Below are 113,439 nucleotides of genomic sequence, written 5' to 3'. Positions count from 1 at the left end.
AGAAGCCCCCTTGTCCGTCTCCGATCAGGAGGACAGGACTGGTGAAGGCGTTCTGCACCAGCGCAAGGATGTCCAGGTGGCCATCGCCATCGGCGTCACCTACCGCCACGAACGGGGCATACTCATCGCCGATCAGGCTCTGCGAGGCCGCAAAACCGCCCGCACCGTTTCCCAGCATCAGAAATACACCGTCGCCGGAGCCCAGGACAACGTCGGCAAATCCGTCCTCGTTCCAGTCGCCAGCGACGATGTGCCGAGCTTGAATACTCAGCCCGATGCTGGTGCCGGGACGCACGTCAAAACGCCCGCTTCCATCGCCCCACAGAATAAAAATACCGCGTGTCGACCACCCCCCGGTAACGGCAATGGCCAGGTCGAGCCGCCCATCGCCATCGAAATCCGCCACCGTCAGGCCCGTGGGATTGGGGCCAACGGCAAAGGCGACCGGAGCGGACAAGCCGCCATGGCCATCACCCAGGCGAACCACCACGTTCCCGTTATTGAAACTGGTCACGGCCACATCCAGATGCCCGTCGCCATTGAAATCGGCCGCTACCACACCGTAGGGAGCCCCGCCCATGCTGAATGCACCCGCCTCGGAAAAGCCTGCAGCGCCTCCAGTGCTGAGCAGGATTTTGACGCTACCGCCCGAATAATCCACCACCGCAAGGTCGGGTCTGCCATCTTCGTTGAAATCGCCTGTCGCCATGTCTGTGGGCGATCCACCCAGGCGCAAGCTGGTCGCGGCCACAAAAGACAGGTCTGCCCGCGCCTGTCCTGCGACCGCCAGGCACATGCCGAAAACGGCCAGGCAAAACCACCACGCGCGCCACCATGCTTGCGCTACACATGCCATGAAGAACTCCCCCCTGTTCATGCCCTTACCGGGCAGGGAGCGATTCTCGAAATGACCTAGGCTGTGCGCAAGTCCAAACTTTGCATGGAACTGGATTCCCCCGTTGACAGGGGTTCAAGGTGCGCCCTGCAGGGGGCTTCCGGCAGCGATTCAGGCGTTGTTCGCCACAATGCCCCAGCGCGCCAGCGCCGCATCGTCGCTCACCCGCGCGTCCACCCAGCGCGCGCCCTGGGCGGTTTCCTCCTTCTTCCAGAACGGGGCCTGGGTCTTGAGGTAGTCCATCAGGAATTCACATGCCTGAAAGCTCTGGCCCCGGTGGGCACTGGTCACTGCCACCAGCACGATCTGGTCCAGCGGTTGCAGCAGCCCCACGCGGTGGATCACGCGGGCGCCAAAGATGTCGAAACGCCGGAACGCCTCTTCCACCATGGCCTCGATGGATTTTTCGGTCATGCCGGGGTAGTGCTCCAGCTCCATCGAGGACACCTGGTCGCCTTCGTTGCGATCGCGCACCGTGCCCACAAAGCTGCACACCGCGCCCACACCCTTGTTCTCGCGGCGCAGGGCGGCGATTTCAGTGGACAGGTCGAAGTCCTCGGTCTGGATGGAAACGCGGGGCAAGGTCATGGCAAAAAGCTCTTTATGGGCATGTAAAAATCAGACAGAAAGAGGCTTCAGGGCGAGCGGTGCAACCGCGGCGCGGCCAGCAAGGCGCGCTCTTCTTCCACCACCTTGTTCAGCTGCGCCAGCGCGGGCGAAGGGGGCAGCTGGGCCAGCAGGGTCTGCAGCCGGGTGACGTCGCCAACGGTGGGGGCCACCTTGATCTGCGCGATGGCGGCGGGCAGGTTGCCGCCCCGGACCAGCGCCAGCACCTTGGCGGGCCATTCACTTTTGTTGCGTGCCATAGATTGGTAAATAGGTTTATCTGTACGATTCGCCCGCACTGTACCCGTACTGCAGCCACCCTCGCACCTTAAGCCCATGGCCACACAAACGATTGAGACCGATCTCTACAAGCTCTACCCGTCCCCGCGCAACACGGTCCGCGACGTGTTCGAGCACCAGGTCTTCGTGCCCCACCCCTATGCCATCATCGACCTGGACGTGATGGAGCTGGCCGGCAAAACCACCCTGTTTGGCGCCTGCCGCCTGTCGGACATGAAAATGGGCCAGGTGGTGACCTTCGAGCTTGCCGCCGACCAGGCCAGGTTCGAGCGGCTGTTCACCCCCGACTGATACAACGACCCGCCAGTGCGGCACGCCCCCCATGGACCTGCAAGAATCCTTCGAGGCGCTCGACTCCCAGGCCCCGGACACCTATACCCAGGCCGTGGAGGCCTACTGCGACGGCATCCTGCGCCTGCACTGGAACGAACGGCTCATCAACAAGATCTTCGGCCGGGCGCTGCAGTCGCACGCGGCCGGCCGGCTGGTGGTGCAGCACTACCAATGGCAATTGCGGGGTGCACCGCGCCCCACGCTGACGCTCTTGCAGCAACGCATGCCGGGGGGTGCCCGCACACTGGCCACGTTCTTCGCCGTGCTGCGGCTGGCGGGCATGGTGGCGGTGGACACCGATCCCGCCGACCGCCGGCTCCGCTACCTCGCGCCCACCCCCCGGCTGCTGGACGGCCTGCGCACCTGGGTGCGGCACCACCTGCACTGCGCCGAGGCCCTGGGCGCCCTGCCCCCAGGCCATGCACAGCGGCTGGACAGCGATGCAGACTACTTCGCCGCCTTTCTGGCCGGGGCCGACCACATCCTCGATCGCCTGGCCGAAACCCGGGGCCAATTTGGCGGCTGGGACTGGTTCGACCAGCGCGACGGCGGCGGGCGCATTGCCATGCTGCTGTGGCGCGAACACTGCCGGGTGCGCCGCCCCGGGGATGGAGGGTCCACGCCGTTTTCCCTGCGCGCCAGCGAGCTTGCGCAGCGCCTGGGCTTTTCGCACTCGCATGTGCGCAACCTGGTCAATGAGGCAACGGCACAGGGCCACCTGACCCAGGACGCCCCCCGGGGGCTGGTCGCGCTCACGCCCCGCTTTCAGGCCGAACTGCAGACCTGGCTGCAGCACCTGCTGGGCTGGTTTGCAGAAACCGCCGCCATGGCACACCACCACCTGACATCCCACAGGTTGCCCCGTGCGCACGGCAGCGCCGCAGATGCGGCGGAACACCCCTGAACAGCTCCCGCCACGGGCACCTCCCGGCCCCATGACCGCTCTCAACCCCCACCCAGCCATGTACGACGACAACCAGATCCACGTGCCGCCCTCCTTCATGGCGGTGTACACCGACGCACGGGGGCGTCTGACTGAAAAGGCAGATGGCGTACGGGCCCGCTACGAGCTGTGCGAAGACCTGGCGGGCCACCTGGTGGAGCACGCACAGACGCTGTACCACGTGCAGGCACCGTCTGAAACCGAGATCCTGCAGCGCATTCACGCGGGGCTGTGTACGGTTGAATCCGGTGTGTCGGTGGCCGAAGCGACATGGATCGTCACCCGGCTGGCCGAACTGCTGGTGTGGCAGTGCCCCGTGCTGGTGGCACCACTGCCCAAGCCGGTGGACGAAGAAGCCCCCCCACAACCGCCCACGCCCTGAATGGCCTTTTGCGCGGACTGAGCGCTTGGCTATACTGCGCCCCATGCCCACGCACACCCTCTTTGCCATGACCACCGCTGCTGCGGTGGCCTTGCAGTGCGTGGTCAAAGCCAAAAAACCAGAGCTCATCTGACCGGAGCTGTGGTTCCGTCCGGATGAGCGACGGAACCACCTGGTAGAGAAATCCCCCTTCTTTTTTCTTCCCTCCCCGGCATTCCGCGCGTTCTTTTTCGGACGGTTCTTCCCTTGGTCGAACCTTGAAAGGACGCTACGCATGCCCACACTGACGACACCTTCCCCCGCTGCATCCGCGGCCACCCTCCCGGCGCCCACCCGCACCCCCTTCAGTGGGCTGTGGATCGCTCTGGTCACGCCGTTCAAGGACGGCGCCGTGGACCATCCGGCGCTGGCCGCCCTCACCGCCCGGCTGTGTGCCGACGGTGTTGCGGGCTTCGTGGCCTGCGGCTCGACCGGTGAGGCTGCGGCTCTCGACAAGGCCGAGCAACTGCAGGTGCTGGAGACCGTGCTGGGCGCCGCCCAGGGATTGCCCGTGGTGATGGGCGTGTCGGGCTACCACCAGGGCCAGGTGCTGGAGCAGGTGCGGGCCCTTGCACACTACCCGGTGGCGGGCCTGCTGGTGTCCGCCCCCCACTACATCCGCCCCTCGCAAGAAGGCCTGCTGCACTGGTTCCGCACGCTGGCCGACGCCAGCGCGGTGCCCCTGCTGATTTATGACATTCCGTACCGCACGGGCGCCACGCTCACCACCGAGACGCTGCTGGCGCTGGCGGCGCATCCGCGCATCCAGGCCATCAAGGACTGTGGCGGCAACACGGCCAAGACGCAGGCCCTGATCGCCGATGGACGGCTGCAGGTGTTGACGGGCGAAGACGCGCAGATCTTCCATACGCTGGCCCTGGGGGGTACAGGTGCGATCTCGGCCAGCGCGCACTGGCAGACACCGCGTTTCGTGGAATTGACGGCTTTGCTGCGCTCAGGCGACCTGCCAGCAGCCCGCCCCGTGTGGCAAGCCTTGCAACCCTGGGTGGAAGCGTGTTTTGCCGAGCCCAACCCTGCCCCGCTCAAGGCGATGCTGGCGCATGCGGGGTGGATGCACAACGAGCTGCGCGCTCCGATGATGCCAGCCTCGAAGGCGCTGCAGGATCATTTGAAGGCGCTCTGAGGTGACTTGCCGGCGCGCGCGAGAGCGCCCCGGCTAACCGCCCGTCACCGGCGGAAAAAACGCCACCTCGGCCCCATCGGCCAGGGTGGCGGACTCATCGCTCAAGGTCTGGTTGAGCGCCATGCGCACGGCCCGGCCTCGTGCAAGGCTACTGGCGTGGGCGCCGCCGCGTGCGATGAGTTCGTCGCGCAGGGCGCCCAGCGTGGCGGCAGAGGTTTCGACCGCCTCGCTGCCCTGGCCGATGGCCTCTCGGATGGAGGCAAAGTAGCGCACAGACACCTTCATGACAACAGCTCCGAGAAAGCGATGAACTGCACAGTGTCTCCCGTCGCAATCGTCTGGCCCGCCGGGTTGTCCACCACGCCATCGCCCCAGGCGGCAGAAGTGAGCACGCCCGAACTCTGGTTGTTGAACAGATCCAGCCCGCCCGCCGCGTTGTGCCGCACACGCAGAAACTCGCGGCGTTTATCGGCCTTGGGCCAGGTGAAATCAGCGCGGGCAGCAATGGATTGAGGAGCCACATCCTGCACACCCTGCAGGCGCAGCACAAACGGCCGCACCAGCAGCGCAAACGTCAGAAAGCTCGACACGGGATTGCCCGGCAAGCCCATGAAATGGGCCGCACCAATGCGGCCATAGGCGAACGGTTTGCCGGGCTTCATGGCGATCTGCCACAGGTCCAGCGTGCCTAGCGTTTCCACCGCAGGCTTGATGTGGTCTTCCTCGCCCACACTCACGCCGCCGCTGGTCAGGATCAGGTCGTGTGCGGCACTCGCCTCGCGCAATGCGTCGATGGTGGCGTCGCGCCGGTCGGGCACGATGCCAAAGTCGGTCACCTCGCAGCCCAGGCGCAGCAACATGGCGCGCAGGAAGAAGCGGTTGCTGTTGTAGATGGCACCAGGGCGCATCTGCTCGGGCGGAACCTCGCCAGGCATGACGAGTTCATCGCCCGTGGAGAACAGCGCCACGCGCGGGCGGCGCGCCACCTGCAACTGGTGCAAGCCTATGCTGGCGGCCAGGCCCAGCTCGGCCGGGGTAAGGCGTGTTCCTGCCGTCAGCACCACGGCACCCCGGGTAATGTCTTCACCTGCACTGCGAATCCATTGGCCCCGCTTGGGCACGGCGTTGATGCGCACCTGGCCCAGGCCATCACCCTCGGTGGCAGAGGCCAACGCCTCACAGTCCTCCTGCATCAGGACCGCGTCGGCACCCGCAGGCACCGGAGCACCCGTGAAGATGCGCGCAGCCGACCCTGGCTGCAGCGGATCCCCCGCACTGCCCGCCGCAATGCGCTGTGACACCGGCAGCACCACGCCCAACTCCGTCACATCCGCGCAGCGCACGGCGTACCCATCCATGGAGCTGTTGTCCTGCGGCGGCACCTGCAGGGCCGAGACGCAGTTTTGCGCCAGCACGCGGCCGTCCGCATCGAAGGTCGTGACCTTCTCTGTGCCCTGCAGAGGTGCGGCCTGCAACAACAGGTCGGCCAATGCTTCATCGAGGGGCTTCAAGGGCGTATTCAGGCGACTCATGCGAGACCCATCCCATAGAGTTCACAGTCGTAGTCGAAGCGGTGCTGGTTCTGGATCAGCCAATCCACCACCTGGGCGGGCGCGTTGAGATCCAGCAAGGGCAGTTGGGTGGGCACAGGCAGGCCCTGCGGGGCATCGGTGGCGACGGCGACCACAAAGTCGTCCTCGGGGTAACGCACGGGCTTGGCCAGCTGCCCGGCTTCGGCCGCGCGCCACACCTCCACCTTGAGCAGGTCGCTGTCCTTGAAACCTTCCACCAGCACCCAGTCCACACCCTGGTACAGCTCGGCCAGCAGGTGGTGCACACTGAGCGTGGCGGGTTGCTCGAACTCGCGCACCAGCATCAGGCGCTTGTCCGAGGCAGCCACCACCTCGAAGGCCCCCGCCTCGCGGTGGCGGTATGTGTCCTTGCCCGGGTGGTCGATGTCGAAACTATGGTGGGCATGCTTGACCACCGACACGCGCAGCCCCCGCATCCGCAGCTCGGGGATCAACTGCTCGACCAGTGTGGTCTTGCCACTGCCGGAAAAACCGGCAAAACCGACAACCTTCATCCACTGCTCCTTGGTTAGCTATTGTATTTATAGCTGCTAACGCTTATCAGACAAGCGCCAGGGGCATTTTTATATCAAATCAAGCCATCCGGAGCCGTCCACCGCCTGCGCAGCAGCAAAACGTCTCTGGATTGTCGGCCACCCGCCTACGGGGCTGGCGCGCAGTGGCGCTCGATGTACTGCTTCACCAACTGCACGTTGGCAGGTAGGACGTGCACACGCTTGGGCAGGTCTTCGATGCCCGCGAACTTGGCGGGCCGCTCGGGTGCATGGCCCAGGGCTTCGATGATGGTTTCCGCGAACTTGATGGGCAGCGCGGTCTCCAGCACGATCATCGGCACGCTGGCGTCCTGGTGGTGCTCGCGCGCCACCTTCACGCCGTCAGCGGTGTGGGTGTCGATGGTGACGCCGTGGCGCTCGAAGTTGTCCTTGATGGTGGCCAGGCGGTCGGCGTGCGTGCTCTTGCCGCTTTCAAAGCCGTACTTGGTAGCGGCTTCGGCAAACAGCGGTTCGGCACTCAAATCGAATCGGCCATAAGCGGGCAGCGCTTTGGCAAACAACGCGTTCGTGCGCTGGCCGTTGCGGCCCAGCAGGTCGAAGATGAACCGTTCGAAGTTGCTGGCCTTGCTGATGTCCATCGAGGGGCTTGAAGTCTCGTGCGTGTCGGCCGCGGCGCGCACGCGGTACGAGCCGGTGCGGAAGAACTCGTCGAGCACGTCGTTCTCATTGGTGGCCACCACCAGCTTGTCGATGGGCAAGCCCATCTGCCGCGCCACATGGCCTGCGCACACGTTGCCGAAGTTGCCTGAAGGCACGGTGAAGCTGACCTTCTGGTCGTTGGTCTCGGTGGCCTGGATGTAGCCCGCGAAGTAGTACACCACCTGCGCCAAGAGGCGCGCCCAGTTGATGGAGTTGACGGTGCCGATCTTGTACTTGCGCTTGAAGGCCAGGTCGTTGCTCACGGCCTTGACGATGTCCTGGCAGTCGTCGAACACGCCTTCGATGGCGATGTTGTGGATGTTCTCGTCCTGCAGGCTGAACATCTGCGCCTGCTGAAAAGCGCTCATGCGGCCATGCGGGCTGGTCATGAAAACGCGCACGCCCTCTTTGCCGCGCATGGCGTATTCGGCCGCGCTGCCAGTGTCGCCGCTGGTGGCCCCGAGGATGTTGAGCTCTTCGCCACGGCGCTTGAGTTCATATTCGAACAGGTTGCCCAGCAACTGCATGGCCATGTCCTTGAAGGCCAGCGTGGGGCCGTTGGACAAGGCTTCGAGCCACAGGCCGTCTTCCAGGTGGCGCAAGGGCACGATCTCGCCCGTGCCGAAGACTTCGGCGGTGTACGTCTTGGCGCAGATGGCCTTCAGGTCGTCGGCGGGGATGTCGTCGATGTACAGCGACAGGATCTGGAAGGCCAGCTCGGCGTAGCCTTGCTCGTGGTAGGCCTTGCGCAGCTTGGTCAGCGTCGCATCGCTGATCTTCGGGTAGTGCTCGGGCAGGTACAGGCCGCCATCGGGCGCCAGGCCCTCCAGCAGGATGTCGCAAAAACGCTTGCGGTCGGCGTGGCCGCGGGTGGAGATGTACAGCATCAGTTCAGTTCCTCCTTGCGGATGCGCGTGATGGGCGCCAGCACCGTGGGCAGCGCCTGCATCTGGGCGATCACGGCGTCCATGGTGCCTTCGCGGGTGTCGTGGGTCAGGATGATCAGGTCGGTCTGCGTGGAGCCTTCGCCGCCGACCTCATCGGCTTCGCGCTGCAGCACCGCATCGATGCTCACGCCCGCCTCGGCCAGCAGGCCGGTGACCTTGGCCAGCACGCCGGCCTGGTCGGCCACGCGAAGGCGCAGGTAGTAGCTGGTGACCACTTCGCTCATGGGCAGCACCGGCAGCGTGCCCATGGCATCGGTCAGCGTGTTGGCCTGGAAGGCCAGGTGCGGCACGCGGTGCTCGGGGTCGGCCGTGTGCAGGCGGGCGATGTCCACCAGGTCGGCAATGACGGCGCTGGCGGTGGGCTCGCTGCCCGCACCCTTGCCGTAGTACAGCGTGGTGCCCACGGCATCGCCCTGCACCACCACGGCGTTCATGGCGCCCTCGACGTTGGCGATCAGGCGCTTGGAGGGCACCAGGCTGGGGTGCACGCGCAGCTCCACGCCCTTGTCGACGCGCTTGGTGATACCGAGCAGCTTGATGCGGTAGCCCAGTTGCTCGGCGTACTTGATGTCAGCGGCTGAAAGCTTGGTGATGCCTTCAACATAGGCCTTGTCGAACTGCACCGGGATGCCAAAAGCGATGGCGCTCATCAGCGTGACCTTGTGCGCGGCGTCCACGCCTTCGATGTCGAAGGTCGGGTCGGCCTCGGCGTAGCCCAGGCGCTGGGCTTCCTTGAGCACCACATCAAAGTCCAGTCCCTTGCTGCGCATCTCGGACAGGATGAAGTTGGTGGTGCCGTTGATGATGCCGGCGATCCACTGGATGCGGTTGGCGGTGAGGCCTTCGCGCAGCGCCTTGATGATCGGGATGCCACCGGCCACGGCGGCCTCGAAGGCCACCATCACGCCCTTGGCCGAAGCGGCCGCGAAGATCTCGGTGCCGTGCACGGCCAGCAGCGCCTTGTTGGCGGTGACCACGTGCTTGCCGGCGGCAATGGCCTCGAGCACCAGCGCGCGGGCGATGCCGTAGCCTCCGATGAGCTCGATGACGATGTCGATGTCGGGGTTGGCGATGATGGCGCGGGCATCGTTGACGACCTGGATGTCAGCACCCACTACCGATTTGGCACGCTCCACGTCCAGATCGGCCACCATGGTGATCTCGATGCCACGGCCAGCCCGGCGGCTGATCTCGTCCTGGTTGCGCGCGAGCACGTTGAACACGCCGCTGCCGACGGTGCCGATGCCCAGAAGGCCTACTTGGATGGGTTTCATAGCAATGGTGGGAAGAGTTTTTTAAGAGGGATGGAATAGGAGGCGATACGGCGCAGCACACAATCACCGCGTGACATAGCTGGGCAACTGCCAGGCGCCACCGGCAAAGCCACGGCACATGCTGTCACCCGACTCGCTGGTCAGCACAAAACCCTGGCCGTCAAATTGCCACTGGCGCACCCACCAGCAGTCGCCGATGCCGCGCCCCTTCATGGCCGAATGCACGCTGCCCGTGGCGGGATCGAATTCGCCGTCCACGTCTTGCACGGGCTCGGGCTTGTACGGGGGCCGGTCGTTGGCCATCCACAGCAGGCTGGTGAAGTTGTAGGCCCCCATGCCGCAGGGCACGGACAGCAGCAACTTGCGCTCCGTCAGGCGATAGACCTGCACGTTGGCTAGGTTGAAGGGGTCGTCGCCATTGCACTGGCCCTCCGCGCTGGCACGGTCCAGCGCCGCGATCAGGGGCTTGGCCAGCGTTGCATCGCCCTTGCGCGTGGGCAGGGGGCTCACGGCCTTGACCACCGGTGCCGGTACGGGCGGCAGCACAGAGGCTTCAGGCCGCGTGCCACGACGCACCAGCGCGCCCGGGGTGCCCACACGGCCCTGGGCCTCGTCCATCTTGAGCAGCACGGCACTGGCCCCGGCGAGCGACAGCACCCACCGGTCCTTGCCGGCGGCGAGGGTGGCTTCTTCGTTCTTGAGCAGCTCTTGCAGCAGGCGAGGCACGTCGCCTGCCGCCACCTGCGGGGCGTCGCCTTTGAGGCCTGGCAATGAAAGCTTGCCGACCTTGAGGTGCAGCGATGCAGGGGTGGTTTTCTCCGTAGAGACCTGAAAACCCACCAGTACCGGCGTGTCAGGCCCGGCGTCGCGGGTCAGGAGGATGGAGACGGGCTCGGAGTCGCCCGACTCGGGCTGGTAGCCCACAGCCCGGCAGGTGCGGGTGTTGTCGCACTGCAGTGCCCAGTCCTTGTGCTGGAAACTGACGGCACCTTTGTTATCTGCAGCCTGTACAGGCACCAATGGAGCGGCGAACGCCAGCGCGCACGCCATGAAGCGCCAGGCCCGGTGAACATCAGAGCGAATGCGCATGGAAGATGGGCTCACTCGGCGCCACGCCACCTCAGGCAGCAGCAACAGCCACTGCCTGCTTGCGCTTGCGGTACTGCTCAAGGAAGCGTGCCACGCGGCCGATGGCGTCACGCAGGTCATCCTCATGGGGCAGAAACACGATACGGAAATGGTCGGGCGCGGCCCAGTTGAAGCCCGTGCCCTGCACCAGCATGACCTTGGTTTCCTGCAGCAGCTCCAGGAAGAACTGCTGGTCGTCCTCAATGGGGTACACGGCAGGGTCCAGGCGCGGGAACATATAGAGAGCCGCCTGCGGCTTGACGCAGGTCACGCCCGGGATGGCAGTGATGAGTTCGTAGGCCAGATCGCGCTGCTTGCGCAGGCGTCCGCCCTCGCCCACCAGCTCGTTGATGCTCTGGTAACCGCCCAGCGCGGTCTGCACCGCCCACTGGCCGGGCACGTTGGCGCACAGGCGCATGTTCGAGAGCATGTTCAGCCCCTCGATGTAGTCCTTGGCGGGCTTCTTGTCGCCCGATACCACCAGCCAACCGGCCCGATAGCCGCAGGAGCGGTAGCTCTTGGACAGTGAATTGAAGGTGAGTGTGAGCACATCCTCGCTCAACGAGCCGATGGCCGTGTGCTTGGCGCCGTCGTACAGCACCTTGTCATACACCTCGTCCGCAAAGATGACCAGACCATGCTCGCGCGCAATAGCAACGATGCCCTTGAGCAGCGCGTCCGAATACAGTGCGCCCGTTGGGTTGTTCGGATTGATGACCACGATGCCCTTGGTGCGGGACGTGATCTTGGAGCGGATGTCGGCCAGGTCGGGCATCCAGCCGTTGGCTTCTTCGCACAGGTAATGCACCGGCGTGCCGCCCGACAGGCTGGCCGCCGCTGTCCACAACGGATAGTCGGGCGAGGGCAGCAGCAGCTCGTCGCCATTGTCGAGCAGCGCATTGGTCGCCATCACGATCAACTCGCTGGCGCCATTGCCCAGGTAAATGTCGTCCAGCATCACGCCCTTGATGCCCTGCTTCTGCGTCTCGTGCATCACCGCCTTGCGCGCTGCAAAGATGCCCTTGCTGTCCGAATAGCCCGCCGAATTGGGCAGGTTGCGGATCATGTCGAGCTGGATCTCCTCGGGCGCATCAAACCCGAACACAGCCAGGTTGCCGATGTTGAGCTTGATGATCTTGTGGCCGTCCTCCTCCATCTGCTTGGCCGCGTCCATGATGGGCCCCCGGATGTCATAGCAGACGTTGGCGAGCTTGGCGGATTTTTGGACGGTTTTCATGCGCTGACGGTGGTGCAGTGGGGTCAGGTGGCGGCCAGAGCGGCTGGCACCTTGGCGAAACCTATAATTTGACCACAGATCACAAGCGCCCCCGGGCCCTGCGCCCCGGCCCACCCGCAGTGCCACCGCCTGCAACCCACGCCAACATCCATGAAATTCCAGCCCGACCGCTCGAACGCACAAACCATCAGCGGTTACGGCCCAGGCTGGATCGGCGTGGATGCCGAGAGGATCACGCACAGCGTCATCATCGGCTCGAATGGCCTGCGCGAAGCCTGGCCCTGCACACGTTTTGAAGACCTGACCCCCGAACACTTCGCGCAATTGGCCGACCTGGAGACAGAGCTGATCATTTTTGGCAGTGGCACACGCAACCGGTTTCCGCCGCCGGCCTGGCTGGCCCCACTCATCGCCCGCCGACTGGGGCTGGAGACCATGGATACCCCGGCCGCCTGCCGCACCTACAACATTCTCGCCAGCGAAGGGCGAAACGTGGTGGCGGCATTGATCCTGGAAACCTGAATGGCAGGTCTGCAGCCTGCCATTCAGGCCCCAGCTTCGGCGCCGACACCTATGCAGCGCTTTGCCTAGATGCCCGGCGCTCCGGGCCGGACACACTGTCTTACATTTGGCCGAGGGGCGATTTCGGGGTAAAATCACCGGTTGCGGTCGGGGGCACCACCAAGAGCAATAACACACTAGCTCCCCCGGCTTATCAACGACTACATCCTGAGAGATTGAAGTGATATGGCGATCGTTGTCAACAAACCCCTCCCTGAATTTGAAGCCAACGCTACCGGTGGACTCAAGGTCTCCAATACCTCCCACCTTGGCCAAATTCTGGTTCTCTACTTCTATCCCAAGGACAACACGCCTGGCTGCACCACGGAGGCCATGCAGTTTCGCGACAAGTACAAGGACTTTGTGAAGGCGGGCGCCGCCGTGTTCGGCGTGTCCCGCGACAACATGAAGTCGCACGACGATTTCAAGGAGAAGCTGGAGCTGCCCTTTGAACTCATCGCGGACACCGAAGAAAAAATGTGCCACATGTTCGGCGTGGTCAAGAACAAGATCATGTACGGCAAGAAGGTCAAGGGCATCGAGCGCAGCACCTTCCTGATTGGCCCCGATGGCCTTCTGGTCCAGGAGTGGCGTGGCCTCAAGGTCCCCGGCCATGTGGATGAAGTCCTGAAAGCCGTCAAATCCATCAAGGCCCTGAAAAAGGCCGCCTGATCTGCACATTGGGGCATTGACGCGACACCCCACTTGTTTTGCCCAGGCAAGACATCGGGAGTAGGCATAATGGATTTATGCCCCTGGTTATCGCGACGTTTGTCCCTCCCCAAAAAGCCGCCTTGGCCTCCAGGCGGCTTTTTGCTTTCTGACCCCCTATTTCATTTCTTTTACCGACCGAGGCCCTGCCACCATGCCCCTGCCCCCCGCCCCCAGCCGGCGCGCTGCACTCCTCGCGCCAGAAGCCTTTGAAGTCACGGCCCGCCCTCGGGTGTCACAGACCTCTGCCAACGAGCCCGTGGTGGCGCCCGCCGCGCGCGCAACACCCGCAGCCCGCCCGGGACGCAAGGCCGACAGCGTGGCATCAGCGACCGCCACACCGGCCACTGCACCGCTCGTCCAGGTCGAGACCCGCGCCCGCGCGCCGGAGCCCGCAACCCGTACGACCACGACACGGAAGGCGCGCACCACCGGTGCCGCACCCACGATGGCAAACGCTGCCGCACCCTCCACCACGCGTGGCAGAAAGTCCGCCCCGCAAGGCCCAACCAAGCTTTTTGTGCTGGACACCAACGTGCTGTTGCACGACCCCACCAGCCTGTTCCGCTTTGAAGAACACGACATCTTCCTGCCGATGATCGTGCTGGAGGAACTGGATGGACACAAGAAGGGCATGACCGAGGTCGCCCGCAACGGCCGCCAGACCAGCCGCACCCTGGACGCCCTGGCTGGCGTGCACGGCGCCGACATCGCCCACGGCCTCAAGCTCGATTCCACAGGCCAGCGCGCCGCTGGCGGCCACCTGTTCTTCCAGACCGTGCCGCTGGACTACAGTCTGCCCACCAGCCTGCCACCGGGCAAGGCCGACAACCAGATCCTGGGCGTGGTGGAGGCATTGCGCAAGCTGCATGCGCCGCGCGAAGTGGTGCTGGTGTCCAAGGACATCAACATGCGCGTCAAGGCGCGTGCCCTGGGCCTGAACGCCGAGGACTACCAGAACGACAAGACGCTGGAAGACGGCGACCTGCTCTATGCTGGCGTGCTGGCACTGCCCCCCGATTTCTGGGCCAAGAGCGGCAAGAATGTGGAGAGCTGGCAAAGTGGCGCCCACACGTACTACCGCATCGGCGGGCCCATCGTGCCGCAGCTGATGATCAACCAGTTCGTGTACTTCGAGGCCCCCGGTGAGCCCAGCCTGTTTGCGCGCGTGAGCGAAATCCGCGAAAAGACAGCGGTGCTGCAGACGCTCAAGGACTACGGCTCGGCCAAGAACGCCGTGTGGGGCGTGACCACGCGCAACCGCGAGCAGAACTACGCCATGAACCTGCTCATGGACCCCGAGATCGACTTCGTGACGCTGACCGGCACGGCCGGCACCGGCAAGACCCTGTTGGCCCTGGCCGCAGGCCTGACCCAGGTGCTGGACGACCGCCGCTATACCGAGATCATCATGACCCGCGCCACGGTGAGCGTGGGCGAGGACATCGGTTTCCTGCCCGGCACCGAGGAAGAAAAGATGGGCCCCTGGATGGGCGCGCTGGACGACAACCTGGAGTTCCTTGCCAAGGGCGATGGCGGCAATGCGGGCGAATGGGGCCGGGCTGCCACCAACGAACTCATCCGCAGCCGCATCAAGATCAAGAGCATGAACTTCATGCGCGGGCGCACCTTCCTGAACAAGTACGTGATCATCGACGAGGCACAGAACCTGACGCCCAAGCAGATGAAGACGCTGATCACGCGGGCCGGCCCCGGCACCAAGATCATCTGCATGGGCAACCTGGCACAGATCGACACCCCCTACTTGACCGAAGGCTCGTCGGGTCTGACCTTTGCAGTGGACCGCTTCAAGGGCTGGCCGCACAGTGGGCACATCACGCTGGCGCGGGGTGAACGCTCACGCCTGGCAGATTTCGCCAGCGAGGTGCTTTGAGTTGGCGGTGGGCTGGGTTGCAGCACTGAAACTGGTGCCCTGGGGCGACGTCATCGAGGCGACGCCCCAGATCCTCCAAGCGGCCAGAAAGCTGCTGGGCACCACCCAAAAAGGAAATGCCGAGGCGGCTGCAGATGCACTCGAAGGTGCCGGCAGCGAGCCCGCCATTCCGGTCACCCTGCATCTGCAGCATCTGCGCGACCGTGTCGCGCGGCTGGAGCAGGAACAGCAGGAGTCCGCGGCGCTGATCCAGTCCCTGGCCGAACAGAACGCCCAGGTGGTGCAGGCCGTGGAAGTGCTGCGCCAGCGCCATCGACAGCTCATGGTGGCCGTGGGTGTTCTGGCGGCGGGCTGTATAGGTTTGATGGTGTGGGCGCTGCGACAGTAAGGGCCACCAGCACACAACAAAGGCGAATACACAGGCGTTGCACGGCACCTTCACCCGGGCACTGCGAAAATGCTATAAATTCAATAGCTGCTAGCGCTTACAGGATAAGCGCCAGCAGCTATTTTCATTAGAAATCGTCGCCCGAGCCCATCGCCAGGTTCTCGAAACGCGTCTGGTTCTTCTGGAAGAACAGCTTCACAGTGCCAGTGGGCCCGTTCCGCTGCTTGCCGATGATGACCTCCGCGACGTTGGGCTCCTTCGAGTCCTTGTTGTAGTAGTCGTCGCGGTAGATGAACATGATGATGTCGGCATCCTGCTCAATGGCGCCCGATTCGCGCAGGTCGGACATCATGGGACGCTTGTCGGTGCGCTGCTCCACCGAGCGGTTGAGCTGCGACAGCGCGATCACCGGGCACTGCAGCTCTTTGGCCAGCATCTTCAAACCCCGGGAGATCTCGCCCAGCTCGGTGGCGCGGTTGTCCGAACTGGAGGAACCCGAGCCGCTCATGAGTTGCAAATAATCCACCACGATCAGGCCCAGCTTGCCGCACTGGCGCGCCAGACGGCGGGCATTGGCACGCAGCTCACCCGGCGTCAGGCCAGGCGTCTCGTCGATGTGGAGCGAGACCGTGCGCAGCTTTTCAATCGCTTCCGTCAGGCGCGGCCACTCGTCGTCCGTGAGCTTGCCGGTGCGAAGGTTGCCCTGGTTCACGCGGCCGATGGAGCCGACGATACGCACGGCCAACTGGGCGGCGCCCATTTCCATCGAGAAGATAGCGACCGGCAGGCCTTCATTGAGCGCCACGTGTTCGGCGATGTTCACCGCGAACGAGGTCTTGCCCATGGATGGGCGGGCTGCCAGCACCACCATGTCACCCGCCTGCAGGCCGGACGTCATGCGGTCCAGGTCGGCAAAGCCGGTGGGCACGCCAGTCACGTCCACCGGGTTGTCCGCCATCTCCTGCACCCGGTCGAGCAGGTCGATCACCAGGGTGTCGAGCGACTGGAAGCCCTGCTTGGTGCGCGAGCCTTCTTCGCCGATGGCGAAGATCTTGGCCTCGGCCTCGTCCAGGATGCGCTCCACCGTCTTGCCCTGCGGGTTGAACGCGTTGGTGGAGATTTCATCGCTGGCCGTGACCAGCTTGCGCAGGATGGCGCGCTCGCGAACGATTTCCGCGTAGCGGCGGATGTTGCTCGCGCTCGGCACGTACTGCGCCAGGTTGTTCAGGTAGGCCAGCCCCCCCATTTCCTGCGCCTTGCCCTGGTTCTGCAGGTGCTCGAACACCGTGATGACGTCGGCCGGCTTGCTGGCATTGATGAGCGCACCGATGGCCGAATAGACCATCTGATGCTCGTGCCGGTAGAAGTGGCTCTCCACCAGCAGGTCACCCACGCGGTCCCAGGCGTTGTTGTCCAGCAGCAGCCCTCCCAACACACTGGACTCCGCCTCAATGGAGTGCGGCGGCACGCGCAACTGGGCGATTTCGCGGTCGGGAGGGGGCGCGAAGCCTTGGTCATCCAACGGGGGAAAGACAGCAGACATGGGTTTCTCCGGACAGAGCCTGACGAAATACATTCCCGGCACTTGCCACATCAGAGCAACGGCCGGGGGACAAGCCTGTGGGTAATCCGTGGATTACCGGTGGGCAATCATGTAAAAATGGCGCGAACAAAAGACAAAAGCCGCCCGAGGGCGGCTTCTGATGAAACACCGGGGTGTATCAGGCGGTTTCGCCGTAGACCGACACGGTCACTTCCACCACCACATCGGTGTGCAGAGCAACGTTCACGGTGCTTTCGCTCACGACCTTGATCGGGCCGTTGGGCAGGCGGATCTGGGCCTTGGCAACCTTGTAGCCTTGCTTGTTCAGCTCTTCAGCGATGTCGTGGTTGGTCACGGAACCAAACAGACGGCCATCCACGCCAGCCTTTTGTGTCAGCTTGACGGTGGTGCCTGCCAGCTTTTCACCTTGGGCTTGGGCTTCTGCCAGTTTGGCAGCTGCGGCCTTTTCGAGTTCAGCACGCTTGGCTTCGAACTCTGCCTTGGCAGCTTCCGTGGCGCGACGGGCGCGGCCAGCGGGGATCAGGAAGTTGCGGGCGTAGCCGTCTTTGACCTTGACGATTTCACCGAGGTTGCCGAGGTTCACAACCTTGTCGAGCAGGATGATTTGCATGGGTTGTGCTCCTTAGATCTTGTGCTGGTCGCTGTAAGGCACCAGGGCCAGGAAGCGAGCGCGCTTGATGGCGGTGTTCAGCTGACGCTGGAAGATGGCGCGCGTGCCGGTCAGGCGTGCGGGGATGATCTTGCCGTTTTCGGCGATGAAATCGCGCAGCGTGTCGACATCCTTGTAGTCGATTTCTTCAACACCGGTCACCGTGAAGCGGCAAAAGCGCTTGCGCTTGAACAGCAGGGACTGGGTGTTGCGCTTTGGGCGCTTGTCTTTGTTGAACTTCTTGAACGTGGCCATTGCGGACCCCTTGAAAATTAATTTTGTTGAATATCCTGGATGTGAAGCACTGCGGTCTTGCCATTGCGTGGGGTGGCCAGAAATCCACTGAAAGTCCAGAGACTTCCGATGTTCTGCCTTGCCAGACGCTCAGCCATTGCACCAAAGGCAACGGCTTTCATGGCGGCCTTGACTTCGCGGGGGTGGCCTGCCTCGGTTTGCCAGGACTCGTGTTCGAGTCGCAGCGTAAGGGCAGGCAGTCCGGCGGGTGTGTAACGCAGGGGTTCAGCCTCTGCGATACAAGCGGTCAAGACTACGCGGTTCTCCACTCCAACGGGCTGGATCAGCGCTCGGCGCGATCTGGGCGCTCGCCACGCTCACCGCCAGCAGCTGCGTATTCAGCTTGGCTGGCCTTGCGGGCTTCTTCACGCTCGACGGTCTTCATCATCGAAGAAGGACCTGCATCGGCCTTCTTCTTTTGAACCGTCAGGTGGCGCAACACGGCGTCGTTGAACTTGAAGGCATGCTCCAGTTCAGCCATCACGGCCTGGTCGGCTTCGATGTTCACGCACAGGTAGTGGGCCTTGGCCAGCTTGTTGATCAGGTACGCCAGTTGACGGCGGCCCCAGTCTTCCACACGGTGCACCTTGCCACCGCCAGCGGTGATCATGCCCTTGTAGCGCTCCAGCATGGCTGGAACTTGTTCGCTTTGATCCGGATGGATCAACAAAATGATTTCGTAATGACGCATGCATACTCCTTTTGGGTAAGACCACCCACTGCGTCTTGAAGTGGTGTGGCAAGGGAAAGCCTGCGATTATAGCCCGACCTCTGCCGCTTGTACACTCAGGTCCGCCCAAGTCCCCGCGAGGGCGTACAAATAGGCGCCTGACAAACGCCTGGCCTCTTGCAAAACCAGGGGCTGGGCCGACATGCCATACAACAAAGCGCGCTGTACGCGGGGGCCGAAAGGACATACCCCTGGCGCAGACCTTGATTTGTGGTGGCACGGCCCCAACTCTCGCGCGTACTGTTCATTTACCTTCAGACCAAGACATGTCAGATAACAGCCAAACCACAGCCCCTCAGAATGCTCCCGCCCCCGAAGAAGTCGAAGCCGCCATGGCAGCCCACGCCTCGGACGAGCTGGCACGCCTGCAGGGCGAGCTGGCCGAGCTCAAGGCCAAAAGCGCCGATCTGGCCGACCAGTTCCTGCGCGCCAAGGCCGAGACCGAGAATGCCCGGCGCCGGGCCGAAGACGAAGTCTCCAAGGCCCGCAAGTTCGGCATCGAGAGTTTTGCCGAGAGCCTGCTGCCCGTGGCCGACAGCCTGGATGCCGCCCTGGCCATCAAGGAAGCCACGCCCCAGCAGTTGCGCGAAGGCGCCGACGCCACCCTGCGCCAACTGACTTCGGCACTGGAGCGCAACAAGGTGCTGGCCATCAACCCCGAGTCGGGCGCCAAGTTCGATCCCCACCAGCACCAGGCCATCAGCGTGGTGCCTGCCGACCAGGAAGCCAACACCGTGGTGGCCGTGCTGCAAAAGGGCTATGTGATCGCTGACCGCGTGCTGCGCCCGGCACTTGTCACCGTGACAGCCCCGAAGTAAATCTTCAAATAAATCAGCACGGATGACTTGAACCGCCACAAGTTATCCACAAGTTACTAGCCATCCAAACCATTCAAGCATTCGGAGAAAAATCATGGGAAGAATCATCGGCATTGACCTGGGCACGACCAACAGCTGCGTCTCCATCATGGAAGGCAACACGACGCGCGTGATCGAGAACAGCGAAGGCGCGCGCACCACGCCTTCCATCGTGGCCTACCAGGAAGACGGCGAGATCCTCGTCGGCGCCTCGGCCAAGCGCCAGGCGGTGACCAACCCCAAGAACACGCTGTACGCAGTCAAGCGCCTGATCGGCCGCAAGTTCACCGAAAAAGAAGTGCAAAAGGACATCGACCTGATGCCCTACAAGATCGTGGCCGCCGACAACGGCGACGCCTGGATCGAAGTGCGCGGCAACAAGCTGTCGGCACAGCAGGTGTCTGCCGACATCCTGCGCAAGATGAAGAAGACGGCCGAGGACTACCTGGGCGAGCCCGTGACGGAAGCCGTCATCACGGTGCCCGCGTACTTCAACGACGCCCAGCGCCAGGCCACCAAGGACGCCGGCCGCATTGCAGGCCTGGACGTCAAGCGCATCATCAATGAGCCCACTGCGGCTGCCCTGGCCTTCGGCCTGGACAAGCAGGAAAAGGGCGACCGCAAGATCGCCGTGTATGACCTGGGTGGCGGCACGTTCGACGTGTCCATCATCGAAATCGCGGACGTGGACGGCGAAAAGCAGTTCGAAGTGCTGTCGACCAACGGCGACACCTTCCTGGGCGGCGAAGACTTCGACCAGCGCATCATCGACTTCATCATCGAAGAGTTCAAGAAGGAATCGGGCGTCAACCTCAAGAACGACGTTCTGGCCCTGCAGCGCCTGAAGGAAGCCGCCGAGAAGGCCAAGATCGAGCTGTCGAACTCGGCCTCGACCGACATCAACCTGCCTTACGTGACCGCCGATGCTTCGGGCCCCAAGCATCTGAACATCAAGCTGACCCGCGCCAAGCTGGAGCAATTGGTGGAAGAGCTGATCGAGCGCACCATCGCTCCTTGCCGCATGGCCATCAAGGACGCAGGCGTGTCGGTGTCCGACATCCATGACGTGATCCTGGTCGGCGGCATGACGCGCATGCCCAAGGTGCAAGAGAAGGTCAAGGAGTTCTTTGGCAAAGACCCCCGCAAGGACGTGAACCCCGATGAAGCCGTGGCCGTGGGCGCTGCCATTCAAGGCCAGGTGCTGTCGGGCGACCGCAAGGACGTGCTGCTGCTGGACGTGACACCGCTGTCTCTGGGTATCGAAACCCTGGGTGGCGTGATGACCAAGATGATCCAGAAGAACACCACCATCCCAACCAAGTTCGCGCAGACCTACTCGACGGCCGACGACAACCAGCCTGCCGTGACCATCAAGGTCTACCAGGGTGAGCGTGAAATGGCGGCGGGCAACAAGCTGCTGGGCGAGTTCAACCTCGAAGGCATTCCACCCGCAGCGCGCGGTGTTCCACAGATCGAAGTGTCGTTCGACATCGACGCCAACGGCATCTTGCATGTGGGCGCCAAGGACAAGGGCACGGGCAAGGAAAACAAGATCACCATCAAGGCCAACTCCGGCCTGTCGGAAGAAGAGATCCAGCAAATGGTGAAGGACGCCGAGCTCAACGCTGCCGACGACAAGAAGAAGCTGGAGCTGGTGCAAGCCCGCAACCAGGGTGAAGCCGCCGTGCACAGCGTGAACAAGAGCCTGGCCGAACACGGCGACAAGCTGGATGCCGGCGAGAAGGATGCGATCACCGCAGCCGTGAAGGCCCTGGAAGAAGTCCTGAAGGGCGAAGACAAGGCCGCGATCGACGAGAAGACGACCGCGCTGATGGCCGCCAGCCAGAAGCTGGGCGAAAAGATGTACGCCGACTCCCAAGCGGCGCAAGCCGCTCAGGCTGCCGGTGGTGCTGATGCCGGTGCTTCGGCCTCCGCATCTTCGGCCAAGCCTGCAGACGACGACAACGTCGTCGATGCCGAAGTCAAGGAAGTCAAGAAGGGCTGAGCACGCTCCCGTTGACCCCAGCCGCCGCGCGGTGCCGTTGACGGTGCTTGCGCGGCGTTCCTGTTCCAACCGGGCTCAGAAAGACCATGTCCAAAAGAGACTTTTACGAAATCCTGGGTGTTCCCAAGAACGCCTCGGACGAAGAAATCAAGAAGGCCTATCGCAAGCTGGCGATGAAGCACCACCCTGACCGCAATCAGGGGGATGCGGCCAAGCCTGCCGAAGAGAAATTCAAGGAGGCCAAGGAGGCCTACGAGATGCTCTCCGACCCACAAAAACGTGCGGCCTACGACCAGTACGGCCACGCCGGGGTCGACCCCAACATGCGCGGCCCGGGAGGCCCGGGTGCAGAGGGCTTTGGCGGTTTTGCCGAGGCTTTTGGCGACATCTTCGGCGACATGTTCGGCCAGCAGGGCGGGCGTGGGCGGGGCGCGGGCGGCCGCCAGGTCTACCGCGGCAGCGACCTGAGCTACGCCATGGAGATCACCCTGGAAGAGGCCGCACGCGGCAAGGATGCGCAGATTCGCATCCCGTCGTGGGAGAGCTGCGACACCTGCCACGGCAGCGGCGCCAAGCCCGGCACCAGCGCCAAGACCTGCGGCACCTGCCAGGGCGCGGGCACGGTGCAGATGCGCCAGGGCTTCTTCAGCGTGCAGCAAACCTGCCCGCACTGCCGTGGCACGGGCAAGATCATTCCCGAGCCCTGCACCAGCTGCCATGGCCAGGGCAAGCTCAAGAAGCAAAAGACGCTGGAAGTGAAGATCCCTGCGGGCATCGACGACGGCATGCGCATTCGCAGCACCGGCAACGGCGAACCTGGCACCAACGGTGGCCCGCCCGGCGACCTGTACATCGAAATCCGCCTGAAGAAACACGACATCTTCGAGCGCGACGGCGACGACCTGCACTGCCAGGTACCCGTGAGTTTCATCACGGCGGCTTTGGGCGGCGAGATCGAGGTGCCCACCTTGGCGGGCAAGGCGGCCATCGACATTCCGGAAGGCACCCAGGCCGGCAAGCAGTTCCGCCTGCGCGGCAAGGGCATCAAGGGTGTGCGCGCCAGCTACCCGGGCGACCTGTACTGCCACATCGCCGTAGAGACCCCCGTGAAGCTCACCGAGCACCAGCGCAAGCTGCTGCGCGAGCTGGAGGATTCGCTCAAGAAGGGTGGCGGCCGCCATTCGCCCAGCGGCGAAAGCTGGACGGACCGCTTGAAGAACTTCTTCAGCTGATCACCAGCCTGCCCCCCAAAAAAACCGCCTGCGGCCTTTCGGCCCCGGCGGTTTTTTCTTGATGCAAGGCAAGAAAATCGCAGTCAACCCCCGCTGGCGCAGCCTCCGCAGTACGATGAAAATCCATCGGCGACGAAGCGGGAGCTGCGGTCCATGAACAATGTCAACATCACCTTTCTGGGTGGCTCCGGGACCGTCACAGGCTCCAAATACCTGGTTCGGCACAACGGCAAAAGCCTGCTGGTCGACTGCGGCCTGTTCCAGGGCTACAAGCAGCTGCGCCTGCGCAACTGGCAGCCCCTGCCCGTCACGCCGCACCAGATCGACGCGGTGGTGCTGACCCATGCGCACCTGGACCACAGCGGCTACCTGCCCCTGCTGGCGCGCGATGGCTACACCCACGCCATCCACTGCACGCCGGGCACGCGCGACCTGTGCACCATCCTGCTGCCCGACAGTGGGCACCTGCAGGAGGAAGACGCGGCCTTTCTCAACCGGCACCAGCTCAGCAGCCACAGCCCCGCCCTGCCGCTGTACACCCGGCTCGATGCACTGCACTGCCTCCAACAGTTCCAGATCCATGCGTTCCACAAAGCGTTCGAGCCCCTGCCCGGTTGGCGCATGACTTTCTCGCCCGCTGGCCACATCCTCGGCGCGGCCAGTGTGCTGCTGGAAGTCGGAGGGCGGCGCATCCTGTTCTCCGGCGACCTGGGGCGGCCCGATGACCTGCTCATGAACCCGCCCGACGCGCCGCCCCAGGCTGACACGGTGCTCATCGAGTCCACCTACGGCGACCGCGAACACCCTCCCGAAGGCCTGCTCGACGAACTGGGTCCCGCCCTGCAGCGCCTGGCCGCACGCGGGGGCATAGCGGTGGTGCCCGTGTTCGCCGTGGGGCGTGCCCAGGTGGTGCTGCACGCGATTGGCCTGCTCAAGGCGCAGGGTGTGGTGCCCGCTTCCCTCAAGGTGTTTCTGGACAGCCCCATGGCGGTCAGCACCACGGGGCTATTCCAGCACCATATGCAGGAACACCGCCTGAGCGGCCGCGAAGTACAGGCACTGGAGCATGGCGCCACCATGGTCCAGACGCCCGAGCAATCCAAGGGGCTGGCCAAGCTGCATGGCCCCATGGTCATCCTGTCGGCCAGTGGCATGGCCACCGGGGGCCGCGTGCTGCACCACCTGGCGCTGCACGCGGGCGACCACCGCAACATGATCATCCTGACCGGCCACCAGGCGCCGGGCACACGCGGCGCGCGCCTGGCCCAGGGCGAAAAGAGCATCCGCATCCATGGCCAGGACGTGGCTGTGCGCGCCGAGGTGGTGCGGCTGTCCTCCGCGTCGGCCCACGCCGACGGCAACCAGCTCATCGCCTGGCTGCGCAGCATGGGCCACGCGCCCGACCAGGTGTATGTGGTGCATGGCGAAATGGGTGCATCCGATCTGCTGCGCCAGCGCATTGAGCATGAGCTGCGCTGGCGCGCCGCCGTGCCAGAGCACGGCAGCACCTGCACTGCCTAAGCCACGGCAGCGTTCTGGGCTTCAGAGGGCCTGCTCACGCGCGGACGGGCATCCCAACCATCGTGTATCGCGATGGCAAAGTACCCATAATGCAGAGAAAATAGACAACCTTCTCATTTCGAGAAGATAAAGCCCCATGAAAAGCTCCGAGCGCAGTTTTGCGCGCCGTATCGACCTGACCTCGCTGCAACTGTTTGTGGCGGTGTGCGAGCTCGGCAGCATTGGCCGCGCGGCCGAGCGCGAGTTCATTGCCGCATCGGCTGTCAGCAAACGCCTGTCGGACCTGGAAACGGCCGTGGACACCGCCCTGCTCTACCGCCACAGCCGGGGCGTCACGCTCACACCCGCAGGCGAGAGCCTGCTGCACCACGCGCGCACCGTGCTGTTTGGCCTGGAGCGCATGCAGGGCGAGCTCAGCGAATACGCCGACGGTGTGCGCGGCCATGTGCGCATGCACGCCAACATCTCGGCCATCTTCCAGTTTCTGCCCGAAGACCTGGGCGCCTTTGCGCGCGAGCACAGCCAGATCAAGATCGACCTGCAGGAGCACCTCTCCAGCGACGTGCTGCATGCCGTGCAGGAGGGCGCTGCAGACCTGGGCATCTGCAACATCGGCATGGCCAGTGGCAACGGTGTCCTGGAACTGCAAAGCCGCCCTTACCGCGCCGACAATCTGGTGCTCGTTGTGCCCCTGGCGCATGACCTGTCTGCGCTGGCAGCTATCAATTTTGAAGAAGTGCTGGACTGGGACATCGTGGGCCTGCACGCCAACAGCAGCATCAGCCTGGCCATGCGCGCCGCAGCAGCTGCCGCCGGGCGCCCGCTGCGCCAGCGCATCCAAGTCACGGGGCTTGACGCCATGTGCCGCATGATCGACAACGGCCTGGGCGTGGGCCTGCTGCCCGACCGGGCGTTTGCGCTGATGCGCGGCGTGGGCAACCTGCAAGCCGTCCCATTGACAGACGCCTGGGCCCACCGCGAGCTGCGCGTGGTAGCCCGCGACTTTGACGCACTGCCCGTCACGGCGCGTTTGCTGGTGGAACACCTCTCACCACGCCAAGACCCCGGCACTAAAATCCAATCACCCACCTGAAAGCAGAAAGAAAGCCACGCCATGGGACGCACCCTGTACGACAAGATCTGGGACGAGCATGTCGTCCACACCGAAGAGGACGGCACATCCATCCTCTACATCGACCGCCATCTGGTGCACGAGGTGACCAGCCCCCAGGCCTTTGAAGGGCTGCGCGAGGCGGGCCGCAAGGTCTGGCGCATGAGTTCCATCGTGGCCACCGCCGACCACAACACACCCACCACGGGCTGGGAAAACGGCTACGACGGCATCACCGACCCGATCAGCAAGGAACAGATCACCACGCTGAACGACAACATGGCGCAGATCTCGCCTGCGGCATTCTTCCCGTTCATGCACAAACGCCAGGGCATCGTGCATGTGATTGGCCCCGAAAACGGCGCCACCCTGCCCGGCATGACGGTGGTCTGCGGCGACAGCCACACCAGCACGCACGGCGCGTTTGGCGCGCTGGCGCACGGCATCGGCACCAGCGAGGTCGAGCACGTGATGGCCACGCAAACCCTGCTGGCCAAGAAGGCCAAGAACATGCTGGTACAGGTGGACGGCACGCTGGCCAAAGGCGTGACCCCCAAGGACGTGGTGCTGGCCATCATCGGCAAGATCGGCACGGCCGGTGGCACGGGCTACACCATTGAATTTGCAGGCTCCGTCTTCCGCGCCATGAGCATGGAAGGCCGCATGACCGTGTGCAACATGGCCATCGAAGGTGGTGCTCGCGCGGGTCTGGTGGCTGTGGACGACAAGACCATTGAATACGTCAAGGGCCGTCCCCTGTCGCCCACGGGCGTGGAATGGGACCAGGCCGTGGCGTACTGGAAGACCTTGCATTCGGATGCCGATGCGAAGTTTGACACCGTCGTCAAGCTCGACGCAGCCGACATCCAGCCACAAGTGACCTGGGGCACCTCGCCCGAAATGGTGCTGGGCATCGACGCCCGCGTGCCCGACCCAGACAAGGAAAAGGACGCCAACAAGCGCGGCGCCATCGAGCGCGCCTTGACCTACATGGGCCTCACGCCCGGCAAGGCCATCAACGACATCACCATCGACAAGGTGTTCATCGGCAGTTGCACCAACAGCCGCATCGAAGACATGCGTGAAGCCGCCGCCGTGGTGAAGAACCTGGGCCGCAAGGTGGCCAGCAATGTCAAGCTGGCCATGGTGGTGCCCGGCTCGGGCCTGGTCAAGGAACAGGCCGAGCGCGAAGGCCTGGACAAGATTTTTGTGGCCGCGGGCTTTGAGTGGCGCGAACCCGGCTGCTCCATGTGCCTGGCCATGAATGCCGACCGCCTGGAGCCCGGCGAGCGCTGCGCCAGCACCAGCAACCGCAACTTCGAAGGCCGCCAGGGCGCTGGTGGCCGGACCCATCTGGTGAGCCCCGCCATGGCAGCAGCCGCTGCCGTGCACGGCCACTTTGTGGACATTCGTCAATTTGCCTGAAGGAGCCCTGTCATGAAAAAGACCGCAACCCTCATCGTGCTCGCCATCACCTTCGTGCTGGCCGGCTGCAACACCGTCAAGGGCGTGGGCCAGGACGTACAGCGCGCCGGTGGCGCCCTTGAACGCGCCGCAAAATAAAGAACGTCATGCAGAAATTCACCTTGCTCAAGGGCCTTGTGGCCCCGATGGACCGCGAGAACGTCGATACCGACGCGATCATCCCCAAGCAATTCCTCAAGTCGATCAAGAAGACCGGCTTTGGCGTGAACCTGTTTGACGAGTGGCGTTACCTGGACCACGGCGAACCCGGCCAAGACCCCGCCAGCCGCAAGCCCAACCCCGACTTTGTGCTGAACCAGCCGCGCTACGCAGGCGCCTCCGTGCTGCTGGCGCGCAAGAACTTCGGCTGTGGCTCCAGCCGCGAACACGCGCCCTGGGCGCTGGACCAGTACGGCTTTCGCGCGGTGATCGCGCCGAGCTTTGCCGACATTTTCTTCAACAACTGCTTCAAGAACGGCCTGTTGCCCATCGTGCTGCCCGAGGCCACCGTGGCCCAGCTGTTTGACGAAGTGCTGGCCTTCCCCGGCTACCAACTCACCATCGACCTGGAGCGCCAGGTCATCGTGCGTCCGCAGGGCCAAGAGATTCCGTTCGAGGTGCAGGCCTTCCGCAAGTACTGCCTGCTCAACGGCTTTGACGACATCGGCCTGACCCTGCGCCAGTCCGACAAGATCAAGACCTTTGAGGCCCAGCGCTTGGCCACCAAGCCCTGGCTGGCGCACACCATGGTGTCCTAAGACGGTTAAGGCATCCAGAAATATCAGTCAAATTGGCCTCTAGCGCTTTATCCATAAGCGCTATTAGCTATCAAAAACAAAGCAAATTCAATGAAAATCGCAGTTCTGCCGGGTGACGGCATTGGCACCGAAATCGTCTCCGAGGCCGTCAAGGTTCTGGAAGCGTTGGAACTCCCGTTCGAGATGGAATCCGCCCTGGTCGGCGGCGTGGCGTATGACGCCCATGGTCATCCGCTGCCCGAGTCGACCCTCAAGCTCGCCAAGGAATCCGACGCCATTTTGTTCGGCGCCGTGGGCGACTGGAAGTACGACACGCTCGACCGCCCCCTGCGCCCCGAGCAGGCCATCCTGGGCCTGCGCAAGAACCTGGGCCTGTTCGCCAACTTCCGCCCCGCCATCTGCTACGAGCAACTGGTGGACGCATCGAGCCTCAAGCCCGAGCTGATCGCGGGCCTGGATATCCTCATCATCCGCGAGTTGACGGGCGACATCTACTTCGGCCAGCCGCGCGGCCGCCGCGTGGCCACCGATGGCCACTTCCCCGGTGCCGAGGAGGCCTTCGACACCATGCGCTACAGCCGCCCCGAGATCGAACGCATCGCCCACGTCGCCTTCCAGGCCGCGCGCAAGCGCAACAAGAAGGTCACCAGCGTGGACAAGGCCAACGTGCTCGAAACCTTCCAGTTCTGGAAGGACGTGGTCACCGACGTGCACAAGGAATATCCTGACGTCGAACTGCAGCACATGTACGTGGACAATGCCGCCATGCAATTGGTCAAGGCGCCCAAGGCGTTTGACGTGGTGGTCACGGGCAACATGTTTGGCGACATCCTGTCGGACGAAGCCTCGATGCTGACGGGCTCCATCGGCATGCTGCCCTCGGCCAGCCTGAACAGCAGCAACCAGGGCCTGTACGAGCCCAGCCACGGCAGCGCGCCGGACATCGCCGGCAAGGGCGTCGCCAATCCGCTGGCCACCATCCTCTCTGCCGCGATGATGCTGCGCTTCTCGCTGAACCAGGAAGCCGCCGCCCAGCGCATCGAAGCCGCCGTGCAGAAGGTGCTGGCCCAGGGCCTGCGCACCCCCGACATCTACAGCGAAGGCACCACCAAGGTGGGCACGGCGCAGATGGGGGATGCAGTGGTCAAGGCGCTGGCCGCCTGAACCCAACCGCTCAGCGGTCACGAAAAAGCGCCGGTCTTCCGGCGCTTTTTTCGTTGTCGAGCCCGCGTACCACCTACAGCCAGGCGTTGTCGATGAACTCCATGATGGAGTAGCGCCGGCTCTCCAGCGGCCGCTCGCGGACGGCCGCCACAATGTGGGCCACACCCACCGCATACGGCGCATCACCATAGACACGGGTTTCCAGCTTCACGCTGCAAGCGCCATCCTCCATCAACACCTGGTGGTACGCGTGGCGGGCAAGATGCTCTTGGGGGATTTGCAACTCGCCCCGTTGAACCTCCGGATCGCGCACGGACCGGATTTCAGCCGGAGTGAGGCCCAGCGCCTGCGCCATGCTGACCGCCGTGCCCGGCACGGAGGACTTCTGCGCCTGGTGGGATTCGGTAAGCCCGATGCGGTAGCCGCGAAACAGATGCCCGCTGCGCTCCAGCATGGCCATGAACTTGAGCATGAGGAGGTTGGTGTTCGGACACAGGATGACCGGAAAACCCACGGCAGTGTGCTCCAACGCTGACCCCGTGGACAGCTCCACCAGCGGAGCTTGCGTGGATGCGCAGAACGCGCTCACGGCTTGCAGCTCCCGGCCCGAGCCAGCGTGCACCACCACCGATTTTTCTGCAGGCAGCCCCTCGGCGGCCCAGGGCACAACCTCGCCCGCGTCCCCAGAGGGCAGCGCGCCCAGAAGCTCCCTGGCCAGCTTGCCGGACCCCACAACGATGACTTGCATTTTTCTACTCTCGATGAATCACAGACAAAACGATAGGCAGGACTGTAGTGCGATGCAGACCCCAAGCGGAGGCTCCCCACGAAGTCATTGGCTTTTTCTACCGTCTATCCCGCCGGTCGCTCCACAGAGACGCTGTTGGAGCAACAGCACAGAGCCGAAAGCCTACATCCGCTACAATCCCCGCCTATGTTTGCCGCCCACACGTTCGCCCTGAACATTGCACCCGCCGCCCTGGCCGGTGTCGCTGCGCGCGCAACCATCACCAAAACCACGACCATTAAGGGCTGACTCAGCCTGGTTCGTCGTGCGCCCTCCCTGGCCAGACGAGCCAGGCGAGCAGTCCGGTCTGGCACTGTTTCTTACTTAGAAAGGGCGTTGAAATGAGCAAGTTGGTAGGGTTGGTCGGCTGGCGCGGCATGGTTGGCTCGGTCCTGATGGACCGCATGGAACAAGAGAAGGACTTCGATCTGATCGAACCCGTGTTCTTCTCCACCTCGAATGCAGGCGGCAAGGCCCCTGCCCAAGCGAAGAACGAGACTGCGCTGCAGGACGCGTTCAACATCGAGGCCCTCAAGCGCTGCGACATCATCATCACCGCCCAGGGCGGCGACTACACCTCCGAAGTGTTCCCCAAGCTGCGCGCAGCGGGCTGGAATGGCCACTGGATCGACGCCGCATCCACCCTGCGCATGGACAAGGACGCCGTGATCATTCTTGATCCCGTCAACATGCCGGTCATCAAGAATGCCCTGGCCAACGGCGGCAAGAACTGGATCGGTGGCAATTGCACCGTGAGCTGCATGCTGATGGGCGTGGGCGCTCTGTACAAGGCAGGTCTCGTGGAATGGATGAGCACCCAGACCTACCAGGCAGCCTCGGGTGGCGGCGCGCAGCACATGCGCGAACTGCTCACGCAGTACGGCACGCTGAACGCCGAAGTGAAGTCCCTGCTCGATGACCCCAAGAGCGCCATCCTCGAAATCGACCGCAAGGTCATCGCCAAGCAGCGTGCCCTGACCAGCGCTGAAACCACCAACTTCGGCGTGCCGCTGGGCGGCAGCCTGATTCCCTGGATCGACAAGGACCTGGGCAATGGCATGTCCAAGGAAGAGTGGAAGGGCATGGCGGAAACCAACAAGATTCTCGGCCAGGGCGAGGGCTTCAGCGCCCCTGCCGTGCCGGTGGACGGCTTCTGCGTGCGCGTGGGCGCCATGCGCTGCCACAGCCAGGCATTGACCTTCAAGCTGAAGAAGGACGTGCCCCTGGCTGACCTGGAAGCCATGATTGCCGCCGACAACGAGTGGGTCAAGGTAGTGCCGAACACCCGTGAAGCCACCATCAAGGATCTGACGCCCGTGGCTGTGACCGGCACCATGACCATCCCCGTGGGCCGCATCCGCAAGCTGGCCATGGGCCCCGAATATGTAGGCGCCTTCACCATTGGTGACCAACTGCTCTGGGGGGCTGCCGAGCCTCTGCGCCGCATGCTGCGCATCTTGCTCGACGCTTAAGCCGGCATCCTCCAAAAAGCGCGCACAGCCCCCGTTGTGCGCGCTTTTTTGCGCCCAGCACCATGACACACTCCGTTACGCCACGTTGGCAATTGGCAACATTTGAATGCCCCAAATTGGTGCGACTCGACCCCACACAAAGCTTCGGAGCCACCTCAGCTTGTCAGTGCAAAACATTGATGCTATGGTGCTTTTTACATATTTTCACGCGCCGGGGCGGGACCAGACCATGAGAAAAAAAGCACCGCTCGACCGAGCCGCACAAAAACCTAATCAGTTGATGGCAAACATGCATCGTTGGAAATTTTCTGTCCTGGCGGCTGCGGCCGTAGCGTCGGTCGGCTTTTACGCTGGCGATGCCTCCGCTCTGGCGCTGGGTCGCATCACCGTGCAGTCTGCCCTGGGTGAGCCTCTGCGCGCCGAAATCGACTTGCCCCAGATCACTCCGGCCGAAGCCGACACCCTGCGCGCCACCACGGCCACCCCGGAAGTTTTCCGTGCCCAGGGAATGGAATACACGCCAACGATCAACAACCTGCGGATCCAGCTACAGCGGCGCCCCGATGGCAGCGCCGTGCTGCGCCTGACGAGTGATCGTCCGGTGAACGATCCCTTCCTGGACCTGGTGCTGGATGCCAACTGGGGCTCGGGCCGTATCGTGCGCAGCTACACGATGCTGTTTGACCCGCCAGCACTGCGCCGCGCTGCGCCGAGTGTGACGGCGTCCCCCCAGATCTCAGCACCTGCGGCACAGCAGACGCCTGCAGTGCGCGCCCCGGCCGCCCCGCGCGCCAGCGAATCTCCCGCTGCGGCAGCCCCTGCTACCCAGCCAGCGCCACGCCCGGCAGCAGCCCCCCGCGCCACGCCCACTGACGGCGTGAAGGTGCAGGCTGGTGACACGGCAGGCCGCCTTGCGAACACCTATCGCCCAGCCAGCGTCTCTCTCGATCAGATGCTGGTCGCCATGATGCGAGCGAACCCCGATGCCTTCATTCAGGGCAATGTCAACCGCCTCAAGGCTGGCGCAGTGCTACAGATGCCCGACGAAGCCACCGCGCAGGCGACACCAGCTCCAGAAGCTCGCCAGATTCTTGCCGCCCAGGCCCGGGACTTCAACGAGTTCCGCCGCAAGCTGGCAGGCGCAGCCCCCACCACCGCCGTGGCTGCCGCCGAGCGCTCCGCGTCGGGCACGGTGCAGACCCGAGTAGAGGACAAGAAGCCTGCGACGACCGCGCCCGACAAGCTCACGCTGTCCAAAGGCTCTGTCAAAGGCCAGAAAGCGGCCGAGGATCAACTCGCCAAGGACAAGCAAGCCGGCGAAGCGGCCACGCGGATGGCGGAACTGTCCAAGAACATCACGGACCTGAACAAGCTGGGCGCGGCATCTGCGACCGCTGGCAGTGCCGCGCCTGCGGCGGCCGGTAGCGCCAGCGCCCCTGCCGGTGTGGCCGTGCAGGCCCCTGCTGTCCCCGCCACGCCCACGGCACCCGCCATGCCGGAAACCCCGGCATCCGCCCCGGTGACCGCAGCCAGCGCTCCGGTAGCAGATGCCGCCGTTCCCGCAGAAGCAGCTTCCGAACCCGCCTCTACACCGGCTCCTGTAGCGTCGGCTCCCGCAGCCCCTGTGCGAGTGCCTGCACCGGCTCCAGCCCCCGTGGAAGAGCCGAGCTTCCTGTCCGGCCTCATGGACGACCCGATACTTCCCCTTGCTGGTGGCGGCCTGCTGGCCCTGTTGCTTGGGTACGGCGCGTACCGCGTCGTTCAGCGTCGCCGCCAGAGCGGCGGTGTAGACAGCTCGTTCCTGGAAAGCCGCATCCAGCCCGACTCGTTCTTCGGTGCCAGCGGTGGACAGCGTGTCGATACCGCCAACAGCGAAATGACAACCGGCTCGTCCATGGCCTACTCGCCCAGCCAGCTGGATGCGGGCGGCGATGTGGACCCGGTGGCAGAAGCCGATGTGTACTTGGCTTACGGCCGTGACCTGCAGGCCGAGGAAATCCTGAAGGAAGCCATCCGCCACAACCCAGCCCGTGTATCCGTCCATGTAAAGCTTGGCGAAATTTATGCCAAGCGCCAGGACCGCAAGGCGCTGGAAGCCGTGGCGGGAGATGTGTTCAAGCTGACACAGGGCGAAGGGCCGGACTGGAACCGCATTGCTGAACTGGGCCGCGATCTGGACCCTGATAACCGGCTGTACCAGCCTGGTGGCCGCCCCGGCATGGCCGAGGATGAATCCCCATCGCTGCCCCCAGGGGGTTTCCCAAGCACCTTCACAGGTGCAGGCAACGCCGCAGCCTCGGCGGCACTCCCCCCGGATCTTGATCTGGACCTCGACCTGGATCTGCCCGACGACGCACTGACCGACGCTCCCTCAGTGGCACCAGCGCCTCCAGGCGGATTTGCCGCTGCGGCCGCCGCTGCTGCGGCTGCAGGTGGAGTCCGCCGCGCCACCGATGCAGACGAACCGCAAACACTGCGGCCCGAGTTTGATTTGCCAGAGCTGCCATCTGCAACGGCCCCTGCCTGGGGCGGTCAAGATACTGCGCCCGGCCCGGTCATGGCCCCTCCGCCCGTGGCCAACCTGGACTTCCCGAGCGCAGACGATCTGAGCATGGCACCCTCTGGCCCCATACCCCTGGCAGGCGATGCCAAGGATTCCGGCCCTATGGAATTTGACCTGGGCGAACTGTCACTCGATCTGAACGCACCATCCAAGCCCATGGCTGCCCCTGCCGCCAAGGCACCGGCTCCAGCACCAGAGTTTGTTGACGATGGCTCGGCGGCAGCGCAGGATGATCCACTGGCCACCAAGCTGGCACTGGCTGAAGAGTTCAACGCCATTGGCGATACCGACGGCGCACGCACACTGATTGAAGAGGTGGTGGCAGAGTCCAGCGGGGCACTCAAGACCCGGGCCCAGCGCATGCTGGCTGAACTGGGCTAATGCAGCCCCTTCCCCCAGGCCACCCCATGACGCGGGTGGCGCTGGGTGTCAGCTACAACGGACAGACCTACAGCGGCTGGCAAAGCCAGCTGTCTGGCAATACGGTTCAAGACAAACTCGAAGCGGCCCTGGGCCGCTTTGCCACGCACCCTGTCAGCACCTTGTGTGCGGGTCGCACGGACGCAGGGGTGCACGGACTGATGCAGGTGGTGCACTTCGACACGCCACTCCAACGCCCGCCCTCGTCGTGGGTCCGTGGTACCAACACCTTTCTTCCTGCCGATATCGCCGTGCAATGGGCGCAGCCCGTGCCGCATGATTTTCACGCCCGTGCGAGCGCCGTAGCGCGGCGCTACGCGTACGTGCTGCTGCAATCGCCCGTGCGTCCCAGTGTGGATGCAGGACGTGTGGGCTGGGTTTACCACCCGCTGGACCACGATGCGATGCGGCAAGCTGCAGACCAGTTGCTGGGGGAACATGACTTCACCTCATTCCGCGCGTCGGCGTGCCAAGCGAAATCTCCTATCAAGACCCTGCAGCGCATCGATATTGTCCGCCGTGGCCTGAACGCGCCCCACCCGGAACTGGGCTGGAGCCCCTGCTACTGGCGTTTCGAATTCGAGGCCAACGCCTTCCTGCACCACATGATCCGCAACATCATGGGCTGCCTGATTGCCATTGGCCAAGGCAACCAGCCCCCTGGGTGGATCACCGAAGTGCTAGCCGCCAAGTCACGCGACGCCGCGGCGCCGACGTTTTCACCGGATGGGCTGTACTTTCAAGGGCCAATCTATGACGCCAGCTGGGGACTGCCCCAACGCACGGCTGCGTATGATTGGTTGCCATGAATGCTGATAAGTACACCCCCACGCTCCCCGCTTCGCGCACCCGCATCAAAATCTGCGGCCTGACCCGCGAGCAGGACGTGGATGCCGCCGTGGCGGCAGGTGCGGATGCGGTTGGATTTGTGCTCTACGCCCCCAGCCCCCGCGCCGTGACACCCGAACGCGCTGCACAACTGGCCAAGCGCCTGCCGGCTTTTGTCACCCCGGTTTTGCTGTTCGTGAACGAATCCGCTACTAATGTGATAGCTGCTAGCGCTTTGATAGCGGGCGCTACCATCCAATTTCATGGTGATGAATCCCCACAGGATTGCCTGGACGCCACCCACCAGGGCGCGCGGCCCTACCTGCGAGCGGCACGAATTCCCCTGGGCGACGGTGCAGCCAGCTTCGACCTCGTAAAATACGCCCACGATTACTCTCACGCCCAAGCCATCCTGCTCGACGCCCATGTCGAGGGTTTTGGCGGCAGCGGCAAGGCATTCAATTGGTCACTCCTTCCACCAAGCGTCAGCTCTCACCTCGTTTTGTCTGGTGGACTCACGCCTGCAAACGTGACCGATGGCATTTTGCAAGTCCGTCCGCGTTGCCACACGCTGGCGGTTGATGTCAGTTCCGGCGTCGAGGCCGATGGGCCCGATGGAAAGCCCATCAAGGGCATCAAGGACGCCATGAAGATCCAACGCTTCGTTGCCGCCGTGCGTGCGGCCGATGCACAACTTGCAAAGAACCCCCATGAATTCCTATCAGCAACCTGATCCCTCGGGCCACTTCGGCCCTTACGGCGGCAGTTTCGTCAGCGAAACCCTGACCCACGCCATCCAGGAACTGCGCGAGGCCTACGCCCGCTACCAGCACGAACCCGCGTTTCTGGCCGAGTTCCACTACGAACTCAAGCACTTCGTGGGCCGCCCCTCTCCCGTCTACCACGCAGCCCGCACCAGCCGCGAAATGGGTGGCGCGCAGATCTACCTCAAGCGCGAGGACCTGAACCACACCGGCGCCCACAAGATCAACAACGTGATTGGCCAGGCCATGCTCGCCAAGCGCATGGGCAAGCCCCGCGTGATCGCCGAAACCGGCGCTGGCCAGCACGGCGTGGCAACGGCCACCATTTGCGCACGCTATGGGCTCGAATGCGTGGTGTACATGGGTGCTGAAGACGTGAAGCGCCAAAGCCCCAACGTGTACCGCATGAAGCTGCTGGGTGCCACGGTGGTACCCGTGGAATCTGGCAGCAAAACGCTGAAAGACGCGCTCAACGAAGCCATGCGCGACTGGGTGGCCAATGTGGACAACACCTTCTACATCATCGGCACGGTGGCAGGCCCGCACCCCTACCCGATGATGGTGCGCGACTTCCAGAGCGTGATCGGCAAGGAATGCATCGAGCAGATGCCCGCGATGCTGGCTGAACAAAAGGTGATCGGCGGCCAGCCCGATGCCGTGATCGCCTGCGTAGGCGGCGGCAGCAACGCCATGGGCATCTTCCACCCCTACATTCCGTTTGAAAAGACGCGCCTCATTGGCGTGGAGGCGGCGGGCGAGGGGCTGGAGTCGGGCAAACACTCGGCGTCACTGCAAAAGGGCAGCGCGGGCGTCTTGCATGGCAACCGTACCTTTATCCTGCAGGATGACAACGGCCAGATCACCGAAACCCACAGCATCAGCGCGGGGCTGGACTACCCCGGCGTGGGCCCGGAGCACGCCTGGTTGCAGGAAATCGGGCGTGCCGAGTACGTCGGCATCACCGACAAGGAGGCGCTGGAGGCCTTCCACTACCTGTGCCGCACCGAAGGCATCATCCCCGCACTCGAATCCAGCCATGCCGTGGCCTACGCAATGAAGCTGGCCAAAACCATGCGCGCAGACCAGTCGATCCTGGTCAACCTGTCGGGCCGGGGCGACAAGGACATTGGCACCGTGGCCGACCTCAGTGGTGCCGACTTTTACTGTCGCCCCAGTTGCCAGGGGCAGTCCGTCAAGGGCGCAGAGCAACCCGTCAAGGTGGTCAAATGAGCCGCATCGAAGCAACTTTCTCCGCCCTCAAGGCCCAGGGCCGCAAGGCGCTGATTCCCTATGTGACCGCTGGTTTCCCGTTTGCCGACATCACCCCCGCCCTCATGCACGGCATGGTGGAGGCCGGTGCCGACGTGATCGAGCTGGGCGTGCCCTTTTCCGACCCCATGGCCGACGGCCCCGTCATCCAGAAGGCGGGCGAAAAGGCCCTCAGCCTGGGCATTGGCATGGTGCAGGTGCTGGACCACGTGCGCGAATTCCGCAAGCGCAACAGCACCACGCCGGTGGTGCTGATGGGCTATGCCAACCCCGTGGAACGCTACGACCAGAAGCACGGCGCAGGCGCCTTTGTGCGCGACGCCGCAGCCGCGGGCGTGGACGGCGTGCTCATCGTGGACTACCCCCCCGAGGAGTGCGAAGCCTTCGCCGCCAGTTTGCGGGAGCACGGCATGGACCTGATCTTCCTGCTGGCCCCCACCAGCACGGACGAGCGCATGGCCCAGGTGGCCCGCGTGGCCAGCGGCTATGTGTACTACGTGTCGCTCAAGGGCGTGACCGGCTCGGGCGCGTTGGATACGGCTGCCGTGGAGCAGATGCTGCCCCGCATCCGCCAGCATGTGCAGATCCCCGTGGGCGTGGGCTTTGGCATCCGTGACGCCGCCACCGCCCAGGCGATTGGCAAGGTGGCCGATGCCGTGGTCATCGGCAGCCGCATCATCCAGCTGATTGAAGACCAGGAGCATGCCAAGGTGGTCCCCCTGACGGTGGACTTTCTTCGCGGGGTGCGCAAGGCACTCGACGCATAATGCTGCCCGGCGCGCACCTTGTGGTGTGCGCCCTCATTTCACTCCAGGCCTGCGCCCAGGACGTCTACCGGCTCCGCTTGCAGGTCTTGCCACTGAAGAGGAAAACACCATGTCCTGGCTCGAAAAACTCCTGCCCTCCAAGATCCAGCAAACCGACCCTACCGAGCGCCGCCAGGTGCCCGAAGGCCTGTGGATCAAGTGCCCGAGCTGCGAAACGGTGCTCTACAAGGCCGATCTGGAACACAACCAGAATGTGTGCCCCCACTGCAGCCACCACCACCGGATTGGCGCGCGCGCACGGTTGAATGCCTTTCTGGACGCTGAAGGCCGCTACGAAATCGGCCAGGAAGTGCTGCCCGTGGATGCCCTCAAGTTCAAGGACAGCCGCAAGTACCCCGAACGCCTGAAAGAAGCCCTGGAAAACACGGGCGAGACCGATGCCCTCATCGTCATCGGTGGCGCGGTCAAGAGCATCAACGTAGTTGCCGCCTGTTTTGAATTCGACTTCATGGGCGGCTCCATGGGATCGGTGGTCGGCGAGCGTTTTGTGCGCGGCGTGGAAACCGCCATCGAGCAGAAAGTGCCCTTCATCTGCTTTACCGCCACCGGTGGTGCACGCATGCAGGAAGGCCTGCTGTCATTGATGCAGATGGCCAAGACCAATGCAGCGCTGACCCGCCTGGCCAAGAAGGGCCTGCCGTACATCAGCGTGCTGACCGACCCGACCATGGGCGGCGTGAGCGCCGGCTTTGCCTTCGTGGGCGACATCGTGATTGCCGAGCCCAAGGCCCTGATCGGCTTTGCCGGCCCGCGCGTGATCGAATCCACCGTGCGCGTGACGCTGCCAGAAGGCTTCCAGCGCGCCGAGTTCCTGCAGACCAAGGGCGCCGTGGACTTCATCTGCGACCGCCGCGAGCTGCGCAACACCGTGGCCAGTAGCCTGGCCATGCTGCAGCGTTTGCCCGCTGACGCAGTGATGTAACGCAAGCAGGTGGTGGCATGCGCAAAACCTCTTGCAGAGGTGATGCGCCGCTTCAGCACCTCCAAATAGCTTCACTATTGATAGCTATTAGCGCTTGATAGATAAGCGCTAGAGGTCAATTTGACTGACATTTTCAGTGTCAGAAACAATTTGCTGTGCAATGCACGCAGCCAAGGAGACTGGCGCGGCCCCCACCAGAGACGGCAAGCAAGGGCCGCCCCGCAGCGAAGCCGTCGTCCCCCTGGGGGGAAGGCGCCGAAGGCGACGACTCAGGGAGGCACCTCCAGCGGGGCTACCTCATGACGCTGGCCTGCAAATGGCCCAGCACAATCATCGCCACCTGCAGCAAGACCAATGCCGCCAGCGGCGACAGGTCGATACCGCCCACCAGCGGGATGACGCGGCGAAACGGCCGCAGGATGGGCTCGCACAGCCGGGCGATCACATCCGAGAGCGGGGACCGCGCCTGCACCCACGACATCACGGCATAGACGATCAACAAGCCAATCAGCCCCGACACTGCCACACGCGCCAGCCCAAACAATGCCAGCCACGGCAGCCAGGCCCATGCCGAGGCGGCGCCCAACAACAGGGTCAGCAAAAAGTATTGCGCCAGCTGCAGCAGCACGGCCGCTACGAGGCTCGACACATCCCAACGCCCCACCGGCGGGATCACACGGCGCAGCGGCATGATGAGCCAGTCCGTCAGTGCAAAAACCAGACCGCCGACAGGGTTGGAAAACGGTACCCGCTGCCATTGCATATACAGGCGCAGCAGGCACGCCCCCGTGAGCAGGCCACCAACAACGTCAAGCAGGAAAGAGGCGATCTGGTAGAGCATGGATGAGACAAAATAAGGGGCCGCTGCGAAAGCAGGCTGCGCCATGGGATGATAGCGAGCCAAGGTATTCCCCCATTCATGACACAACCCCTCACCCTGTCATCCTTGCCCCTTTTCCCCCTGGGGTCCGTGCTGTTCCCGGGCGGCCTGCTGGCCCTGCGCGTGTTCGAAGTGCGCTACCTGGACATGGTGCGCAAGTGCCACCAGGCGGGTGCACCCTTTGGCGTTGTCGCCCTCACGCAGGGCCGCGAAGTGCGCCAGGCAGGCGCCCCCGAAGAGCAGTTCAATGATGTGGGCACCCTGGCCGTCATCGAGCAGATCGACACCCCGCAGCCTGGCCTGATCACCCTGCTGTGCCGTGGCAGCCAGCGCTTTCGCATCACCCAGCGCAGCCACCTGCCCCATGGCCTGTGGATTGCCGATGTGGGGCACATCGACCAGGATCTGACGGTGCCGATCCCCGAAGACCTGAGAAAGGCATCGACAGCGCTCGCCCAGGTGCTGCACACCCTGAAGCAGCGAGACCCCGACACTCCGACTGCGATTGTCCCCACGGCAGCCCAGCTGGACGACTGCGGATGGGTGGCCAACCGCTGGTGCGAGCTTTTGCCGGTGCCCCTGGAACTCAAGCAGCGCCTGATGGAGCTGGACAACCCGCTGGTGCGGCTGGAACTGGTGGGCGATGTCCTTGAGCGGACCGGGATTGCGCCCACGCAATGAGCCGCCGAATCACTGCTGCCCCACCCTTCCCCCCCAGCCCATGCTGAACCGCATCCTGGGCTGGTCACGCGCAGCCAAACGCCTCGTGGTGGTGGCCATGGACATCTGCCTGGGCCTGATCGCCATGTGGCTCGCCTTCACACTGAGGCTGGAAACACCCCACTGGCCCTCAGGCATGCAGTGGCTCGCGTATGCATTGGCCCCCGCCCTCGCCTTTCCCATTTTTGCCAAGCTGGGGCTGTACCGCGCCATCTTCCGCTATACGGGGATCACCGCACTCATCACCACCGGCAAGGCCGTGGCCATCTATGGAACCCTTCTACTGGGCTGCCTGCTGGCGGCCCAATGGGAGGGCGTACCCCGCAGCGTCGGCATTCTGCAGCCCCTGCTGTTCATGCTGCTGGTGGGGGCCAGCCGCGCACTGGGGTGGCTGGCGCTGGCAGGGCGCAGCAGCCATGCGTCTTACCGCCTGCTGATCTACGGCGCCGGCAGCGCGGGCGCCCAGACGGCGGCGGGGCTGGGCAGCATGCACCAGTACTTGCTCCAGGGTTTTGTGGACGACGACGCCAGCAAGATCGGGCGCAGCATCAATGGCGTGCGCGTGCACTCCCCCCAGGCGCTGCCCGAGGTCGTGCGCCGCCTGGACATCACGGATGTGCTGCTGGCGCTGCCCAGCACCACGCGCGAGCGCCGGCGGCAGATCATCGAAAGCCTGCGTGAATTGCCCGTGCGGATACGCACGCTGCCCGGCCTGTCCGACCTGGCCAGCGGGCGGGTCACGGTCACCGACTTCCAGGACCTCGAAATCGAAGACCTGCTGGGCCGGGAGCCGGTGGCCCCGGACCCCGGACTGCTGGGGCGCAATCTGGCGGGCACCGTGGTCCTGGTTACCGGAGCGGGCGGCAGCATTGGCAGCGAGCTGTGCCGTCAGATCGTGCGTGAAGGGCCGCGCCAATTGCTGCTCGTGGACCACAGCGAATACGCGCTGTACTCCATCCACCATGAGTTGGCGGCGCTGGCAGACCAAGGCGAGCACGCATGTGCGCTGGTGCCGCTGCTCGCCAGCGTCACCCACAGGGAGCGCATGGCAGACATCTGCCGGCAATACCGGCCCACCTCCATCTACCATGCGGCGGCCTACAAGCACGTGCCCATGGTGGAGGCCAATGCGGGCGAAGGCATTTTGAACAACGTCTTTGGCACCCTGCACATGGTGCAGGTGGCGCTGGAGTGCGGCGCCAGCCATTTCGTGCTGATTTCCACCGACAAGGCCGTGCGCCCGACCAACATCATGGGCGCCACCAAGCGTGTGGCGGAAATGGTGTTGCAAGCCATTGCAGCGTCGCAGCGCCCTCCCTTCGCACCCCTTGCCGAAAGCCCGCCCGCCTGGACCTGCCCCACCCGCCTGTCCATGGTGCGCTTTGGCAATGTACTGGGCTCCAGCGGCAGCGTGATACCGCTGTTTCGCAAGCAGATTGCAGCCGGCGGCCCCATTACGGTGACGCACCCAGATGTCACGCGCTATTTCATGACCATTGCCGAAGCCGCCCAGCTGGTACTGCAGGCAGGGGCGATGGCCGAGGGCGGCGACGTGTTCCTGCTGGACATGGGCGAGCCACTGCAGATTCTGGACCTTGCAGAGCGCATGGTGGCCCTGTCGGGATTGACCGTGCGCGACGATCGGCACCCTGAAGGAGACATCGAAATCGTTTTCACAGGGCTGCGGCCGGGTGAGAAACTTTTCGAGGAACTGCTGATTGGAGACAATCCCTTCCCCACCGACCACCCCCGCATCCTGCGGGCGCGTGAAGAATACCGACCCTGGGAGGAGCTGCAGACCTTGCTCCAGGCACTGCAGAAGGCAGCCCATGCCGGCGACCCCATCGCCATGACCGCTCTGCTGCGACAGCTGGTGCCTGGCTACCACCCCGAAACGCAACCCGTACTGCCATGAAGTCGGGACTTGTACGGGCAACGCTGACCCTGCTCACGGGAAGCGTTGCAGCCCACGCCATCCCGCTGGTGCTGGGCCCGGCGCTCACACGCCTCTACAGCCCTGAAGCCTTCGGACAGTTTGCACTGCTGTGGGCGCTGGCCACCAACCTGGCGGTGGTGGGCTGCGCCCGTTATGAATTCGCACTGCCCCTGGAAAGCACCGAGCTGCGCGCCGCCCAGCTCATGGCGTTGTGCGCACGCATTTTGCTCGCTGTGACCGCTGCATCCGCCGCAGCCGGGGCCGTGCTCCTGCTGTGGCAAGGCATGCCGATGGCCTGGGCGCTGCCATTGGCGGTGTTCGCAGGCGGCGCTGTGCAATGGCTCACGCTGTGGGCAACGCGGTCGCAGCGCTTTGGACTGCTGTCGGCGGCCAGGCTGCTGCAGCAAGGCGGCGGCGCCATCCTGCAACTGCTGTTCGGATTCATGAAGGCTGGCCCGCTGGGCCTGGTGCTGGGAGCCACGGTGGCCAGCCTGGGTGCGGCATGGATGCTGGCCAGACCAGCCCCGGCGGGTGGCTGGACGGGTTTGTGGCGCCAGCCGTTTTCCTTACTCCGGTCCATGGCGCAACAGCACCGGGACTTTCCGTTGCTCAACACACCCCACGCTTTCATGGGTGCGCTGCAGGACACCCTGACCCTGGTGCTGGTGACGGCATGGTCAGGGGATGCCGCAGCGGGATTCTGGGCGCTGGCGCTGCGCTACCTCAAGGCACCAGCAACCCTCATCGGCGGAGCCCTGTCGCAAACCCTGTACCCTCGTCTCCTCCAGGCCGGTGGCCCTGACGAGGCGCGTAAGCTGGTGCGCCGGGCCATGCTGGGGCTTGCCGTCCTGGCGTGCCCGCTGGTGGTAGTCCTGCTCACATGGGGCCCGGACATCTTTACCCTGGCCTTTGGAGCCCAGTGGGCAGGAACTGGGGAGCTGGCCCGAGCCATCGCGCCGTACATCGCCGTGCATTTCATGGCATCGCCCCTTGCGGTGGTCACCATGGCCTGGAGTGCACAGGCCTGGGCGCTGCGCCTGGCATTGATTGGACAATGCCTGTTTTTTGTGGGCCTGCTGCTGGGTCTCCATCTGGGCGGGCTGACCGGCGCCGGATGGGGCGTGTCAGCGAGCATGCTGGCCTACTTTGCCTACTATTTCTGGGCGCTGGCAAACTGGAAGGATATTCCCCATGAGAGCCGTGCTTAACCGCTGGCGCCGCCGCCTCTGGCAAGCGCTGTTCTACCGCATGGTGTTCGGGGAAAGCGACCACCTGGGCCGCAACCTGCCCCACACCCGCATTGCCCCCAGCACCTGCATCGAAGGCGCCGAGGGGCTGCGGCTTTCCGACCACGTCTTTATTGGGCAATTCAACTTCATCGACGCCACGGCGGGCCTGCAGATTGGGCAAGGGGCTCAGATCACCAACTTTGTCAGCATCGTGACGCACAGCTCCCACCGCGCCATTCGCCTCCTGGGCAACGACTACGCAGTCCACGAAGGCCCCAAGCCTGGCTACATCAGCGCACCCGTGGAGATCGGTGCCTACACGTTCATCGGCCCCCACAGCCTGATCGAAGCGGGTACACGCATCGGCAAGGGAGTAGTGGTGTGCGCCTATGCGCAGGTGCGCGGTGAGGTGCCCGACTTCGCCATCGTGGCCGGGGCCCCGGCGCGCCAGATTGGCGACGTGCGCGAACAGGACGAGCGCCTGCTGTTGCAGCATCCAGAACTGCGCCCCCACTATGAATCCTGGACACGGGCAAGCTGACATGGCCACACACCTGTGCCTGCTGGGCGATGCCACCAGCCCCCATGTCCAGCGATGGGCGCGGGAGATGCTCCAGCGCGGCTACCGCGTTTCGCTGATCACGGCCCGCCCCGCGTCCATCGATGGCGTCACCGTGCGGGCCATCCGGCCTGTGCACCGCTCGCTCGACTGGCTGTTCCGTGTCCGGGAAACCAGGCGCCACGTGGCCGAACTGGCCCCCGACCTCCTCCACGCCCACTACATCACTTCCTATGGCTATCTGGCCGCACGGGGCGGCAAATATCCGCGGGTGATGACTGCATGGGGCAGCGACCTGCTGGTCACCCCCAGCAAAAGCGCGTGGATGCGCTGGCTGACTGGCTGGATACTGCGCCGGGCCGACCTCATCACTGGCGACTCTGCCAGCCTCATGAGCGCCGTGGCGGATTTCCGCCCGCAATGCCCTGCCGAGGAAATTCACTGGGGTGTGGAACTGCAGCGCTTTCGACCCGCTCCCTGGAAGCTCAAGCGAGGCAGCCAACTGGTGAGCCTGCGCGCCTGGGAACCCAACTACAACATCGACACCATCATCGAAGCGTTCGCCCTTCTGCAGGCGCGGTTGCCTTCGGCCGACCTGCGCTTGCACCTGCTCGGAGGAGGCAGCATGGAAAGCGCCCTGCGCAGTCAGGTGCACAAGGCGCAGCTGGAAAACAAGGTGCAGTTCCACGGCCGACTCGATGACGCCGGCATGGCCCGGGTACTGGGCGAAAGCAAGATATCTGTGTCGGTACCCAGCAGCGATGCAACATCGGTCGCCATGCTGGAGAGCATGGCGTGTGGCCTCGCGGTGGTGGCGAGTGACCTGCAGGCCAACCGGCACTGGATCGACCCGCAGTGGCTGGTTGCAGCCGGAGATGCCGCAGTGCTCGCCGCCCGGCTGGAAGCTCTCATCGGCAACGACGCCCTGGCGGAACAAGCCGGCCGGCAAAATGCCGCCCGCATCGCCCGGGACGGAGACCGCGCAGTACAAATGAACCGCATGCACGCGCTGTACCAGCAACTGCTCCGCACACCTTGAAACCCATGCCCGAAGGCCTTGAATTGGACAACCTGATCAGCGTGATCGTGCCGTGCCGCAACGAGCGCCAGCACATCGACGCTTTCTGCGACTCAGCCCTGCGCCAAGAACTGCCCGCAGGCTGGCGCATGGAAGTGCTGATTGCAGACGGTGAAAGCGATGACGGCACCCGCGAGCACCTTCTGCAGCGCTGTTCTGCAGACCACCGGCTCGTCCTGGTGGACAACCCCGGTCGCATTGTCTCCACCGGGCTCAACGCCTGCATTGCCCGCGCGCGGGGCGGCACCATTGCCCGCATGGACGTGCACAGCCAGTTTGCCCCCGACTACCTTGCGCAGTGCATCCAGGCGCTCGAACGCACCCGCGCCGACAACGTGGGCGGCCCATGGGTCGCCCAAGGAACCGGCCCCACCGGGGCCGCCATCGCCGCCGCCTTCCAGTGCCGCTGGGTGGTGGGCGGCGCGCGGTCGCGCGATATGCAATACGAAGGCGAGGTGGATACCGTCTACCTGGGATGCTGGCCCCGCAGCGTGTTTGACCGGTTCGGGCTGTTTGACGAAGCCTTGGTGCGCAACCAGGACGACGAGCACAACCTGCGCATGCGCCTGGGGGGTGCTCGCATCTGGCAGAGCCGGCGCATCCATTCCACCTACCACCCGCGCAATTCGCTCCGGCACCTGTTCGCGCAACAGCGGCAATACGGTTACTGGCGGCCTTTTGTGATGCGCAAACACGGGCAACCAGGCTCCGTGCGGCAGCTGGTACCTGCAGCTTTTGTGGCTGCCGCCGTGGCCAGCGCCGCCGTCTTGCCCTGGTCTGCCTGGCCGCTGGCCGCACTGGGCATCGCCTATACGGGGTATCTTCTGGCGGCATCGGTGGCGGCAGCCCGATCGGCCCGCAACCGGGGGCTGCTGCCCCGCCTCCCGGCGACGATTGCAGCGTTTCACGTGGGCTACGGCCTGGGCACCTGGCGCGGGCTGTGGGACATTGCACGCTCGCGCGCACCTTCGTCCGACTTTGCACGCATCACGCGATGACCGACAACGAACCCCAGGCCGTCAAGGCCCGCTACGCGAGGCGCGATGCTGCGGTCGACGAGGCCCGCTACAGCCTGTATGCCAATGCGGCGGCGCTGCAGGCGCAGCAAGAGCGCCTGCGTGCCATGGCACGGATCTGGCAGGCCCACGGCTGGAGCAGCCTGGCCCACCGGCCGATGCTGGAAGTTGGTTGTGGAAGCGCGGGCAATCTGCACGACCTGGTGCGGCTGGGCGCCACGCCCGCTTGCCTGACGGGCCTGGAGCTTCTTCCCGAACGCGCCGCCGCAGCGCGCGCCTCGCTGCCAGCAGGTGTGTCTATTGTCGAAGGTGATGCCGCCTTGGCCCCGGTGCAACCGGCCAGCCAGGATGCCGTGCTGGCGTTCACGCTCTTCAGCTCCTTGCTCGACGAAGACTACCGCCGCCATCTGGCCCACGTGATCTGGCAATGGGTTGCGCCCGGCGGCGGCGTGCTGGTCTACGATTTTGTCGTCAACAACCCGGCCAACAGCGATGTGCAGGGCATTCCACTGCGCGAACTGAGCATCCTGTTTCCAGAGGCACAGATACACTCCCGCCGCGTTACTTTGGCACCTCCGCTGGCGCGGCGCCTGCCCGCCCCAGCGATTGCGCCAGCGTCCGCACTGCTCTGGTTTTTGCGCACCCACCGCATTACCTGGGCTGTGAAGCCGCACTGAGCGCGGCCTCGCTCTGGCCCTTTTAGCACGCACCACAATACCCATGAACTCCGCCACCGACCTGCCTTTTCTCCCGTTCGCCCGCCCCGACATCGGGCCGGCAGAAATCGATGCTGTCAGCGCGGCCATGCGCTCGGGGTGGGTCACGACCGGGCCCAAGACCAAGGAGTTCGAGCAGGCATTCACCGCCTTCCTGGGCGGCTGTGGTCTGCAGAGCATCGCCGTCAACTCTGCCACGGCGGGCCTGCACCTTGCGCTGGAAGCACTCGGCATTGGTCCCGGCGACGAAGTGATCGCGCCCACACTGACCTTCACCGCCACCGTGGAAGTGGTGCGCTACCTGGGCGCCGACCCGGTGCTGGTGGATGTGGACCCGGTGACCCTCAATATCGACCCGGCCAAGGTACGCGCGGCCATCACGCCCCGCACAAAAGCCATCATGCCCGTGCACTACGGGGGCCTGGCCTGCGACATGGACGCCATCCTGGCCATCGCCAAGGAACACCAGCTCAAGGTGGTGGAAGACGCAGCCCATGCCTTGCCCACCACCTGGCGCGGCACCCTGGTGGGGCAACTGCAGTCCGATGTCACGGTGTTCAGCTTCTACGCCAACAAGACCATCACCACCGGAGAAGGCGGCATGGCCGTCACGCACGACCCGGCGCTTGCGCAGCGCATGCGCACCATGCGGCTGCACGGCATGAGCCGCGATGCATTTGACCGCTTCACCTCCAAAACGCCGGCCTGGTACTACGAGGTGGTGGCACCCGGTTTCAAATACAACATGACGGACGTTGCCGCCGCCATGGGGGTGGAGCAACTGGCACGGCTGCCGCAGTTCGTGCAGCGGCGCCAAGACCTGGCAACCCGCTACCACGAACAGCTGGAGCCCCTCCCCCTGACCTTGCCAGCCACTGCACCACCAGGCGACACCCATGCGTGGCACCTCTATGTGATCCGGCTGCGGGCGGACGCGCCGCTGGTGCGTGACGAGGTCATCCAGGCGCTGTCGGACCGGGGCATTGGCACCAGCGTGCACTATGTGCCGCTGCACCGGCACCCGTACTGGCGCGACCGGTACCAATTGACACCGGCCATGTTCCCTCAGGCCGACGCAGCCTACCAAGCCATGATCAGCATCCCCTTGTTCACCGCCATGAGTGACAGCGACCAGGAGCGCGTGATTGCTGCGCTGCACGAGGTGCTGGGCTGACATGCCCAAGCGGCTGTTCGACCTGTGTTTTGCCGCCCTCGGGCTGCTGCTGCTCGCGCCCGTGCTGCTGGCCGTGGCACTGTGGGTGGTGTGGGATTCTCCGGGCCCAGCACTCTTTCGCCAACAGCGCGTGGGCCGCGCAGGCAGGTTGTTCCGCATCTACAAGTTCCGCACCATGCACCCGCGCGCCGAAGCCTCGGGCCCGGCGATTACCGTAGGAGCCGATGCCCGCATTACCCGGGCGGGCCACTGGCTGCGGCGCACCAAGGCCGATGAGCTGCCGCAGCTTTTCAACGTGCTTCTTGGCCATATGAGCCTTGTCGGCCCCCGGCCTGAGGTGCCGCACTATGTCGCGCTCTACCCGGAATCCGTGCGGGAACTGGTGCTCAGCGTCCGACCCGGCATCACGGACCGCGCCTCCATCGAATTCCGCGACGAAAGCACCTTGTTGGGCCACAGCAGCGATCCAGAGCGCACTTATGTGGAACAGATCCTGCCCATCAAGCTCCGCTACGCCGCCGAGTACGCCCGCTCGCACACGCTTTGGAGCGATCTGAAGATCCTCGCAGGGACAGCATCCGCGCTGTGGAGCGACCGCCCGTCCAAGGGCTAAGAACCTGTCAGCAACACATAGCCGATAAAATGAGGGGTTTGGCTGAACCCAGCCCCCAAATTTCACGCCCCCGCACCGACGGCACCTATGTCAGACCAAAACCACGCCCCCGCTCCCCAGGACGAAAACCAGCTCATCGCCGAGCGCCGCGAAAAGCTCCGCGCTCTGCGCGAGGCCCAGGCCAACGGCGGTGGCGTTGCCTTCCCCAACAACTTCAAGCCAGGCCACAAGGCTGCCCAGTTGCACCTGGAGCACAGCGCTGCCACGAACGAGTCCCTGGAGGCCTCGCCGGTAAATGTCTCGGTGGCCGGCCGCATGATGCTCAAGCGCGTCATGGGCAAGGCCAGTTTTGCCACGGTGCAGGACGGGTCGCTGGGCGAAGTGGGCGGGCGCATCCAGCTTTATGTGACCCGCGATGCCGTGGGCGAAGACCTGTACGCCGCCTTCAAGCACTGGGACCTGGGCGACATCGTGGGCGCCGAAGGTACGCTGATGAAGACCAAGACCGGCGAACTTTCGGTCAAGGTGACCGGCCTGCGCCTCTTGACCAAGAGCCTGCGCCCCCTGCCCGACAAGTTCCACGGCATGGCCGACCAGGAGCAGAAATACCGCCAGCGCTATGTGGACCTGATCACCGACGAGCAGGCCCGCAAGCGCTTCATGGCGCGCAGCAAGGCAGTGAGCAGTCTGCGCGAGTTCATGGTGAGCCACGGCTTCCTCGAAGTCGAGACGCCCATGCTGCACCCGATTCCGGGTGGCGCCAACGCCAAGCCGTTTGTCACGCACCACAACGCGCTGGAGCAGGAGATGTACCTGCGCATCGCCCCCGAGCTGTACCTGAAGCGCCTGATCGTGGGCGGTTTCGAGCGAGTGTTCGAGATCAACCGCAGCTACCGCAACGAAGGTATCTCGGTGCGCCACAACCCCGAGTTCACCATGATGGAGTTCTACGCGGCGTACTGGAACTACCTGGACCTGATGGACTTCACCGAGACCTTGATCCGTGAAGTCGCACTGAAGGCCACAGGCTCGCTGCAGATGACCTACCAGGGCCGTGCGGTGGACCTGACGCAGCCGTTTGCCCGCCTGACGATCCGCGAAGCCATATTCCAGTACACCGAGGCCGGCGCCCATGTGGACGACGCCGCCTGGCTCATCAGCGCCCTGAAGAAGCTGGGCCTGAACGAAGAAAAGAACAAGCTGTCCACGCGGTCGCTGGCCAGCCTGCAGGTGCTGTACTTTGAAGAAACGGTGGAAGACAAGCTCTGGATGCCCACCTTCATCATGGAGCACCCCACCGAGATTTCGCCCCTGGCGCGTGCCAACGACACCCGCCCCGAGGTGACGGAGCGCTTTGAGCTGTACATCACCGGCCGCGAGTTCGGCAATGGCTTTAGCGAACTGAACGATGCCGAAGACCAGGCCGCGCGCTTTCACGCCCAGGTGGCCGCCAAGGACAGCGGCGACGACGAAGCCATGTTCTACGACCATGATTTTGTGCGCGCGCTGGAATACGGCATGCCTCCCACGGGGGGTTGCGGCATTGGCATTGACCGCCTGATGATGCTGCTGACCGACAGCCCCAGCATTCGCGACGTGATCCTGTTCCCGGCGCTGCGCCGCGAGTCCTGAGTCGCACGCCCCGGATGCACTCGGGGTACCCCGGACCCGCCCTTTGACGGCCCCAAGGAGACACCCCGTGCCCTTCAGCTCCAGCAATGCACCCTACCCGGCCAGCCAGCCCTTGCCCTCGGGCAATGCTTTTTCGGTGCTGGTGGTGGAAGACCAGGGTTCCGTCCGCGCTGCGCTGGTGGCCGAGCTGCGGCGGGCGGGCGTGTCGGACATCTTTGAGGCACCCGAGGGCAACGCCGCCCTGCAGCTGTTCAAAACCCACCGTCCAGATCTGGTGCTGCTGGACATCCGGCTGCCCGGCCAGGACGGCTACTGGGTGGCCCAGCAGATGCGCGCCAGCGAAGCCGGGGACTGGACGCCCATCATCTTTCTGTCGGGCCTGGACAACGAACTCGACGTGTGGCGTGGCATTGAGGTAGGGGGCGACGACTACCTCGTCAAACCCGTCAAGCCCATTGTGCTGATGGCCAAGCTGCGCGCCATGCGCCGGCTGCTGGACATGCGCCGCAGGCTCGTCTCCGTGTCGGCCGAGTTGCATCTGGCCAACCAGCGGCTCAACGAAATGGTGGAAATCGATGCGCTCACGGGCCTGGTCAACCGCCGGGGGTTTGACCGCATCCTGCACAACGAGATCCTGGCCGCACGCCGCGAAGCGACGCCGCTCACGCTGATGCTGTGCGATCTCGACCACTTCAAGCTCTTCAACGACGCCAGCGGGCATGTGCAAGGCGATGCCTGCCTGAAGGAAGTAGGCCGCCTGCTGCGCGAGGTGTGTGTGCGCCCGCGTGACATCGCCTCGCGCTACGGCGGCGAGGAATTCGCCCTCATCCTGCCCAACACGCCACGCTCGGGCGCCATGACCTTCGCGCGCGCCCTGGGGCAGCTGCTGAAGGTGCGCGCCATTCCGCATGCGGATTCACCGCTGGGCGACACGCTGACGCTGTCAGGCGGCATTACCACCTGTGTGCCCGACGACAGCACCAACGCGGAAAGCATGATCATGCGGGCCGACCAGGCCCTGTATGCCGCCAAGGCGCAGGGCCGCAACCGCTTTTTCAGTTTTGAAATGCAGATGGATACCGTGGAGCAATTGCGCAATTGAGTTTCTTTTCTGCCTTCTCGTTTTACGCCACCGAGCGCAACGCCCGCTCCGCCGTTTCGCGGATGCAGGTTCTGAAAACCCGGCTTCCCGACTGGGTACAGGACTGGCTCGAAGTCATCATCCCCGGCACGCAGATCCTGCTGATCCTCTTTGTCGCCTGGCTGCTGCAACGGGTGCTGCGCCGCATCGTGCGCCGTGCCAGCGCGCACTACCAGGTGCCCGACGAGCTGGTGGTGCCCATGAACGGGCTGATCCGCTGGTTCATCGTGGCCAGCGCCCTGCTGCTGGTGCTGGAGCGCATGGGGGTTTCGGCCACCGTGCTCTGGACCGCGTTCACCGGGTTTGCCACCGTGGGGGCCGTGGCCTTTTTCGCGGCCTGGAGCGTGCTCTCCAACCTGTTTTGTGCGCTGCTGATCTTCACCGTGCGGCCTTTCCGGATTGGTGACTACATCGAAGTGCTGGACACCGCCGAAAAACCCGGTGCCAAGGGACGCGTGGTGGACATCAACCTGCTCTACACCACGCTGGAGGACCATGGCGCAGCGACGGGCCAGGTGGCCTGGCTGCAGATTCCGAATGCGCTGGTGTTTCAGCGCGTGGTGCGCAGATTTCAAGGGGTGCCACCACCCCCTGCGCCCCCCGCCCATGCCAGCGTTGCGGATGCCACAGAGAGTGCACCGGCAGCCCCGCCGCCGGTCACGCCAGGACCCTTCAACACGCCATAGTGAGAAAAGTCGGGAGAGCCGCACTGGGTGGCCTTGCACAAGGCCACGCGCTCTCGGCGGTTCAGGGCAGCAGGTCCAGCGCCTGCAGGTAGGCGGGTTGGTACATCAGGTCGTCCCAGGCCTGCGGCAGGGTTTCCGGCAGCAGCGCTAGGCGGCGGGACTCGCTGTCCACACTCGGCTGCCAGCGGCCCTGCTTCTGGGCCTTTTCCAGGCCATCGATGAGTTCATCCACGGCCTTGCCATCACCCACGCTCTGGTTGCACAGCAGTACCAGGTCACAACCTGCCTCCAGCGCCGCCACGGCCGCGTCGGTGTAGCTGACCACCTGGCCGTCCAGGCGCCGTGCACCTTCCATGCTGAGGTCGTCGCTGAAGATCGCGCCGTCAAAACGCATCTGGCGGCGCAGGATGTCCTGCAGCCAGCGCTGCGAGAAACCTGCGGGACGGCTGTCGACCTTGGGGTAGATCACATGGGCCGGCATCACGCTGGTGAGCGTGCTGCTGAGCCAGGGGTACGGCGCGGCATCGTCAGCCAGGATGGCCTTGAGGCTGCGCTTGTCCACCGGCACCTCGGTGTGCGAATCGGCCTTGACGAAGCCGTGGCCGGGAAAGTGTTTGCCGCAGTTGGCCATGCCGGCCTGCAGCAGACCATGCATGAGACTCTTGGCGAGCAGCGCCACCACACGCGGGTCGCGGTGAAAGGCGCGGTCGCCGATCACACAGCTTTCACCCCAATCGATGTCCAACACGGGCGTGAAGCTGAAGTCCACGCCGCAGGCGCGCAGTTCGCTGCCCAGCACATAGCCCGCGGCCGTGGCGGCATTGGTGGCTCGCAGGGCGCCGCTGCCGGCAATGGCCTTGGCACCCTTGCCGTCGTCCATCCACAGCTCGCCCAGGGCGCGCATCGGCGGCACGTGCGTGAAGCCGTCGGTGCGAAAGCGCTGCACGCGCCCGCCTTCATGGTCCACGCAGATCAGCAGGTCGTCACGCACGGCCTTGATGCTGCTGGTCAGCTGCAGCAGCTGTGCGCGGTTTTCCCAGTTGCGGGCAAACAGGATCACGCCGCCGGTCAGCTGGTGGGCCAGGCGGCGGCGGTCGGCAGCGGTCAGCTCAAGGCCTGCCACGTCGAGAATGAGGGGGGCGTGTTCGGTCATGGTGTGTTGGCTCAAACTCAAAAATGCTATTCAAACAATAGCTACCAGCGCTTATCTATCAAGCGCCAGAGCCTATTTTTATTCAGATTTCTCTACCACACAGAAGCTGGCGGCGTAGTCGGTCTCGTCGGTCACGCTGAGGTGCACCTTCAGCCCTTTGGCATCGAACCATTCCTTGAGCGCCCCGTGCAACACGATGACCGGCTGGCCGGATGGCAGCTTGGCGACCTCGCAGTGGCGCCAGGTCATGGGCATGCGCATGCCCAGGCCAATGGCTTTGCTGAACGCTTCCTTGGCAGAGAACCGCGTGGCCAGGTAGCGCAGGCCCCGGTCGGGCCAGCGGCTGCTCCTCTCGCGCCAGGTGGCCAGTTCGCCGTCGGCCAGCACCTTCTGGGCAAAACGCTCGCCGTGGCGCTCCAGGCTTGCCGCGATGCGGCGCACGTCGCAGATGTCGGTGCCAATGCCGTAGATCATGTTTTATTGAATCAAATTGGCTGCTTGCGCTTATCTATCAAGCGCAAGCAGCTATCAAATCAGGGGTTATCTACCTGTGTCGCAAAACCCGACCGGATGCAGCCCAGGTAGGCCAACACCGTGGCGGCATAACCCAGCTCCAGCGCGTCGGCAATGAGGGCGTGGCCAATCGAGACCTCCAGCACGCCGGGCACCTCGCCCACAAAGGCGGCAAGGTTGTCGCGGTTGAGGTCGTGGCCCGCGTTCACGCCCAGGCCTGCATCCAGCGCGGCCTGGGCGGCGGCGGCGTAGCGTTTGAGCTCAACCTCCTGCTGCGGCGTGCCCCAGGCGGCGGCATAGGGCTCGGTGTACAGCTCCACCCGGTCGGCGCCCACCGCCTTGGCGGCCGCCATCTGTTCGGGCACCGGGTCCATGAACAGGCTCACGCGCACGCCCAGTGCCTTGCACTCGGCAATCAGCGGCGCCAGACGCTCGGCATCCTGCGGAAAGCTCCAGCCGTGGTCGCTGGTGAACTGGTCTTCGCTGTCGGGCACAAAGGTCGCCTGGTGCGGGCGAGCCTCGCGGATGAAGTCCATCAGGTTCTGAGATGGATTGCCCTCGATGTTGTATTCGCGGTCGGGCCAGGCCTTCATCAGCGTTGCCAGCTCGAACACATCCTGGCTGCGGATGTGCCGCTCGTCGGGCCGGGGGTGCACGGTGATGCCCTGCGCGCCGGCCTGCAGGCACAACTCGGCCGCGCGGGTAACGCTGGGAATGCCCAGATGGCGCGTATTGCGCAACAAGGCGACCTTGTTGACATTGACCGAGAGGGCCGTGGCGTGGGAGGCTTGGGATGTGCGTGAGGTCGGGTTCATAGGGCCTGCAGATCGATCATGAGCTGGCGGGTGCGCAGCGTCGGGCTGCCGCAATGGTATTGCAGCACGGCGCGCAACTGGGGCTTGAGTTCGGTGGCCACGGGTGCGCAGGCCCGCAAGGTGGCGGTGTAGCTGGCGGTTTCGTCGTCCAGCGCATGCTGCAGGGCTTGCCACTGGCTGCCCAGCAAACCCGCACGGTCGGAGGAAGATGCCGTGCGCAGCCCGCCCTCGGGCACCAGGGCATAACGGGTACCCGCATGGAGCGGCGCGAGGGTCATGGTCTGCACATCCAGGCTGGGCAGCAAGCCGATCTCGCGCAGCAGCAGGAGTTCGAAGCTGCGCAGCACAGGCTCCAACGCATCGCCGTGTTCGCTGGCCAGCACGCGCACCACACCGGCATAGACGTCGAACAGGGCCGCGTGCGGATCGGCGCGCGCCAGCAGGCGCAGCAGTAGCTCGTTGAGGTACATGCCCGACAGCAGGGCATCGCCGGTGGGCATCACATGGCCACCGACCCACTCCGCACCTTTGAGGGTGTGGATGTCCGCGCTGCCGTCGCCCGCCGGACTGTAGGTGAGCAACAGTGGCTGCAGCGGCAACAACACGGGGCGGAAGTTGGAGGTAGGCTTCTTGGCGCCCTTGGCCACCAGCGCCACCCGGCCCTGGCGTCGGCAGAAGACTTCCAGGATCAGGCTGGACTCGCTCCAGTCGTAGCTGTGCAGCACGAAGGCGGGTTCATCAGAAATGCGCTTGGCAGCAGCCACAGTGGATCAGCAGTGGGGTTCAGTGTCGGTCAGGCCGGAAAACACGGAGGCTGTGGCAGGGCAATGGCCCCGCCGGATGGGCTGGCGCCCACCACGCGCCCGGACTTACTCGTAGCCAAACGAGCGTACACGGGCCTCGTCGTCCGCCCAGCCGGACCGCACCTTGACCCACAACTCCAGGAAAACTTTGGCGTCCATGAGTTTTTCCAGCTCTTGCCGCGCTTCGGTGCCGATGCGCTTCAAGCGCTCGCCCTTGTCGCCAATCACCATCATCTTGTGGTTGTCGCGCTCGACCACGATGGTGGCTGCGATCTTCACCAGGCGTTTGTGCTGCTTGCTGGCTTCTTCCTCAAACTTGTCGATCACCACAGTCGAGGTGTAAGGCAGTTCGTCGCCCGTGAAGCGGAACAGCTTTTCGCGCACCGTCTCCGAGGCCAGGAACTTCTCGCTGCGGTCCGTCAGCTCGTCTTCGCCGTACCACCAGCCTTGCTCGGGCAGGTACTTGGCGCAGATGCCAAAAAGGCGCTCGATGTCGCCCTTGTTCTTGGCCGACATGGGCACGAACTCGGCAAACGGATGGCGCTCCTGCATGCTCTTGAGCCAGGGGGCCAGCTCCGCACGGCGGTGCACCATGTCGAGCTTGTTGGCCAGCAGCAGCGTGGGAATGCCGGGCTTGAACAGCGACAGCACCTTGGCATCGGCCAGCGTGAAGTTGCCCGCCTCGACCACGAAGAGGATCAGGTCCACGTCGCCAATGGCGCCCATCACGGTCTTGTTGAGTGACTTGTTGAGCGCCGTGGCGTGGCGCGTCTGGAAACCCGGCGTGTCCACGAAGATGAACTGCGTCTGCTCGCGCGTGCGGATGCCAGTGATGCGGTGCCGCGTGGTCTGCGCCTTGCGCGAGGTGATGCTGATCTTCTGCCCCACCAGGGCGTTGAGCAGCGTGGACTTTCCCACGTTGGGCTTGCCCACGATGGCGATCACGCCACAGCGTTGGCCTGGCACGGCGGCAGGGGAGCCTGCTGCCGCCAGCATGGCTTCGAGGTCATTTTGCACTCCAGCGCTTTCTTGGCCTTCGTCACCCGCTACATCTTTGGTAGCATCATTCATAATTTCTTTGCTTTCAATGTGACCAGCATGGCGGCTGCAGCTGCCTGTTCGCCCGCCCGGCGGGAGCCGCCGATACCACGTTCGGTGAGGCCCAGTTCGGGAATATCGCACTCGACGTCGAAGGTCTGGCGGTGCGCCGCGCCCACTGTGGCGACGACCTTGTACTGCGGCAGCTTCATTTTGCGGCCCTGGAGCAACTCCTGCAATGCGGTCTTGGCGTCCTTGGACGCTGCCTGCATCTGAGGATTGATCTCCACCCCCTGAAAAAGGCGGTGCACCAACGCTTCGGCACTCGTGTACCCGGCATCCAGGTACACCGCGCCGATCAGTGCCTCCAGCGCATCGGCCAGGATAGACGGGCGCTGCTGGCCGCCCGATTTGGACTCCCCCTCCCCCAAACGCAGCACCTCGGAAATCTTGAGGCCCAGAGCCAGCTGGTGCAGGGTGTCCTGCTTGACGAGGTTGGCACGCACGCGGGACAAATCGCCTTCTGGCAATGCCGACAACTGCCGATAGAGCAGGCTCGCGACCGCCAGATTCAAAACGGAATCACCCAGAAACTCCAGCCGCTCATTGTGGTCGGCCGAAAAACTGCGGTGCGTGGTGGCGCGCTGGAGAAGTGATGGATCGGAAAAAACATGCTGCAGGCGAGCCTGCAGCGTTTGAAGGCCGGGGTGCACTAGTTGGTCTGTCCTTCAAAGCGATATACAAGATATGCCGGGCCTGCCAGCGCAATCTCGCGGGAATACTTATAGGAAACCACGATCTTGTTGTCACCACGCTTGGCAATTTCCAGATCCTTGCCCTGGATAGAGCTAATGTTGTCAATCGCTCCGGCACGATCAAAAATAGCTCGAACCTCCGGGACCGTGGAGGCTTCCTTGGCGGCTTTGTTCGCAGCCTTGCTGATCGCCTGGTACTCCAGAAAAATCGGGACAGACTGCCCGCCAATCGCAAATGCAGCCACCGCGATCAACCCGATGAACACCACGCCAATGAATGACATGCCACGTTGCCGAAATGGGCTGCTGGAACGATTGATATGCATGTTTTTCCCCTCCAATGTTCTAAAAAGTTGACCATCCATCAATGAAACGAACCAATCCGCTTGAGATTGCCGAAATTCATCCAGACAAAAAAGGCCTTCCCGACAATGTTGCCCTCTGGAACAAATCCCCAGTAGCGTGAATCGAGCGAGTTGTCCCGGTTGTCACCCATCATGAAGTAGTGGCCCTCAGGCACCTTGCACACGACACCCTCAACACTGTAGCGGCAGTTCTTGCGATAGGCAAAATTGCTGGCACCCTGCACAAAGGCTGGCACATCTGGGTTGTTCAGCAAGCGGTGGGGCTGGGCGCCCAATTGCTCTTCAAACTGCTTGAAATAGCGCATCGAATCTTCTTCAAAGAAGTCCGGCAGGGCCTTGGTATCAACGGCCTGGCCGTTCACCGTGAGGCGCTTGTTGATGTACGCGACCTCGTCACCAGGCACCCCCACCACCCGCTTGATGTAGTCGAGGCTCGGCTGGGGTGGGTAGCGGAACACCAGGACATCCCCGCGCGCAGGTTTGGTGCCTTCTGTGATCTTGGTGTGGATGACCGGCAGGCGGACTCCGTAGGTGAATTTGTTCACCAAGATCAGGTCACCCACCAGTAGTGTGGGAATCATGGAGCCCGATGGAATCTTGAAGGGTTCAAAAAGAAAGGATCGCAGCAGGAACACAGCGACGATGACCGGGAAAAGCCCGGCCGTCCAGTCCAGCCACCAGGGCTGCATGAGCAGCCGCCCCTTGGCCTCCCGCACGTCCACATCGACCTTCTGGATGCCCATGCGGTCCAACTCCGCACGGCGCTCGATGGCGGCATCTTCAATGGCCTGGGCCGCCCGGCGGCGCTGTGGCAGAAAGTAAAACCGCTCGGCCAGCCAGTACGCCCCGGTCACCACCGTGGCCAGGAACAAGAGCAAGGCGAAATTGCCCTCGACGGCACCAAAGTACCAGGCGCCGATATAGCCACCAAATGCGGCCAGCACCAGGGACGTGAGAATCTGCATGAACTGAAGCATCAATCTTCCACCTGCAAAATGGCCAGAAATGCCTCTTGGGGCACTTCAACCGATCCGATCTGTTTCATGCGTTTTTTGCCTGCTTTCTGCTTCTCAAGAAGCTTGCGTTTGCGGCTCACATCGCCGCCATAACATTTTGCCAGCACGTTCTTGCGCAAAGCCTTGATGGTCTCGCGCGCAATGATGTTGGCACCAATGGCCGCCTGAATGGCCACGTCGTACATCTGGCGACTGATGATCTCGCGCATCTTGGCGACCACGGCACGGCCACGGTACTGCGATTGTGAGCGGTGCACGATGATGGACAAAGCGTCCACCTTTTCGCCGTTCAGAAGGATGTCCACCTTCACCACGTCGGACGCGCGGTATTCCTTGAACTCGTAGTCCATGGACGCATAGCCGCGCGACACGGACTTGAGCTTGTCGAAAAAGTCGAGCACGATTTCACCCAGCGGCATTTCGTAGGTGAGCATCACCTGGCGACCGTGGTACGCCATGTTCATCTGCACGCCGCGCTTCTGGTTGGCCAGCGTCATCACCGGGCCCACATAGTCCTGGGGCATATACAGATGCACCGTGACGATGGGCTCGCGGATTTCCTCCAGCCGCCCCTGGTCGGGCATCTTGGAGGGGTTCTCGACCATGATCACTTCACCATCGGCCTTGACCACCTGGTAGACCACGCTGGGCGCCGTCGTGATGAGGTCCTGGTCGAACTCGCGCTCCAGACGCTCCTGCACGATCTCCATGTGCAACAGGCCCAGGAAGCCGCAGCGAAAGCCAAAGCCTAGCGCCTGGCTCACTTCGGGCTCGTAGTGCAAAGAGGCGTCATTGAGCTTGAGTTTTTCGAGCGCATCACGCAGCGAGTCGTATTCGCTGGCCTCGGTGGGATACAACCCTGCAAACACCTGGGGCTGAATTTCCTTGAAGCCCGGCAACGCCTCGGCCGCAGGACCTGCGTTGTTGGGCAACTTTTTTTCGAGCGTGATCGTGTCGCCCACCTTGGCTGCCTGCAACTCCTTGATGCCCGCAATGATGTAACCCACCTGCCCTGCGTTGAGTGAATCGCGGGGCTCGTTGGCAGGCGTGAACACCCCAAGGTTGTCCGCGTTGTACACCGCTCCACTGGCCATCATCTTGATGCGCTCGCCCTTGAGCAAGCGACCATCCACCACACGCACCAGCATCACCACGCCCACATAGCTGTCGAACCAGCTGTCGATGATCATCGCGCGCAGTGGGCCGTCGGCCTTGCCGCGCGGCGCGGGCACTTTGGCCACGATGGCTTCGAGGATCTCGTCGATGCCCATGCCGGTCTTGGCAGAACACGGGATGGCGTCGGTGGCATCGATACCGATCACGTCTTCGATCTCGGCCTTGGCGTTGTCGGGATCGGCATTGGGCAGATCCATCTTGTTCAGCACCGGCACGACCTCGACACCCAGGTCCAGCGCCGTGTAGCAGTTCGCAACGGTCTGAGCTTCAACGCCCTGTGAAGCATCGACCACCAACAACGCGCCCTCGCATGCCGACAACGAGCGACTCACTTCATACGAGAAGTCCACGTGCCCGGGCGTGTCGATCAGATTGAGGTTGTAGACCTGTCCATCTTGCGCCTTGTATTGCAGCGCTGCGGTCTGCGCCTTGATGGTTATCCCACGCTCTTTTTCGATATCCATCGAGTCCAGAACCTGGGCCTCCATATCACGGTCAGCCAGCCCCCCACAGCGCTGAATCAAGCGATCCGCAAGCGTCGACTTGCCATGGTCGATGTGCGCAATGATGGAAAAATTTCTGATGTGGTTCATCAACGGAAAGCGTCAAGTGATTGAATTAAAACGGAGCACACAAGAAAAAAGGGCGCGTCGAATGGCGACGCGCCCTGAACCAACAATCATTGGCAACTGCGATAGTTGGAGCTTCATTGTAGGCAAAAAGCCCGCAGGAAAAAGCCCATCCGAGTGCATCCGAGGGGAGTGGCCAGGGTGCAACAGGAAATTTATTAACAACTTATCCACAGTCCGCACAACTACAACGCTGGACAACTTGTGGGTGAGCTGTGGATCAGCTGTGTATTGCGCTGCCACATCCCGCATCGTGAATCAGTGTCCGGCCAATATATGAATTAGCGTTGAACAGGGGGCTCTATTCTATCGAAATCAGTTGATAGACTTTAAAAAAGTTAGCCTCGGCTAACTTTTGCCGTCAACAGAAAGGAAAGTAAAAAAACCAACGCCGAAGCCCACACCAAACATCCATTGCTGAAGTGGGGACATTGGCCGACCCCATCGCCCCACTTGTCACAACGCTCGTCAGCGACCTGGACGGATCAAGGCATATTGAGCCCAGTCACCGCGCCGATACAGCACATTGATGGCTTTGCTCTTGTCAGCCTTGGTCAGTGCAGCCTCAAACTCCTTCACACCGGACACTTCAGTGTTGGCGATCGCAAGAATCACATCCCCTTCGCGCAGGCCAGCCCGCGCCGCAGCTTCCGTGGCAGTCGCCACCAGCACCCCGCCCTTGATCTTGAATTCCTTCTTCTGGGCGTCCGAAAGCTCCGTCACCGCCAATCCCATCTGTTGTGCAGCGGCTGAAGCCTTGGGTTTCTCTTCACGCTCCGCTGTTTTGGCAGCCGGCTTGTCGGGCTCGATTTCGGCGATGGTGATACCCAGATCCCGCGAGGCGCCTCGGCGAAATACGGTCATGGTGCTTTTGCTGCCGGGCCTGGTGTTGCCGACCAGCCGGGGCAGATCCGCAACCTTCTCGATGGACTTGCCATCGAAACGGGTGATGATGTCGCCAGCCTCCACACCCGCCTTATCTGCGGGTGATCCGGCCTCCACCCCGGTCACTAGCGCCCCCTGGGCCTTGCCCAAACCAATGGACTCTGCAACGTCTTTGGTGACCTGCCCGATCTGCACACCAATGCGGCCCCGTGTGACCCGCCCAGATGCGCGCAACTGCTCACTCACGCGGATGGCCTCATCCATGGGAATCGCAAATGAAATACCCATGAAACCGCCAGAGCGCGAATAGATCTGGCTGTTGATCCCCACGACCTCACCGCGCATATTGATGAGCGGGCCTCCCGAGTTCCCCGGGTTGATGGCCACATCGGTCTGGATGAACGGCAGGTAATCCCCGGTATCTCGCTGCTTGGCACTCACGATGCCCGCAGTCACCGTGTTCTCCAGCCCGAAGGGAGATCCGATCGCCATCACCCATTCCCCCACCCGCAAGCGCCCCACATCGCCCACCTTGACGGCAGGCAGGCCCGTGGCCTCGATCTTGACCACCGCCACATCGGTTCGCTTGTCCGCTCCGATGATCTTGGCCTTGAACTCACGCTTGTCGGTGAGCGTCACAATCACCTCATCCGCCCCGTCCACGACATGCGCATTGGTCATCACAAACCCATCCGCAGTCAGGATGAAGCCTGAGCCCACGCCGCGGGGTTGCTCATCGTCTTGCGGCCGCTGGGGACGTTGCTGCCTAGGCGCATTAGGAATCGGCACGCCAAAACGGCGAAAGAACTCCAGCATCTCCTCGTCCATGCCATTTGCACTTGCACGGCTCGACGCTTTTTCCACCGTCCGGATATTGACCACCGATGGCCCCACCTGGTCCACCAGATCCGTAAAGTCTGGCAGGCCACGAACGGCGGCGGCAGGCTGAGCGATCGCCGCTTGCGGCAAAAGCCCTCCCCCGGCAACCCCAGCAAACATGCACGCAAATGCTACGGAGCGCAGCACATTTCCATCGAACTTCGGCATCATCGACCTTTCGTGATTGGTAGCAAATACAGTCATTAACTGTGTGTAACTGTGAAGAGTGTGCGGCCATTTGGTTCCCGCATCGGAAGGCGCTTTGCATGCCCCTGCAACCCTGCGTGCCACCGCGCTGGCGTAGAGGTACCAACAACCAGCCTTGCACCGGCAGGCACCAGAGTCAGCGTGTGCGCTCCAACTGACCTGCAAACAGACGAAGGGTCTGAAGGGGAACCTCCCCCACCGCTGTAAGCCACACATCGGCCAAGATGCGCTGTGCAAGCAGTTGCGTGGCACCCATGCTCGAAATCTGGGGCTGGGCGGGATGGCGCTGAGGATCAAACGGCTCGATGAACAAAGATACCGATGCAAGGCCGTCGGAGTAGAGGCATTGCAGAACGCCCTGAGCATCGTCGTCGACGGACACCGAGCGCCGGTGGCAACTCACGGGAACAAAACCCGCAATGGGCTGGCGCAGGGCCCAGCCCTGCGCAGTGGCTGTGGTCTTGACCACCGCCGGAGCCACCACCTTATAGCCTGCCGTCGCGTCCATCAGACGCGAGAGCTGCTCCACGCGTACTGGCGCGTTCAAGTCCAGCTCCGAGAAGGCAGCCTGTTCCAGAACGCGTCCATTTGCGCCCAAGGTCTGCAGCTTCACAACCAGGCCTGTCTCCCGCTCGCTCCATAGCTTGTATCCGAAACGCAGCGAGTCCACAGGCTTGAACCACACTACATCAGCAACGAAACCCGCAACCCGCTCCAGCCCCACGGAACGCGCGGAATAGAACTGGGAAATCGAAGTACCGTCGACAACGGGAACACGCGGAAACAGTCCAGAGGCTTCGCGGCGATCCGAGCGCACCACACGCGCCTGAGGCCAGAAAGTACGCACCTCATCATTGCGCCGGAAAATAGTCCGTGGGGTGCCAGTCAACGCCTCTACGCGCTCCATCTGCAGCGGCCCATCACACGCATGCCAGATGCGCGAGCTGGCCATCGCGCCGGAAGCAGCCAAAACCACAAAAGTACCTGCATAAGGGCGCACGCAGGGAGCGTTGTGCATGCGCTCGATCCACTGAACAAGACTTCGCTCTATCGGCTCCGGGGCTATTTCCCCTGCAGAACTAAGCGAACTCTCGACGGGAGGCGCACCCATTGCGACGGAAAGCCCAGTCGCGCAAAGCACTGCCATCATCCAAGGTTTGAACTGGCGGCGCAGCACACCCGACCAACCACCCGCAACCCCTATATTGCCCATCGCAAGATCTCAGCACAAGGTCACATGCGCCACCCAGACTCAACGGCTGGGCGTCTCAAAGGTCGCATTGCGCAAGAAACCTGCAGGCATCTGCAGTGCAGACGTACTGCCAAACTGCTTGTGGGCCGCGAGCAACTCGTCCAGGCGAGGATCCCGAATCATCACCTGCTGCCCACCGTCGGCATCGGCCACCGAGACCACGGGCGCACCGCCAGCGCTCGGAGGCACTTCAGGCGACAGTACCAGCTGAGCGCCACCAGAAGCCCCGGGGACACCACCGCCTGGCAACGTGGCCAAAGAGGTCCAGCCAATGGCGGCAACCGCTGCCAGAGAGGCAAAACCCGCGACCATCTTCCAGCGGAAGACAGACGCATTGGCGGCATTCTCCATCGCAGGGGCGACCACTTCCACTTGCTGCGTCCGGGCTTCCGGCCGTGCAACAGGGCCTTCCTTGGCCAATTCCCCGCGCAACCGGGCCATGAAATCTGGATTGGCAGGCTGCGCCAGATCGGAAGAACGCAACACATCCCCCACCAGATGGTAGAGCTGCCAAGTGGCATGGCCTTCGGCTTGCGCGGCATAGGCCAGGGCTTCTGTCATCTCATCCCCCTGCAATTGACCATCGGCCAACGCAGACAGCTGCTCACGCCTGCCCATCTCATTCACCACGGAACCGCCTGCCAACCCATCGCTTCGTACAGCCTTGTTCATTTCATTACCTCACCACCGTTTGCCTGACTGATTTTCAAGCAGGGGACGCACTCTTGCCGAAATGGCTTCACGCGCCCGGAAAATCCGTGACCGCACCGTGCCAATGGGGCAATCCATGGCCGTTGCAATCTCTTCGTAACTGAGTCCTTCGATCTCACGCAACGTTACCGCCTGCCGCAGATCGTCAGGCAATGCCTCCATGGCCGCATTCACGGCCTGGGCAATTTCTCGGGCTGCGAGCACCGTTTCGGGAGTTTCGTCGCTGGTTAGTTCGTGTCCAAGGCGGGAAGTTTCATCGTCGTCATCATTCCCCCGCAACGCATTCTCGGAGATGACCGGATTGCGCTTCATGTCCATCAACGCCTTTTTGGCGGTATTGACAGCGATCCGGTAGAGCCAAGTGTAGAACTGCGCATCCCCCCGGAACTGGTGCAGCGCTCGGTACGCCCGGATGAACGTCTCCTGGGCTATATCCTGAACAATGTCGGTGTCGCGCACCATCCGGCCAATGAGGCGCTCAATGCGGCGCTGGTACTTGATGACCAGCAATTCATAGGCACGCTGGTCGCCCGCTACTGTACGCTCCACCAGTTGGAGATCGCTATCTTCGGAAGGGGAAGGCGGAGTTACAGTCATGGATACTCAAGATTCCCACCCACGGCTGCTGGCCGGGGCGGTTGCGTCAGCGTTGTCAGCGCCCGGTCTGGCGCGCGAATATACCGCACGCCGCAGATCCAGCCAACGCTCGGGCTGTGTGGAACGCTCCAGCCACAACCAGATGCGGCCACGTCCCATTGGACAGGCATGCAGCCACAAATATGACTGCACATCGAGAAGGACTTCAGGGGGGGCAGACAGCGCCATGCCTGCAACACCGGAGCTCGGGGACTCCAGCGTCCAGGCTTGACCATCCCAGCGAAGAACGCCAGAGAACTGATAAAACCAGCAATGAAATGTGCTGGCAGCAGCCAGACACCAAAGGATACTGGCCACAACAGCGGGCCATAGCGAAGCTGCGCCACCGCTTTGGACGAGCCAAGCGCCGAGCCCTCCTGCACTGGCCAGCAGCAAAGCCACCAACAAGAGCCCCAAAATCCGACTTCGCCGCAGGGGATAGAGCACTGCTGGCGGTCGCCTTGACGTCACACCCATGGAGTGGCACCCAGCCATGGCCGACCACTCCTCAACACGGACCACAGCCTCGTGCCGACACCGCCACGGATTGCATGACTGCGGCAAGGCAACCAGGCCTCGCCATTCCGGGCGGCAGAGCGTCTTGCCAGAAAATCAGACGCGCTTGAAAACCAGCGTCCCGTTGGTGCCGCCAAAACCGAAGTTGTTTTTGACTGCGACGTCGATCTTCATGTCCCGCGCCATATTGGCGCAGTAATCCAGATCGCACTCGGGATCCTGATTCAACAAATTGATGGTGGGCGGCACCTTTTGCTCATGCAGGGCCAGCACCGTGAAAATGCTCTCGATCCCACCGGCTCCACCCAGCAGATGGCCGGTCATGGATTTGGTGGAACTCACCACGGTCTTGTAAGCATGGTCGCCCAAGGCCGCCTTGATCGCATTCGTTTCGTTGATATCACCCAGAGGCGTGGAAGTGCCATGGGCGTTGAGATAGTCGACTTCGTCGGCGTTCATGCCCGCGTTGCGCAAGGCGTTGAGCATGGCGCGGCGCGGGCCGTCCATATTGGGCGCCGTCATGTGACCTGCATCAGCACTCATGCCAAAGCCGCACAGTTCCGCATAGATCTTGGCGCCCCGGGCTTTTGCATGCTCATATTCCTCCAGCACCATGACCCCGGCCCCCTCGCCCAGCACAAAACCATCGCGGTCCTTGTCCCAGGGGCGAGATGCGGTCTTGGGGTCATCGTTGCGGGTGGACAGTGCGCGCATCGCGGCAAAACCACCGATGCCCAGCGGCGACACGGTGGATTCAGTACCGCCCGCCACCACCACATCCGCATCACCGTATTCGATCATGCGACCCGCCTCGCCGATGCAATGCAGGCCCGTCGTGCAGGCCGTCACCACAGCAAGGTTGGGCCCCTTGAAACCAAAACGCATGGACACATGGCCCGCCACCATATTGATGATGGACGCCGGCACAAAGAACGGCGTGATACGCCGGGGGCCACGATTGACCAGCTCCGCGTGCGTATTTTCGATCAGTGGCAAGCCACCAATCCCCGAGCCGATCACGCAGGCTATGCGTGTCGCAAACTCTTCACTGAGCGCTTCACCCGTGGGCAGGCCGGCATCTGCTACTGCTTGTGCAGCAGCTGCAATACCGAAATGGATGAAGCTGTCCATCGCGCGCGCATCCTTGGCGCTGATGTACGACTCCAGGTCAAGACCTTTGACCTCCCCCGCAATCTTGCAGGCGAAGTTCGACGCGTCGAACTTGGTGATGAGATCAATGCCGGATCTTCCGGCAAGGAGGTTGGCCCAGGATTCGGCCACCGTGTTGCCCACGGGGCTGACGCATCCCAGGCCGGTCACGACAACGCGACGACGGCTCATGCGTAAAAAACCTTCTGCTGATCGCTTGAGTCAGGCGCAGTGCGCCGCTCAGGCCTTCTGGTGGGTGTTGGCGTAGTCGATGGCGTTTTGCACCGTGGTGATCTTCTCGGCGTCTTCATCCGGAATCTCAATGCCGAATTCGTCTTCCAGCGCCATCACCAGTTCCACCGTGTCAAGCGAGTCGGCACCGAGGTCTGCCACGAAGGCTTTTTCATTGGTGACTTGGGACTCTTCCACACCGAGTTGTTCGGCAATGATTTTTTTGACGCGTGCTTCGATATCGCTCATGGTTTCCCTCTGGGGGTTGTGAATGAATCCGCGATTCTAGCCGCTTAAGGAGAAGTCCCTCAGCAGCCCGCCGTCCGGATGAACCGGCGTTATCTTCCATCAACTACATGTACATGCCGCCATTGACATGCAACTCCTGTCCAGTCACGTACCCCGCCTCACGCGAAGCAAGGTAGGCAACGGCATGTGCGATGTCTTGTGGCTTGCCCATGTGCCCCAGCGGGATCTGGGCGTTGAGGGCTTTTTGCTGTTCTTCAGGCAACACGGAGGTCATGTCGGTCTCGATAAAGCCCGGCGCCACGCAGTTCACCGTGATGCTCCGGCTGCCCAATTCGCGTGCAAGGGCACGGGTCATGCCCGCGACGCCCGCCTTCGCCGCAGCATAGTTGGCCTGACCTGGGTTGCCCGAAGCACCAACCACACTGGTAATGCTGATGATGCGCCCAAACCGCTGCTTCATCATCGGCCGGATCGCAGCGCGGCTGACACGGAAGACCGCCTTGAGATTGGTATCCATGACAGCATCCCAATCGTCATCCTTCATGCGCATGGCCAGGGTGTCGCGGGTGATACCCGCATTGTTCACCAGCACATGCAGGCCACCCTGCTGCTTGACGATGGCGTCGAGCAGAACTTCAATGGCAGCAGCATCGTTCACATTCAGGTTGGCGCCACGGCAGCCAGGATAGGCCGACAGGGTCTGGCTGATGCGCTCAGCGCCCTCGTCTGTCGTGGCAGTACCCACCACCTGATAACCACGCACAGCCAGTTCCAGAGCGATGGCAGCGCCGATGCCACGCGATGCGCCCGTGACCAGCGCCACTTGCGCCGCAGATATGGATTGCGTCATGCCAACAACTCCCGGGTTTCGGCCAGAGTGGCCGGATCAAACAGCGCAGCACCGACCAGTTCAGGATCGATGCGCTTGGCCAAGCCCGCCAGCACTTTGCCGGGACCGCTTTCAACAATATGGGTAACACCCCGGGCTTTCAGCGCCTGCACACACTCCACCCAACGCACAGGACCAAAGGCCTGTCGGTAAAGGGCATCCCGGATCGCACCCGCGTCCTGCTGCACAGCCACGTCCACGTTGTTCAGCACAGGAATCTGGGGAGTGGCAAGCGCCACATCCGCCAGCGCCAGGCGCAACTTCTCGGCGGCAGGCTTCATCAGGCTGGAGTGAAAGGGGGCAGACACGGGCAACGGCAACGCGCGCTTGGCACCTGCCGCCTTGAGCAGCTCGCAGGCCTTGTCGACACCCGCCTTGGTACCCGCAATGACGGTCTGGGCGGGGTCGTTGAAATTGACAGCCTCAACCACCTCCGCCGTCCCGGCACCGAACGAAGCCACAGCATCGGCACACCCTGCAATGACCTTGGAAGCCTCCATACCCAGAATGGCAGCCATGGCCCCAGTGCCGACCGGCACCGCCTCCTGCATGGCCGCTGCGCGCAGGCGCACCAGCGGCGCCGCCTGCGCCAGCGTCAACACACCCGCTGCGACCAGTGCCGAGTACTCGCCCAGCGAATGCCCTGCAACCGCCACCGGGGTAGCACCACCATCGGCGCGCCAGACACGCCATGCAGCCACACCGGCCACCAGCATCACCGGCTGGGTGTTGGTGGTCAGCGCCAACGCCTCTTTGGGGCCTTCCTTGATCAGCAGGCCAATATCTTCACCCAGAGCCTCCGATGCTTCCTGCACGGTCTGGGCCACCACCGGATGATCACCCCACCCATCGAGCATGCCCACCGATTGCGAACCTTGTCCCGGAAAGACAAATGCAAAAGACTTCATGAAAAATCCAGAAATATGATTGAAATTGAGGCCTAGCGCTTATCTATCAAGCGCAAAAAGCTATAACTTCAGGAGCACTGCACCCCAGGTGAAGCCCCCCCCCACGCCTTCGAGCAACAGGGTCTCGCCCTTTTTGACCTGGCCGGTGCGCACTGCATGGTCCAGCGCGAGAGGGATGGAGGCTGCGGACGTGTTGCCGTGCTGGTCCACCGTGACCACGACCTTGTCCATGGACAGCTTGAGCTTGCGGGCCGTGCCTTGCATGATGCGGATATTGGCCTGGTGCGGGATCAACCAATCGATGTCTGCCTCGGTCAGCCCCGCTTTGGCCAGCACCGCGTGGGCAGCCTTTTCCAACACCCCCACCGCCAGTTTGAAGACGGCTTGCCCGTCCATCTTGAGGACAGGGTCACCCAGCACCTTGCCGCCTGCCACATTGCCAGGCACACACAGGATGCCGACATGTTTTCCGTCGGCATGGAGATCGCTGGACAGGATGCCAGGCGTCTCAGACGCCTCCAGCACCACAGCCCCCGCCCCATCGCCAAACAGCACGCAGGTGGTGCGGTCGTTGAAATCCAGAATACGGCTGAAAACCTCCGACCCAATGACCAGTGCGCGGTTGGCGGCACCCGTCTGGATCATGGCATCCGCCACGGACAAGGCATAGACAAAACCGCTGCACACTGCCTGCACATCAAACGCCGGACAACCGTTGGCTCCCAGCTTGTTCTGCAATATGCAGGCGGCCGAAGGAAACACCATGTCCGGGGTGGACGTAGCCACAATGATCAGGTCAATGTCTGTCGGCAAAAGGCCCGCAGCCTGCAAGGCATTGCGTGCAGCCTCCAGACCCAGATCGCTGCAAGCGACATCAGGCGCTGCGAAGTGGCGTGCGCGGATGCCAGTGCGCTCGACGATCCACTCGTCCGAGGTTTCGATGCCGCGCTGGCCCAATTCAGCCACCAGATCAGCGTTGGTCAGCCGGCGCGGAGGCAGATAGCTGCCGGTACCGGTAATGCGGGAGTAGCGTCTCATCAATGTGTCATCGTCGCCGCAACGCCAGGCTTGGGTTGGGCATCCGCAGGCACCAGAAGCGGCGCTGCATGCGCAATCCGGGCCCGGACGCGGTCGAGCAGGTTGTTGCGGGCTGCATCATACGCCCGGTTCAAAGCCTGCTCGAACGCCATTGTGTCGGCCGATCCGTGGCTCTTGAACACCAGCCCCCGCAGCCCCAAAAGTGCCGCGCCGTTGTAGCGCCGGTAGTCCATGCGCTTCATCAACGCTTTTAAGACAGGATAAGCGGTGATCGCAGCAATTTTGGTGAAGATATTGCGCGAAAACTCAGTCTTGAGGGCACCAATGATCATCGATGCAACCCCTTCGCTGGCTTTGAGGGCGACATTTCCCACAAATCCGTCACAGACCACGATGTCAACCGTGCCCTTGAAAATGTCGTTGCCCTCGACATTGCCGTAAAAATTCAAATCACCGGAACTAGCGGCTGATCGCAGCAGTTCACCGGCTTTTTTGATCACTTCACTGCCTTTGATGGCTTCTTCACCGATATTCAGCAATCCGACAGTGGGCTCACCCCCGTCCTTGAGGACCGACACCAGGGCAGAACCCATCACAGCGAACTGCAGCAAATGTTCGGCAGAGCAATCCACATTGGCACCCAGGTCGAGCACCGTCGTGGCGCCACCCGCAGCGTTGGGCAGCTGAGTCGCAATGGCGGGTCGGTCAATGCCATCGAGCGTCTTGAGGAGATAGCGCGCAATGGCCATCAACGCGCCGGTATTGCCCGCCGAAACGGCTGCAGAGGCTGCGCCATCCTTGACCTGCTGGATCGCCACACGCATCGAAGAGTCCTTCTTCTTGCGCAATGCGACCTCGACCGGATCGTCCATGGCGACCACTTCGGAAGCGGGAACCATAGTGGCACGGTCGTGCGAAAACGATTGCAAACTGTCCACCAGGCCGACGAGCAGCAGGTGGGCATCAGGGTGTTTGTCGAGGAACTGGCGGCACGCCGCGAGCGTGACGCGGGGGCCATGGTCGCCCCCCATGCAGTCAACAGCCAGTGTGATCATGGGCGACTTGTCCGACCGGCTACACAGGCCGGAAGATGAAATGCAAGGGTCAAAACAAAGGCCCGCGCTACGATTTCAGTAGCAACGGGCCTTTGGGTGGGGCGAAGGTCAGGCTTCAGATTTGTTCTTCAGCACCTGACGGCCACGGTAGAAGCCATTGGGGCTGATGTGGTGGCGCAGGTGGGTTTCACCGGTGGTGGGTTCCACTGCAATGCCTGGCACATTCAGGGCATTGTGCGAGCGGTGCATGCCGCGCTTGGAGGGAGACTTTTTGTTTTGCTGAACGGCCATGATGGCTCCTGATCTGGAATAGGTTGGTAAAAACGCGATCAGCCCAAAAGACACGATGGGGTTCGCGTGAAGCCCACGATTATAACCCAAATGATTTTTGGGCCGGCCAATCAACCCTTGTCGTCTTTGCGCAGCGCTGCCAACGCTGCAAACGGATTGGGCTTTTCGTCATTGGCTTCCTCGAAATCGTCGTCCGAAGAAGCCAGCGGCACCGAGGTAGGGCACTCGTCGTGTTTGGGCACCACAGGCAATGCCATCAGCAACTCGTCCTCGATGAGTTCATGAAGGTCAAACTCGCGGCTCATGGCAAGCAGGTCTTCCTCGCTCTCGTCGTCCAGCGCCTCGGCAGTGGCCTCGTCGGCCACGAAGCGGAACTCCCGATCAACCTCCAGCGGCACATCCACAGGAGTCATGCAACGCTGGCATTCCATGGGAAAGCTCGCCTGCACCTTGATATGCAGCCACACCTGGCCCATTCCGCCCAACGCAGTACGCACTTCACCGAGAGCTTCCCAATCCACCATCAAGTCTGGGTGCAGGCCCTTGGCCTCCTGGGCCAACCGTTCGTACTTCAAAAGTGAATCGTGGCCCGCCAGCCGACCACCCGCCTGTGCAAAGGCTTTCACGTCGAGGCGCTGTGCGGAGAATTCCTTGGTCATGGCGGCAGTGTAAGAGAATCGGCGCATGCATCAATCCCCTCCCCTGCAACGCCCTCTGGTATTGGGCTCCACCTCGCGCTATCGGCGCGAGTTGCTTCAGCGGTTGAACCTGCCTTTTGACGTCGCGGCCCCGGATGTGGATGAGACCCCACTGCCCGGCGAAGCCCCTCGTGCTCTGGCCTTGCGCCTGGCGCTGGCCAAGGCGCGCGCCGTGGCACAGCAGCACCCCGAGGCGGTGGTGATCGGCTCCGACCAGGTGGCAGACCTCGCTGGCGAGCCGTTGGGAAAACCAGGCCTTTATGAACGCGCAGTGGAGCAGCTGCGCCAGATGCGCGGACAAACGGTGATTTTCCAAACAGCCCTGGCCGTGGTGTGCACGGCAACAGGCTTCGAGCAGGTCGACCTGGCCCCTGTGGAGGTCAAATTCCGCGACCTGTCCGACGCGGAAATCGAGCGCTATCTGCGCGCCGAGCAACCCTATGACTGCGCCGGCAGCGCCAAGAGCGAAGGCCTGGGCATTGCGCTGCTGGACGCCATCCACAGCGACGACCCCACCGCGCTCATTGGACTGCCTCTGATCCGCACTTGCCGCATGCTGCGCGCTGCAGGGCTGGTGCTGCCATGATGAGACACCCCCTGAGTCGCTTTGCGCCGACCCCCTCTCCTTGGGGAGGGGGACGCACCCAGGGGCCTGGCAAAGCCAGTTCCACGGGTGCACTTTCCTGGGCCATAACAGTTTCCTGGGCTGCAGATACCGGGCAGCACAATGGAGACCGACGATGAACGCCAAAACCGGAACGCTGTTCCTCGTGCCCGCGCCGCTCGATTTTGGCTGCGACACCCAGGTCCCGCTTCAGGATGCGCTGCCCACCAGCACCCTGAAGGCCGCCGCGCAGCTCACCCACTGGGTGTGCGAGAACGCCAAAAGCACCCGCGCCTACCTCAAGCGCGTGGACGCCCTCTACCCTTTGGCCGCGCCCCTGCTGCAGCAGCAGATCACGGAACTGCCCCGAGAGGTTCACAAAAAAGGCGACCACGGCGACAAGGGCTCGGCCCCGTTCGACGCCCGCCCGCTGCTCGCCGCAGCCCTGGCGGGGCACGACATGGGGCTGGTCAGCGAGGCGGGCATGCCTGCCGTGGCCGATCCCGGTTCGTCCGTGGTGCGCGCGGCACACGATCTCGATATCCCCGTTGTCCCCCTGGTGGGCCCGGTGTCGCTGCTGCTGGCGCTGGCGGCCAGCGGATTGAACGGGCAGAACTTCGCGTTTGTTGGCTACCTGCCCCAGGACAGCCAGGAACGCATCCAGCGCATCAAGGAGCTGGAAGGCCTGGCCCTCAAGACGGGGCAGACCCAGCTTTTCATCGAAACCCCGTACCGCAACGCTGCCCTGTGGCAGGCACTGGTACAGGCGCTACAGCCCCACACCCGCCTGGCGCTGGCCAGCGGGCTGACATTGCCCGATGCACGCATTCGCAGCCAGCTGGTGCGGCAATGGCGCCAGCAACCGACGCCCCCCGACAACCGCACCCCTGTCGTGTTTGCACTGGGCCGCTGAGCATGAAGTTTTCATTTGCTATATTTCTAATAGCTATCAGCGCTTACGGATCAAGCGCTGAGGCCATTATTCGTTGTGAATTAAATGGCAAGGCCATCAATATTTCCAACGGTGCTGAAACGGCCGGCCAATCCGGACTGGTGCGCTGCCGCGAAGACGACACCGGCCACCTCCAGCGCGAGCAGGAACTGCGCGACGGCAAGTTCGTGGGCCTGGAGCGCATGTTCGACCGAGAAGGTCGCCTGCAGCGCGAACGCACGGTCAACGAGCGCGGCAACAGCCATGGCCGGGTGGCCGAGTTCTGGCCCAACGGCCAGGTGCGGCGCGAGGAAACCGCCGACAACGGCCGCACCCAGGGCGCCGTGCGGCGATTTGATGTCACCGGCCGCGTGGAGCGCGTGTCGTTCCACGGCGACGGGCAGGAGCTGTTCTCTGTGGAGACCAACAGCAAGGGCCAGCCCACGCGCCTGCTCTGCCCGCGCGCCAGCGTGCTGCCCGAAGACCGCAAGCTCTGCGGATTTGACGGCGTCATCGACACCCTGCTCCACGCAGAAAACGGCACCAAAACCGCACAACTGCGCTACGACCAGGGCCGCCTGCTGAGCGCAACCGAATGGACCCCCGAAGGGGTCGTCGCCGCGCAGCAGCTCATGGTGGACGGCCGGCGTGTGCACCGCAGTTTCACCACGGAGGGCGGCAAAAGCGTGCTGCGTGAAGAGCGTGTCTTCAACCCGGATGAACGCACGCTGCGCGATACGCGCGGCCCGCTGCTCAGCGCCAAACGCTACGGCGCATCCGGCCAGCTCATCGAGCAGCGCAGTTTTGCCGACGGCCGCGAGGTGCAGGTCGAGCGCTGGTACCTGAACGGATCGGTGCGTGAACGCAGCACCTGGAGCGGCACCGGTGAACAGGCGCGCATGCAGCGCGAGATGTACCGCGACGATGGCAAGCTGGCGCGGCGCGAGCAGCTCAATGCCGAGCAATGGCCGGTGGGCACCCAGCAAGCCTTTCACGACAACGGGCGGCTGGCCGTGGAAGAACAGTACTCCGCACCCGAGGCCCGGGGGCGCACGCGCCTCACGGCCCGCAAGCAGTGGGACGAGGCGGGCAAGCTCGTGGCAGACGACACCATCCTCGAAGACGGTTCGCGCCAGCGCAAGGCCAGCGGGCTGGACAGCTAAAGAAACCGCCCTCTTGCCAGCCCTTGGAGGCCCGGCACGGCCGGCTGCGTCACACCACGCATGCCACGCACGCCCAGACGCAAAAATGCCCCGTGTGGAATCTCCACCCGGGGCATTTTTTTGAATGGCCCGCAAGCCAGGGCGGACAGTTTCAGCGCAGCTGAGGTCCAGCCACTGACAGCGACTTCACCGCGCCCACACCGATCGCTGCACCAAAACGCTTGACCAGCCGTTCAGCCACGTTGTCGCGGCGGGTGTAGTCGATGATGTCTTCTGCCTTCACCACTTCACGCGCCACGTAGTCCAGGTTGCCCAGCTTGTCAGCCAGGCCCATTTCCACAGCCTGCTGGCCGGTCCAGAACAGGCCGCTGAAAGTATCGGGCGTGGTCTTGAGGCGATCGCCACGGCCTGCCTTCACCACAGCGATGAATTGCTGGTGGATCTGGTCGAGCATGGTCTGCGCATAGGCACGCTGCTTTTCGGTCTGCGGGCTGAACGGGTCCAGAAAGCCCTTGTTCTCGCCCGCCGTCAGCAAGCGGCGCTCCACGCCCAGCTTTTCCATGGTGCCGGTGAAGCCAAATCCGTCCATCAGCACCCCGATGCTGCCCACGATGCTGGCCTTGTCCACGTAGATGTCGTCGGCGGCGGCGGCGATGTAATAGGCGGCCGAGGCGCAGGTTTCTTCCACCACGGCATAGATCGGCTTGTTGTGCTTGGCCTTCAGGCGCACGATCTCGTCGTTGATGATGCCGGCCTGCACCGGGCTGCCGCCGGGTGAGTTGATGAGCAGCACCAGGGCTTGCGAGCCTTCGTCCTCCAACGCGCTGCGCATGGCGGCCACGACGAACTCGGCGCTGGCCTCGGCGCCGCTGGCGATCTCGCCCTTGATATCCACCACCGCCGTGTGCGGAGCACTTTTGCTCGCACTGGGTGATGCCTGGCGCAGGGCCAGGAAGGCAACGGCGGCAATCAGCACCAGCCAGGCCAGGCGGAAGAAAATCTTCCAGCGGCGGGCGCTGCGTTGTTCATTGAGGGCAGAGAAGGCCAGCTTTTCCAGCGTGGCGCGCTCCCAGCCGGGTTCACGCGATGAATCGCTCACAGATGCTCCTGAATTTGTAGCTGCTTGCGCCCACAGGTCGGGCGCGGGATTGCTTTTTGGGTCAAAGCCCGAAGAGCCGGGCTGCTGGGGGTCGGTCATGTCATGCGTCCTGGGTACTGCGCTGGCGGTGTTGCCCGCGCATCGCGCAGGCTGGCACCGGGCGACAGCACATAAGGGTATTTCAACTGGATTTTCTAGAACTCTACGGGCCGCAGGTTGTAAGCAGTATGCCAGTGCACCACACCATCGCTTTCGGACAAGGCAATTTTCACAAGCCCGCCCCGGCAGGGACCGCCCGCGCACTGGCCGGTGCTGGGCAGGTAGGCCGCCCCATGCGTAGCGCACAGCAGCCACTGGCCGGTGTCGTCAAAAAAACGGCCCGGCTGGTAGTCCATCTCCATGGCCACATGGGTGCAACGGTTGAGATAAGCGTGGGGCACACCCCGGTGCCGGATGGCAAAAGCGCGGCAGGTCTGGCCCGAATAAATCACATCAAACGCAACGGCCAGCCCGCTGTCGACCAACTCGCTGCTGTTGCACAGTGCAATGGCCTGCTCGGGAACGGTTGTCATGGGTTTTCCCCGCTCCGGTGTCGCACTTCAGGCGTGCTGCAGCAACCAGTCATGCAGTTCGCGCACCGAATGGGCCACACCCAGCGGGTTCAGCACCTGGAACGCATCGGGTTCATGGGCGCCGTAGCTCACTCCCACGCTTGCACAGCCCGCGTTGACCGCCATTTGCAGGTCGTGGGTGGTGTCGCCAATCATCAGAAGGCGCTCGGGCGGCACGTCGAACTCGGCCATCAGCTCCTGCAGCATCAGCGGGTGTGGCTTGCCTGCAGTTTGGTCCGCCGTGCGCGAACCGTCGAACACGCCTTTGAGTTGCACCGAGTGCAAAGCCTCGTCCAGCCCGCGCCGGCTTTTGCCCGTGGCCACGGCCAGCAGGTGGCCACGCTCGCGCAGGTCTGTCAGAAGTGGCAGCACACCTTCAAACAGGCTCAGGTCATCCTGGTGCTGGATATAGTGAAAACGGTAGCGGTTGCCCAGATCGTTGTACTTTTCAGGCGGCACATCCGGGGCCGCATGGGCCAGCGCCTGCGTCAGCGCCATGCCAATCACATACGAAGCCTCTTTGTCCGTAGGTACGGTGCCACCCACGTCGCGCACCGCCGCCTGGATGCAGCGCACGATGATGGCGGTGGAATCAAACAGGGTGCCATCCCAGTCAAAGGCGATGAGATCGAAGCGGCGCGGACGGAAGGTTTTGGCGGGCATGGGGTTCGTTCATGCCTTCTCAGGCAGGGGACACAAAATCGGCCAGCTCGGGCGGCAGCTCGGCATTCAGAGCCACCCGTTCACCCGAGGCGGGGTGGTTGAACTGTAACCGCCAGGCATGCAGGAACATGCGCTTCATCCCCTGCTTTTGCAGGCGCTTGTTCAGCTCAAAGTCACCGTACTTGTCGTCGCCCACGATGGCATGCCCCTGGCTGGCCAGGTGCACGCGGATCTGGTGCGTACGGCCGGTCTTGATCGTCACCTCCAGCAAAGACATCACCGGCAGGCCCTGGGCGGGGCGCGCCGTGACCGTGCTGCGCACCTTGACCAGCGTGATGGAGCGCATGCCGTCCGGATCGTCGGCCGTGGTCACGCGCACGCGGCGCTCGCCATCGGCCTGCAGGTACTTGTGCAGCGGCAGGTCGATGACTTTTTTGTTGGCAGGCCACGCGCCCGTCACGAGCGCCAGGTACGTCTTGCCGGTCTCGCGCTCGCGGAACTGGTCCTGCAGGTGGGTCAGCGCCGAGCGCTTCTTGGCCACCAGCAGGATGCCCGAGGTTTCACGGTCCAGCCGGTGCACCAGCTCCAGAAACTTCGCCTGCGGGCGCGCCTGGCGCAACTGCTCGATCACGCCGAAGCTCACGCCGCTGCCGCCGTGCACCGCCACGCCGGCCGGCTTGTCGATGGCGATGAGGTGCTCGTCTTCCAGCAGGATGGGGAATTCGCGGGCAGGCGCCGGACGCTCGGCCTTCTCGGCCACCTTGTCGGAGATGCGCACGGGCGGCACGCGCACCACATCCCCTGCTTCCACGCGGGTGTCGGCACTCACGCGGCCTTTGTTAATGCGGACCTCGCCGCTGCGAATGATGCGGTAGACGTGCGTTTTTGGCACACCCTTCAAGTGGCGTATCAAAAAGTTATCGAGCCGCTGGCCTGCGGAGTCTTCATCGACCTCCACCAGGCGGGCTGCGGGAAGCCCCCCAGGGGCGGCGGGCGGTTTGGCCCCTATAATGTGTTTCACCTGCGCGTTGTCATGTAAGTGGTTGATTTGTCTGGAGTTTAGTCCACACAGCCCTTGCCCCTCGTGCAGGCAGGTCGATGCCAGCGGGCGTCGTGCGCGCAGATTGCAGGCCAGATGCCTGTGGTGGCCAGCACGCCGTGCGGCGGGCTGACAGATTGAAACACTGATACGGAATCCCCCAAGCTTGCAGATGTTCCCTACCCGGGAGCGGTCTGCCAGCGGATCGAAGCGAGCATGTGGCTGTTGATGGCATGGATAGAGACCCTGTGGCGGAGGCTGCGGCCTTCGGCTGCATGCTCAAAATCGCCCTCAGCGCACAGCCAGCAAGCGCAATCAGCTACTCTTTTGATAGCAAAACTGCGCTCCTACCACTCGCCCCCTTCCACGCGCCCCTGCCTCACGATGCTGCGCTAGAGCGCGGCAGATCACTGGCATCCCCGGCAATTCCCTTCGTTTCGATGCGTCAGTCCAGGCATTCACAGCTCCTGTAGAGCTTGTTGTATTGGTTTGGAAACTGTGGGCGGCAGCCCGCGCAGCCCTCCCTGCTGGTCAGGTTGGCTGCACCGCTGCTGTCCGCGAAACACTGAAGGAATCGCATCATGAAGCGGATGCTCATCAACGCCACGCAGCCCGAAGAACGGCGCCTGGCCATCGTCGACGGACAAAAGCTCCTCGACTACGAAATCGAAATCGAAGGGCGTGAACAGCGCAAGGGCAACATCTACAAGGCCGTCGTCACGCGCGTCGAGCCCTCGCTGGAAGCCTGCTTCGTCGACTACGGCGAAGACCGCCACGGCTTCCTGCCGTTCAAGGAAATCTCGCGCAGCTACTTCACCCCCGGTGTCTCGCCCAGCCAGGCGCGCATCAATGAAGTGATCAAGGAAGGCCAGGAGCTGCTGGTCCAGGTCGAAAAGGAAGAGCGCGGCAACAAGGGCGCGGCGCTGACCACCTTCGTCTCGCTGGCCGGCCGCTACGTCGTGCTGATGCCCAACAACCCCCGTGGCGGTGGCGTTTCGCGCCGCATCGAGGGCGAGGACCGCGCCGAGCTCAAGGAGGCGATGGACCAGCTCGAATACCCCAATGGCATGTCCATCATCGCGCGCACGGCCGGCATTGGACGCACCGCGCCCGAGCTGCAGTGGGACCTGAACTACCTGCTCAAGCTGTGGACCGCGATTGACGGCGCTGGCAAGGGCGGCAAGGGCGCCTTCCTGATCTACCAGGAATCTTCGCTCGTCATCCGCGCGATCCGCGACTACTTCAACAACGACATCGGTGACATCCTCATCGATACCGACGACATCTACGAACAGGCGCAGCAGTTCATGGCGCACGTCATGCCCGAACATGCCGCCCGCGTGAAGCGTTACCGCGACGACGCCGCTCTGTTCAGCCGCTTCCAGATCGAGCACCAGATCGAATCGGCCTACGCCCGCACCGTGCAACTGCCCTCGGGCGGCGCCATCGTGATCGACCACACCGAAGCGCTGGTCAGCGTTGACGTGAACTCGGCCCGCGCCATCAAGGGCGGCGACATCGAGGAAACCGCCACCCGCACCAACCTGGAAGCCGCCGACGAAGTGGCCCGCCAGATGCGCCTGCGCGACCTGGGCGGCCTGATCGTCATCGACTTCATCGACATGGAAGAGTCGAAGAACCGCCGCGAAGTGGAAAACCGCCTGCGCGATGCGTTGCGCCAGGACCGTGCCCGCGTGCAGTTCGGCACCATCAGCAAGTTCGGCCTGATGGAAATGAGCCGCCAGCGCTTGAAGCCCGCGCTGTCCGAAGGCTCGTCCATCCCCTGCCCCCGCTGCGGCGGCTCGGGCCACATCCGCGACACCGAATCGTCGGCGCTGCAGATCCTGCGGATCATTCAAGAAGAATCGATGAAGGACAACACGGCCGCCGTGCACTGCCAGGTGCCGGTGGAAGTGGCCTCGTTCCTGCTCAACGAAAAGCGCACCGAGATCGCCAAGATCGAACTCAAGCAGCGCGTGGCCGTGCTGATGGTGCCCAACAAGACGCTGGAAACCCCCAACTACCGCCTGGAACGCCTCAAGCACGACGACCCGCGCCTGGACCACATCGAAGCCAGCTACAAGCTCGCCGAAGAAGTGGAAGACCCCACGGCCGTGACGCGCCGCTCGCAGGAGCCCACCAACAAGCAGACCCCGGTGATCAAGGGCGTGCTCCCTGACGCCCCCGCCCCGACGGCCGAGCCCCGCGCTGAAGGCGCCACCCGCCCACCACGCGCCGGCCAACGCCCAGCCGCTGCGACTGCGCCAGCCCCCGCACCTGTGGCAGCCCCTGCCCCGGTTGCCGCGGCACCGCAAGAGCAAGGCTTCTTTGGGTGGATCAAGAGCCTGTTCGGCGGTGGCGCTGCACCGGCAGCCCCTGCCCCCGTGGCAGCACCCGCACCGGCAGCCGCCCCAGAAACCACCGGCCGTGGCGAACCCCGCCGCGATGGACGCAACGGTGAAGGCCGTGGCCGCCGTGGTGGCCGCGATGGCAACCGGGACGGCCAGCGCGAAGGCGCGCCCCGTGACGGCAACCGCGAAGGCACCGGCGAAGGCCGTGGCCGCCGTGGCGAACGCTCGGCCGAAGGCCGCGCACCCCGCGACGCAGAGAGCCGCCCACCGCGTGACTCAGAACGCCGCCCCGAAGGCGAGGCCCGTGAAGGGCGCGAAGGTGGCCGCAATGGACGCGAAGGTGGCCGTGGCCGCCGCGACACCGAGCCGCGCAACCAGAACGCCGGGCTGAACGGTGACAACACCGCGGCTGCCAATGCGCAGGTGGAAGGCCCCAATGCCGGCAACAACGGCAACAACGCAGAAGGCAATCCCGCCCAGCAGCCCCGTGGCGAACGTGGCCCGCGCCGTGAGCGTGGTGATCGCGGCAACCGTGGCGAACGTGGTGAGCGCACGCCCCGCGCCGTGGAAGCCCAGGAAACCGCCGCAGCCGCTGCGCCCGGCGACTTTGTGGACACTGCGCCGCTGGCTGCACTGCCCGACCTGGACCTGACCGGCAGCGACGCCCAGCCCAACGGCAACGGTGCCGCCGCAGAAGAGCAGCGCCGCGAGCGCCGTTCGCGCGACCGCTACGGCCGTGACCGCCGCGAACGTGGCGAACGGGGTCCGCGCGACAACACCGGCGCTGAAGCTGCAGCACCCGCGATGCTGGATTTCGACCCCACGCAAGCCGAGCCCGCGCCCGCACAGGACGAGGCTCCGCGCCGCAGCTACTTCAGCGCCCCCGCCGCAGAGCAAGCTGCACCCACCGCAGCGCCGGTGGCTGTTGCCGAGGCCGCTGCACCGGCACCCGTTGCTGCGCCTGCCGCTGCGCCAGTGGCCCCGGTGGCGGCTGCGCCAGCACCTGCCGTTGCAGCAGCGCCTGTCGCAGCCGCCCGGGCTCCCGCTGTGGCCCCTGCAGCGCCAGTGGCGCCCACCGCAGCACCCGCTGCGAGTGGCCTGCCACGCGTCCAGACGTTCGCACTGCCCATTGATGAACTGCAGCAGGTTGCTGCCGCATCGGGCCTGCAGTGGGTGAACTCTGACGTCGACAAGATCGCAGCCGTTCAGGCCGCGATTGCCGCAGAACCCAAGCCCATCCGCGTGCCGCGTGAGCGCCCTCCGGCCGTGGTGCTGGATGAAGGCCCTCTGGTGCTGGTGGAAACCCGCCGCGACCTGTCGGCCATGAAGCTGCCTTTTGAGCAGCCACCAGCGGCTTGATGCCCTGAAACGGCTGCGCCCCCCGGGGCCGCAGCCTTCCACAAAGAAGGCGGCCCTGGCCGCCTTCTTTTATGGGCGCCTGCCAAATACCCGTCAGCGCCCGAAGACAGCCTTTCAACAGGTACCATTTCAAGCCGCCCTGGCCCCTGGCTGCCACTCTCTGCACCGCCCCGCCTGCTTCACCCTTCGAGATCCACGGACCTTCCGCCGCCCATGCTGTTCCTGCTGTCTCCCGCCAAATCGCTCGACTACGACACGCCCTTGCCCGAAGGCCTGCCGCACACCACACCCCAGTTCGTGGCGCAATCCACGGCCCTCATCGAGGTGCTGCGCGCGCAATCCCCCCAGCAGATCGCCTCGCTGATGGACCTGAGCGACAAACTCGCGGCGCTCAACGTGGCGCGCTACCAAGCCTGGCGCCCGCGTTTCACGGCCGCCAACTCGCGACAGGCGCTGCTGGCCTTCAACGGTGATGTGTACGAAGGGCTGGAAGCCCGCACGCTGGCGCCCCAGGACCTGGACTGGGCCCAGACCCATGTAGCCATCCTCAGCGGGCTGTATGGCGTGCTGCGGCCACTCGATCGCATGCAGCCCTACCGCCTGGAGATGGGCACCCGCCTGGCCACGGCAGCCGGCAGCAATCTGTACCAGTTCTGGGGCAGCCAGATTGCCGAGCACCTCAACACCCGCCTGCGCGCCGACACCACGCCCGTGGTGGTCAACCTGGCGTCGCAGGAGTACTTCAAATCCGTAGACCGCAAGGCGCTCAAGGCGCGTGTCATCGAATGTGTGTTCGAGGACTGGAAAGGCGGCGCCTACAAGATCATCAGCTTTCACGCCAAGCGCGCGCGGGGCCTGATGGCACGCTATGCCATCACGCACCGCGTAGCCACACCCCACAAGCTGGAAGGATTTGATCTGGACGGCTATGCCTTTGCCCCGGCATCATCCGAACCCGAGCGCCTTGTCTTTAGGCGCAAGACGCCCACGGCGTAAACCCCAAGAATCCACCCATGTTGAAGGACCGCCATGGCATCGCGTTCTGAGCAGCACCCGGACAGCAGCACCGCAACCACCCAGCGCTCCAGCACCACACGGCAGGCCATCACGCCCGAGCTGCGCCGCTGGATCATCGAACAGGCCCAGGCTGGCTACGCCGCGCCCGTGGTGCTGCAGTCCATGCGCGATGCGGGCTGGGATGAAGACGTGGCCGCCGACGCGCTGGAAGTCACGCTGCAGGACCATTTGAACGAGCTGGCCGAGCGACAGGGCCAGCCCGCCGCAGTGCCTGTGCCCGAGCCCCGGCTTCATGACTCCCCCGCCCAGGTGGACTGCGGTGACCGCACCGTGAACGTGCTGCTGGCCATCGCCCAGCCACGGGTGGTGGTGTTCGGCAACCTGCTCTCGCCCGAAGAATGCGACGCCCTGATCGCCGACGCAGCGCCGCGCATGGCGCGCTCGCTCACCGTGGCCACCAAGACGGGCGGCGAGGAAATCAATGACGACCGCACCAGCGACGGCATGTTCTTTCAGCGCGGCCAGAGCCCGCTGATCCAGCGCATCGAAGAACGCATCGCCCGCCTGCTGAACTGGCCCATCGAAAACGGCGAGGGCCTGCAAGTGCTGCACTACCGCCCCGGCGCCGAATACAAGCCGCACTACGACTACTTCGACCCCGCCGAGCCCGGCACGCCCACCATCGTCAAACGCGGTGGCCAGCGTGTGGGCACCCTCGTGATGTACCTGAACACCCCCGAAAAAGGCGGTGGCACCACCTTCCCCGATGTGCATGTAGAGGTGGCGCCCCAACGCGGCAACGCGGTGTTCTTCAGCTACGAACGCCCGCACCCGTCCACCCGCACCCTGCACGGTGGCGCGCCGGTGCTCGCGGGCGAGAAGTGGATCGCCACCAAGTGGTTGCGCGAGCGGGAATTCAAATAAAAATAGGCCCCAGCGCTTATCCATATTGCGCCAATAGCTATCAATTTAATAGTATTCATGAACACCCCGGAACAATCCCAACTCGGCAAGGCATCGGCCTACATCGACCAGTACGACGCCTCGTTGCTGTTCCCCATCCCCCGCGCGGGCAAGCGGGCCGAGATCGGCATCACCGGCGCCGCGCCTTTCTTCGGGGCCGACCTGTGGACAGCGTTCGAGCTGTCATGGCTCAACCAGCGCGGCAAGCCGCAGGTGGCGCTGGCGCACATCACCGTGCCGTGCGAGACGCCCAACATCGTGGAGAGCAAGTCGTTCAAGCTGTACTTGAACAGCTTCAACAACACCCGCTTTGCCGATGCGGCCGAAGTGCAGGCCCGCATCCGTGCCGACATCAGCGAAGCCGTGTGGCGCGGGGCAGAGCACCCGGCCACCGTGGGCGTGAGGCTTCTCAGCCCCGAGCTGTTCGACCAGGAGCCCGTGCACGAACTCGACGGCCTGAGCCTTGATCGGCTGGATGTGGAATGCACGCAATACCAGCCCGCGCCCGAGCTGCTGACTGCGGAGTCTGACCAGCCCCCCGTGTCCGAAGTCCTGACCAGCAACCTGCTCAAGAGCAACTGCCTGGTCACCGGCCAGCCCGACTGGGGCAGCGTGCAGATCAGCTACAGCGGCCCGCAGATCAACCAGGAAGGCCTGCTGCAGTACCTGGTGAGTTTTCGCAACCACAACGAATTTCACGAGCAGTGTGTGGAGCGCATCTTCATGGACATCTGGACACGCTGCAAACCCATCAAGCTCACGGTGTATGCGCGCTACACGCGCCGGGGCGGCCTCGACATCAACCCGCTGCGCACCAGCCACCCGCAGGGCCTGCCGCGCAACGTGCGCACGGCGCGGCAATAGCCCCGCAATCCATCAGCCCCGCGCATCGATCCAGTCGCACCGCAAGGTGTGGCGCAAGTGCGCGCGCGTTCGCCAGGTGACATAGAGGCTGGGCCCGAAGATCCCCATCAGGCACAGCGGCGCAGTCAACGGCTCGCCAAAAGCAAAGATAGGAAACCAGCCCACCCAGCCCAGCATCCAGAGCGTCAGCACCAGATCCCAAAGGTGGTATTCGAGCGGATGGTCGGCCTTGTGCACCACATGCCATTGCTTGATGCGTTGCAGCTCGTTCAGGGTCATGGGAATCTCCCGGAAAACGGGGAAATTCACTGTAAGTTACGAGTAAGAATTCGTCAAGAAATACCGGAAAGGAAGGGCGGTGCGCCATCACCCCGGGCAACAACCGCCCACCCACCTGCCGGGTGACTCCCAAGGCCAGCCAGTGTTACTGCGCGGGCTTGTAGGCCGCAATGGCCTTGGCCAGATCGGTGGTTTCCTCGCACTGCGCGCAGATGGCCTGCAGCTTGGCGAGCTGGGCTTCGGCCTGCGCCTTCTGGCCCACCTTGAGGTAGCCCATGCCCGAGTATTCCAGCGCGCCCTTGTGGCGGGGGTCCAGCGCCAGGGCCTTGTTGTAGGCCGCAAAAGCCTCGTCGTATTTGCCGAGCCAACGGTTGGAGTAGCCCAGCAAGTTGTAGGCGTCTGCGTTCTGCGGGTTCTGGGCCACCACCTTGCTGAAGCTGCTGGCCGCCAGCGCCCAGTTCTTGGCTTCGATGGCTTTTTTGCCCACGGCAAAGTCGTCAATGCGTGCGTTCTCCACTGGCGTGGTGGGCATATCGGCCGCGTGGGCCATGGGCAGTGCCAACACGGGCACCAGCACCAGCGCCAGGCTCAGCAGGGGCACAGACATCAAGGGGCGAACAGAAAATGAAGGCATGGGAGGCTCCTGAAAAACGTGAAGTGGGAAAGGTAGGAGGCCGCGCTGGCCCCATGCCGGAGACCGGCACCTCGGACAAACGACACGGAATGCAAAACGGATGCAGCGCCGGACAATTATTTTTGCAAAGCCGATGGGAGCCTTGCGCCGCTCACCACAGCTTGGCGCAGTTGCCGGTGAAAAGCACGGTGCTGCTGGGCACCTGCGGCGTTGCCGATGTCTCCAGCGTCACCATGAGTTTGCTGACCTTGAGCAGCAGCTTCTCTGACGTATCGGGCAACACCGACACCGCAGAACCCGCCACCGGCACCGTGCCCAGCACAAACGGCGCGCCATCGACTGGCACCGCCCACAGCACCAACTCCGGGGCTGCGCCAGCCACAGTCGCTGGAGTCGCGGGAAGCGTGATAGGCCCGATAACCTTCACCGTCAGCGTGCGCCCATGGCGCAGCGAACTCACCAGCACCTTGCCGTTGCCCGCAGCGTCCGTCAGCAGGCCCACATAGGCCTGCGGCAGTTTGTCCCCTGCGCGCAGGGCCACCTGGTCGCTCGACACGAACAAGGTTGGCACCGCGACCACCAGGGCCACGGTGCCAATCACACCCAACGCCACACCCGCAAAGCCCTGCAATACGCCATTGCGCCGCCACAGCGCACCGGCCCAACCGCCTTGTGTGGCTGCCGCTTTCACATCGCGAGGCCGGGTGCGCGCCTCAATGGCGGCCCACACGCGCTGCGGTGGCTGTTGCACCGGCACCGAACTGGCCAGCATCCCCAGCCGCCCTTCCCACTGCGCCACCAGCAACTGCACGTCGCTGCGATCACGCAGCAGCCGCTCAAAGCGGCGGCGCGCGCCACCGCCCAGCGTGCCCAGCACATAGGCAGACGCCAGGTGGTCCAGCAGCGCGGGGTGGGTGTACCTCATGTGCCCACCCCTTGCGTGGCCAGGCAGTTCTTCAGGCGCTCCAGGCCGCGCCGGATCCATGCCTTGACCGAACCCAGCGGCGCTCCCATCTGCGCCGCCACCTCCGAATGCGACAGGCCCTGGTAGTAGGCCAGCGCAAGGCTTTGCCGGTAGTTCCCCTCCAGGGCATTCATGCAGCCTTCGATGCGCAATGCCTGGGTCGCCTGCTCCAGCAGATGCAGCGCGCTGGGCGCAGGAGCCAGCGCAGATGCAGACGCAGCAACCGTCGTTTCGCTGCCGTCTCCCTCGCCGTTTGCAAACTCTGCGGTGTCATGCCACGCGCTTTCAGGCCGCCGCGCACGGGCACGCAAGGCGTCCAGCGCCTTGTTGCGCACGATGGCAATCAGCCATGTCATAGGCTGGATGGGCTGCCCGCCCACCTCGCTGCGGTAGCTTCCAGCGTTTTTCCAGATGCTCACATACGCCTCTTGCAGCACATCCTCGGCCGCCTGTCCTTGCCCCAACATACGAACGGCCACCCCAAACAGATGCACATGGGTGCGCTGGTAGACCTGCGCGAAGGCGGCGTGGTCTCCCCCGGCGGCGGCGTGGATCAATGCCTGCAGGTTGGTGGAGGGGACATCGGTGGCAGTGGCCATATGCGGGCGAGTATAGGAACGCAGCAGGCATTGCAGGAGGTCGCGCTGTGGGTGTTTACGCCGATTGCCACCGCACCTCTCGATGCCGCGATGTCGCAAACGCCCTAGAAAAGCTGCGCCGTGCCACCTGCACCCTCTGTGCCGTCCGCAGGGCTTGGTTTGCGCCGACGCGTTTCTGCCGTTGCCCCAGCCCGCGGTTCCGTCACCGGCTCTTCCCCCCGCCGCGCCAACGTGCTGGCCCGTACACCCAGCAGGCGCAGGCGCTTGTCCAGCGGCACGCGCTTGAGGCACTGTCCAGCCAGCTGGCGGATGGTGGCGCCGTCCGCCGTGTAGATGTTGGCCGTGTGGTCGCGCGTGGCAATCTTGAAGTCGTCGTAGCGCAGCTTGATGCCGATGGTGCGCGCCACATAGCCCTTGCGCTGCAGATCTTCGGCCAGGCGCAAACACAGGTCGGTAAAGATCGCGCCCAGTTCGGCCCGGTCGCGCACGGCGTGCAGGTCGCGGTCAAACGTGGTCTCGCGGCTCATGCTCACGGGCTCGCTTTCGGTCACCACCGGGCTGTCGTCGCGCCCCCACGACACGCGGTGCATCCACGCCCCGGTGGACTTGCCAAAATGGCCCATCAGCCATTGCGCATCCTGCGCCGCCAGCTGCCCGATGGTCTCTATGCCCAGCCGCGCCAGTTTCTCACCCGCCTTGGGGCCAATGCCGTTGATCTTGCGCACATGCAGCGGCCAGATCTTGCCCTGCAGGTCTTCCTCGTAAACGATGGAAATGCCGTTGGGCTTGTTGAACTCGCTCGCCATCTTGGCCAGCAGCCGGTTGGGCGCCACGCCGATGGAGCAAGTGAGCCCAGTCACGTCAAAGATGCTTTTCTGAATGAGCCGCGCCAGCACCCGGCCCCCTTCCCGCTGGCCGCCGGGTACATCGGTGAAGTCGATGTACACCTCGTCCACGCCCCGGTCCTGCATTACCGGTGCGATCTCGGTGATCGTGCTTTTGAACAGGCGTGAAAACCGGCGCACCTCGTCAAAGTCCACGGGCAACACAATGGCCTGCGGACACAGCTTGGCGGCTTTCATCATGCCCATGGCCGAGCCCACGCCAAACTGCCGCGCCGGATAGGTAGCGGTGGTGATCACGCCCCGGCCGACATAGTCCTTGAGCAGCGGGAAGTCCTCCACCGGGATGAAATGCCGCTCGCGCAAGCCCGTGCCATCCGGGCCTTGCAGCAGCAATTCATCCACCTTGCGCCGCCCGCCGCCGATCACCACTGGCAGACCCTTGAGCTGCGGGTAGCGCAGCAGTTCGACAGATGCAAAAAAAGCATCCATGTCGAGGTGGGCGATGCGGCGCAGCCGCTGCCCCAGGTGCCCAGGCTGGGCGCCAGGGGCGGGCTCGTTGTCAGGGAAATCAGGCGCTGAGACAGTCACGCCCGCTATTGTGCGCGGCGGGCTGCCAGGCTGCTGCCAACCACACCCAGATGCCGCTGCTCTCAACCCTCTGAAAATTCATAGATCTTGGTTTTTACGGAACACCGCAAACTCCACGAATAAACGGCTCCTTCATCCGGCGCTTCAGCGCTTCGCCATGGCCGCGCTGCGAATCCCCTGCAACGTGCCCGTGGGCGTGATTGCCTCGGGGTCAATCAGGCAGTGCAGCACGCTGGGCAAACCACTCGCACGGGCGCGGGCCAGGGCGGGGGCAAAGTCTTCGGTGCGCTCCACGCGCTCGCCATGTCCGCCAAAGGCCTGGGCGTAGGCCTTGAAGTCGGGGTTCTTGAGTTGCGTGGCACTGACCCGACCGGGGTACTCGCGCTCCTGGTGCATGCGGATGGTGCCGTACATGGCGTTGTCCAGCAGCACCACGATGATGGGCAGGCCGTATTGCACGGCGGTCGCGAATTCCTGGCCGTGCATGAGGAAGTCGCCATCACCCGCAAACACCACCACCTCGCGCTGCGGCCACAGCCGCTTGCCGCCCACACCGGCGGGCAGGCCGTAACCCATCGATCCGCTGGTGGGTGCGAGCTGGCTCGCATAGGTGGTGAACGGCCAGAAGCGGTGCACCCAGGTGGCAAAGTTGCCGGCACCGTTGCAGAAGATGGTGTCGGCGGGCAGCACGTCTTTGAGGTGCTGCATCACCTGGCCCATCTGCAGCTCACCCGGGATGTGGATAGGGTCGGTGTCGCTCCAGGCCAGGTATTCAGACCGCGCCATCTCTGCATGGGCATGCCAGGCCACGGCCCCTGCAGGCCGCACACCCGCCAGCGCCGCCGTGAATGCCTGCGGCGTGGCGTGGATGGCCTGCGCGGGGCGGTAGAGCTTGCCCAGTTCATCCGCGTCAGCATGCACATGCACCAGCGGCTGTGTGGGGTTGGGGACAGCAAACAGCTCATACCCTTGCGACGGCACCTCGGACAGGCGCCCGCCCACCACCAGCACCAGGTCTGACGCACGGACGCGCGCCAACAGGCGCGGGTTCACGCCCAGGCCCAGGTCGCCGCCGTAGCAGGCATGGTTGGCCGGGAAGAGCATCTGCCGCCTGAATGAGCAGTACACCGGCAGCGACCAATCTGAAGCGAACGCCACAAACTCGCGCACCGCCTGCTCGGACCATCGGCTGCCACCCAGGATCGCCACCGGCTGGTGCGCGGCCTTCAAACGCTCAGCCAACTCGGCCATCTGCGCCGGGCCAGGGTGTGTTTCGGTCACCTGGTAGGGCAGCGCATCGGCCACCGTGGTGGCTTCGGTCAGCATGTCTTCCGGCAATGCCACCACCACGGGGCCGGGTCGTCCGGACGTGGCCACATGGAAGGCCCGCGAGATCAGCTCGGGCACGCGCGCCGGGTCGTCGATCTGCACGACCCACTTGGCCATGGTGCCGAACACCGCGCTGTAGTCGAGCTCCTGGAACGCCTCGCGCCCCATGGCCCCACGTGCCACCTGGCCCACGAACAGGATCATCGGTGTGGAGTCCTGGTGCGCAATGTGCACACCGGCCGACGCATTGGTGGCGCCCGGCCCGCGCGTCACAAAGCAGATGCCCGGCTGCCCCGTGAGCTTGCCCTGCGCCTCGGCCATCATGGCCGCGCCGCCTTCCTGGCGGCACACCGTCACGCCGATGTCTGCATCGTGCAGGGCATCGAGCACGGCCAGGTAGCTCTCGCCCGGCACGCAAAACAGTTGCTTCACGCCATGGGTGATGAGCTGGCTGACCAGGATCTGGCCGCCGGTGCGGGAGGTGGTGGGTGCGGTGGTCATGTCAGACGGTCATTTCACAAAAAAACAAGAACTCAGAAAAGCGCCTTGCACGCGCGCTGGATGCGTGCGCAGGCCTCCTGCAAGTCGGCCATGCTGGCAGCGTACGAGATACGGAAGTACGGCGCCAGCCCCAGCACGCTGCCTGGCACCACGGCCACGTGGAACTCGCGCAGCAGGTAGTCGCAAAAATCAGCGTCCGTGCGCAACAGTTCGCCACCCGGTGTGGTGCGGCCCAGCACGCCTTCGCAACTGGCAAAGGTGTAGAACGCCCCCTCGGGCACGCGGCAGCGCAGGCCCGGCGATGCGTTGAGGGCCTCCACCACCAGGTCGCGCCGAGCCTGAAACGCGCGGCAGCGCTCGGCCACCACGTCCTGCGGGCCGGTGAGCGCAGCCACCGCCGCCGCCTGGCTGATGGACGACGCGCACGATGTGGCCTGGCTTTGCACCACAGCCATGGCCGCGATCAGTGCGCGCGGGCCTGCACCATAGCCAAGGCGCCAGCCCGTCATGGCGTACGACTTGGAGACTCCGTTCACCGTGAGGGTGCGGTCGCGCAGTGCGGGCAGCACCGCCACGGGAGTGGCAAACGCATGACCGTCGTACAGGATGTGTTCGTAGATGTCGTCCGCCAGCACCCACACCTGCGGGTGGTTCAGCACCACCTCCAAAATGGGCCGCAGCTGCTCGGCGCTGTAGGCCGTGCCACTGGGGTTGGAGGGGGAATTGATGAACACCCAGCGCGTGCGTGGCGTGATGGCCGCATCGAGCTGCCCGGCCGTGATGCGAAACCCGTTGGCCTCGCTGCACGGCACCACCACAGGCACGCCACCGGCAATCAGCACCATGTCGGCATACGATGTCCAGTACGGCGCGGGCAGGATCACCTCGTCGCCAGGATTCAGGCTGGCCATCAGCGCGTTGTAGATGACCTGCTTGGCGCCCGCACCCACCGTGATTTCGTTGGTTGCAAACTCCAGCCCGTTATCGCGGCGGAACTTGAGCTGGATGGCCGCCTTGAGCGCGGGCGTGCCATCAAGCACCGTGTAGTGCGTGTCGCCCTGCGCCATGGCCTGCTGCGCGGCTTCAATCACATGGGCGGGCGTATCGAAGTCGGGCTCGCCCAGGCCCAGCACGATCACAGGCTGGCCCTGGCGCTTGAGTTCGTTGGCAGCCTGGGTGATGCGCACGATGTCGGACACACCGATAGCGCTGATGCGATCGGCCGCGCGGAAGGCCGTGGCGGGGATGGGTGCGTTCATTGCTGGTAGGTCTCCAGGGGCTTGTCGTTGGGCGTGGCAAACAGCTGGCGCAGCGTGGTGCCCAGCGGCAGGCTCAGGCTCATGTTCTTCGGCGGAATGGGGTTCACGAACCACTTGGTGTAAATCTTTTCCATCTCGCCGCTTTGCATCAGCCTGGTGAGAACACCATCCACCGCCGCCTTGAAGGCGGGGTCGTCCTTGCGAAACAGGAGTGCAATCGGCTCTGCGCCCAGCGGCTCGCCCACGATGCGGTAGGCCGATGGGTCTTTGGAGTTGGCAATCATCCCGGCGAGCAGGTTGTCGTCGAGCACAAATGCGTCGGCACGGCCTGTTTCGAGCAGCAGAAAACTCTCGTGGTGGTCCTTGCCCAGCACCGTCTTGATGGGGGCGCCGCCCAAGGCACGCTCTTGCTTGCGCAGCAGCTGCACGGCCGTGGTACCGGTGGATGCGGCAATGGTGCGGCCCGCCAGCTGGCTGAGGGACTTGAGGTCCGAATCCTTGCGCACCGCCATCCGCACTTCGCTCACATAGGTCGTCACGGCAAATGCCACCTGCTGCTGGCGCGCCGTGTTGTTGGTGGTGGGGCCACAGCCGATGTCGAGCGTTCCGTTCTGCACCAGGGGCAGCGTGTTCTGTGCGGTGACGGCCATGTATTCGAGCTTGGCATCGGGCACGATCTCCTTGAGCACGCGCTCACACAGCTCCACGTGGTAGCCCACATACTTCTCGTTGGCTCCCAGCGCATAGGCCATGGGCGGCGACGTCTCGCGCACGCCCAGCACCGCCTTGCCAGATGCCTTGATCTTCTCCAGCGTGGGCTGGGTGACCGTCTGCGCCAGCGCGGGGGCCGTGGCCATGCAGGCCAGGGTCAGGCCTGCGGCGAGCGCAGTGAAGGTCTTGCGGAAAATTGCCATGTCGTTGTCTCCTGATGTGTTGTGGTTGGCAGGTTGAGAAAAGGGTGAGGGAAAACTGGCGGTACCGACGGTGCTCAGATCACGTTCTTTTCAAGCAGCGGCGCGTTGCGCGCAATGCGCTCGATGGACAGCGGCGACAGGTCCAGGCTCTGGTAGCCGCCCGTCAACATCCACTCCGCCAGGCCACGCCCCACGGCCGGGCACTGCTGCAGGCCGTGGCCCGAAAAGCCGTTGGCAAACACCAGGTTGTCGCACGCCGGGTGCAGGCCCACGATGGCGTTGTGGTCAAAGGTGTTCATCTCGTAGTAGCCCGCCCAGGCGCCCTGCATGCGCAGCGCTTCAAAGCCAGGGATGCGCTCGGCAAGCAGGGGCCAGATGTGGTCCTCGAACGCTGCGTACTCGGGCTCCAGCGGGGCAAAGTCGGCGTCGTTGTCGGCGTCGGGCGCAAAGCCGCAGATAAAGCCCTTTCCCTCCGGCCGCAGCCAAATGCCGCTTGTGTCGATGAGCAGCGGGCAGCCCGGCAGCGCTGCGGGGCTGGCCAGATTGAATACCGTGCGGCGTTTACCCACCACGGGCAAATCAATACCCGCCCAGCCCGCTATCGCTGCAGCCCACGGGCCGCCGGCATTCACGGCGTAGCGGCAAGGCAGCACGGCGCCGCTTTGCAGGCGCACCGCGTTCACATGCAACACGCCATCGCCAAAGACCGTATCCAGGCCCACGGCCTCATCGGCCACATAGCGCACACCCTGGCTCTGCGCCTTTTTTCGCAACGCGGTCAGCAGCAGGTAGCCGTCGAACCAGCCCTCGCCCGACAACCCGAGCGACCCCAGCGCCACGTCCTGCAGTGCCAGCCACGGAAATCGCCCGGCCAGCTGCTGCGGGCTGAGCAGCGCCACGTCGGCACCGTACTGCTTTTGCAACGCATGGTTCTCGCGCAGCGTGGCCTCGCCTGCCTGCGTGGCCAGGTACAGGTAGCCGCCTTCGTGCAAACCGATGTTGGGCACATCGCCGTTGCAGGCCAGCAGCGTGCCCACGTTGCGCAAGAAGCCGATGCCAAACGCCGAGATCTGGATGTTGATGTCCGTCGAGAACTGCTGGCGGATGGAGCTGGCCGACAGCGCCGACGATGCACGTGCATAGGTCGGGTCGCGCTCAACCACCACCACCTCGCAGCCCGGTTGCTGCAGCGTGAGGAAGTACGCAATGGCGCTGCCGATGACACCACCGCCAATGATGACGATGGGGTGTGAGTCCTTAGCAATCAACATGAACGGGGCAACCAGCGCGTGGGTTACACGTCAAACGTCACGCCCTGCGCCAGCGGCAGTGCGATGGAGTAGTTGATGGTGTTCGTCGCGCGGCGCATGTAAGCCTTCCAGCTGTCCGAACCCGCCTCGCGGCCACCACCCGTTTCCTTCTCGCCGCCGAACGCGCCGCCAATCTCGGCGCCGCTCGGGCCAATGTTCACATTGGCAATGCCGCAGTCCGAGCCTGCGGCCGACATGAACAGCTCGGCCTCGCGCACATTGAGCGTGAAGATGGACGAGGACAGGCCGGCACCCACGGCGTTGTTCATGGCAATGGCTTCGTCAATGGTGCCGTAGCGCACCACGTAAAGGATGGGCGCAAAGGTTTCGTGCAGCGCGGGGCCTTCGTGTTTTGTCAGTTCCACCAGTGCGGGGCGCACGTAATACGCTTCGCCACCACCGATGCCTTCCACACGGCCACCACCGTGCACCGTGGCGCCCAGCGCGCGGCTTTGCTCCAGCGCCTTTTGCATGCCGTCAAAGGCGGGGCGGTCGATCAGCGGGCCCACCAGCGTGCCGGGCGTGCGCGGATCACCCACCTGCACGTTGGCGTACACCTTGGCCAGCTGGGGCACCAGCTGGTCGTAAATGCTTTCGTGCACAAACAGGCGGCGCAGCGTGGTGCAGCGCTGGCCCGCCGTGCCCATGGCGGCAAATGCAATGCCGCGCAGTGCCAGATTCAGGTCGGCCGTGGGCGCAACAATGGCCGCGTTGTTGCCGCCCAACTCCAGAATGCCGCGCGCAAACCGCGCTGCAAGGCGCGGGCCCACGGCGCGGCCCATGGCGGTGGAGCCCGTGGCCGACAGCACGGGCACGCGGGCGTCATCCACCAGCACCTCGCCAATGTCGCGCTGGCCCACGATCAGCTCCAGCAGGCCTTCGGGTGCGTCGCTGCCAAAACGCGCAATGGCGCGCTGCGCAATCGCGTGCGTGGCCAGGGCCGTGAGCGGCGTTTTCTCCGACGGCTTCCACACCACCGAATCACCACACACCAGCGCCAGCGCCGCATTCCACGACCATACGGCCACCGGGAAGTTGAAGGCCGAGATCACGCCGCACACGCCCAGCGGGTGCCAGGTTTCCATCATGCGGTGGCCGGGGCGTTCGGTGGCAATCGTCAGGCCGTACAGCTGGCGCGACAGGCCCACGGCAAAGTCGCAAATGTCGATCATCTCCTGCACCTCGCCCAGGCCTTCGGACGGGATCTTGCCCGCCTCGATGGTCACCAGCAGGCCGAGGTCCGCCTTGGCGGCGCGCAGCTCTTCACCCAGCAGGCGCACCAGCTCACCCCTGCGCGGTGCCGGCACATTGCGCCACGCCAAAAAGGCCGCATGCGCGCGGCCAATGGCGGCCGTGGCATCGGCCGGGCTTTGCTGTGGCACCTGGGCCAGCACCTCGCCCGTGATGGGCGAGCGGGCAGCCAGCGTGCCGCCGGTGTACGCGGCGCGGGGCACGCCCAGGCGTTGCAGCAGTTGATCGACTTCGGTCACAAGGAGGGTGGCGGCAGAGGTGGCAGGCATGGCGACTCGCAAAGGTCAGGAAGGCGGGGGAAGAAGGGAAAAGCGGATGAAGAAAGCACCCAGCGAATACGCCAATATCCGCCAATCTCGCCGTGCTGGATAGCAAAAAAATGGAACTACTTGATCACAAATGAGAATGAAGTATCTGAAAATATCAGGACTACGAACGCTTATCAATTGAGCGCCCGTGGCTAAAAAGATGTAATTTTTGCCACCGCCAATCATTCCCCCTACGCATGACCCTGCTGCGCCGCACCTTCCTGCCCTCCACAGCCGACCTGCTGGCCTTTGAGGCAGCAGCACGCCACCAGAGCGTGTCGCGCGCGGCGGAGGAACTGCACCTCACCCAAAGCGCCGTATCGCGCCAGATCCGGCAGCTGGAAGATCAACTGGGCACTGCCCTCTTCCACCGCGTGCGCCAGCGCGTGGTGCTGACCGATGCGGGCCGCGTTTATGCCGCCGACGTGCAAAACGTGCTGCAACAGCTGTCGGCCAGCACGCAAAAAACCATGGCGTTCTCCAGCACCGACGGTCTGCTCAACCTGGCCGTGCTGCCCACGCTGGGCACGCGCTGGCTCATCCCGCGCCTGGGCGGCTTCATGGCGCTGCACCCCGAAGCCATGGTCAACTTCTCGGCCCGCACCGAGCCCTTTGACTTTGCGGGCACGCCGTTTGACGCTGCCATCCACTTCGGCGCGCCGCACTGGGCGGGCGCCGTGTGCGAATACCTGATGCACGAAGAAACCGTGCCTGTGTGCAGCCCCGCCTACCGTGACCGCCACAACATCCACACCCCGCAGGATTTGACCCGCGTGGTGCTGCTGCAGCAAAGCACCCGCCCCACGCAGTGGGCCGAATGGTTTGAGCTGGTGGGCGCCCCCACGGCCCTGGCCCTGCGCGGCCCCCAGTCCGAACACTTCGCCATGATTGCCCAGGCTGCCGTCTCCCACCTGGGTGCTGCGCTGCTGCCGCGCTTTTTGATTGAGCAGGAATTGGCGGCGGGGAGCTTGGTGGAGCTGTCAGACCAGGTGCTGACGAGCACCGATGCGTACTACCTGGTTTACCCCGAGGCGCGGGCGCAGACGCCGTTGGTGAAGGCGTTCAGGGATTGGGTGGTGAAGGAGTGCCACGCACTGCCGACCGCTGCAGGATGAGCCGGTGGAAAGATGCAGCCCGCCACCGCAGGCAAGCCAGCCCGACCACGGGGCCGGTGCGCCGAGACAAGGGAGCCCCTCCGCATCGGGATTTCAGGGCGCCAGCATGTCTGGGGCATGAATTTTGGCCCACCGGGCAAACTCCTCGATGACCAGTCTGCTGGCAAATTCTGAATAATGCGAATATTCATCCCTGAAAGCGGGCATGACAGGGAGCTTGAATTGGCACACACGTGCATCGCAAAAAACCGTGTTCTGATCGAATACCAGAACATTGGGATTGGTTTTGAGAATTGACCCCATCAGCCGATGGAAATTATTCGCTATTTCAGCATAATCATCCACAGAAGCCAGGCAGGTTTTTTCAGTTTCCTTCAGGGGCCGCGCGTAGCAGCCCTTGATATCGTATTTCAGCCTCACATGCGGGCTAAAAACAATGACTTTGATGTTATTTTTTTCGAGAAAATCAATTCTTTTTCTCAGTCTTTCCAGGTAGCCTGGATCGGTGTTGTGGCGAACGCCACCGATGACCGCATATCGGATTGAATTCTCTTTCACAACAAGATGGTTGATGAACTCCTGCTGATCAAACCGCCTCTGGCCAGAACAGGGCAAGGAAGTCAGCTCGGTGGTTGGGTCAGACCTTTCAACCCAGCCGGCATCGCAAGTCCCGATGGAGAGCACCGAATGGTGCTTGAACTCATCATTCAAGGCAAAACCCGGATAGAGATGGTTGGCAAAGCTACTGCCCAACAACAGCAGGGTTGGCTTTTCCGGGCTATTGGCCATGCAAAACCACCAGCCATATTTTTCGGTGTCCGCAAAAGGATACTTTGATTCGCAGAGGTCATTTTTTGCAAACTTCCACAACGGCCCCACAAATTGGGCATTGATGGAATTCATTTTGACCACATGGCTCCTTGATTTGACGCCATCGCTGTCGTAGACGATATATCCAGCACCGCCAATGGTGACCATCAAAGCCACCAGCGCCACCACTTTCCATGGACTGCACCGGCCCAGCCGCACCGGGTGCTCCACCAGGCGATAAGTCAGCCATGCCAGCACCACAGACAGAGCGACAGCCGCAATGCGGACATCCCGGCTCGGCACTTCACCTTCCACAATCCGCGCGAAGGAAAGCAGGGGCCAGTGCCACAAATACAATGGAAAACTGATCAAGCCCAACCAGACTGCGATTCTGTTCGACAGTATTTTCCTGTTGATCCATGCGCTTGACCCCGCTGAAATCGTCAACATGGTCCCCAGCACAGGCACTACCGCCCAAACACCTGGGAAGTTCATGTTTTTATCGATTCGCCAGAACCCATACGCCAGCAACAACAAACCCAGCAACGACGATACGTTCAACAAAAACCCATCGCGGGGTTTGATTTTTTGGTAGTGAACGGCGATGGTTCGCCAGCCATGGAGTCCAACCGCCCACCTTCCGCACACATCCTTCCCATAAAGAAAAAACCAAGCCAGCAGGCTTCCACAAAGAAGCTCCCAGAATCGGGTTTGAGGTGAATAAAAAGTCGTGATGGCATTTTGCCCTGCACCTTTTATATTGAGCGCAAAGGATAAAATCGCGCACACCACGGTGATTGCGAAGAGATTGAATTTGCACTTCCAGGCCACCCAGAGCAGCACGGGCCAGACAATGTAGAACTGCTCCTCGATCCCCAGGCTCCACAAATGCAGCAAGACCTTGGTTTCCGCAGAGTTGTCAAAATAGCCTGCCTCCCCCCAAAGCACAAAATTGGAAACAAATCCAACGCCTCCCATGACGTGCTTGCCCAACTGCTTGTATTCATCTGCCCATAACGTAAACCAGCCAAAGGCAAGGCAGGCTATCAAGACCAATAGAAGCGCCGGAAATATGCGCCGAATGCGGCGCGCATAAAATTCAGAAAAACTGAAAACCTTTTTGTCCAGGCTTTCAAAAATGATGGAGGAGATCAGATAGCCAGATATCACGAAGAAGATATCGACGCCAATGAATCCACCCCCAATCCAGGAGGGAAATGCGTGGAAGGCCACCACCGAAACAACCGCGATGGCCCTCAAACCATCGATATCCGGGCGGTATTTGGGGTGCGATAGGGGAACATGTGGCACTGTCATTTTCTGTCCGCTCAGGCCTCCACCCGATTGCGGCCTGAGGCCTTCGCCCGGTAAAGCATGCGGTCCGCCGCCTCGATCAACTGCCGCTCGCTGCCTTCCCCATAAGAACCTGCCATGCATGCGGCGCCCACACTGACCGTGACATGCCCGAAGGCGCTGGCGCCGTGGCGGATGGCCAGGGCTTCAATTCGCTCACGCACCACCTCTGCAACGACCTGCGCGCCTGGCAGGTCGGTGTTGGGCAGGATGATGGCCAGCTCCTCGCCCCCATAGCGCGCCACCAGATCCCCCGGGCGCTTTGCGTACTGCACCAGGCACTTCGACACCGCCTGCAAACAGGCGTCGCCCTCCACGTGGCCGTAGGTGTCGTTGAAGCCTTTGAAGTGGTCGACATCGATGAGCAGCAGGGACAGCGGAGTGCCTTCTCTGCCGGCGCGGCGGCACTCCACATTCAAGGTTTCATCAAAGCAGCGGCGATTGGCCAGGCCTGTGAGCTGGTCTTGCGCAGCCAGAGCTTCGAGCTTCTGGTTCACAGCCATCAGGTCTTCTCGCGCCGCTACCAGCGAAGCCTCGGCACGGGTGCGGCGGCGGATGTCGATCAGCAGATGCCACCCAATGGCCGTGATGCCCAACAACAAGGCCCCCACGACACCTGTGGTGAGCAGCGCCTGGCGCCGCCAGCGGCTCAGTGCTTCTTCCTTGCCCACTGCCACGGTGGTGATCAGGGGGTAGCGGTCGTTCTTGCGGTAGGCGTACAACCGCTGCGTTCCGTCGATGCCGGATTTGAACGCGGCGGTGCCGGACACCGCGCCCGAGTAGAAGCGCTGGAAGTTGGGAGACTTGGAGAAGTCGCGACCCATGTCCTGCTCGCGGTAGGGGTAGCGCACCAGCATCTGCCCGCCGGTGGTAGACAGGCCGATGGCCCCCTGCGTGCCCACGTCGATCTTGCCAAACAACTCCAGGAAATCCTTGATGCCCAGGCTCACGACCACGACACCGGCAAAGCGCTTGTCATGGTCGTCAAAGCGCCGGCTGACGGTAATGACCCAGTCGCCCGTGGAGCGGCTTTGGATGGCGGGTCCGATAAAAGGCTCAGGGGATGAATTGTCCCGGTGGTGCGCAAAGAAGGCCCTGTCCGCCCCACTCGCATGGGCTGGTGCGGGGCCGATGGAGGACATCAGCCGGTTGCCCGCATGGTCGTAGATGGCCATGCCATTGAGCTGGTTGAGCAGGTGCTCTTGCCGGCCAATCAGCCGTTGCAGGCGCTGCAGATGCCCGGGCTCCGTCCCCTCTTCTTCAAGGCGCTCGACGATGCCCAGAAGCAGCATGGCACTTTGGGTGATGACGCCTTCCGTGTAGGTGTTCAGGGTCTGTGCCAGGTTGAGGTTCTGGGTGTCGATTTCGGCCAGCGAATGCTCTCGTGCCGACCATATCTGCCAAGCGGTGGTGGCAGACACCGACAGGTACACCACCACCAGCAGCAGCGCAGCCCAGCGAACATCACGCTTCATTATTTATTGCCCTCTCGCACACCAGCTTCCTTGCCAGTCCCTGCCGGACGAGCCAGGGATCGCACAGGATTCGTCCTCGCTGGGTGGCTTGTTTCTCCCTATTGCCCAACGATACTACGTGATCAATGACAGCCCCGAATCGGGGATGAGCGGGCAGATCATCGCTTTGCCAGGCAAACCATGACCCATGGCAATTGAGTGCAGGGCTTGCGAGAAAGTAGGCGCGCTGGCAACCACCGCCGCCATCAGGATGGAGGCCTTGCATCGCGCGCCATCAGCCAGTACGTGCGGCCCAAGACGGGCTCAACGCACTCCGTCTCGCTGGTAAACCCCAGGCGCCGGTAGAACGGAAGACTGAGCGGGTTGAAGGTTTCCAGATAGCAGGCTGTGCCTGCCAGGTCTGCGCGGACCAAGGTCGGCAGAATCAGCCGCTGCGCCAGGCCCTGGCCACGGGCCGCCGGGCGCACGCCCAGGATCGACAGATACCAGGCGTTGTGCAGATTGCCGGGCACCTGTTCTTCCATGGCAGCGGCGATGCGCTGGTAGTTGTCGAAACCCAGGGGCCCCAGGCACCGGACCAGGCCTTCGGCGCGCAGTGCGCTGTGCATGGCCTTCTCGCTGGCGGTGGCCCGGTTCGTGATCCAGAATGCTGCCCCGTCGGGGCCTGCCTGCAGCACCTCGCCGACGGCACAAGCCTCGTCCATGGCCAGCGCAAAGTAGTGGGCCAGCACCCGGTGCCGTAGTGCAGGGGCTGCCGCGTGGTCGATGGTGACGGCCTGATAGAACGGGTCATCCATCAACGCCTCGGCCAGAGATGCACACACCGGTACGGGCTCCGGCGGTGAATGCGGTGCGGGTGGTGCAGAGAGGGGTTGCATGGGCATTGAGAACGCGTGGCCAGCATGGCTGTGGCGGGCGGGCCAGACCGGGAATTCAGACCAGGTTCTGCTGGGCATAGGCGTACACCGCCCCGCCCAAAAACTCCACCAGACGGGGATGGTAGGTATTGTGAAACGCCTTCATTTCGGCGTTGTCCGCGTAGAACAGCGCGGTGCCCACATAGGCCTCGCGCGAGGGCACGTAAAAGCGCGAGACGATGGCAAAGTGTTTTGCCATCAAGGCCTGGATGGTGGGAGACGCAGGCTCGTTTGCATCGATCAACGGCGCCAGTTCCTTGTAGAACGCATCGAAGTCGGCATGCGCCTGGGGCTTGTCCACGTGCGCCCAGTTGTTGGTGCTGGCCAGGGATTGCTCCTGCTCAGCCCGTTGTGCGGCGCGGCATTGGTCGAGGTATTCGGGAGTGGCTTGCTGGAGACCCATGGTGTTTGTTCTGTTTTCTTGAAAGTAACGGGAGGGCCGCAGCGCGCACCGTTGCCGATGTGCAGCCGACCCAAAGGGAGCGCGGACTATAGCGGTGCATCCGTGTGGCACACCACCGCATTGACAATGCCGTGCTTTTTGAACCACAGGGCGGCCGCGTCAGTGCCCACAAGAAGTAGGCGGCATCACAGCGGCCCACAGGCACATTCATTTGATACTTGCACCAATTTAATTTACATCGTATATTTACACTGTAAATTACACGGAGATGCAATGCCAAAGGCTTTGACGGAAGCAGAGGTTCAGGACTTTCGCCTCCGGCTACTTTCAGTGGCTGAGCGTGCATTTGCCGATCACGGCGTCGATGGTGTCTCCGTGCGGCAGCTTGCGCAGGAGTTGGGCTGCAGCGCGATGACGCCCTACCGGTACTTTCGCGACAAGAACGAAATCCTGGCCGCGGTCACCGCGGCCGCACTGGACCGCTTTTCAGAATCCCTGGAGCTTGCCTTTGCCACGGAGACCGGCGCCTGGGAGCGTTCAGCCGCTGTGCGACAGGCATACCTCGGCTTCGCGTTTGAAAACCCCAGGGCCTACAAGCTGATGTTCGACCTTCCGCACCCTGACGTGGCGGGATTTCCGGACCTGGCCCGTGCCGCTCTGCGTGCCGAGCAGATCATGGCCGCACCCATAGAGCTTCTGGTGAAAGGCGGCTTCCTGGCCGGAGAATCCCGACTTCTAGGACGGATTTTCTGGAGCGCCATCCACGGAGCCGTTTCGCTGCAGTTGGCTGGAAAACTCGATTCCGACCCGGCCTTCGAACACGTTCTTGAGAACATGCTGCGCTTCCTCGTCGCGGGCGCCAGTGCTGATCACCCATAAGGAGCCGGAATGTTGAATGTCGATGGAAACCAGGTGCACCTGGTGGACAAGGGCATAGGCCCCCCGGTGCTATTTCTGCACGGCAATCCAGACACCTCCGACGTATGGAGTGGCCTCATCGAACATATCCAGTCGGAGCACCGGTGCCTTGCACCTGATCTGCCAGGCTACGGGCGATCCATTGCTGCGCAGAACTTCAACTGCTCGCTGGAGCACCTGGCGGGGTTCGTTGACGGGCTGGTCCTCCAGGCAGGGCTGACGGAGCCGCTCCATCTGGTGGTCCATGACATTGGCGGCCAATTTGGCTTGGCGTGGGCCGTCAAGTGGCCTGAAAAGGTCAGATCGCTCACCATCTTCAACACGGCGTTCTCGCCGGACTACCCATGGACAACGCTGCACAAGATCTGGCGCACGCCCCTCATCGGCGAACTGGCCCAGCGCCTAACAAGCCGCCGAGCCTTCACGCGCGAGATGAAGAAAGGCGCCAGCCGGCTCACCACCGCGCAAATCGATCAGATCTACGACCGGATCACCCCCGCCATGAAGAAGATGGCGCTGCGCTTTTTTCGCGCCAGCGAACTCTCTCACTTCCAAGGGTGGGACACGCAGCTGCGCGATCTTGCATCTCGCATTCCCTCGCAGGTGTTGTGGAGCGATGACGACCCCTACATTGCCCCCGCGTTCGCGGATCGCTTCGGCGCGCAGGTGGTGCGCCGATATCCGGGCTATGGACATTGGCTCGCGCTGGAGGCGACAGACCTTGTGGGTCGTGAGTTGAAAGCGTTTCTCGCGCGGACACGCAGTTGACGCCAGGGGGCGCGGGTCACCTGTCGCTTGGAGGTTAACCACGCACCCGTACACGTCCTTTGGAATAACTTTTTTGAACTGTTTGTGAGATCGGCGATTGACTCAAAACAGCGTCCCTGGAGCCGCTTCCCATCAATCCCTTTGCGTGGAGGTTGCCATTCCAACAGGGTTGATCTGCCGTTCGCCACTCCCGCCTGACAGACTTTGCGCCGGTCTTCTCAATGTCGCATCAAACGGATTGATCTTCGGCCCAATCGCCGCGGCCTCACGCTTGAGCAGTTCCACCACCGTGGGCATGCGGTCGGCGCTCAATCGGTCCGCAATCGTGCCCACACTCAGCGCGGCCACGGCGCGGCCTTCGCGGTCGCAGATGGGCACAGCCACACCAGCCATGCCTTCGAGCAAGCCGGTGTTGCGGCCCGCGTAGCCCAGCTGGCGCACGCGCTCGATTTCGGTGCGCAAGTAGACCTCGTCAAACACGCCGTACTCGCGCACGCGCGAGAGGTTGAAGCGGATGACCTCTTCGCGCTCGGCCTCGGGCAAGAAGGCCAGGATGGCCAACGCGCCCTGCCCCACGCCCAAGGCCACGCGGCCGCCGATGTCGCCGGTGAACGACCGGATGGGGAACGGGCCTTCGCTGCGGTCCAGGCACACGGCATCGAACCCGCTGCGCACCAATAGAAAGATGCTGTCGCCCAGGCTGGCGCACAGGCGCAGCAGCACGGGGCGGCACAGGCTGCGCAGGTCGCCGGGGTTGCCCGCTTTGGCGGCCAGGGCGAAGAAGTCCATGCTCAGTCGGTAGAGCTTGCTGCGCTCGTCCTGCTCGACCATGCCCTCTGCCACCAGCGATTGCAGCAAACGGTGCGTGGTGCCCTGCGTGAGGCCCACTGCACGCGCCAATTGGGTGACTCGCCCGCCCTCGGCCTGCACGGCCGACAGGGCCCGGATGACGGCAAACACCCGGGGTACGCCGCCGGTGGCGGTTGATGCGGCTTCCATACATCGCTCCTGTGGAATTTTGTGTTCAAACCGAAGGCATGATATTTCATTGAATGGAATAAATTCAAGAAAAATTCTGTTTAATGGAATACCCGAAGCGCTCTGGTTTGTTTATTGCAATAGATTCAATCGAATCGAGCGGTTGTTTCAAACTTTGCGAGGCGATTGCACCACCCCGGTGCAAACACTCAAAAGCCCCGCAGCCCATCCATGCAACTCCACAAGCAGGTGGCACGCACAGGCTCCAGCCAACCCGCGCAGTGCCACCACCGGAAAGGCTTTCGCCATGTCGTTTCTCAAGCTCACGGATGTGACCAAGTTCTATGGCAGCACCTGCGCGGTGCAGGTCATGAACCTCACGGTGCAAAAGGGTGAATTTGTGTCGCTGCTGGGGCCTTCGGGCTGCGGCAAGACGACCACGCTGCAGATGGTGGCGGGGTTTGAGGCGGTGACCAGCGGGCGCATTGAGCTCGATGGCAAGGACATCACGCACGCCAAGGCCAACACGCGCGGGCTGGGCATCGTGTTCCAAAGCTATGCGCTGTTCCCGCACATGACGGTGGCGGCCAATGTGAGCTTTGGGCTGGAGATGCGCAAGGTGCCCAAGGCTGAGCGCGCCGAGCGCGTGGCCCAGGCACTGGCGCTGGTGCACCTGGAGGCGCACGCCACGCGCTACCCGCGTGAGTTGTCGGGCGGGCAGCGCCAGCGCGTGGCACTGGCGCGCGCGCTGGTGATCGAGCCGCCCGTGCTGCTGCTGGACGAGCCCCTGTCCAACCTCGACGCCAAGCTGCGCGAAGAAATGCAGTTTGAGCTCCGGCAGATCCAGCGCAAGGTGGGCACGACCACCATCATGGTCACGCACGACCAGAGCGAGGCCATGTCCATCAGCGACCGTGTGGTGGTGATGGAGGCCGGCCGCGCCACGCAGATCGACCACCCGCACCGCGTGTACGAATATCCGCGCACCCGCTTTATCTCCACCTTTGTGGGCAAGGCCAACCTGCTGCTAGGCAAGGTGACCCATGCGAGCGGCACCCACACGCAAGTGGCGGTGGGCGCGCTCGTAGTGGAGGTGGACGGCGCCCGCTACCGCCCCGGCGCCGCCGTGTTGCTGAGCGTGCGGCCTGAAAAAGTGCAGTTGGTGCCCGCCGTGCAGGGCCGACTCGATGGTCAGGTGTGCGAGCGTTTCTTTCTGGGCAGCCAGTGGCTCTACCGCATCGGCACGCCTGTGGGTGACCTGATGGTGCTGACCCCCAACGACGGCCGCCCCGACCTGGCCGAGGGCGAGCGCACGGGCGTGGACTGGCCCGACCACTGCATGCGCCTGCTGCCCGCCGATGAGACCGCCCTGGCCGAGCCGGAGGCCAAAGAAATCGCCGAGGTGGCGCCATGAACCTGGCCACCACCTTGCTGCACAAAAAGGCCGCACCCTGGTGGCTGTCAGGCCCGGCGCTGCTGCTGTTCACGATGCTGCTGCTGGTGCCGCTGGCGCTCACGGCGGTGTTGTCGTTCAACGCGTTTGACCCGGCCACGGGGGTGAAGGCGGGTGAGTTCACGCTGGAGCATTACGCCCATGTGTTCACCGATTCGTACTACCACACGATCTTCTGGCGCACGTTCTGGATTGCCGGGCTGGTCACGCTGATCTGCGTGGCGATTGGTGCGCCCGAGGCCTACATCCTGAGCCGCATGGGCAACCCGTGGCGCTCCATCTTGCTGCTGGTGGTGCTGGCGCCACTGCTGGTGTCGGTGGTGGTGCGGGCCTTTGGCTGGAGCATGCTGCTGGGCCCCGAGGGGCTGGTGAATGGCGCACTGCAGTGGCTTGGCATTGGCCCCGTGAAGATGCTCTACACCGAGATTGCCGTGGTGATTGCGCTGGTGCATGTGATGCTGCCCTTCATGGTGATCCCCGTGTGGACATCGCTGCAGAAGCTGGACCCGGGTGTGGAGAACGCGGCCCTGTCGCTGCAGGCCACGCCGTTCACCACGTTGCGGCGCATTGTGTTGCCGCAGGTGCTGCCAGGCATTTTGTCGGGCAGTTTGATCGTGTTTGGCCTGGCCGCCAGCTCGTTTGCCATCCCCGGCCTGCTGGGCGGGCGGCGGCTGAAAATGGTGGCCACGGTGGTGTACGACGAGTACCTGCACGAGCTGAACTGGCCGCTGGGCGCTGCCATTGCGCTGACGCTGCTGGTGGCCAACCTGGTGGTGATGCTGAGCTACAACCGACTGGTTGAAGGCCGGTACAAGAAGTCTTTAGGGTGAACATGACCACCCCCAAGCTCCATCACTTCGTGTATTCGCTGCCCCCCAAGGGGGCGCAGGCCTCCCTTGGGGCGGCCCGGCGGGAGTCAATCCGCGAAGCCCCCACGCTCCATCACTTCGTGTATCCGCTGCCCCCCAAGGGGGCGCAGGCCTCCCTTGGGGCGGCCCGGCGGGAGTCCTGATCTATGCAAAAAAACGGCCCTCTCGCCCTCGCGTTCAACGCGCTGGTCATCACCTTCATGCTCGCCCCGCTGCTGGTGGTGTGCATCGTGGCGTTTACGCCGCACAACACGCTGACGCTGCCCACCACCGAGTTCTCGCTGCGCTGGTTCAAGGCGGTGTTCGAGCATTCGGACTTTGTGCAGTCGTTTTGGAACAGCCTGTGGCTGGCGCTGGCATCGGCCACGCTGGCCACGGTGCTGGCCGTGCCTGCGGGCATTGCCATCACGCGCTATGAGTTTGCGGGGCGCGGCTTTCTCAACGGTCTGTTTCTGTCGCCGCTGATCATTCCGCACCTGGTGCTGGGCGTCGCCCTGCTGCGCCTGTTTGCGCTGCTGAGTGGCACGGGCAGCTTTGGCTGGCTGGTGTTTGCGCATGCGCTCATCGTCACGCCCTACACGCTGCGGCTGGTGGTGGCGGCGCTGGTGGGGTTTGACCGCAGTGCCGAGCACGCCGCCCTGTCGCTGGGCGCGAGCCAGGCCACGGTGTTCACGCGCATCACGCTGCCGATGATTTTGCCGGGCGTGACGGGCGGCTGGATGCTGGCCTTCATCAACAGCTTTGACGAAGTGACCATGTCGATCTTTGTCACCTCGCCCAGCACGGTGACGCTGCCGGTGCGCATGTACATGTACGCCACCGAGTCGATTGACCCGCTGATGGCCGCCGTGTCGGCCCTGATGGTGGCCCTGACGGCCTGCGCGATGGTGTTGCTGGACCGGGTGTACGGCCTGGACCGCGTGCTCGTGGGACGTAAATAAATGGGCGCGACTTTCATGACCGTGAAACCTGCCCTGCTCCACCGCGTGGCCGAAAAAGATCGGGCCTCCATACCCTTCATGCTCGACGGCGAACCTGCCACCGCGCTCGAAGGCGACACGGTGTTGACCGCCATCCTCACCCACCGCGCCCAGTTGCGCCGCAACGAGTTCAGCCACGAGCCGCGTGCTGGGTTTTGCCTGATGGGCGCATGCCAGGACTGCTGGGTGCTGACTGCGAGCGGTGAGCGGCTGCGGTCTTGCGCCACCTTTGTGAAAGCAGGCATGCAGCTGACCACCGGGGAGCCCGCATGACCGCTCCCACCTTGCAACCGGTGATCGTCGGCGCAGGCCCGGCAGGCATTCGCGCCGCGCAAACCCTGGTCGCACACGGTGCGCGGCCCGTGCTGATTGACGAGGCCGCGCGCGGCGGCGGGCAAATCTACCGCCGCCCGCCCGCGCACTTTGCCCGCAGCCCACAAACGCTGTACGGCACCGAGGCCAAGCGCGCCACGGCATTGCACAACACGCTGGATGGTCTGGACGCCCACATCGACTACCAACCCAACAGCCTGGTGTGGAATGCCCAGGGTGGCTTGCTCGATGTGCTGCACGGCCCCACACAGACCACGCGCACGGTGCCCTACGGCCAGCTCATCGTGGCCAGCGGCGCCACCGACCGGGTGCTGCCCATGCCGGGCTGGACACTGCCCGGCGTGTACACGCTGGGCGGCGCCCAGGTGGCGCTGAAGTTTCAGGGCTGCACCATTGGGCGCAACGTGGTGCTGATGGGCACCGGGCCGCTGCTGTACCTGGTGGCGTACCAATATGCCAAGGCTGGCACGAAGGTGGCCGCGGTGCTGGACACGGCCCGGTTTGCAGACCAACTCGCAGCCCTGCCCGGCATGCTGACGCAGCCCGCCGTGCTGGCCAAGGGCCTGTACTACGTGGGGTGGCTGCGCGCGCAGGGCGTGCCGGTGCGCACCGGTGTGCGGCCCGTGCGCGTGCAAGGCGACACACGGGTGAACGCCGTGGTGTGGAGCGACGGGAACACCGAGCACACCATGCCCTGCGACGCCGTGGGCTTTGGCTACGCACTGCGGTCCGAGACCCAACTGGCAGACTTGCTGGGCTGCCGCTTTGCCTGGGCCCCGATGCACCGCGCCCACCTGCCCGAGCGCGACAGCGCGGGCCGCACCAGCGTGGCGCGTGTGTACCTGGCGGGCGATGGCGCGGGCATCATGGGCGCCGATGCAGCCGAATGGGCGGGCGAGCGCGCCGCGCTGGCACTGCTGGCCGACCACGGCGTGAAGGTAGATGCCGCACGTGCTGCGGACCTGGAACGCAAGCTCAAAGGCTTGATGCCTTTCAGACAAGGACTGGAACGCGCCTTCCCCTTCCCCACCGACTGGGCGGCCCATGCGCCCGATGCGCTGGTGGTGTGCCGCTGCGAAAACATCACGGCGGGCGAGCTGCGCGCCTGCGCCCGCGACACCGGGGCCGACGAAATGAACCGCCTCAAGGCCCTGACCCGCGTGGGCATGGGCCGCTGCCAGGGCCGCATGTGTGGCGTGGCTGCGGCTGAAATCCTGGCCCAGGCCACCGGCAAGCCGGTAGAGCTGGTGGGGCGCCTGCGTGGACAAGCGCCCATCAAGCCGATTCCGATCCATCTGCAAGCACATGCCGCTGAACCGCACCACGCCCCGGCGGAGGCCACCGCATGACCGCCGCCACCCGAACGATTGACACCGACGTCGCCATTGTGGGCGGCGGTATTGTGGGCGCGTCGGCCGCACTGGCGCTGCGCCGCAAGGGCGTCAGCGTGGTGCTGCTGGAGCGCGACCTGTGCGGCTCGCGATCGAGCGGCGTGAACTACGGCGGCGTGCGCCGCCAAGGCCGCCCTGTGAGCCAATTGCCGCTGGCGCAGCGCGCCCACCAGGTGTGGGCCGACCTGCCTGCGCTGATTGGCACCGACGGCGAATACCAGCGCAGCGGGCACTTCAAGATCGGCCGCAGCGAGGTGGACATGGCCTCGCTCGAACACTACGCCGCGCTGAGCCACGATTTTGACCTGGGTATCCAACTGATCTCGGGCGCCACACTGCGCAAGCGCTGCCCCTGGCTGGGCGGGCGCGCGGTGGGTGGATCGCTGTGCCCCGATGACGGGCAAGCCAACCCGCGCCTGGTGTCGCCCGCCTTTGCGCTGGCCGCAAAACGCGCGGGCGCGCAGATTCTGGAACGTACACCCATGACGGCGGTGGAGCACGACGGACACCAGTTCACCGTGCGCTCGGGCAACGCAGTAGCGGTGCGTGCACCAGTGCTCATCAACTGCGCAGGCGCCTGGGCGGGTGCCTTGGCTGCGCAGTTTGGCGAGGCAGTGCCCCTGCAGTCCGGCCACCCCGCCATGGCGGTGACGGAGCCACTGCCGTTCTTCATGCATTGGAGCCTGGGCGTGGAAGGCGGCGGCATCTACTGCCGCCAGGTCGCACGCGGCAACCTGGTGCTGGGCGGTGGCGCCGGTGTGGCGCTGGATGCCGACCGCGCCCGCTCGGAGCGCAGTGCCATTGCGGCCCTGGCCGTGCAGGCGGTGGAGCTGTTGCCCGCGCTCAAAAACGCACACTTCATCCGCACCTGGAGCGGCACCGAGGGTTATCTGCCCGACCGCCAGCCGGTGCTGGGCCAGAGCCGCACCACGCCAGGTTTGATCCACGGCTTTGGTTTTGCAGGCGCAGGTTTCCAGATTGGTCCCGCCGTCGGAGAGGTGCTGGCCGAGCTGGCACGCGACGGCCGCAGCACCACGCCGATCGAGGCCTTTTCGATCGAGCGATTTCTCTCCACCACAGCGGCGCAAGTGGCCACTGCTGCGGCCGCCCACTGACCAGACACGCCACCGAACAAGCCCTGAAAGCCCCCTTCCCTCCCCCACTGAAAGGAATCACCATGACCACCTTCACCCATCGCCACGCAGGCTCCGCGCGCCGCAAAATCCTGGCCGCTGCTGCGCTGGCCGCTGTCACCACGGCCGGTATCGCCACCGCGCAGACGAAAACGATCTACATCGGCATGAACGGCGGCACCATGGAGAAGGCCTACACGCAATACGTGTTCCCGGCGTTCGAGAAGCTGCACGGTGCGAAGGTGGTGGTCGTGCCCGGCACTTCTTCGGACATCCTGGCCAAAGCCCAGGCCAACAAGGACAAGCCGCAGATGCACGTGATGTTTCTGGACGATGGCGTGATGGTGCGCGCCATGGGCATGGGCCTGTGCGAGAAGCAGCGCCCCAACCCACACCTGAACGACATCTACCCCGCAGCCCGCTTCAAGGACGACCTGGCCAGCGGCGTGAGCCTGGGCATGACGGGCATCGCCTACAACACCAAGATGTTCACCGAAAAGGGCTGGGCCGCGCCCACCTCATGGATGGACTTTGCGGACCCCAAGTACAAGGGCAAGGTGGTGTTCCAGTCCATGCCCTCCTCATCGTTCGGCCTGCACGGCTTCCTGATGTTCAACCGCATCCAGGGCGGCAACGACAAGAATGTGGAGCCGGGCTTCAACAACTGGGCCAAGACCATTGGCCCCAACGTGCTGGAGTACATCCCCAGCTCGGCCAAGATTTCCGAGATGGTGCAGACGGGTGAGGCCGCGCTGTTCCCGCTCACGCCCACGGCCGTGGCCGCGCTCAAATCCAAGGGCATTCCGGTGGAATACGCACAGCCCAAGGAAGGCTCGGTGGTGCTGATGACCGGCCAGTGCGTGATCGCCAAGAACAGTGAGCCCGAGCTGGCGCAAAAGCTTGCTGAATTTTTGCTGAGCCCGCTGGCACAGGCCAACGTGCTGCAGTTTGGCGCGCAGATCCCCACCAACCCCAAGGCCCCCGCCGTGGGTGAAGGTGCGGCCCAGGTGGCGCAGATCAGCCAGTGGATGAAAAACGCCGTGACGCTGGACTGGGATAGCGTGAACGCCAACCGCCCGGCCTGGAACACGCGCTGGAACAAGGCCATCGAGCGCTGAGCACCGGGGCGGTTGACGCACGCCCCGCCACACCGGAGCGCCGTTTGTGACATATGTCACCGGCTGCGCCACACCCTGCGGTGGGAGGGTGTCACAAACCGCTTCTTCGAATTCAGAATCCGGCGCCTGAACACGTGAATTCGTTCGTTCAGTCAGTCATTCATTCGAAGAAGAGGGATACCACCATGAAACGCTGGATCAAATGGACCGCTGGCAGCGCGCTGCTGCTGGGCGTCATCGTTGCCGCCACGGCGGCCAGCGGCCTGTATCTGGCCGAGCAAAAGCGCAACCGCTATATCGACATCAAGCCACGCCCCGTGGCTTACACCACCGACACGCAAACCATCGAGCGTGGGCGCTATCTGTATGCATCGCGCGGCTGCACCGATTGCCACGGCGCGCAAGGCACGGGCCGCGAGTTTGTCAACGACGGCAAGGGCACGCGCATCGTGGGCCCCAACATCACCCCCGCTGGCGTGGTCGCCCGCTACCAGCCCGAGGACTGGAACAGCGTGATCCGCCACGGCGTCAAACCCAATGGCCGCCCGCTGCTGGTGATGCCCAGCGAGGACTACAACCGCTTCACCAACGACGACCTGAACGCCCTGGTGTCGTATGTGCGCCAGTTCAAGCCCCAGGAGGGCACGCAGGCGGTGGTCGATCTGCCCCGCCCCGCCTGGGTGCTGTACGGCCTGGGTGCCATCCCCGATGCGGCCGCGCGCATCGACCACCAGCTGGCCCCTTCGCGCCCCGTGCCTGCGGGCGTGACGCTGCCCAACGGCCAGTACGTGGCCAACATGTGCATCGGCTGCCATGGTGCCAACCTGGCGGGCGGCAAGATCCCCGGCGGCCCACCCGACTGGCCGGCCGCCGCCGACATCCGGCCTGGTGCCGACAGCGCCATGGCCCGCTACCCCAACGCAGCCAGTTTTGTGGCCATGCTGCGCACCGGCAAGCGGCCGGATGGCACACCGATCCAGGTGATGCCTTTTGAGTCGCTGGGGCAGTTGAGTGATGTGGATGCGCAGGCGCTGTATCTGTTTTTGACGGCACCTGGGGGGAGTGCGAATGCGGCGGGTTCCGGAGCAGGTGCCGGCCATGCACCGGCCCGTGGGGATGTGGGGCTGGGGGGTGCTGTCGATGCACATCTGGTGCGGGTGGAGCAGCCGCAGGGGCAGCAGCATCGACCGTCGAATGTGCCTTCGGTTTCTTCGGGGTTGCGGATGCCGGGGTGATGATTTTCGTCTTGGTTTTTTTGGTGTTTTTGGCTGCTGGCGCTTATCCATAATGCGCTAGCAGCTATTGTTTTTATAGCGTCCGTGTGATCTTCGACCGTTCGGGCTTGTAGAAGCCTGGGCACGCTCGTTCGCTGAACTGTGCGGCGTGCCTGGATTGAGGGCGGAGGCCGGGATGTGCGCCCGGCGGCGCAGTAACTTTCTCTTGGGTCGCCAAGAGAAAGTCACCAAAGAGAAGGCGACCCTGCTGTCTGCGACCCCTTCGCTGCGCTACGGGGCAACCTGGGGTGCTCGGTCACGGGGTGCACCGCAGAACTCGCTGCGCGCCTTTGGCGCTCCGCTCGGACAACTGCGGTGGTTCAGTTCACGAAGCATGTGTGTCCTTCGGCACACATGCCACCCCGCGCCCTGCGCGCCCCAGGCGCATCCAGAAGGGAACCCGCAGCCGGACATCCATTCGGGCCGTCGCTGCGCTCGGCCCAAGCTACGCAGCGCGTGGCGCTTGCGCCCGCGAGATGGGCCGAGCGAAGCAATGGCCCGTGGGGCTGTTTGGATGTTCGGCTGTCCAACCCCCTGCTGGCTGCGCCTGCGGCGGGGCGGTTGCGGGGTGGCATGGGCGTCGGAGCGCCCATGCTTCGTGCTCTAGCTCGCCGTGGTTGTCCGAGCGGCGCGCGCCAGCGCAAAGCGAGTTCCACGGCGCACCCCGCAACCGCCCCGACGCAGGTTTGCCCCTTCGCACC

The 113,439-nt window shown here is 63.8% G+C and carries 111 protein-coding genes (1 of these 111 running past the window's edge); 54 read left to right on the top strand and 57 right to left on the bottom strand.

Annotation, left to right across the window (positions count from 1 at the left end; all coding sequences use genetic code 11):
• The 3 genes from ASE52_RS13965 to ASE52_RS13955 all read right to left on the bottom strand — a co-directional run.
• Window positions 1-856: the 5' end (the start) of an IPTL-CTERM sorting domain-containing protein gene (locus ASE52_RS13965; protein ID WP_158004162.1), read on the bottom strand. Its footprint begins 2,411 nt before the window's first position; only the first 856 of its 3,267 coding nucleotides appear in the window; the start codon lies at window positions 854-856; the stop codon falls past the left edge of the window.
• A gap of 150 nt (window positions 857-1,006) precedes the next feature.
• The gene (locus tag ASE52_RS13960; protein WP_057226876.1) at window positions 1,007-1,483 is read right to left on the bottom strand and encodes a molybdenum cofactor biosynthesis protein MoaE; all 477 of its coding nucleotides are present in this window, start codon (window positions 1,481-1,483) and stop codon (window positions 1,007-1,009) included.
• A 47-nt stretch (window positions 1,484-1,530) separates the two neighbouring features.
• Window positions 1,531-1,761, bottom strand: coding sequence for a hypothetical protein (locus tag ASE52_RS13955; protein WP_055393176.1), 231 nt, complete (start codon window positions 1,759-1,761; stop codon window positions 1,531-1,533).
• Between the two features lie 76 nt (window positions 1,762-1,837).
• Here ASE52_RS13955 and ASE52_RS13950 point away from each other — a divergent pair, with 76 nt between their 5' ends.
• The 4 genes from ASE52_RS13950 to dapA all read left to right on the top strand — a co-directional run bounded on the left by ASE52_RS13950 (window position 1,838) and on the right by dapA (window position 4,642).
• Complete coding sequence (locus ASE52_RS13950; RefSeq protein WP_057226873.1) at window positions 1,838-2,092, top strand: hypothetical protein; 255 nt, start codon at window positions 1,838-1,840, stop codon at window positions 2,090-2,092.
• 31 nt (window positions 2,093-2,123) lie between these two features.
• The gene (locus ASE52_RS13945; protein WP_057226871.1) at window positions 2,124-3,038 is read left to right on the top strand and encodes a hypothetical protein; all 915 of its coding nucleotides are present in this window, start codon (window positions 2,124-2,126) and stop codon (window positions 3,036-3,038) included.
• Between the two features lie 58 nt (window positions 3,039-3,096).
• Entirely contained in the window at window positions 3,097-3,459 is a 363-nt protein-coding gene (locus tag ASE52_RS13940; RefSeq protein WP_057226868.1) for a hypothetical protein, read from the top strand.
• A gap of 274 nt (window positions 3,460-3,733) precedes the next feature.
• A complete protein-coding gene (dapA, locus tag ASE52_RS13935; protein WP_241777004.1) occupies window positions 3,734-4,642 on the top strand; it encodes a 4-hydroxy-tetrahydrodipicolinate synthase in 909 nt (302 codons plus the stop codon).
• A 33-nt stretch (window positions 4,643-4,675) separates the two neighbouring features.
• On the opposite strand, the gene moaD is transcribed toward dapA, so the two are convergent.
• The 7 genes from moaD to ASE52_RS13900 all read right to left on the bottom strand — a co-directional run bounded on the left by moaD (window position 4,676) and on the right by ASE52_RS13900 (window position 12,013).
• Window positions 4,676-4,927: a molybdopterin converting factor subunit 1 gene (moaD, locus tag ASE52_RS13930; RefSeq protein ID WP_010463863.1), complete on the bottom strand. Its 252-nt coding sequence runs from the start codon at window positions 4,925-4,927 to the stop codon at window positions 4,676-4,678.
• Window positions 4,924-6,174, bottom strand: a complete 1,251-nt coding sequence (glp, locus tag ASE52_RS13925) for a gephyrin-like molybdotransferase Glp (protein WP_057226864.1) — start codon at window positions 6,172-6,174, stop codon at window positions 4,924-4,926. The genes moaD and glp overlap by 4 nt, the downstream gene beginning before the upstream one ends.
• The gene (gene mobB / locus ASE52_RS13920) at window positions 6,171-6,728 is read right to left on the bottom strand and encodes a molybdopterin-guanine dinucleotide biosynthesis protein B (protein WP_057226863.1); all 558 of its coding nucleotides are present in this window, start codon (window positions 6,726-6,728) and stop codon (window positions 6,171-6,173) included. The genes glp and mobB overlap by 4 nt, the downstream gene beginning before the upstream one ends.
• Window positions 6,729-6,874: 146 nt before the next feature.
• Window positions 6,875-8,314 (bottom strand): threonine synthase, encoded by a 1,440-nt coding sequence (gene thrC / locus ASE52_RS13915; protein WP_057226860.1) that lies wholly within the window; start codon window positions 8,312-8,314, stop codon window positions 6,875-6,877.
• Window positions 8,314-9,648 carry a homoserine dehydrogenase gene (locus ASE52_RS13910; RefSeq protein WP_010463854.1) on the bottom strand — a complete coding sequence of 445 codons (1,335 nt, stop codon included), beginning with the start codon at window positions 9,646-9,648 and terminating at the stop codon, window positions 8,314-8,316. Before ASE52_RS13910 ends, thrC begins: the two co-directional genes overlap by 1 nt.
• 63 nt (window positions 9,649-9,711) lie before the next feature.
• Complete coding sequence (locus tag ASE52_RS13905) at window positions 9,712-10,737, bottom strand: DUF1176 domain-containing protein (RefSeq protein ID WP_241777003.1); 1,026 nt, start codon at window positions 10,735-10,737, stop codon at window positions 9,712-9,714.
• 31 nt (window positions 10,738-10,768) lie between these two features.
• Window positions 10,769-12,013 carry a pyridoxal phosphate-dependent aminotransferase gene (locus ASE52_RS13900; RefSeq protein ID WP_057226858.1) on the bottom strand — a complete coding sequence of 415 codons (1,245 nt, stop codon included), beginning with the start codon at window positions 12,011-12,013 and terminating at the stop codon, window positions 10,769-10,771.
• Between the two features lie 150 nt (window positions 12,014-12,163).
• On the opposite strand from ASE52_RS13900, the gene ASE52_RS13895 reads away from it, so the two are divergent.
• The 4 genes from ASE52_RS13895 to ASE52_RS13880 all read left to right on the top strand — a co-directional run bounded on the left by ASE52_RS13895 (window position 12,164) and on the right by ASE52_RS13880 (window position 15,567).
• Window positions 12,164-12,535: an Mth938-like domain-containing protein gene (locus tag ASE52_RS13895; protein WP_057226855.1), complete on the top strand. Its 372-nt coding sequence runs from the start codon at window positions 12,164-12,166 to the stop codon at window positions 12,533-12,535.
• A gap of 225 nt (window positions 12,536-12,760) precedes the next feature.
• Window positions 12,761-13,246 (top strand): peroxiredoxin, encoded by a 486-nt coding sequence (locus ASE52_RS13890; RefSeq protein ID WP_010463846.1) that lies wholly within the window; start codon window positions 12,761-12,763, stop codon window positions 13,244-13,246.
• Window positions 13,247-13,439: 193 nt separating this feature from the next.
• Entirely contained in the window at window positions 13,440-15,179 is a 1,740-nt protein-coding gene (locus tag ASE52_RS13885; protein ID WP_057226852.1) for a PhoH family protein, read from the top strand.
• A gap of 1 nt (window position 15,180) precedes the next feature.
• A complete protein-coding gene (locus ASE52_RS13880) occupies window positions 15,181-15,567 on the top strand; it encodes a hypothetical protein (RefSeq protein ID WP_057226849.1) in 387 nt (128 codons plus the stop codon).
• A gap of 127 nt (window positions 15,568-15,694) precedes the next feature.
• On the opposite strand, the gene dnaB is transcribed toward ASE52_RS13880, so the two are convergent.
• The 5 genes from dnaB to rpsF all read right to left on the bottom strand — a co-directional run bounded on the left by dnaB (window position 15,695) and on the right by rpsF (window position 18,765).
• On the bottom strand, window positions 15,695-17,110 hold the full coding sequence (gene dnaB / locus ASE52_RS13875; protein WP_010463840.1) for a replicative DNA helicase: 1,416 nt from the start codon (window positions 17,108-17,110) through the stop codon (window positions 15,695-15,697).
• Between the two features lie 178 nt (window positions 17,111-17,288).
• The gene (gene rplI, locus ASE52_RS13870) at window positions 17,289-17,741 is read right to left on the bottom strand and encodes a 50S ribosomal protein L9 (protein WP_010463838.1); all 453 of its coding nucleotides are present in this window, start codon (window positions 17,739-17,741) and stop codon (window positions 17,289-17,291) included.
• A 12-nt stretch (window positions 17,742-17,753) separates the two neighbouring features.
• The gene (gene rpsR / locus ASE52_RS13865; RefSeq protein WP_005795932.1) at window positions 17,754-18,035 is read right to left on the bottom strand and encodes a 30S ribosomal protein S18; all 282 of its coding nucleotides are present in this window, start codon (window positions 18,033-18,035) and stop codon (window positions 17,754-17,756) included.
• Between the two features lie 17 nt (window positions 18,036-18,052).
• Window positions 18,053-18,343 carry a primosomal replication protein N gene (priB, locus tag ASE52_RS25130; RefSeq protein ID WP_010463825.1) on the bottom strand — a complete coding sequence of 97 codons (291 nt, stop codon included), beginning with the start codon at window positions 18,341-18,343 and terminating at the stop codon, window positions 18,053-18,055.
• Window positions 18,344-18,357: 14 nt separating this feature from the next.
• Window positions 18,358-18,765 carry a 30S ribosomal protein S6 gene (gene rpsF / locus ASE52_RS13860; protein ID WP_029414072.1) on the bottom strand — a complete coding sequence of 136 codons (408 nt, stop codon included), beginning with the start codon at window positions 18,763-18,765 and terminating at the stop codon, window positions 18,358-18,360.
• A gap of 305 nt (window positions 18,766-19,070) precedes the next feature.
• Between rpsF and grpE the strand changes: the two genes are divergently transcribed.
• The 9 genes from grpE to leuB all read left to right on the top strand — a co-directional run bounded on the left by grpE (window position 19,071) and on the right by leuB (window position 28,916).
• On the top strand, window positions 19,071-19,622 hold the full coding sequence (grpE, locus tag ASE52_RS13855) for a nucleotide exchange factor GrpE (RefSeq protein ID WP_057226845.1): 552 nt from the start codon (window positions 19,071-19,073) through the stop codon (window positions 19,620-19,622).
• A 94-nt stretch (window positions 19,623-19,716) separates the two neighbouring features.
• Window positions 19,717-21,666 carry a molecular chaperone DnaK gene (dnaK, locus tag ASE52_RS13850; RefSeq protein ID WP_010463819.1) on the top strand — a complete coding sequence of 650 codons (1,950 nt, stop codon included), beginning with the start codon at window positions 19,717-19,719 and terminating at the stop codon, window positions 21,664-21,666.
• A gap of 86 nt (window positions 21,667-21,752) precedes the next feature.
• Entirely contained in the window at window positions 21,753-22,898 is a 1,146-nt protein-coding gene (dnaJ, locus tag ASE52_RS13845; RefSeq protein WP_010463817.1) for a molecular chaperone DnaJ, read from the top strand.
• Window positions 22,899-23,051: 153 nt separating this feature from the next.
• The gene (locus ASE52_RS13840; RefSeq protein ID WP_057226841.1) at window positions 23,052-24,419 is read left to right on the top strand and encodes an MBL fold metallo-hydrolase; all 1,368 of its coding nucleotides are present in this window, start codon (window positions 23,052-23,054) and stop codon (window positions 24,417-24,419) included.
• 136 nt (window positions 24,420-24,555) lie between these two features.
• Complete coding sequence (locus ASE52_RS13835; RefSeq protein WP_057226838.1) at window positions 24,556-25,512, top strand: LysR family transcriptional regulator; 957 nt, start codon at window positions 24,556-24,558, stop codon at window positions 25,510-25,512.
• 21 nt (window positions 25,513-25,533) lie between these two features.
• Window positions 25,534-26,955 (top strand): 3-isopropylmalate dehydratase large subunit, encoded by a 1,422-nt coding sequence (gene leuC / locus ASE52_RS13830; RefSeq protein WP_010463811.1) that lies wholly within the window; start codon window positions 25,534-25,536, stop codon window positions 26,953-26,955.
• Window positions 26,956-26,967: 12 nt separating this feature from the next.
• Window positions 26,968-27,093 (top strand): entericidin A/B family lipoprotein, encoded by a 126-nt coding sequence (locus tag ASE52_RS13825; protein ID WP_010463809.1) that lies wholly within the window; start codon window positions 26,968-26,970, stop codon window positions 27,091-27,093.
• Window positions 27,094-27,101: 8 nt separating this feature from the next.
• On the top strand, window positions 27,102-27,752 hold the full coding sequence (gene leuD / locus ASE52_RS13820; RefSeq protein ID WP_057226836.1) for a 3-isopropylmalate dehydratase small subunit: 651 nt from the start codon (window positions 27,102-27,104) through the stop codon (window positions 27,750-27,752).
• Between the two features lie 90 nt (window positions 27,753-27,842).
• Window positions 27,843-28,916, top strand: coding sequence for a 3-isopropylmalate dehydrogenase (gene leuB / locus ASE52_RS13815; RefSeq protein WP_057226833.1), 1,074 nt, complete (start codon window positions 27,843-27,845; stop codon window positions 28,914-28,916).
• A 73-nt stretch (window positions 28,917-28,989) separates the two neighbouring features.
• Here leuB and ASE52_RS13810 read toward each other — a convergent pair whose 3' ends face one another.
• On the bottom strand, window positions 28,990-29,664 hold the full coding sequence (locus ASE52_RS13810; protein ID WP_057226830.1) for a dihydrodipicolinate reductase C-terminal domain-containing protein: 675 nt from the start codon (window positions 29,662-29,664) through the stop codon (window positions 28,990-28,992).
• Between the two features lie 380 nt (window positions 29,665-30,044).
• On the opposite strand from ASE52_RS13810, the gene asd reads away from it, so the two are divergent.
• The 7 genes from asd to accD all read left to right on the top strand — a co-directional run bounded on the left by asd (window position 30,045) and on the right by accD (window position 38,768).
• The gene (asd, locus tag ASE52_RS13805; protein ID WP_057226827.1) at window positions 30,045-31,175 is read left to right on the top strand and encodes an aspartate-semialdehyde dehydrogenase; all 1,131 of its coding nucleotides are present in this window, start codon (window positions 30,045-30,047) and stop codon (window positions 31,173-31,175) included.
• A gap of 289 nt (window positions 31,176-31,464) precedes the next feature.
• Window positions 31,465-34,119 carry a FimV/HubP family polar landmark protein gene (locus ASE52_RS13800; protein ID WP_057227250.1) on the top strand — a complete coding sequence of 885 codons (2,655 nt, stop codon included), beginning with the start codon at window positions 31,465-31,467 and terminating at the stop codon, window positions 34,117-34,119.
• Window positions 34,120-34,145: 26 nt separating this feature from the next.
• A complete protein-coding gene (gene truA, locus ASE52_RS13795; RefSeq protein ID WP_057226825.1) occupies window positions 34,146-34,967 on the top strand; it encodes a tRNA pseudouridine(38-40) synthase TruA in 822 nt (273 codons plus the stop codon).
• Window positions 34,964-35,719, top strand: a complete 756-nt coding sequence (locus tag ASE52_RS13790; protein ID WP_057226822.1) for a phosphoribosylanthranilate isomerase — start codon at window positions 34,964-34,966, stop codon at window positions 35,717-35,719. The genes truA and ASE52_RS13790 overlap by 4 nt, the downstream gene beginning before the upstream one ends.
• A complete protein-coding gene (trpB, locus tag ASE52_RS13785; RefSeq protein WP_057226819.1) occupies window positions 35,697-36,980 on the top strand; it encodes a tryptophan synthase subunit beta in 1,284 nt (427 codons plus the stop codon). Before ASE52_RS13790 ends, trpB begins: the two co-directional genes overlap by 23 nt.
• A complete protein-coding gene (gene trpA / locus ASE52_RS13780) occupies window positions 36,977-37,786 on the top strand; it encodes a tryptophan synthase subunit alpha (protein WP_057226817.1) in 810 nt (269 codons plus the stop codon). Before trpB ends, trpA begins: the two co-directional genes overlap by 4 nt.
• A gap of 109 nt (window positions 37,787-37,895) precedes the next feature.
• Window positions 37,896-38,768 (top strand): acetyl-CoA carboxylase, carboxyltransferase subunit beta, encoded by an 873-nt coding sequence (gene accD / locus ASE52_RS13775; RefSeq protein ID WP_010463787.1) that lies wholly within the window; start codon window positions 37,896-37,898, stop codon window positions 38,766-38,768.
• Between the two features lie 292 nt (window positions 38,769-39,060).
• On the opposite strand, the gene ASE52_RS13770 is transcribed toward accD, so the two are convergent.
• Window positions 39,061-39,609 carry a YggT family protein gene (locus tag ASE52_RS13770; protein ID WP_010463785.1) on the bottom strand — a complete coding sequence of 183 codons (549 nt, stop codon included), beginning with the start codon at window positions 39,607-39,609 and terminating at the stop codon, window positions 39,061-39,063.
• Window positions 39,610-39,687: 78 nt separating this feature from the next.
• On the opposite strand from ASE52_RS13770, the gene ASE52_RS13765 reads away from it, so the two are divergent.
• From ASE52_RS13765 to ASE52_RS13710, 12 genes are all read left to right on the top strand, one after another.
• On the top strand, window positions 39,688-40,329 hold the full coding sequence (locus ASE52_RS13765) for an LON peptidase substrate-binding domain-containing protein (RefSeq protein WP_010463783.1): 642 nt from the start codon (window positions 39,688-39,690) through the stop codon (window positions 40,327-40,329).
• A gap of 40 nt (window positions 40,330-40,369) precedes the next feature.
• On the top strand, window positions 40,370-42,283 hold the full coding sequence (locus tag ASE52_RS13760; protein WP_057226814.1) for a nucleoside-diphosphate sugar epimerase/dehydratase: 1,914 nt from the start codon (window positions 40,370-40,372) through the stop codon (window positions 42,281-42,283).
• Window positions 42,280-43,512, top strand: coding sequence for a lipopolysaccharide biosynthesis protein (locus ASE52_RS13755; protein WP_057226811.1), 1,233 nt, complete (start codon window positions 42,280-42,282; stop codon window positions 43,510-43,512). Before ASE52_RS13760 ends, ASE52_RS13755 begins: the two co-directional genes overlap by 4 nt.
• Complete coding sequence (locus ASE52_RS13750) at window positions 43,496-44,074, top strand: acyltransferase (protein ID WP_057226807.1); 579 nt, start codon at window positions 43,496-43,498, stop codon at window positions 44,072-44,074. The genes ASE52_RS13755 and ASE52_RS13750 overlap by 17 nt, the downstream gene beginning before the upstream one ends.
• Entirely contained in the window at window positions 44,049-45,131 is a 1,083-nt protein-coding gene (locus tag ASE52_RS13745) for a glycosyltransferase (protein ID WP_241777002.1), read from the top strand. Before ASE52_RS13750 ends, ASE52_RS13745 begins: the two co-directional genes overlap by 26 nt.
• Window positions 45,132-45,136: 5 nt before the next feature.
• Window positions 45,137-46,168: a glycosyltransferase family 2 protein gene (locus ASE52_RS13740; protein ID WP_057226800.1), complete on the top strand. Its 1,032-nt coding sequence runs from the start codon at window positions 45,137-45,139 to the stop codon at window positions 46,166-46,168.
• Window positions 46,165-46,863 (top strand): class I SAM-dependent methyltransferase, encoded by a 699-nt coding sequence (locus ASE52_RS13735; RefSeq protein WP_057226797.1) that lies wholly within the window; start codon window positions 46,165-46,167, stop codon window positions 46,861-46,863. Before ASE52_RS13740 ends, ASE52_RS13735 begins: the two co-directional genes overlap by 4 nt.
• A 43-nt stretch (window positions 46,864-46,906) precedes the next feature.
• Window positions 46,907-48,076 carry a DegT/DnrJ/EryC1/StrS family aminotransferase gene (locus ASE52_RS13730; protein WP_198928106.1) on the top strand — a complete coding sequence of 390 codons (1,170 nt, stop codon included), beginning with the start codon at window positions 46,907-46,909 and terminating at the stop codon, window positions 48,074-48,076.
• Window position 48,077: 1 nt separating this feature from the next.
• Window positions 48,078-48,689 carry a sugar transferase gene (locus ASE52_RS13725; protein WP_057226791.1) on the top strand — a complete coding sequence of 204 codons (612 nt, stop codon included), beginning with the start codon at window positions 48,078-48,080 and terminating at the stop codon, window positions 48,687-48,689.
• Between the two features lie 87 nt (window positions 48,690-48,776).
• Entirely contained in the window at window positions 48,777-50,321 is a 1,545-nt protein-coding gene (gene lysS, locus ASE52_RS13720; RefSeq protein ID WP_057226789.1) for a lysine--tRNA ligase, read from the top strand.
• A 67-nt stretch (window positions 50,322-50,388) separates the two neighbouring features.
• Window positions 50,389-51,423, top strand: coding sequence for a diguanylate cyclase (locus tag ASE52_RS13715; RefSeq protein ID WP_010463761.1), 1,035 nt, complete (start codon window positions 50,389-50,391; stop codon window positions 51,421-51,423).
• Between the two features lie 62 nt (window positions 51,424-51,485).
• Window positions 51,486-52,148 carry a mechanosensitive ion channel family protein gene (locus tag ASE52_RS13710; RefSeq protein ID WP_029414066.1) on the top strand — a complete coding sequence of 221 codons (663 nt, stop codon included), beginning with the start codon at window positions 51,486-51,488 and terminating at the stop codon, window positions 52,146-52,148.
• 61 nt (window positions 52,149-52,209) lie between these two features.
• On the opposite strand, the gene nagZ is transcribed toward ASE52_RS13710, so the two are convergent.
• From nagZ to ASE52_RS13605, 21 genes are all read right to left on the bottom strand, one after another.
• Window positions 52,210-53,301, bottom strand: coding sequence for a beta-N-acetylhexosaminidase (gene nagZ / locus ASE52_RS13705; RefSeq protein WP_057226786.1), 1,092 nt, complete (start codon window positions 53,299-53,301; stop codon window positions 52,210-52,212).
• A 78-nt stretch (window positions 53,302-53,379) separates the two neighbouring features.
• The gene (gene acpS, locus ASE52_RS13700; protein WP_010463758.1) at window positions 53,380-53,775 is read right to left on the bottom strand and encodes a holo-ACP synthase; all 396 of its coding nucleotides are present in this window, start codon (window positions 53,773-53,775) and stop codon (window positions 53,380-53,382) included.
• Window positions 53,776-53,834: 59 nt separating this feature from the next.
• A complete protein-coding gene (locus ASE52_RS13695) occupies window positions 53,835-54,629 on the bottom strand; it encodes a pyridoxine 5'-phosphate synthase (protein WP_057226785.1) in 795 nt (264 codons plus the stop codon).
• Complete coding sequence (gene recO, locus ASE52_RS13690; RefSeq protein ID WP_057226782.1) at window positions 54,626-55,393, bottom strand: DNA repair protein RecO; 768 nt, start codon at window positions 55,391-55,393, stop codon at window positions 54,626-54,628. Before recO ends, ASE52_RS13695 begins: the two co-directional genes overlap by 4 nt.
• A 105-nt stretch (window positions 55,394-55,498) precedes the next feature.
• Window positions 55,499-56,503 (bottom strand): GTPase Era, encoded by a 1,005-nt coding sequence (gene era / locus ASE52_RS13685; protein WP_010463755.1) that lies wholly within the window; start codon window positions 56,501-56,503, stop codon window positions 55,499-55,501.
• Window positions 56,500-57,183: a ribonuclease III gene (gene rnc / locus ASE52_RS13680; RefSeq protein ID WP_057226779.1), complete on the bottom strand. Its 684-nt coding sequence runs from the start codon at window positions 57,181-57,183 to the stop codon at window positions 56,500-56,502. The genes era and rnc overlap by 4 nt, the downstream gene beginning before the upstream one ends.
• The gene (locus tag ASE52_RS13675; RefSeq protein WP_057227248.1) at window positions 57,183-57,551 is read right to left on the bottom strand and encodes a DUF4845 domain-containing protein; all 369 of its coding nucleotides are present in this window, start codon (window positions 57,549-57,551) and stop codon (window positions 57,183-57,185) included. The genes rnc and ASE52_RS13675 overlap by 1 nt, the downstream gene beginning before the upstream one ends.
• A 38-nt stretch (window positions 57,552-57,589) precedes the next feature.
• Window positions 57,590-58,567: a signal peptidase I gene (gene lepB, locus ASE52_RS13670; protein WP_057226776.1), complete on the bottom strand. Its 978-nt coding sequence runs from the start codon at window positions 58,565-58,567 to the stop codon at window positions 57,590-57,592.
• Window positions 58,567-60,375, bottom strand: coding sequence for a translation elongation factor 4 (gene lepA, locus ASE52_RS13665; protein WP_057226774.1), 1,809 nt, complete (start codon window positions 60,373-60,375; stop codon window positions 58,567-58,569). Before lepA ends, lepB begins: the two co-directional genes overlap by 1 nt.
• A gap of 504 nt (window positions 60,376-60,879) precedes the next feature.
• Window positions 60,880-62,343 (bottom strand): DegQ family serine endoprotease, encoded by a 1,464-nt coding sequence (locus ASE52_RS13660; RefSeq protein WP_057227246.1) that lies wholly within the window; start codon window positions 62,341-62,343, stop codon window positions 60,880-60,882.
• Window positions 62,344-62,518: 175 nt separating this feature from the next.
• Window positions 62,519-63,493, bottom strand: a complete 975-nt coding sequence (locus tag ASE52_RS13655; protein WP_082606867.1) for a MucB/RseB C-terminal domain-containing protein — start codon at window positions 63,491-63,493, stop codon at window positions 62,519-62,521.
• Between the two features lie 141 nt (window positions 63,494-63,634).
• Window positions 63,635-64,306, bottom strand: coding sequence for a sigma-E factor negative regulatory protein (locus tag ASE52_RS13650; protein WP_082606866.1), 672 nt, complete (start codon window positions 64,304-64,306; stop codon window positions 63,635-63,637).
• A gap of 9 nt (window positions 64,307-64,315) precedes the next feature.
• Window positions 64,316-64,942, bottom strand: coding sequence for an RNA polymerase sigma factor RpoE (gene rpoE, locus ASE52_RS13645; RefSeq protein WP_057226769.1), 627 nt, complete (start codon window positions 64,940-64,942; stop codon window positions 64,316-64,318).
• A gap of 651 nt (window positions 64,943-65,593) precedes the next feature.
• On the bottom strand, window positions 65,594-66,838 hold the full coding sequence (fabF, locus tag ASE52_RS13640; protein ID WP_057226765.1) for a beta-ketoacyl-ACP synthase II: 1,245 nt from the start codon (window positions 66,836-66,838) through the stop codon (window positions 65,594-65,596).
• Window positions 66,839-66,886: 48 nt separating this feature from the next.
• Window positions 66,887-67,126, bottom strand: a complete 240-nt coding sequence (gene acpP, locus ASE52_RS13635; RefSeq protein ID WP_003058049.1) for an acyl carrier protein — start codon at window positions 67,124-67,126, stop codon at window positions 66,887-66,889.
• Between the two features lie 103 nt (window positions 67,127-67,229).
• The gene (gene fabG / locus ASE52_RS13630; protein WP_010463736.1) at window positions 67,230-67,976 is read right to left on the bottom strand and encodes a 3-oxoacyl-ACP reductase FabG; all 747 of its coding nucleotides are present in this window, start codon (window positions 67,974-67,976) and stop codon (window positions 67,230-67,232) included.
• On the bottom strand, window positions 67,973-68,923 hold the full coding sequence (gene fabD / locus ASE52_RS13625; protein WP_010463735.1) for an ACP S-malonyltransferase: 951 nt from the start codon (window positions 68,921-68,923) through the stop codon (window positions 67,973-67,975). Before fabD ends, fabG begins: the two co-directional genes overlap by 4 nt.
• A gap of 60 nt (window positions 68,924-68,983) precedes the next feature.
• Window positions 68,984-69,961: a beta-ketoacyl-ACP synthase III gene (locus tag ASE52_RS13620; RefSeq protein ID WP_010463733.1), complete on the bottom strand. Its 978-nt coding sequence runs from the start codon at window positions 69,959-69,961 to the stop codon at window positions 68,984-68,986.
• Window positions 69,961-71,016 (bottom strand): phosphate acyltransferase PlsX, encoded by a 1,056-nt coding sequence (gene plsX / locus ASE52_RS13615; protein ID WP_010463732.1) that lies wholly within the window; start codon window positions 71,014-71,016, stop codon window positions 69,961-69,963. The genes ASE52_RS13620 and plsX overlap by 1 nt, the downstream gene beginning before the upstream one ends.
• A gap of 108 nt (window positions 71,017-71,124) precedes the next feature.
• Window positions 71,125-71,307, bottom strand: coding sequence for a 50S ribosomal protein L32 (gene rpmF / locus ASE52_RS13610; protein ID WP_005794249.1), 183 nt, complete (start codon window positions 71,305-71,307; stop codon window positions 71,125-71,127).
• A 110-nt stretch (window positions 71,308-71,417) separates the two neighbouring features.
• Complete coding sequence (locus tag ASE52_RS13605) at window positions 71,418-71,966, bottom strand: YceD family protein (RefSeq protein WP_010463716.1); 549 nt, start codon at window positions 71,964-71,966, stop codon at window positions 71,418-71,420.
• A gap of 25 nt (window positions 71,967-71,991) precedes the next feature.
• Here ASE52_RS13605 and ASE52_RS13600 point away from each other — a divergent pair, with 25 nt between their 5' ends.
• From ASE52_RS13600 to ASE52_RS13590, 3 genes are all read left to right on the top strand, one after another.
• A complete protein-coding gene (locus tag ASE52_RS13600) occupies window positions 71,992-72,591 on the top strand; it encodes a Maf family nucleotide pyrophosphatase (protein ID WP_057226762.1) in 600 nt (199 codons plus the stop codon).
• 154 nt (window positions 72,592-72,745) lie between these two features.
• Entirely contained in the window at window positions 72,746-73,522 is a 777-nt protein-coding gene (locus tag ASE52_RS13595) for an SAM-dependent methyltransferase (RefSeq protein ID WP_057226759.1), read from the top strand.
• A gap of 2 nt (window positions 73,523-73,524) precedes the next feature.
• Complete coding sequence (locus ASE52_RS13590; RefSeq protein ID WP_241777000.1) at window positions 73,525-74,703, top strand: hypothetical protein; 1,179 nt, start codon at window positions 73,525-73,527, stop codon at window positions 74,701-74,703.
• 151 nt (window positions 74,704-74,854) lie between these two features.
• On the opposite strand, the gene ASE52_RS13585 is transcribed toward ASE52_RS13590, so the two are convergent.
• The 4 genes from ASE52_RS13585 to ASE52_RS13570 all read right to left on the bottom strand — a co-directional run bounded on the left by ASE52_RS13585 (window position 74,855) and on the right by ASE52_RS13570 (window position 78,097).
• Window positions 74,855-75,901: a S49 family peptidase gene (locus ASE52_RS13585; RefSeq protein ID WP_010463709.1), complete on the bottom strand. Its 1,047-nt coding sequence runs from the start codon at window positions 75,899-75,901 to the stop codon at window positions 74,855-74,857.
• A 95-nt stretch (window positions 75,902-75,996) separates the two neighbouring features.
• Window positions 75,997-76,374: a Rieske 2Fe-2S domain-containing protein gene (locus tag ASE52_RS13580; protein ID WP_057226752.1), complete on the bottom strand. Its 378-nt coding sequence runs from the start codon at window positions 76,372-76,374 to the stop codon at window positions 75,997-75,999.
• Between the two features lie 27 nt (window positions 76,375-76,401).
• Complete coding sequence (locus ASE52_RS13575) at window positions 76,402-77,076, bottom strand: HAD-IA family hydrolase (protein WP_010463706.1); 675 nt, start codon at window positions 77,074-77,076, stop codon at window positions 76,402-76,404.
• 19 nt (window positions 77,077-77,095) lie between these two features.
• Entirely contained in the window at window positions 77,096-78,097 is a 1,002-nt protein-coding gene (locus tag ASE52_RS13570; protein WP_057226750.1) for an RluA family pseudouridine synthase, read from the bottom strand.
• A 599-nt stretch (window positions 78,098-78,696) separates the two neighbouring features.
• Between ASE52_RS13570 and ASE52_RS13565 the strand changes: the two genes are divergently transcribed.
• The 4 genes from ASE52_RS13565 (at window position 78,697) to queF (ending at window position 84,669) form a co-directional block, all read left to right on the top strand.
• Window positions 78,697-81,825, top strand: a complete 3,129-nt coding sequence (locus ASE52_RS13565) for an Rne/Rng family ribonuclease (protein WP_057226747.1) — start codon at window positions 78,697-78,699, stop codon at window positions 81,823-81,825.
• 213 nt (window positions 81,826-82,038) lie between these two features.
• Window positions 82,039-82,821 (top strand): peroxide stress protein YaaA, encoded by a 783-nt coding sequence (gene yaaA / locus ASE52_RS13560; protein WP_057226744.1) that lies wholly within the window; start codon window positions 82,039-82,041, stop codon window positions 82,819-82,821.
• 33 nt (window positions 82,822-82,854) lie between these two features.
• Window positions 82,855-83,766 carry a 2OG-Fe(II) oxygenase gene (locus ASE52_RS13555; protein WP_010463697.1) on the top strand — a complete coding sequence of 304 codons (912 nt, stop codon included), beginning with the start codon at window positions 82,855-82,857 and terminating at the stop codon, window positions 83,764-83,766.
• Window positions 83,767-83,823: 57 nt separating this feature from the next.
• On the top strand, window positions 83,824-84,669 hold the full coding sequence (gene queF, locus ASE52_RS13550; protein ID WP_057226741.1) for an NADPH-dependent 7-cyano-7-deazaguanine reductase QueF: 846 nt from the start codon (window positions 83,824-83,826) through the stop codon (window positions 84,667-84,669).
• A 12-nt stretch (window positions 84,670-84,681) separates the two neighbouring features.
• On the opposite strand, the gene ASE52_RS13545 is transcribed toward queF, so the two are convergent.
• The 10 genes from ASE52_RS13545 to ASE52_RS13500 all read right to left on the bottom strand — a co-directional run bounded on the left by ASE52_RS13545 (window position 84,682) and on the right by ASE52_RS13500 (window position 95,411).
• Window positions 84,682-84,948: a hypothetical protein gene (locus ASE52_RS13545; protein ID WP_057226739.1), complete on the bottom strand. Its 267-nt coding sequence runs from the start codon at window positions 84,946-84,948 to the stop codon at window positions 84,682-84,684.
• 145 nt (window positions 84,949-85,093) lie between these two features.
• Window positions 85,094-85,582: a tetratricopeptide repeat protein gene (locus ASE52_RS13540; RefSeq protein WP_010463691.1), complete on the bottom strand. Its 489-nt coding sequence runs from the start codon at window positions 85,580-85,582 to the stop codon at window positions 85,094-85,096.
• A gap of 151 nt (window positions 85,583-85,733) precedes the next feature.
• The gene (locus tag ASE52_RS13535) at window positions 85,734-86,507 is read right to left on the bottom strand and encodes an anti-sigma factor (protein WP_057226737.1); all 774 of its coding nucleotides are present in this window, start codon (window positions 86,505-86,507) and stop codon (window positions 85,734-85,736) included.
• On the bottom strand, window positions 86,504-87,145 hold the full coding sequence (locus ASE52_RS13530) for a sigma-70 family RNA polymerase sigma factor (RefSeq protein WP_057226734.1): 642 nt from the start codon (window positions 87,143-87,145) through the stop codon (window positions 86,504-86,506). Before ASE52_RS13530 ends, ASE52_RS13535 begins: the two co-directional genes overlap by 4 nt.
• A gap of 104 nt (window positions 87,146-87,249) precedes the next feature.
• Window positions 87,250-88,479, bottom strand: a complete 1,230-nt coding sequence (locus ASE52_RS13525) for a DNA polymerase IV (protein ID WP_010463685.1) — start codon at window positions 88,477-88,479, stop codon at window positions 87,250-87,252.
• A 243-nt stretch (window positions 88,480-88,722) separates the two neighbouring features.
• Window positions 88,723-90,408, bottom strand: a complete 1,686-nt coding sequence (locus ASE52_RS13520; protein ID WP_010463683.1) for a thiamine pyrophosphate-binding protein — start codon at window positions 90,406-90,408, stop codon at window positions 88,723-88,725.
• 32 nt (window positions 90,409-90,440) lie between these two features.
• A complete protein-coding gene (locus tag ASE52_RS13515; protein ID WP_010463681.1) occupies window positions 90,441-91,667 on the bottom strand; it encodes a pyridoxal phosphate-dependent aminotransferase in 1,227 nt (408 codons plus the stop codon).
• Window positions 91,664-92,524 (bottom strand): amino acid ABC transporter substrate-binding protein, encoded by an 861-nt coding sequence (locus tag ASE52_RS13510; protein ID WP_241777015.1) that lies wholly within the window; start codon window positions 92,522-92,524, stop codon window positions 91,664-91,666. Before ASE52_RS13510 ends, ASE52_RS13515 begins: the two co-directional genes overlap by 4 nt.
• Before the next feature lie 131 nt (window positions 92,525-92,655).
• Window positions 92,656-93,852: an FAD-binding oxidoreductase gene (locus tag ASE52_RS13505; protein WP_057226728.1), complete on the bottom strand. Its 1,197-nt coding sequence runs from the start codon at window positions 93,850-93,852 to the stop codon at window positions 92,656-92,658.
• A 23-nt stretch (window positions 93,853-93,875) separates the two neighbouring features.
• Entirely contained in the window at window positions 93,876-95,411 is a 1,536-nt protein-coding gene (locus ASE52_RS13500; protein WP_057226724.1) for an aldehyde dehydrogenase family protein, read from the bottom strand.
• 236 nt (window positions 95,412-95,647) lie between these two features.
• On the opposite strand from ASE52_RS13500, the gene ASE52_RS13495 reads away from it, so the two are divergent.
• A complete protein-coding gene (locus ASE52_RS13495; RefSeq protein ID WP_192425960.1) occupies window positions 95,648-96,565 on the top strand; it encodes a LysR family transcriptional regulator in 918 nt (305 codons plus the stop codon).
• Window positions 96,566-96,658: 93 nt separating this feature from the next.
• Here the strand turns inward: ASE52_RS13495 and ASE52_RS13490 are convergent, their stop codons facing one another.
• From ASE52_RS13490 to ASE52_RS13475, 4 genes are all read right to left on the bottom strand, one after another.
• Entirely contained in the window at window positions 96,659-98,692 is a 2,034-nt protein-coding gene (locus ASE52_RS13490) for an acyltransferase family protein (RefSeq protein WP_057226722.1), read from the bottom strand.
• Window positions 98,693-98,703: 11 nt separating this feature from the next.
• A complete protein-coding gene (locus tag ASE52_RS13485) occupies window positions 98,704-100,203 on the bottom strand; it encodes a sensor domain-containing diguanylate cyclase (RefSeq protein ID WP_198928105.1) in 1,500 nt (499 codons plus the stop codon).
• Window positions 100,204-100,448: 245 nt separating this feature from the next.
• A complete protein-coding gene (locus ASE52_RS13480) occupies window positions 100,449-101,081 on the bottom strand; it encodes a GNAT family N-acetyltransferase (RefSeq protein ID WP_140426231.1) in 633 nt (210 codons plus the stop codon).
• A 55-nt stretch (window positions 101,082-101,136) separates the two neighbouring features.
• A complete protein-coding gene (locus tag ASE52_RS13475) occupies window positions 101,137-101,523 on the bottom strand; it encodes a TipAS antibiotic-recognition domain-containing protein (RefSeq protein ID WP_057226713.1) in 387 nt (128 codons plus the stop codon).
• A gap of 273 nt (window positions 101,524-101,796) precedes the next feature.
• Here ASE52_RS13475 and ASE52_RS13470 point away from each other — a divergent pair, with 273 nt between their 5' ends.
• Window positions 101,797-102,402, top strand: a complete 606-nt coding sequence (locus ASE52_RS13470; protein ID WP_010463663.1) for a WHG domain-containing protein — start codon at window positions 101,797-101,799, stop codon at window positions 102,400-102,402.
• Window positions 102,403-102,411: 9 nt separating this feature from the next.
• Window positions 102,412-103,209, top strand: coding sequence for an alpha/beta hydrolase (locus tag ASE52_RS13465; protein ID WP_010463660.1), 798 nt, complete (start codon window positions 102,412-102,414; stop codon window positions 103,207-103,209).
• A 132-nt stretch (window positions 103,210-103,341) separates the two neighbouring features.
• On the opposite strand, the gene ASE52_RS13460 is transcribed toward ASE52_RS13465, so the two are convergent.
• Window positions 103,342-104,208, bottom strand: coding sequence for an IclR family transcriptional regulator (locus ASE52_RS13460; protein ID WP_010463658.1), 867 nt, complete (start codon window positions 104,206-104,208; stop codon window positions 103,342-103,344).
• 286 nt (window positions 104,209-104,494) lie between these two features.
• On the opposite strand from ASE52_RS13460, the gene ASE52_RS13455 reads away from it, so the two are divergent.
• From ASE52_RS13455 to ASE52_RS13415, 8 genes are all read left to right on the top strand, one after another.
• A complete protein-coding gene (locus tag ASE52_RS13455) occupies window positions 104,495-105,601 on the top strand; it encodes an ABC transporter ATP-binding protein (protein ID WP_057226710.1) in 1,107 nt (368 codons plus the stop codon).
• Window positions 105,598-106,470: an ABC transporter permease gene (locus ASE52_RS13450; RefSeq protein ID WP_057226707.1), complete on the top strand. Its 873-nt coding sequence runs from the start codon at window positions 105,598-105,600 to the stop codon at window positions 106,468-106,470. Before ASE52_RS13455 ends, ASE52_RS13450 begins: the two co-directional genes overlap by 4 nt.
• Window positions 106,471-106,655: 185 nt before the next feature.
• Window positions 106,656-107,450: an ABC transporter permease gene (locus ASE52_RS13440; protein WP_057226702.1), complete on the top strand. Its 795-nt coding sequence runs from the start codon at window positions 106,656-106,658 to the stop codon at window positions 107,448-107,450.
• Window positions 107,451-107,465: 15 nt separating this feature from the next.
• Window positions 107,466-107,762, top strand: coding sequence for a (2Fe-2S)-binding protein (locus ASE52_RS13435; protein WP_241776999.1), 297 nt, complete (start codon window positions 107,466-107,468; stop codon window positions 107,760-107,762).
• Window positions 107,759-109,171, top strand: a complete 1,413-nt coding sequence (locus ASE52_RS13430; RefSeq protein ID WP_057226697.1) for an NAD(P)/FAD-dependent oxidoreductase — start codon at window positions 107,759-107,761, stop codon at window positions 109,169-109,171. The genes ASE52_RS13435 and ASE52_RS13430 overlap by 4 nt, the downstream gene beginning before the upstream one ends.
• Complete coding sequence (locus ASE52_RS13425) at window positions 109,168-110,328, top strand: FAD-dependent oxidoreductase (RefSeq protein ID WP_057226695.1); 1,161 nt, start codon at window positions 109,168-109,170, stop codon at window positions 110,326-110,328. Before ASE52_RS13430 ends, ASE52_RS13425 begins: the two co-directional genes overlap by 4 nt.
• Before the next feature lie 62 nt (window positions 110,329-110,390).
• Complete coding sequence (locus ASE52_RS13420) at window positions 110,391-111,464, top strand: ABC transporter substrate-binding protein (protein WP_010463644.1); 1,074 nt, start codon at window positions 110,391-110,393, stop codon at window positions 111,462-111,464.
• A gap of 185 nt (window positions 111,465-111,649) precedes the next feature.
• Window positions 111,650-112,699: a cytochrome c gene (locus tag ASE52_RS13415; RefSeq protein ID WP_010463642.1), complete on the top strand. Its 1,050-nt coding sequence runs from the start codon at window positions 111,650-111,652 to the stop codon at window positions 112,697-112,699.
• Window positions 112,700-113,439 lie beyond the last annotated feature (740 nt).

It is taken from the genome of Acidovorax sp. Root275 (assembly GCF_001428965.1).
GTDB classification, from domain to species: domain Bacteria; phylum Pseudomonadota; class Gammaproteobacteria; order Burkholderiales; family Burkholderiaceae_C; genus Acidovorax; species Acidovorax radicis.
The sequence above is the reverse complement of the archived record's forward strand: the minus strand, read 5'-3'. Positions and strand labels throughout refer to the sequence as shown.

Coding starts and splice junctions, on each gene's coding strand:
- ASE52_RS13960 (WP_057226876.1), bottom strand. CDS start 1,483: ATGACCTTGCCCCGCGTTTCCATCCAGACCGAGGACTTCGACCTGTCC.
- ASE52_RS13955 (WP_055393176.1), bottom strand. CDS start 1,761: ATGGCACGCAACAAAAGTGAATGGCCCGCCAAGGTGCTGGCGCTGGTC.
- ASE52_RS13950 (WP_057226873.1), top strand. CDS start 1,838: ATGGCCACACAAACGATTGAGACCGATCTCTACAAGCTCTACCCGTCC.
- ASE52_RS13945 (WP_057226871.1), top strand. CDS start 2,124: ATGGACCTGCAAGAATCCTTCGAGGCGCTCGACTCCCAGGCCCCGGAC.
- ASE52_RS13940 (WP_057226868.1), top strand. CDS start 3,097: ATGTACGACGACAACCAGATCCACGTGCCGCCCTCCTTCATGGCGGTG.
- dapA (WP_241777004.1), top strand. CDS start 3,734: ATGCCCACACTGACGACACCTTCCCCCGCTGCATCCGCGGCCACCCTC.
- moaD (WP_010463863.1), bottom strand. CDS start 4,927: ATGAAGGTGTCTGTGCGCTACTTTGCCTCCATCCGAGAGGCCATCGGC.
- glp (WP_057226864.1), bottom strand. CDS start 6,174: ATGAGTCGCCTGAATACGCCCTTGAAGCCCCTCGATGAAGCATTGGCC.
- mobB (WP_057226863.1), bottom strand. CDS start 6,728: ATGAAGGTTGTCGGTTTTGCCGGTTTTTCCGGCAGTGGCAAGACCACA.
- thrC (WP_057226860.1), bottom strand. CDS start 8,314: ATGCTGTACATCTCCACCCGCGGCCACGCCGACCGCAAGCGTTTTTGC.
- ASE52_RS13910 (WP_010463854.1), bottom strand. CDS start 9,648: ATGAAACCCATCCAAGTAGGCCTTCTGGGCATCGGCACCGTCGGCAGC.
- ASE52_RS13905 (WP_241777003.1), bottom strand. CDS start 10,737: ATGCGCATTCGCTCTGATGTTCACCGGGCCTGGCGCTTCATGGCGTGC.
- ASE52_RS13900 (WP_057226858.1), bottom strand. CDS start 12,013: ATGAAAACCGTCCAAAAATCCGCCAAGCTCGCCAACGTCTGCTATGAC.
- ASE52_RS13895 (WP_057226855.1), top strand. CDS start 12,164: ATGAAATTCCAGCCCGACCGCTCGAACGCACAAACCATCAGCGGTTAC.
- ASE52_RS13890 (WP_010463846.1), top strand. CDS start 12,761: ATGGCGATCGTTGTCAACAAACCCCTCCCTGAATTTGAAGCCAACGCT.
- ASE52_RS13885 (WP_057226852.1), top strand. CDS start 13,440: ATGCCCCTGCCCCCCGCCCCCAGCCGGCGCGCTGCACTCCTCGCGCCA.
- dnaB (WP_010463840.1), bottom strand. CDS start 17,110: ATGTCTGCTGTCTTTCCCCCGTTGGATGACCAAGGCTTCGCGCCCCCT.
- rplI (WP_010463838.1), bottom strand. CDS start 17,741: ATGCAAATCATCCTGCTCGACAAGGTTGTGAACCTCGGCAACCTCGGT.
- rpsR (WP_005795932.1), bottom strand. CDS start 18,035: ATGGCCACGTTCAAGAAGTTCAACAAAGACAAGCGCCCAAAGCGCAAC.
- rpsF (WP_029414072.1), bottom strand. CDS start 18,765: ATGCGTCATTACGAAATCATTTTGTTGATCCATCCGGATCAAAGCGAA.
- grpE (WP_057226845.1), top strand. CDS start 19,071: ATGTCAGATAACAGCCAAACCACAGCCCCTCAGAATGCTCCCGCCCCC.
- dnaK (WP_010463819.1), top strand. CDS start 19,717: ATGGGAAGAATCATCGGCATTGACCTGGGCACGACCAACAGCTGCGTC.
- dnaJ (WP_010463817.1), top strand. CDS start 21,753: ATGTCCAAAAGAGACTTTTACGAAATCCTGGGTGTTCCCAAGAACGCC.
- ASE52_RS13840 (WP_057226841.1), top strand. CDS start 23,052: ATGAACAATGTCAACATCACCTTTCTGGGTGGCTCCGGGACCGTCACA.
- ASE52_RS13835 (WP_057226838.1), top strand. CDS start 24,556: ATGAAAAGCTCCGAGCGCAGTTTTGCGCGCCGTATCGACCTGACCTCG.
- leuC (WP_010463811.1), top strand. CDS start 25,534: ATGGGACGCACCCTGTACGACAAGATCTGGGACGAGCATGTCGTCCAC.
- ASE52_RS13825 (WP_010463809.1), top strand. CDS start 26,968: ATGAAAAAGACCGCAACCCTCATCGTGCTCGCCATCACCTTCGTGCTG.
- leuD (WP_057226836.1), top strand. CDS start 27,102: ATGCAGAAATTCACCTTGCTCAAGGGCCTTGTGGCCCCGATGGACCGC.
- leuB (WP_057226833.1), top strand. CDS start 27,843: ATGAAAATCGCAGTTCTGCCGGGTGACGGCATTGGCACCGAAATCGTC.
- ASE52_RS13810 (WP_057226830.1), bottom strand. CDS start 29,664: ATGCAAGTCATCGTTGTGGGGTCCGGCAAGCTGGCCAGGGAGCTTCTG.
- asd (WP_057226827.1), top strand. CDS start 30,045: ATGAGCAAGTTGGTAGGGTTGGTCGGCTGGCGCGGCATGGTTGGCTCG.
- ASE52_RS13800 (WP_057227250.1), top strand. CDS start 31,465: ATGCATCGTTGGAAATTTTCTGTCCTGGCGGCTGCGGCCGTAGCGTCG.
- truA (WP_057226825.1), top strand. CDS start 34,146: ATGACGCGGGTGGCGCTGGGTGTCAGCTACAACGGACAGACCTACAGC.
- ASE52_RS13790 (WP_057226822.1), top strand. CDS start 34,964: ATGAATGCTGATAAGTACACCCCCACGCTCCCCGCTTCGCGCACCCGC.
- trpB (WP_057226819.1), top strand. CDS start 35,697: ATGAATTCCTATCAGCAACCTGATCCCTCGGGCCACTTCGGCCCTTAC.
- trpA (WP_057226817.1), top strand. CDS start 36,977: ATGAGCCGCATCGAAGCAACTTTCTCCGCCCTCAAGGCCCAGGGCCGC.
- accD (WP_010463787.1), top strand. CDS start 37,896: ATGTCCTGGCTCGAAAAACTCCTGCCCTCCAAGATCCAGCAAACCGAC.
- ASE52_RS13770 (WP_010463785.1), bottom strand. CDS start 39,609: ATGCTCTACCAGATCGCCTCTTTCCTGCTTGACGTTGTTGGTGGCCTG.
- ASE52_RS13765 (WP_010463783.1), top strand. CDS start 39,688: ATGACACAACCCCTCACCCTGTCATCCTTGCCCCTTTTCCCCCTGGGG.
- ASE52_RS13760 (WP_057226814.1), top strand. CDS start 40,370: ATGCTGAACCGCATCCTGGGCTGGTCACGCGCAGCCAAACGCCTCGTG.
- ASE52_RS13755 (WP_057226811.1), top strand. CDS start 42,280: ATGAAGTCGGGACTTGTACGGGCAACGCTGACCCTGCTCACGGGAAGC.
- ASE52_RS13750 (WP_057226807.1), top strand. CDS start 43,496: ATGAGAGCCGTGCTTAACCGCTGGCGCCGCCGCCTCTGGCAAGCGCTG.
- ASE52_RS13745 (WP_241777002.1), top strand. CDS start 44,049: ATGAATCCTGGACACGGGCAAGCTGACATGGCCACACACCTGTGCCTG.
- ASE52_RS13740 (WP_057226800.1), top strand. CDS start 45,137: ATGCCCGAAGGCCTTGAATTGGACAACCTGATCAGCGTGATCGTGCCG.
- ASE52_RS13735 (WP_057226797.1), top strand. CDS start 46,165: ATGACCGACAACGAACCCCAGGCCGTCAAGGCCCGCTACGCGAGGCGC.
- ASE52_RS13730 (WP_198928106.1), top strand. CDS start 46,907: ATGAACTCCGCCACCGACCTGCCTTTTCTCCCGTTCGCCCGCCCCGAC.
- ASE52_RS13725 (WP_057226791.1), top strand. CDS start 48,078: ATGCCCAAGCGGCTGTTCGACCTGTGTTTTGCCGCCCTCGGGCTGCTG.
- lysS (WP_057226789.1), top strand. CDS start 48,777: ATGTCAGACCAAAACCACGCCCCCGCTCCCCAGGACGAAAACCAGCTC.
- ASE52_RS13710 (WP_029414066.1), top strand. CDS start 51,486: ATGCAGGTTCTGAAAACCCGGCTTCCCGACTGGGTACAGGACTGGCTC.
- nagZ (WP_057226786.1), bottom strand. CDS start 53,301: ATGACCGAACACGCCCCCCTCATTCTCGACGTGGCAGGCCTTGAGCTG.
- acpS (WP_010463758.1), bottom strand. CDS start 53,775: ATGATCTACGGCATTGGCACCGACATCTGCGACGTGCGCCGCATCGCG.
- ASE52_RS13695 (WP_057226785.1), bottom strand. CDS start 54,629: ATGAACCCGACCTCACGCACATCCCAAGCCTCCCACGCCACGGCCCTC.
- era (WP_010463755.1), bottom strand. CDS start 56,503: ATGAATGATGCTACCAAAGATGTAGCGGGTGACGAAGGCCAAGAAAGC.
- ASE52_RS13675 (WP_057227248.1), bottom strand. CDS start 57,551: ATGCATATCAATCGTTCCAGCAGCCCATTTCGGCAACGTGGCATGTCA.
- lepB (WP_057226776.1), bottom strand. CDS start 58,567: ATGCTTCAGTTCATGCAGATTCTCACGTCCCTGGTGCTGGCCGCATTT.
- lepA (WP_057226774.1), bottom strand. CDS start 60,375: ATGAACCACATCAGAAATTTTTCCATCATTGCGCACATCGACCATGGC.
- ASE52_RS13660 (WP_057227246.1), bottom strand. CDS start 62,343: ATGCCGAAGTTCGATGGAAATGTGCTGCGCTCCGTAGCATTTGCGTGC.
- ASE52_RS13655 (WP_082606867.1), bottom strand. CDS start 63,493: ATGGGTGCGCCTCCCGTCGAGAGTTCGCTTAGTTCTGCAGGGGAAATA.
- ASE52_RS13650 (WP_082606866.1), bottom strand. CDS start 64,306: ATGAACAAGGCTGTACGAAGCGATGGGTTGGCAGGCGGTTCCGTGGTG.
- rpoE (WP_057226769.1), bottom strand. CDS start 64,942: ATGACTGTAACTCCGCCTTCCCCTTCCGAAGATAGCGATCTCCAACTG.
- fabF (WP_057226765.1), bottom strand. CDS start 66,838: ATGAGCCGTCGTCGCGTTGTCGTGACCGGCCTGGGATGCGTCAGCCCC.
- acpP (WP_003058049.1), bottom strand. CDS start 67,126: ATGAGCGATATCGAAGCACGCGTCAAAAAAATCATTGCCGAACAACTC.
- fabG (WP_010463736.1), bottom strand. CDS start 67,976: ATGACGCAATCCATATCTGCGGCGCAAGTGGCGCTGGTCACGGGCGCA.
- fabD (WP_010463735.1), bottom strand. CDS start 68,923: ATGAAGTCTTTTGCATTTGTCTTTCCGGGACAAGGTTCGCAATCGGTG.
- ASE52_RS13620 (WP_010463733.1), bottom strand. CDS start 69,961: ATGAGACGCTACTCCCGCATTACCGGTACCGGCAGCTATCTGCCTCCG.
- plsX (WP_010463732.1), bottom strand. CDS start 71,016: ATGATCACACTGGCTGTTGACTGCATGGGGGGCGACCATGGCCCCCGC.
- rpmF (WP_005794249.1), bottom strand. CDS start 71,307: ATGGCCGTTCAGCAAAACAAAAAGTCTCCCTCCAAGCGCGGCATGCAC.
- ASE52_RS13605 (WP_010463716.1), bottom strand. CDS start 71,966: ATGACCAAGGAATTCTCCGCACAGCGCCTCGACGTGAAAGCCTTTGCA.
- ASE52_RS13600 (WP_057226762.1), top strand. CDS start 71,992: ATGCATCAATCCCCTCCCCTGCAACGCCCTCTGGTATTGGGCTCCACC.
- ASE52_RS13595 (WP_057226759.1), top strand. CDS start 72,746: ATGAACGCCAAAACCGGAACGCTGTTCCTCGTGCCCGCGCCGCTCGAT.
- ASE52_RS13590 (WP_241777000.1), top strand. CDS start 73,525: ATGAAGTTTTCATTTGCTATATTTCTAATAGCTATCAGCGCTTACGGA.
- ASE52_RS13585 (WP_010463709.1), bottom strand. CDS start 75,901: ATGACCGACCCCCAGCAGCCCGGCTCTTCGGGCTTTGACCCAAAAAGC.
- ASE52_RS13580 (WP_057226752.1), bottom strand. CDS start 76,374: ATGACAACCGTTCCCGAGCAGGCCATTGCACTGTGCAACAGCAGCGAG.
- ASE52_RS13575 (WP_010463706.1), bottom strand. CDS start 77,076: ATGCCCGCCAAAACCTTCCGTCCGCGCCGCTTCGATCTCATCGCCTTT.
- ASE52_RS13565 (WP_057226747.1), top strand. CDS start 78,697: ATGAAGCGGATGCTCATCAACGCCACGCAGCCCGAAGAACGGCGCCTG.
- yaaA (WP_057226744.1), top strand. CDS start 82,039: ATGCTGTTCCTGCTGTCTCCCGCCAAATCGCTCGACTACGACACGCCC.
- ASE52_RS13555 (WP_010463697.1), top strand. CDS start 82,855: ATGGCATCGCGTTCTGAGCAGCACCCGGACAGCAGCACCGCAACCACC.
- queF (WP_057226741.1), top strand. CDS start 83,824: ATGAACACCCCGGAACAATCCCAACTCGGCAAGGCATCGGCCTACATC.
- ASE52_RS13545 (WP_057226739.1), bottom strand. CDS start 84,948: ATGACCCTGAACGAGCTGCAACGCATCAAGCAATGGCATGTGGTGCAC.
- ASE52_RS13540 (WP_010463691.1), bottom strand. CDS start 85,582: ATGCCTTCATTTTCTGTTCGCCCCTTGATGTCTGTGCCCCTGCTGAGC.
- ASE52_RS13535 (WP_057226737.1), bottom strand. CDS start 86,507: ATGAGGTACACCCACCCCGCGCTGCTGGACCACCTGGCGTCTGCCTAT.
- ASE52_RS13530 (WP_057226734.1), bottom strand. CDS start 87,145: ATGGCCACTGCCACCGATGTCCCCTCCACCAACCTGCAGGCATTGATC.
- ASE52_RS13525 (WP_010463685.1), bottom strand. CDS start 88,479: ATGGATGCTTTTTTTGCATCTGTCGAACTGCTGCGCTACCCGCAGCTC.
- ASE52_RS13520 (WP_010463683.1), bottom strand. CDS start 90,408: ATGACCACCGCACCCACCACCTCCCGCACCGGCGGCCAGATCCTGGTC.
- ASE52_RS13515 (WP_010463681.1), bottom strand. CDS start 91,667: ATGAACGCACCCATCCCCGCCACGGCCTTCCGCGCGGCCGATCGCATC.
- ASE52_RS13510 (WP_241777015.1), bottom strand. CDS start 92,524: ATGGCCACGGCCCCCGCGCTGGCGCAGACGGTCACCCAGCCCACGCTG.
- ASE52_RS13505 (WP_057226728.1), bottom strand. CDS start 93,852: ATGTTGATTGCTAAGGACTCACACCCCATCGTCATCATTGGCGGTGGT.
- ASE52_RS13500 (WP_057226724.1), bottom strand. CDS start 95,411: ATGCCTGCCACCTCTGCCGCCACCCTCCTTGTGACCGAAGTCGATCAA.
- ASE52_RS13495 (WP_192425960.1), top strand. CDS start 95,648: ATGACCCTGCTGCGCCGCACCTTCCTGCCCTCCACAGCCGACCTGCTG.
- ASE52_RS13490 (WP_057226722.1), bottom strand. CDS start 98,692: ATGACAGTGCCACATGTTCCCCTATCGCACCCCAAATACCGCCCGGAT.
- ASE52_RS13485 (WP_198928105.1), bottom strand. CDS start 100,203: ATGAAGCGTGATGTTCGCTGGGCTGCGCTGCTGCTGGTGGTGGTGTAC.
- ASE52_RS13480 (WP_140426231.1), bottom strand. CDS start 101,081: ATGCAACCCCTCTCTGCACCACCCGCACCGCATTCACCGCCGGAGCCC.
- ASE52_RS13475 (WP_057226713.1), bottom strand. CDS start 101,523: ATGGGTCTCCAGCAAGCCACTCCCGAATACCTCGACCAATGCCGCGCC.
- ASE52_RS13470 (WP_010463663.1), top strand. CDS start 101,797: ATGCCAAAGGCTTTGACGGAAGCAGAGGTTCAGGACTTTCGCCTCCGG.
- ASE52_RS13465 (WP_010463660.1), top strand. CDS start 102,412: ATGTTGAATGTCGATGGAAACCAGGTGCACCTGGTGGACAAGGGCATA.
- ASE52_RS13460 (WP_010463658.1), bottom strand. CDS start 104,208: ATGGAAGCCGCATCAACCGCCACCGGCGGCGTACCCCGGGTGTTTGCC.
- ASE52_RS13455 (WP_057226710.1), top strand. CDS start 104,495: ATGTCGTTTCTCAAGCTCACGGATGTGACCAAGTTCTATGGCAGCACC.
- ASE52_RS13450 (WP_057226707.1), top strand. CDS start 105,598: ATGAACCTGGCCACCACCTTGCTGCACAAAAAGGCCGCACCCTGGTGG.
- ASE52_RS13440 (WP_057226702.1), top strand. CDS start 106,656: ATGCAAAAAAACGGCCCTCTCGCCCTCGCGTTCAACGCGCTGGTCATC.
- ASE52_RS13435 (WP_241776999.1), top strand. CDS start 107,466: ATGACCGTGAAACCTGCCCTGCTCCACCGCGTGGCCGAAAAAGATCGG.
- ASE52_RS13430 (WP_057226697.1), top strand. CDS start 107,759: ATGACCGCTCCCACCTTGCAACCGGTGATCGTCGGCGCAGGCCCGGCA.
- ASE52_RS13425 (WP_057226695.1), top strand. CDS start 109,168: ATGACCGCCGCCACCCGAACGATTGACACCGACGTCGCCATTGTGGGC.
- ASE52_RS13420 (WP_010463644.1), top strand. CDS start 110,391: ATGACCACCTTCACCCATCGCCACGCAGGCTCCGCGCGCCGCAAAATC.
- ASE52_RS13415 (WP_010463642.1), top strand. CDS start 111,650: ATGAAACGCTGGATCAAATGGACCGCTGGCAGCGCGCTGCTGCTGGGC.